The organism is Microcoleus sp. BROC3 (assembly GCF_036702515.1).
In the GTDB taxonomy this organism is placed as follows: domain Bacteria; phylum Cyanobacteriota; class Cyanobacteriia; order Cyanobacteriales; family Microcoleaceae; genus Microcoleus.
The window spans coordinates 1-115,343 of record NZ_JAUBTQ010000023.1 but is presented as its reverse complement, the minus strand read 5'-3'; the positions used below and the strand labels follow the sequence as shown (position 1 = coordinate 115,343).

The following is a 115,343-nucleotide window of genomic DNA, read 5'->3' as shown; positions in this document are numbered from 1 at the left end:
CATGTTCGGGGTAGTGGCTGTCGTGTTTATATGTCTGACATGAAAGCTAGGATTGAATCTAAGAATATTTACTACTATCCCGACGTGATGGTAACGTGCGACGAACGGGACAAATCATCTCAATCTTTTAAAAGACATCCTTGTTTAATTGTCGAGGTGTTGTCTAACGGTACAGAAGGATTCGATCGGGGCGATAAATTTGCTGACTATCAAGAATTAGAAACGCTTCAAGAGTATGTGTTAATCAGCCAAAAGCGTGAGCGGGTAGAGTGTTTTCGCCGTAATGCTGAAGGGTTGTGGGTTTTGTATTCCTATAATCAAGGAAGCGAACTTCACTTGGCTAGCGTAGATTTTCGCACAAGTATTGATGCTATCTATGAGGATGTCATTTTTACTAAGGAAGATTCAGAAGCAGAAATTGATGAACTGCGATCTAGGGAATAGATTGAAAGTGCGATCGCCCTTCAGTCAAACAAGGGCGATCGCACTTGGGGATGTGATTAAAAAAGGGCGATCGCCTAGTTAAAACTCAATACGTCGTTTTCTTGGGTTGTGGTTGTTTGCCACGAGAACCGCTGGTTTTTTTTTTACAAACATTCTCCCTGGGTATCCCAAGGAATGTTGGCGAAAAAAACCCTGAGTTTCTCCAGATTTATGATAATTTCTTCAATTCGTTCTTTTGACTGGGTATCAGGTGAAGTAATTTCATGCAGATGCTTAAGAGACTCTTTACATTTTGCTTCAACTGCATCCGCACCTTTATCAAAGGCTGTGGCTGTCTCTTGCCAATACTGGTCGATTCCTCCTAAGAATTTATCAACAACACCCTGTTTTTTGAATTGTTGGTAAATTTCTTTTGCTAACCGCTTCTGCCAAGCTTCCCCAAATAAATTCCACACCAAAGAAGCCAGTCCAGCAGCTAAACCGCTCCCTAGAACTATTGGGCCACCAATCGCAGCTACGAAAGAAATTACTGTTGCCGTGCCACCACCGATACTAATACCAAGTGCTGACAAAAGACTGACTAATTTCGCTACTAAGATATAGCTGCCAAGATTGCCAAGGCCTGCTGCCCAAGCGGCTAAGGCACCATAAGTACCTAAACCTGCTATCCCACCAAGAAAAGCTCCTTTTGTATCGAAGGGAATAGATACGACTATTCCATCTTTGTTGGGAAGTTTAGGCACTGGGTATTTTTCCAGAAAAGCGTCAATCTCAGCCTTGAGTTTTTCAGAATTGACACTAATCCGACTTTCTAAATGACTTTGCAGCAGATCGACTAAATAACCGGGAGCGTATTCTTGAGCCTCTTTCTTTTTGTCGTATCTCTGGCGAATCATTTGTTCTATAAACTCTACATCGATCTTTTTGGCCGCATAGGTCTGAAATGATTGGCGGGTATCTTTCTCTAATTCCTTAATTTGTTTGCTCACTTGACTGCGTTTTTGCCGCATTTCTCGCTGACGTTCAGGTTCATTTTTCTCCGCTTTGTCAAGCTCCTTTCGATACTCCTCTATTTTGGCAACAGTTGTTTGATATTGCTCAATCGAGTTAGCGTATTCTTGGTTTTTGTCCTTTTTGACCGCATTAATTTCGCGGTCTATACGAGATATGACTGGTTTAGGAAGAGTCTCGCATAGGAGTTGAGTTAAATCATCAAAGAGACGCTGACAGCGCTCCGGCTTTTCTGACCAGAAAGTGAAGAAACGCTTTTGCACATCTTCCTTGGTAATATCCCGCTTTGTTAGCTTCCGACGAAACTCTATAGCAGTTTCATCAAGTTCTTTATACAGTCTGGCTGAAGCTTTATTGAGAATTTTGGGAAGCTCATCGTCAGGGATACTCGGATCTGCGTGTGTCGCCACAATAAAGAAATTTCCTAGCGTCGGAAAGTCGTTGCACTCATTCTCTGGGGCCGGCAACAAACGCAGCAAATTCCGAAGTCGCACCATATCTTGACCATTGATGTGACCCTTGGCAGGAGAAGCATAAAGCAAGACATTAGCAATTTTGGTGGCACTATTAGCTTTCTCAACATCCTTTGATACTTCATCTTGTTTATCAGAGTAACCGGGAAGGTCAATCAGGTTACACGCTCTTAACAAAGGAGCATCTACATAAACTATAGCTGTATGTCCGCCGTCATTGCTGTCGTCAGAGTCATCATATTGGTGTACGCCATATTTTTCTAGCAGGTCAAAGGAGCCGAATTGCAAAAAATGCTTCTGACAACGCTCCCGATCCTCTAAATATAGGAAGTCAAAATTTAGCTTGCCGTTTTCATCTTGCCAAAATTTCTCATCAATAATTCCCACGTTTCCCTCAAACCATTCGGGGCGACTTTCCACATGACAAACAATGGTAATGACTCTTGTTGCAGGCTGATAGCCTGTTGGTAATACTTTTTGGCCTAAAAGACTATTAGCAAGATAGGATTTACCAGAGTCAAATGCTCCTGTCAAGACAACATTTGGTTTTTGGTAATACTGGTTAATTTGTTCTTGCAGATCGTTAGGTCTACGTAATTCCGTTGGCAATTCTAGCCAAGGTAAAAAAGAATTTTCATCGATATACTGATTAAGTAAATTTAGCCGTCGATAAAGTTCAGCGTAGGGACTGCCTGGTTCAATTCCTGGGAGTGGATGTATTTCCTCTGACATGGCAGTTGCAATGTCTTCACCTAATATTTGCAGCCATTTTACTGCCATTCCCATCGGAACTTGTGCAGGGAACTGCTCATAATTTTTAACCTGATCTACAGAAATGCCGATCCCGCTGGCAACTGATTCTTGACTGATACCTTTCTGTTCCCGATAGCGTCTAAAATTAATGTTCATAGCATTCTGCTACCCGCTAGTTTAATCCACAGGAAGTTATTTGTTTTTTATAATTATCTTCTAATTATGAATTTATCGGAGTCATAAAATGTCAAATTTTATCAGCAATTGAGACGAGCGATCTGTCAGAAAACGTCAGATTGTGTCATCTTTGTCAGAAAATGTCATAAAAAATATGATAAAATAGGCAAAACTTTCACGCCTATCTGACTAATGAACGTTCAAGAAGTCTTGAGATTTGCCGATGACATGGTTTTCGCCAAGACGGGAGAACATTTGGAGGATCTGCAAAAAGCTATCCTGCTGGGTGTATGGGAAGGTCAAAAATACTCTCAAATCGCAGAAACATCATATTGTAGCGAAGGTCACATCAGAAATATCGCCTCAAAATTATGGAAACGTTTATCAAATGTATTAGATGAAGAAGTAACTCAATCGAATTTACGCTCTGCACTTGAAAGACAACAAGTATTCATCGTATCATCAAATTTTGGGAATGATTTTCTACACATTGGTAACGTCAATGTCTGTGCAGATAACCAATCTCCCGAAATTCAAAAAACCCGATCGCCCTCCGCGCCCACCTCAGACACCTCCCAACCACAAACCAGACTAGACTTAGCAGACGCACCTCATATTTCATCATTGTGCGATCGCACATCCGAACTCGCCACCCTCGAAAAATCCATCGTCCAAGAAAAGTGCAACCTCGCAGCCATATCAGGACTCAGCGGTATCGGCAAAACCGCACTTTCCCTCCACCTCATCCAAAAAATTCAGCATAATTTTGAATACGTCATCTGGCGAAGTCTCCGCCACTCCCCACCCTTAGAAACTACCCTAAAAAATCTCCTAGAATTTCTCTTAAATCAACCCGAAATCGAACTCCCTACCAGCATCCCCGATCGCCTTTCCCTGTTAATGGAATATCTGCGAAAAAACCGCTGTCTCATCATCCTCGACGACGTGCAAACCATTCTCAGCAGCGGACAACTAGCAGGAAATTACCGCCCCGACTGCGAAAATTACAGCATCCTCTTCAGACAAATCGGAGAAACAACCCACAACAGTTGTTTAATCCTCAACAGTTGGGAACCCCCCAGAGAAATTACCGCCTTAAAAGGTGAAAATTCACCAGTTCGCAGCTTACAACTCAAAGGCATAGGTACAGCAGCAGCCGAAATTTTCCGACAAAAAAGTTTACTCAATCCCGAAAAATGGGAAAACCTAATTAACGCCTACCGGGGCAATCCATTGTGGTTAAAAATAGTCGCCACCACCATTCAAGAAATATTCCGAGGTAGGGTTGCAGAATTTTTGAAATATGATATACTATTCTTAGGGGAAGAATTGGCAGCAACATTGTACCCGCAGATAAATCGTTTGTCAGAATTAGAGAAAAACCTCATCTGCCGCCTCAGCCGCGAAGCAAATTCAGTTTCAATAGAGCAATTGCTACAAGATGCCGATTTATCGCCCTCTGAGTTATTCAACGGGCTGCAATCTTTGGGGAGGCGATCGTTAGTTGAAATAGAAGAACAGGAGAATGAAATGCTATTCAGCGTTTGTCCTGTGGTGAGACAATATTTAATATCAAATCCAGTTAATTAGCCACGATATCTTGAGGAAAACGGCAATGCCCATCGGTGTCAAATTAAGCCTGAAAGCCTTGGTATCTCTCGTTCATAGCCAAGTCTAGATCCCCCTAAATCCCCCTTAAGAAGGGGGACTTTGAGAAATTTTCTTGTCCCCCCCTTATTAAGGGGGGTTAGGGGGGATCGAAGCTTCGATACAAACAAGAGAGACTCCAGGTTTGACGTTAAGTTGACACCAATGGGCAATGCCGTTTCCCTACCATTTTGAGGAAACGGCATTGCCGTGTCCCTACCTGCAGCGATGATTTAATATGAAATATGAACACTGCTGAACCTTCATTAACTAAAACAGAATTAAGAAAATCGCTCCTCAACACCCGCAAATCCCTATCAGCACAAGAATGGAGACAAAAGAGCGATCGCATCTGCAATCATCTCCAAAACTCGCCCCTATTCACCCAAGCAAAAACAATCCTCGCCTATTTGAGTTGTCGCCAAGAACCAGATTTAAGTCCCCTATTTGTAACTCCCCGCAAATGGGGATTTTCCCGCTGTGTAGGCAAAGAGCTATCGTGGCACATCTGGCAGCCCGGAGAGGCTTTACATACTGGAGCTTATGGCATACTCGAACCCCTGCCGGATGCTCCTAAAATAGACCACTCAGAAGTAGATTTAATGCTCGTACCCTCAGTAGGCTGCGATGTGCGTGGCTATCGCTTGGGCTACGGCGGTGGCTATTACGATCGAATGCTTAGTTTAGCTGAGTGGGAATCAAAAGTTACGATCGGCATTATCTTTGAATTTGCCTTGGTCGCCCAGCTACCAGTTGACTCGTGGGACAAACCGCTGCACGGAATTTGCACGGAAAGCGGTTGCAAAATTGCACACCGAAAATCTTAAACGGGCATAAACAAATAAATTTTCCGCAATTATGCCTATATCCTCTTAATCTAGAATCTAGAATCTAAAATCTAAAATCTAAAATCTAAAATAGTATGGCCCAGCGCTACGTTCGAGTTAAAACAACACAGGGACACATCCATTACGGTTTACTGCAACTAAGCCACAGCGTTCAAGTATTTGATGCACCGCCCTGGTTAAAAGGACAACCAACCGATTTGGAACTTTCACCAGATACTTACCAAATTCTCGCCCCGTGCTCTCCCTCAAAAATTGTAGCCGTAGGCAAAAATTATGTCGATCACGCCGCCGAGATGGGAACCCCAGTACCGGAAGAACCCCTGCTGTTTTTCAAGCCTCCGAGTGCCGTCATCCCAGCAGGTGCAGAGATTCGTTATCCGCAGCAGTCGGAAAGGGTAGACTACGAGGGAGAATTAGCCCTGGTAATTGGCGAACATTGTACCAACTGTACTCCCGAACAAGCACACAGCAAAATTTGGGGCTATACGATCGCCAACGACGTAACAGCTAGAGATTTGCAAAAGCGGGACAACCAGTGGGCGAGGGCCAAAGGGTTCGATACTTTTTGTCCCTTGGGGCCTTGGATTGTGCGCGAACTGAGTCCTGCTGCACAATTGCAGACTTTTGTCAATGAGAGCGAGCGACCGGTACAGTCATCCCAGATCGATCGCATGGTTTTTTCCCCAGACTTTCTCGTCTCCTACATCAGTCAAGTAATGACCCTAATTCCCGGCGATGTGATACTGACGGGAACGCCGCAAGGAGTAGGGCCGCTACAAATAGGCGATCGAGTCCGCATCGAAATTGAAGGCATCGGCAGTCTTGAAAATACAGTAGTTATTAGTAATGGGTAAGTGGTAATTATCACCAACAACTGTCAAGTGCCAACTGCCAACTACCAATTGACTAACGAACCTGCATATAAACAGCATCCGAAAGCGGAGGAATCTCTGCATAGCGTCCCAAAAGCGACTGAACGACTGCATAGACAAATGCAGCAAAAGCGCCCAAAAACACCATGTTATACAGAGTTTCCGCAACAAATGCGACTTGTAAGCCTTTAGAAAAAATCGGCAAAACCAGACCGCACAGCATCAAAACAATGTCTAAAAGAATCGCCTGCATCGCATTAAAACGAATGAAGTGACTGATGTTTTCGTTTCTAACTACTCCTAAATACAGGGCAAAGAAGATAATCAAGCTAGCAAATGGCAACCTATAAAGTTCCATCAAAGGAGCTAGCGGTATAAACAACAGTTGCAGGACAGGAAACTGTCTAAACAGAAACGCGCCAAACGCCAGCCCGTCAACCAACGGGAGCAAATAAGGCAAAGAAGCAAAAATCCGGTCTGGAACAGTTGTAGATCCGCGCCAAGTCATAATGAACTCTCCTGAGTCGATCGATTAACTATGAATTCCATTAAACTCAGGATAACGCAGCAGCAGGGTTTGTGTTTCGACTCTGCCGGAACTTGCTTTTCACTCAGCGGGGAGCAGCCTCAACTACCAACGGCAGGCTTTCTTATTTAATATTGGCAATGACGAAGCCCATTTGACACTCGTACCGATCGGGCAAATTTTCCGTAGGTTTAGCAACTGGATGTCCACAGCGAAGCTCTCCACCGCTCCAGCGCGGTTGGCCAGTGCGATCTGCCAGCAAACAACTTTGGCAAACACACTGAGGGGCAAGCATCTGATTTTCCATTAAAATGACTAACATTTGATACCTCCGGCAGGTTTCACACCAGTAATTTCATTGTATGTCAGCAGTTAGGGACAAACGGCTTAACCTGAACACAACGTAATATTTATGTCAATGGTGCGAAATCCGTAGTACGGTATAAGATCCCCAATTCCCAATCCCAAAACTGTCAAGAGGTTGATTATTGTGACGGACACTAACTTAGAATTCCTTTCCAAAACCGATCCGCTAATTGCCGATTTAATCGGGCAAGAGCTCCAGCGGCAGCGAGACCACCTAGAACTCATCGCCAGCGAAAACTTTACCTCCGCAGCGGTAATGGCAGCTCAAGGCTCAGTGCTGACCAATAAATACGCCGAAGGACTGCCAGCGAAACGGTACTACGGCGGCTGCGAATTTATTGACGGCATCGAGCAAATCGCGATCGACCGGGCCAAACAGCTATTTGGAGCCGCTCACGCCAACGTCCAGCCCCACTCCGGCGCTCAAGCCAACTTTGCAGTATTTTTGAGCTTGCTGGAACCAGGAGACGGAATTATGGGCATGGATTTGTCCCACGGCGGACACTTGACCCACGGTTCGCCGGTCAACGTATCCGGCAAATGGTTCAAAGCTTTTCACTACGGCGTCAGCCAAGAAACAGAACAGCTTGACTATGACGAAATTTTGGCACTCGCCAAAGAAAACCGACCGAAATTGCTAATTTGTGGCTATTCAGCATATTCGCGAATTATCGACTTTGAGAAGTTTAGAGCGATCGCCGACGAAATCGGAGCCTACCTGCTCGCCGACATCGCCCACATCGCCGGGTTAGTCGCCACAGGGCACCACCCCAACCCCCTCCCCCACTGTCACGCAGTCACCACCACCACTCACAAAACCCTGCGCGGCCCCCGTGGTGGCTTGATTATGACTAATGACCCGGAATTAGGTAAAAAGTTCGACAAAGCAGTTTTCCCCGGCACTCAAGGTGGCCCGTTAGAACACGTCATTGCGGGCAAAGCAGTAGCTTTCGGCGAAGCATTAAAGCCGGAATTTAAAACTTATTCCGGTCAAGTAATTGAAAATGCGCGCGCTTTAGCGGAACGGTTGCAGCAGCGGGGTTTAAAACTTGTTTCCGGCGGCACGGACAATCACTTAATGCTAGTTGATTTGCGATCGGTAAACATGACAGGCAAACAAGCCGACCAATTAGTCAGCGGTGTGAATATTACTGCTAATAAAAATACCGTGCCTTTCGATCCGGCATCGCCCTTTGTCACCAGCGGTTTGAGACTCGGTTCGCCGGCGATGACCACCCGGGGAATGGGAACAGCAGAATTTACCGAGATTGGCAATATTATTGCCGATCGCCTGCTAAATCCAGATGATGAAAGCGTCGCAGCCGACTGCCTGCGTCGAGTAGCAGCACTGTGCGATAGCTTCCCCTTATATCCCCACTTGTACTTGAAAGTGCCGGCATTGGCTTAATTTTCCTGATCGGCAATGGGGAATTGGTAGTTGGAAGTGTACGGGTAAAAGGGTAAAAGAGCAGGAAAAGATTGAGAGTTGCCGGTAGCGATATTGACAAGCGGTTTTCACCAAAAATATCGATCGCCAAGACGGTTTTTAGTAAAGATATTTGTCGGGCGGGGCTGGTTTGAATAACGGTATTTGTAGGTTGCGAAAGATACCGCTCAACTGGGCCCGCTCGCCAAATATCGACTTTTTTGCTCGCGAAAGAGTCGATATTTCAAATCGTTAATTCGAGAGTTATGAATGAAAAACCTGACAATTCGCCCCAGGGCAACTGCCATTGCGGCAAATCTCCGACTCCCAAACCCCCAGTCGCTCTTCAAGATGTTTCCTTGTTATAAGCCATCTGAAATGTAGTAGACTCTGCCTGACAGACTAATTGCCCCGCACTATTTAAAATTGATTTCAGATGCCGCACCAGTATCTGTACCACGTAGTAGCTTTTCTGATTTCTGCGATCGTCGTCCTCTGGAGTACGCCAATAGTCAAAAAAATTGGTCTCAAAAGCGGGCGAGTCGATCGGCCAGGCGAGCGAAAAGTTCACAAGCGCCCGATGGTGCGCTTGGGAGGAGTTTCCATCTTTCTCGGCACTCTCAGTGCCCTCTTATTTGTCTGGCTCTCAGGAGGCTTCATCGATGCTAGCGGACAAGTGCTCAATCCCAAAGACGAATACGAAATTTGGGGAGTCACCCTCGGCGGCATCGGATTCTTCCTCATCGGTTTAGCAGACGACTTATTTTCCCTGTCGGCCTTAAAACGCTTGCTCATGCAAATTGGCGTATCCAGCATCGCTTGGATGGCCGGCGTAAAAATTGAGTTTCTCACAGTTCCCTCCCTGGGACTGACTGATATTGGCTGGCTGAGCTTGCCAATTACCGTGATTTGGCTCGTCGGCATGGCGAATGCCATCAACTGGATTGACGGTTTGGACGGTTTAGCGGCCGGAGTTTCAGGGATTGCAGCAGTTGTGATGCTGATTGTCAGTCTGGCGATGCACCAACCGGCGGCGGCCCTGATTGCAGCGGCTTTAGCTGGCGGGGCCTTGGGATTTCTGCGCTACAACTTCAATCCGGCTCAAATCTTTATGGGAGATGGCGGGGCTTATTTTATCGGGTTTACTCTCGCTGGAGTGGGAGTAATTGGGTTAGTTAAAACTACGGCTGTTACTTCTGTGTTGCTGCCATATTTAATTTTAGCTGTACCGATTTTAGATATGTCGGCGGTAATTCTCGATCGACTTCGCAACGGCAAGTCACCGTTTATTGCTGACAAGCGCCATCTCCACCACCGACTTCTAGAAGCCGGACTATCCCATCGATTTGCCGTTTTATTTATTTACTCGCTGACACTGTGGGTGGGAAGTTTAGCCCTAGCTTTTTCGCTTCCCAGCGGCGTAATTTACGCTATGGGTGCAACAAGTTTGCTGGGATATGCTAGCTGGAAAGTTTGGAGACACGCTCGATAGTTAGTTGACGGTTGACGGTTGACTGTTGTCATTCCCCAATTAATTCCCCAATCTAAAATCCAAAATCTAAAATCTAAAATTGAATGGTTGCTGAAATTATTTGTGTTGGCACTGAATTGCTGTTAGGCGATATTCTTAATAGCAATGCCCAGTTTTTAGCCAAAGAATTAGCAAGTCTGGGAATCCCTCACTACTATCAAACAGTGGTGGGGGACAATCCAGAACGTATCAAACAAGTGTTAGAAATCGCCGTCAGTCGATCGCAGCTTTTGCTCTTCACCGGAGGCCTGGGCCCGACACCAGACGATCTGACAGTCGAAACGATCGCCGATTTTTTTGGGGTTCCCCTCATCGAAAAGCCGGAAATTATCGCCGATATCGAATACAAATTTGCCCAGCGGGGACGCACCATGAGTCCCAGCAATCGCAAACAAGCTTTAATTCCAGAAACTGCGGACATTCTGCCGAACCGCAGCGGTTCTGCACCGGGCATTATTTGGCAGCCGGTTTCTGACGTGACAGTAATGACATTTCCCGGCGTACCGGCGGAAATGCACTTGATGTGGCAAGAAACCGCCGTTCCTTACCTGAAAAATGGCGGCTGGTGCAGCGCCACTATTTACAGCCGCACGCTGAAATTTTGGGGGATTGCTGAGTCGGCATTGGCCGAAAAAGTAGATAGTTTTCTGAATTTAACTAATCCTACTGTTGCTCCTTACGCCAATCACGGCGAAGTCAAACTGCGGATTTCGGCCCGCGCGGAGTCATCGGTGGCTGCGAAAAACTTGATTGAGCCGATCGAACAACAATTGCTGCAGATTGCTGGCCTAGACTGTTACGGTGTCGATACCGATACCCTCGCCTCGACTGTGGGTAAATTGCTGCTGTTGGCTGGCGAAACTCTTAGCGTGGCTGAATCGTGCACGGGAGGCGGGTTGGGAGCGATGCTGACCGGTGTTGCCGGGAGTTCGAGGTACTTTTTGGGCGGGATTATTTCTTACGACAATCGGGTTAAGGAAGGATTATTAGGTGTTAATCCGCAAGATTTAGCCGAGTTTGGGGCAGTCAGCCACCAAGTGGCAAAACAAATGGCTGCGGGAGTTCGCGCCAGCCTCAATACAAATTGGGGATTGAGCATTACAGGCATCGCCGGGCCCGGAGGCGGCACAGACGCTAAGCCTGTCGGACTGGTTTATGTCGGTTTAGCGGGGCCCCACGGCTACGCAGAAAGTTTTGAATACCGCTTTGGCGATGCCAGAGGCCGCGATTGGATTCGGCATCTGAGTAGCTGTACGGCGCTCGATCGGCTCCGGCGTAAATTATTGTTGGCAACAGCGTAGAAAAAATCCAGCGATTTGTCAATTGTCAACTGTCAGGCGTAAGCTTAAGCTTTATTTAACACTCTATACTCCGATATAATTCGGCAATTTTCCTTTTGCCTCTTGATTATCTGTAAAGATTCGTTATGATAATAAGATAGGACTGATTGGCCAATATACTGACTCTCTCCTTTGCTCAAAACAACCAGCAAGCGAGAAAGCAAGTTTGACCTTTGGTTTCAAAGTCGTGCTTGCTTATTTTCAGGTATTTAGCCGTCGGTTTAGCAATCTAGACTATAAAAAAAGGAGCTATCCGTTCAATGGAAGACATTGAAAAGGTGCTGGAACAAATTAAAGAATGGGTTCGCAAGCTGATAGAAGGACTGCTGAGTCCCGAACCTGAACCGGAACTCGAACCGATTCGTATTCCTGTCAACCAACCCAGGAATCGCAGGTAGTCGGGACTGAATTAGAAGTTTGAGGTTTGAGGTTTGAGGTGGCAGACAGGTTCTACATCCCATGTCAAAACTCTCATAGTTTTTGTTGCGCTGGAAATTTTAAAATTGTTAAAGATCCTGGTACTTCACGGCCCTAATCTGAATCTATTGGGTCAGCGAGAACCTGGAGTTTATGGTTCTGCGACTTTAAATGATATCAACAAGTTGCTAGAACGAGAAGCGCAAGCCCTCCAGGTGCAAGTCTCAATTCAGCAGTCGAATCATGAAGGGGTCTTGGTGGATGCAATTCACTCGATGTTAGGGCAGCACCAAGGCTTATTGATTAATGCTGGAGCTTATACTCATACGAGTGTGGCAATTAGAGACGCGATCGCCGCAGTGAATATCCCTGCGGTAGAAGTTCATCTGAGCAATATTTACCGGCGGGAAGCTTTTCGGCACCACTCGTTTATCGCAGCGGTGGCGATCGGGCAAATCAGCGGTTTTGGATCGGAAAGTTACCTGCTGGGGCTGCAAGCTCTAGTTAGTTACCTGATTAAAAATTAAAAATTTACCGATTGTAGCGATCGGATGAGGGCAGGTTTTAGATGGAAAACCAGCCCTTATATGTTTGGGTTTAATTCCAATCAATCACAAGATTTTGGCAAAAAAGGATACCAGAAAAAATTATAAATTATAAATTACCAATTACTAACAACTTGAGTTAAATTAAAATGCGGCATTCCCTGTTGAGCAAGTTTCAAGGAACCATCTTGGGGGCAGTTTTAGGAGACTCTATAGGCCTGCAATACCAAAGGCAACTCGTGGGTATTCCCCCCCAAACAGAAGACTTGGAGCCGATTTTACCGCTGACGAAACACCAACAATTGACCGTAGGTGGGGCAACATTCGCGTTGAATACCCTCAACAGCAAAATCCCCAGTGGCAAAGACTCATCCGCATCCGGGAGACTTGCGGTAGCGTGCGCTCAAAGTTTAATTCGGTGTAGCGGTTTAGATTTAAAAGATTGGCGCGATACTTGGGAAGCATTTGCCAAGTCGGAAATCTCCCATCCGCCAAGCACTGAGTTTGAAAGCATCCTCAACCCTTGTGAAGCTGCCGTTGCGGCGCTGCCTGCGGCGATGTTTTTTCACGAAAATAAAGCCAAGCTGCGAGAAAAAATCATGCTGGCGATAGAGGTTTGGCCCAAGGAAAACCAGCCAGAATGGGAAACAGCAATTTTAGCAGTAGAATATACGATCGCCCGAGCTCTCAAAGAAAAACTTGACCCCGCCACAGCGATCGAGCAAACAATTGCCTACGTCAAAACAGATAATGCCTTAACAGAGCTGCTGCTGCAAGTACAAATACTACTAGAAAAGGGAGCCGATTTAGAAACAGCCGCAACTCACCTGTGCAAAAGCGCCACAGCTTTGCGAGAAAGACAGGGCGAGGGCCAGAAAAAATTACAAACCGAGTCAATTGTCAACCCTGGAAATTTCATTCCCATTGCCCTAGCTTTCTACTGCTTCTTGAACACCCCAGAAGACTTACGCTTGTCAGTGATGCGGGCCGCCCGCACCGGCATAACCGGACAACTTACCTGCGCTTTGACGGGAGCTTTGTCGGGAGCGTACAACGGCGCTACTGCGATTCCTGTAGAATGGCGACAAGTATCTTCGGCTGCCGTTAAATCGCTGCCGAAGGCCGAAGGCCGAGAACCCTCGGTCTGGGAAATTGGCAGCGATGCAACAATTGTGGAGTTAGCAAATAATCTGTTTGCTGTTTGGGCGGGAGTTTACAGGCCAGATGCCAGCCTGGACTCGGCAGCGCTGGCCCGAGCGGTGGCTGCACCTTATGTCATTAGACCTCGTAAAATATAAAGTTTTGAGCTTTTAACGGTAAGGGGAAACCAGAAATTAGCATTTACCAATTAACAAGTCAAAAGCGCAAGTGGAAGGAGAGCGACAATTAAATATTAAAAACTCAAAAATTAAATCGGACGCGCCTGCCCCAATAAACCGGGTTTCTAGGAGAAGAGGGGGTTGGGCAACGAGAGATATACGGAGAAATCTGGTTTTTAGCCCTACGCGAGTTCTGTTAAAGATGGACGAGGGAAGGAAAGAAGCAGCAGAAGCTTGAGAACACTGCTTGCGTTGTTGGCTACAGTCAGGAAACCCAACTGCTGGCGACAGTCAGGCAAAGTAGCCTGGAAGGTTGAATATTCAGCCACGGTAGTTCGGATAAACTCAATCAAGATGCACCGTCAGAATTTCTGACAAAGCTGCTGGATAACAGTGATATATCTTCGACACAAATGAATACGCTCTCCTCATTGATGCGGCAGATTGAGCAGCTAGGGGCTGCGCGCTCACTGCGCCAACACATTGCTAAAGTGCAAAATGGTGGCAGCAAAGCAGATACCTTACGGGCTGGCGGGTCTCTCCTGAGCCGTTTGTCGCTCCAGAAATGGGATCTGCCCGAGACTTTTACTAGATTTAGAAGTAAAACCTCAAAATCAAGCCTCAAAAATCAAGCTCGTTCTCCTATGTTGGCGCTGGTCGCGGTAGTTTCCCTAAGCAGCACTCTGGGCCACCGCTTCTACAACCAGCCGAAACTGGATGTGGGGACGAAAGCTCCTCAGACGATTAAGGCTCCTGCTAGTGCTAGCATCCCCGATTACAAAACTACTGAAGAACAGCGGAAAGCAGCGCGGATCGGGGCTGTAGCTATATTAATGCTGGATTCTGCGGTCGATCGACAAATTTATCAAGAATTACAACAATTTTTGCAGCAGGGAAGCGAGCTCCGGCAGGCGGTAGGCCCGTTTCCGTTTGCCAGTCCCTCGGTCCTCTCAAATGCGGCTCAGGTTTACTTGCGGCGCTGCCCCGAGTGGGAGTGGCGATCGATTTTGGCGCAAGCGGGGGACAACAGTGCAACGGACGAGCGGTTGAGTTTGGATTCCCCCGCAAGTGCTGCGCAGACGGAGAACAAGTCTCAGCAAGATGCTATCGCTCAACTGCAAGCTTACAGCCGATCGGTCCGGGAACAAGACTTTCAAAGCCTGACAGACAGTATTTCCTCTGCTCGCCGGCGCTATCTCAATGCTGTGGAGGCGCTGGGAAAACCGTCGGTTTCCGGGATCCCACAGATTTACGATACTTCGTTGTTTGATTTGTCGGATGCAGCTTGGCAGAAAACCCAAACCGGCATGAGTCGGGCGGCAAAAAGGATGGTGGCTCAAGGTATCCCGCAAGGCTTGCCAAAAGACATTTTGAAAGAAGCTGTGAAGCTGCAAGTGGCTGATGAAGTGCCGTTAGAGTCCCAAGCTTTGGCGGTTGAGGGTTTAACAGCGATTTTGCAGCCAAATCTGGTCAGAGATCCCGAGGAAACCAAACAGCTAGCTGAATTAGCGGCGCAAAAGGTGAAACCGGTGATGATCGCAGTAGATCGGGGGGACATAATTGTTGGAGAAGGAAAAGAGATCTCGCAGCAAGATTTCGTGTTGCTAGACTATTTTGGTTTGAGCCGGCGGGGGGTAAATTGGCTGGGGCTGACGGGTTTTGTTTGTTTAGTAGCGGGGGCAATTGCGATCGTACTGCTGGTGGAAAGGCACTACCGCTTGCGCCGGAGAGATCATTTGCTATTGCTGCTGCTGACTTTGAGCGCGCCGGTGCTGGTGAGTTTGGGGCTGCCTTGGACGAGTTTGCCCGCGATCGGGATTTTAGCCGGCGGCTTCTACGGTTCTGCCGTGGGAGTGACTGTGGTGGGGCTGCTGTCGGCGCTGCTGCCCGTTGGCTTAAATGTGGAGTTGATTCATTTAGTCGCTAGCGGGGCGGGGGGATTGCTAGGCGCTTTTATGGCCGGGCGGCTGCGATCGCGCGAGGAATTGGCTCTTTTGGGCTTGGCTCTTGGGTTGACTCAGGGCACGGTTTATCTGGTGGGGACTTTGATTGCCAGCGCCGCTGTCGGTGCGATTTGGTACGTCGTGCTCGGTACTGTGGGCGCGCAAAGTTTGGCCGGTTTGGCTTGGAGCGTTGTGGCGATCGGCATCAGCCCTTATTTGGAACACGTTTTTGACTTGATTACGCCGACTCGGCTGGCGGAACTTGCCAATCCCAACCGCCCGCTGTTGAAGAAATTGGCTGCCGAGGCTCCGGGGACTTTTCAGCACACGCTGTTTGTGGCGAGTTTGGCGGAGGCTGCGGCCCGGGAACTCGGCTGCAATGTTGAGCTGGTCAGAGCTGGGACATTATACCACGATATTGGAAAAATGCACGACCCGCTCGGATTTTGTGAAAATCAAATGGGCGGGGGTAACAAACACGATGAAATTAATGACCCTTGGGCGAGCGCGGAGATTATTAAAAAGCACGTTAGCGAGGGCTTGGTGATGGCGCGGAAGCATCGATTGCCGAAGGCAATTCAAGCGTTTATTCCCGAGCACCAAGGTACAATGTTAATTGCTTATTTCTACCACCAAGCGCAGCAAATTGCTGCAAAAGAAATAGAAGATTTAAAGATTGCTTTGCCAGATGCGAATAATTCAAAGTTAGCAATCGCAAGTCGCCAAGTGAGGGAGGAGGATTTTCGCTACGATGGGCCGATTCCGCAGTCGCGGGAAACGGGGATTCTGATGCTGGCGGATTCTTGCGAGGCTGCTTTGCGATCGCTCAAGGATGCTACTCATGAAGAGGCTTTGAATATGGTTAATCGGATTTTGAGGGCTCGCTGGCAGGATAATCAGTTGATTGATTCGGGTTTGACTCGGGAGGATATGTCTCTAATTGCGGAGATTTTTGTGCGGGTTTGGGAACAGTTCAATCACAAGCGGATTGCTTATCCTAGTGCGGTTTTTACTCCCAGGTAGAGGAATAGTTCTTAGTTTAAAATGTTGAGTTTTGAGTTGAGTAATTATATCCTGTCCGGTCAAATAACCACGATAAGGTTTGTAGTTAGGACTTTAGTCCTCTGACTTTTATGATAACTGAAGTCCTCATTACAAACCTATTTAATTACGGTCGTTCCAGCGGACATGATATTACGCAGGAGCATCTAAGAAACCCGGTTGTTTGTATGGAATTAGTCATTTACCATCTAAAATCTAAAACTTAAAATCTAAAATGGTATTAATTCTATCCTTTGACTCCGGCGGCAGTTTCTGTCGGCACAATGTATTTTTGCAAGAGCAAAAATAGTCCTAAAACTGGAACAATAGAAATAATGGAACCCGCCGCCACCAAACGCCAATCCAAAGAAAATGTCCCGGCTAAATTGGCTACGCCTAAAGGTAACGTGTAATATTCCGGCCTCTCTAAAACTAGCAGCGGCCACAGAAAGTCGCTCCAAGAACCGATAAATACAAAAATTCCTAAAGTAACTAAAGCCGGCTTAATTGCCGGAATCATAACGTGCCACCAAATGCCTAATTCTGCACAGCCGTCGATGCGGGCGGCTTCTTCGAGTTCTTTGGGAACTGCTAGGAAGGCTTGTCGCAATAAAAATATGCCGAAGGCTGAGGCTAGTCCGGGAAAAATTACGCCTAAATAGCTATTTTTTAATCCGAGTTGTACTGTCAATACGTACAGGGGAATCATGACTATTTGGAAGGGAATCATGATTGTGGAAACGATCGTAATTAAAATAGCTTCTCGGCCGCGAAAGTTGAGTCTGGCTAAGGGGTAAGCGGCGAGGGCGCAAAACAGGACGTTGATGCTAACTGTGAGGCCCGCAATCAGGGTGCTGTTGAACAGGTAGCGGCCGAAGGGGTTGGTTTGCCAAACTTTGATGAAGTTTTCGAGGGTTGGCTGTTGCGGTAACAGTTGCGGGGGAAATTGAAAAATGTTTTCGGTGGGGGATTTGAGGGAGGTACTGAGCAGCCACAGCAGGGGAAACAGCATTAAAAGTGCGATCGCGCCCATCATGCTGTACGTCCACAGGGTGCTCCACCGCGAGGGAGTGCGGTTTGGGGAATTTGATTTTTTAGTTTTGAGATTGTTCATTGTTGGGATATGATGATAAGTCCTTGCTTCGTGAGAAGCCTTGTTGTCCATAAGGGGATTATTGCCATGAAACCGTTTATTTACGAAACTATGTACATTCTGCGCCCAGATTTGGGTGAGGAAATGACAGACCAGGCGATCGCGAAATATCAAACAATTTTGCGCGATCAAGGTGCTGAAAACATCGAAACTCAGCACCGCGGCAAGCGCCGTTTGGCTTACGAAATCGGCAAGCACCGGGACGGAGTATATGTTCAAATGAACTATACAGCTCCGGGCGCTGCAATCTTTACCCTGGAGCGCGCGATGCGTCTGAGCGAGGAAGTGATTCGCTATTTGACGATCAAGCAGGATGTGCCAGATGCACCGGAAGCGGAAGCGGAAGCGGAAGCCGCCGCCTAAAACGAGTTTTTTACTCGTTACTGACATCTTGCACCATTCTCAACAACAGGCAAGATGCCTGTTCCACAAAAAAGATTAAGTTTGATTGTGGGGCGGGCATCCTGCCCGCTCAAGAACAGGCAAGATGCCTGTTCCACAAAAAAGATTAAGTTTGATTGTGGGGTGGGCATCCTGCCCGCCCGTCAAAGGCCGATTGACAATGGTGCAACAGAAACAGCGTTAATCTGAGTTCAAAAACTCCAAATAATTATTAGTCAGTTCTTTGACTGCTAACTCGTAAAACTGCTGGCCGTGTTCGGGGGTTGCTAAGGCCGGATTTGAACCCATTCTGCCGTCGGGAAATCGGCGGCGGAAATCAGCAGCACCGTAAATTTTGTGCCCGGAACCAACTTCTTCCGAAAGCGGAGCTTGCTTGATTGCTTCTGGATAAAGGTACTGGGTTAATGCAATTTCGCTGGGGGTGGCGTGGGAACCTTCTTGGTTTCCGTACAATTCTTTTGCGAGTTTGTAGACTGAACCGCACATGAACCAGTTGCCAATTTGACACTGGATTCGATCGGCATTCGGTAGATTCAAGTCCGACAAATGTGCGTATGTCTCGGAAAATGCTGCTTTCATCGTGGCAATGTTGCCGCCGTGACCGTTGATGAAGAAATATTTCTCAAATCCAGCTTTTGCCAAAGATGTGATATAATCCCTGATTACCAGTATCAGCGTCTGCGGTCGGAAGCTGATTGTGCCGGGAAAGCTGGTGTGGTGCAAAGCCATGCCTACATTAATTGTCGGGCCGATTAAGGCATTGGCAGCTTCGCCGACACCGCCGGCGATCGCATTCGCAGCAATGGCGTCAGTCCCGATCAAGCCGGTGGGCCCGTGCTGTTCGGTGGAGCCGATCGGGATAATTATGCCTCGGGAGCTTTCGAGATAAGCTTCTACCTCGGGCCAGGTACTCAAATGCAGCAACATGATAGGCAGTCTACAGAATTTTTACTTGCTATCGTCGATCGTAGCCGGCACGGGAAGAAAAAGGAGTTTGGGCAAACTTATTATTGTATTCTTAAAAAAAGCTCTACAGTGCGATCGCAACTTTACAGTTATATTACTTAACGTTAATAATTTAACCGCTTGATTACCAAAACTTTACCTTTTAATAACCTTTTAAGAGTAGTATAACAAGCATCTCCCTATAGATTGGGTGTTACCTGGTCAATTAACAGCGGGCAATGTTTTATGAAATTAACACCAACCCCTAAAAATGACCAGCCTTCTGACGCCTGGACGCAGGCAGACAGCGCGGTTCCGGCAACTGCTCTACGGCTGTATTCCTTGCACGAGCAAGTAGCAAAGGTCGAGCGCGTGTCTGTGGGATGGACTGGCGAAGGATTCTAAGCGATCGAACTTTCTGACGATCGTACAAGCGATCGCAGCGCGAGAGTGCCTCAGCTACTGAACAAGGCACCTCCCGCTAGCCACATACAAACATAACTCCCACGGATATTTATGTCTTCTGCTGAATTAAGCGAAAGTCCTTCAAGGTTGGCTGTTGGACAAGCTGGCCGAATTTTGTTATTGGAAGGTGAAGACCTGTTGCGGGAAATGCTAGCTTTAGCCCTTCAAGAACAGGGCTACGAGGTGGTGGTTACTAGCGACGGGCGCAACGCTCTGCCTTCTGTGCAGGCTTCTTCGTCATACCACAGTGAATTTGCCTTTAACCTGTTAATTATGGATTCCATTAACGGTTTGGATCTGTGTCGAATGTTACGGCATCAAGGAAATCCCGTACCTATTTTGATTATCGGTGCTAGAGGAAGTGCCAACAATTGCGCTTTTTACCTAGAAGCCGGATCGGATGATTATCTGACTAAGCCTTTTGGAATGCGGGAGTTTATCGCTCGCTGTCGGGCCCTGATGCGACGCCAGCGCCTCGGTCAGTTGCGGCAGCCGATGATGCTGCAATATAAGAGCATAACTTTGTATCCTGAAGAGTGTCGCGTGTTGGTTCGCGGTCTGGAAGTGAAATTTTCTCCTAAACAGTTTCGCTTACTAGAACTATTTATGAGTTATCCCCGGCGAGTTTGGTCTCGCGATCAGTTGTTGGAAAAAATTTGGGGTCAAGATTTTATCGGAGACAGCAAAACAGTTGACGTTCACATCCGCTGGCTGCGCGAAAAGTTGGAAATAGATCCGGCCCAACCGGAATATATCATTACGGTACGCGGGTTCGGCTATCGATTTGGTTAAATTTTTAAATCAGTTGTAGGGTAGCAAGTTGCAGTCAAATAAACGTAGGGGCACAACATTGTTGTGTCCTTATTGGTCTATGTAGGGTTCGCAATACAATAGTTTGGAGGTGCAACCAGTAGAGCTATTCCAGCGACCGTTGCCGTTCTCTTTTACCCTGACCCATCGGCATAAACTCACATCTTGCACCATTCTCAAGAACAGGCAAGATGCCTGTGAAGCGAGAAAATTCATTCTTTGTGGAACAGGCATCTTGCCTGTTCATAAAAAGCTTATTGAGAATGGTGCAACATCTCAGCATAATATCGTTTCCGGTTGCATCGGAATAATAAAATAGAGTCAACAGTTAACACTCAACCATTCAGTTTTCGATCCGCCAGTCAACAGTCAACAGTCAACAGTCAACAGTCAACAATAATTCCGGTGCAACCGGAATTGATATAAATCAAAACTCTCCTGTCCACTGCCAACAATGCAGTTTCGAGCAATCTCCTGCAACCGCAACAGCCGCCACCATATCTGAACTCGGAATTAATTCCATTAAAGACCATCTCGATGCTTCTTCGGGGTTGTCTTCAACATTTAACAGCGCGGCAGGTTCTCCTGGTGCGAGGCTGACATCAAACTGATTCAGGGGAATAGAAAGTCCTTTACCAACTGCTTTAATGTAGGCTTCTTTGCGAGTCCAGCAGGTAAAAAACGCGCGGGATTGAAGATGTTCTGGAAGCGAAAGCAACACAGAATTTTCTAAGGGGGAAAAAAACTTTTCCGCAATTTCCAGGCAAGGAAAGTTGGGATTTATGCTTTCAATATCGATACCAATATCTCGATTTTTGGTAATCGCAATTAGAGCCATGTTCCCGGAGTGAGACAAATTGAAATGCAGGGTATTTCCCCCTTGGGCGGCGATGAGAGAGGGTTTGCCGTAGGGATTGTACTCAAAACGCAAAATGTGAGAATTTATGTTAAGATAGCGACTCAGAATCGCTCTGAGTGCGCCACGACTCACAATAAATTGCGATCGACCTTTGGGAAAGTGAAAACCCTCGGCTTTTGTCCGCTCGTCCGTAGAGAGAGTCTGTTGTAAACTCTGCAAGCAAGACGGCGTTTGAGCCAGAGACACGCGCCAAACATGAATTTCGCCCTGATCCAATGTCAAGTCTAGCGGTGGAGAATTCCACGAAAAAACGACAGCAATCATATATTTACCCGGCTTTATCCAAAGCTTCCACTTACCAAATTACCGATCTTCTTCTTTCTCTTATTTCTCTTCCTTCGCGCCCTTCGCGGTTCCTTAAAAGCTCCCAATCCCAAGGGTCAATAAATCCAGCTTTGCACAACTTTTCCTGCTAATTGCTGTCCCAACCAAGGCGTATTTGCCGATCGCGACTTCAGACTTGACCCGTCAACAGTCCAACTCATTTGCGGGTCGAACAAAATCAGCTCAGCAGAGGCTCCCGGTGCAACCGTGGCGGGGGTTTGTCCGAGACAAACGGCCGGCCGGGTACTCAAAACTCGCCACAGTTCCAAAGCCGAAAAATCGCCAGTTTCTACCAGTCCGTGCCATAGTAAAGGCAAAGCTAATTCCAAGCCTATCGCCCCGGGCGGACTATCAGCAAAAGCCACAGTTTTCTCCTCATAAGTATGCGGATTGTGGTCGATCGCGATCGCATCAATTACCCCATCTTTCACAGCTTGAATCAACGCTAATTGGTCGCTGAGATTCCCCAACGGCGGTTCTAGGCGTAAATTCGGATCGTAGGCGAACAAAGCAGTCAGAGCATTTCTCCCGCCGGAATCTTTAGAGTTGCCTGAAATTGCCCCGACATTCAACAGCAAGTGCATCCAAGTCACACTTGCAGTCACCGGCAAACCCCGCGCCTTGGCATCCCGAATCAATTCCACGCTGCGCGCCGTAGAAACGCGCATAATGTGCACCGGAGTGCCCGCAGATGCCACCAACTCCAGAATTACCGCCAAAGCCGAAGTTTCCGCACTCGCCGGAATTCCTGGTAAACCCAAGCGCACCGACACCGCACCCTCCCTCACCGCGCCATTTCCTGCCAAAGTTCGATCGCACGGCCACAAAGCCACAGACTTGCCCAAAGGTTGGATATACTCAAGCAAACGCCTCACCAGAGCCGGATTAGACAGCGGCAAACCGTCCGCAAAACCCACCACTGCACAGGAGGCCAGCTCGCCCAACTCGGCCATCTGCTGCCCTTTAACGCCCGCTGTCAGCGCGCCCCAAAAATACAAGCGGGGCAGCCCGGGCGACAAATTGCGGATATGTTGCTGCAACAAAGCTAAACCGGCCAAATTGTCAACAGGTGGCGAGGTATCCGGCAAAATCGCCACTCGCGTAAAACCGCCAGCCGCCGCAGCCTGCATCAAAGATTCCAGGGTTTCCCGATCCTCAAAACCCGGTTCTCCGCTGTGACTGTAGATATCAGTTAACCCCGGCCCTAAAATCAGTCCCCGGCAATCCCGCACTTCCGTGTCTGAGGGAAACTCAGCAATTTTTTCCTCAACTGCTTTGATATCACCTTCAGCAATCAGAATATCAGCGATGCGATCGCTCCCTGAAACTGGATCTAGCACTCGTACATTTTGTAGCAGTTCGCGGCTCATAACTTAAGATTCAAATATATAGAAGAAGGAAGTTCGGCAACGGATTCTGTAACGGATGTAACGGATGGATGGAAGATGGAACCGCGAAGACGCGAAGGACACGAAGGAAGAAGGAAGAAGGCAGAAGGAAGAAGGAATAAAAGCAAGGGTTTTAGTAATTAAGAACGTCCTAACCATCTTGGCAGTTGCTATAAAAATTCAAACATTTTTCAGGCGGGTACTCGTAGCGGTGGGCAGTGGTGTTAACTTAGGCCTAAAAGCTTTGATAAATTTCGCTTTGACACGAGTCTCGATCCCCCTAAATCCCCCTTAAAAAGGGGGACTTTGAGAAGGCTTCTTTTCCCCCTTAAGAAGGGGGGCTAGGGGGGATCGAAGGCGTAATCGTCAAACAGCAGACCGGTAATACGTCTACGGGTTCGCGCTCAGCAATTTACCGATTACAGTGCTCCGGCGGCTGTTTGGTCAAAAACGCCGCCGCTCAAATGAGTTGTGACATTCATTGCCTGCAATACAGGCAAACCATCGGGGCCGTGGGGATAATCAATCACGCTAACGGCTCCGTTTCCTTGTTTGAATTTCCAGAAATGTTCGGGTTCCAAACCGAATAGATGGCAGAGAATCGCTTTGTTAATGGCGTCGTGAGCAACGACAATCCCAGTACCAGAAACTGATTGTACGATTTCTCGCCAAGATGCGATCGCCCGAGTCCAAACTTGCTGCAAATTCTCTCCTTCGGGCATTTGGACTGTTTCAGGAGATGTTTTCCATTCTGCTAGCAAACCCGGATAGGATTGTTCGATTTCTGATTCAAACTTTCCTTCCCAAAGTCCGTGGCTGATTTCTCTCAACTCGTCGCGCAGTTCCAGTTGCAAACCGCCGTGATATTTGAGAATAATTTCCGCAGTTTCTTTCGGGCGCAGCATCGAACTGCTAATAGCAAAATCTAATTTTACATCCTTGAGAAATTCTGCCGCCCGCCGGGATTGTTCGCGGCCGTTATCGTTGAGAGGCACGTCAATCTGCCCTTGAAATTTACCTGCTTTATTCCAGTCGGTTTCGCCGTGACGCACCAGCAACAATCGCGGACCTTGGTGTCCATCCCTCGGTTTGGGAAAAATTTCCCCGGTATGGGAAGTTAAATTCAGGGATTCTAATTGAACTGGAACTTTCTTTTTTGGCTCTCCTGGCTCGTCGGTGGTAACAGGGGAATATCCAAAATTAAGGACGCTAATGCCGCAATTTGACTGCTGAATAGATTGGTAGTAATTCGGGTTAATTTCTGACGCTGTAGCTATGAGAGCGCGGTTGATTCCGTTATGACCTACTACTAGAATTGTGCCGTCCCGGTGGCGCGATAAAAGTTCTTGCCAAAAATGACGGGCGTTAGCAAAAATTGCCAATACGGGGAAGTGTTCGATTTCGCCATCCACAGATGGCAGTTTCATGGAAAATTTGTCTGGCTGTCTTTGCCACTGCTGATATGCTTCGGGGAATTTGTCGATCGCATCTTGGCGCAGCATTCCTTCCCACAGAGGCAAATCGATTTCCATCAAATTATCAGTTGGTTGGAGTTGTGGCGGATTTGTCAAGCGCGACAGGATGATTTCCGCTGTTTCTTTGGCTCGTTGTAGAGGACTGGTATAGGCGGCATCAAAGGCGATACTGCTGAGTGTGTCGCCTACTTGCAGGGCGGCGCTGCGGCCTGCTTCTGTCAAAATTGATTTATCGAGGCGGCCTTGGATGCGGCGTTCTTGATTGTAAGTGCTTTTGCCGTGACGGACTAAGATAATGCGAGTCATTCGATTTTAGATTTTAGATTTTAGATTTTAGATTTAGCCTGTTACCGCGCTTCGGGTGCGCGGTGCACGCCTTACCCAGTCTTCGGGTGCGAGGCGAGTCAAAAAGATGAGCCAGTGAAATTTTACCAGTTGTCGGGATACTCTCGGCTGCAAACGCCTATGATTAGAGACGGAAAAGACTTAGCCACGGATTCGCGCGGGACGGAAAACGAGGAATGACACTGAAGCGGGTTATTTTAGGTATTTTAACGGCGATCGCGATCGCCCTGGTCGGTTTATCTTTACTTGCTAGTTGGAACCAGCCGCAAATTCAAAGCCGGCTGGAGCTCTACCAGACAAATTTGCTGCTTCACGCCTCGGAGTGGCAAGGAGAAAATAATCAGAGTGCTAATTTAAGTTCGGCGCGCAACAATATTGTCGGTGCAGATCCTTTAAATACGGCTTTGACGCAATATCAAGAAGCGCGAGACTCGACTCGCAAAACTCTCGAAACAACTCAAGCACAAGTTAAAGAAATTCAGTCTGCCATCGCCTCTAAGTCTGATGATAATACTCTGAGTTTGGCTCAAAATAAGGCGGCGTCAGAGTCAATCAAGCAACAGTCAGGGCTGCTAAATGAACTTGACTTGCGCTTAGGAATTTTGCAGGCAAGCAGCGGCAAAACTGAGGCGGCGCTTCAAACTTGGAAAAATTTAGTCGATCGCTACCAAACTAAAATTTATGACGATTCTTCGGTGGAAACTGCTCAAGTTTTAACAGGAATTTGGAGCAATCCGGCTCAACTGCTGCCGGATGCCGAGCCGCGCATTCAAAAGTCTTTGGATGGCTGGTTTCGCTATCGCGCTCTAGCTCAACTTTACAAGTTGCAAGAACGTTCTAAAGAGCTGGCGGCGCTGCAAGCAGCAGAGCAAGCAACGGCTGAGCAAGCTATAGAAAAGTTGGCAATTGTGGTTGGGGTTCCGGCGATCGCACTTTGTATTGGCACGGTTTTGCTGGTTGGTTTGACTGTGCAGTGGCTGTTGCAGCGGAAGCAGTTAGAGAAAGCAGATTCGGGGCCGCTGTTGGCGCGCAATGCGAGCTTGAGTTGGGATGTGCCTTGGGACGGCGAGATTGTTTGGCAGGTACTTGTGGTCGGCTTTTTCTTTGTCGGCCAAATCTTGATTCCCTATTTGTTACTGCCAGTTTCTCTGGCTGTTTTAAAACTCAATCCAGCTACTTTTAACCCGCGCGACAAGGCTTTTTATATCTTTGCTACTTATTTGTTGCTGTCGGGTGGGGGGCTTTCGGTACTGTATTTTTCGGTCAAATCTTTTTTGCCTTTGCCGGAAGGTTGGTTTCGGATTAATTGGCGGGGAAGTTGGTTTTTGTGGGGTTTTGGCGGCTATTTTGTTGCTTTGCCTTTGGTAGTTTTGGTGTCGCTGATTAATCAGCAATTGTGGCAGGGACAAGGTGGCAGTAATCCTATTTTGCCGATCGTTCTCGAAGGTAGGGACAACGTGGCTTTGGTGGTGTTTTTCGGCACTGCTGCGATCGCGGCTCCGGTTTTTGAGGAAATCGTGTTTCGGGGCTTTCTGCTGCCTTCTCTGACTCGCTATTTGCCTGTTTGGGGGGCGATCGCAGCTTCTGCTTTCTTGTTTGCGGTGGCCCACTTGAGTGTCTCGGAGATTCTGCCTTTGGCGACTTTGGGTGCGGTTTTGGGGTTTGTGTACACGCGATCGCGCAATCTACTTGCTCCTATGCTTCTCCACAGTCTTTGGAACAGCGGTACTCTCCTGAGTCTGTTTCTTTTGGGCGGCGGCGCAAGTTAATTCGGACGGTTGTTAATAATTGTGAATTAACCGAGTTTTTTTGACAGTTTTCGTGCGGGCGATCGACTCTTGCCAAAAACAGCAGTAGGGTGCTCGGTGCGCCCCTGATATGTAGTCCGGTAAAATAACCGGAATTTCATTAGGGGCGGCTTCACCCTAATCTGTAATATCAGCCACAGCTCTAGCTCGACGGGCCCCGGTTCCTTACTTGAGCGGAAAAACAGGGTTTAACATGGAAGTAATATCTTGTCGGCTGATGATTGAGAGACTCACCCGGGCGATCGCACCAAACGGAAGTTGACAATCCGGCTAATTTATAGCTAAATTTTAATTTAGGATGAGGCTTAAACCCATGAGCAATTTGAACAGCCGCAACTTAGAGGGAACGCCGAGTTGGATGCGTTTCGCACCCTACGCAGCCTTGGGCATTTTAATATTTTCTCTCAATTCAGGCAGCGAACTAAATTATTTCTTGAGAGGCTACTTGGTCATTCTACAAGCTCAAGCCGGTATAGTTCTACTGTATTTTGCGATGTCTAAGTTTCGCAAAAACCCAAACAAATGAGTAAAAATTAGTAAAATTACTTACCTCGATTGTTCAAGGTCGTGCATTCAAAGTCAATGGCGGAAGTTAAAATAAAAAACTGGGGAAAGTAAAAATGGTAAAAGATAAAACCGTAGCAGTTCTGTTAGCTTTCTTTGTAGGAGGTTTCGGAATTCACAAATTTTATTTGGGCAATAACTTAGCAGGGGTATTATACTTGCTATTTTCTGGGACATTAATTCCGTTCGTGATCGCGTTTTTCGATTTTCTCGGGCTGCTGCTGATGTCGGAACAAGCTTTTCAGGTTCAGTACAATGGCGGCACGTTGCCATCTGGGTATGTCCTCCGAGCGGCAAAAGATGTAACCGGGGCGATCGGCGAATTGAAAAAACTTTACGATATGGGCGCAATTACCGCCGAAGAATATGAAGAAAAACGCCAAAAATTGCTGCGAGAATTGTAATTAAGAAGGAAGTTCGGCAACGGATTTTGTAACGGATGTAAAGGATAGAAGGAAGAAGGAAGTTCGGCAACGGATTAGCTTTCTTCGGATGTAACGGATGTAACGGATGTCAGTCCGATGTCCGTCGGAAGAAGGAAGAAGAAAGCCCACTATTAAAAAGTGGGAGTGAAATAAGTAAGTGTGAGATCACAGCTATTTAAGGATAAAATTAAAGTGTCTCAAGATTTATACTGGCTGCGTCAAACTCCAAACTGGGTGTGGTATTCTTTTATTCCCTACTTCGGCGGATTGGCGATCGCCTATGCAGGCCAAAAGTCAAATATTCGTAGTTGGATGGGATGGGGTGTTGGCATTACTTTAGCAGCACTAGCGGTATCTTCTTCAGCTAATTTGGGTACGATCGTGTGGATTGCTCAAATTGTCACTGCTTTTAGTTTGAAAAAGCGCTATCTGATCAAAACCGCACCCAGAGGTTTACTGGTTCCGGCGAGTGCGACGAATGCCGAAGAACTGGCAAACGTGCGCGGCAAAATAGATATTAACGAGTGTACCAAAGACGATATGGTCAGAATCTTGGGTTTGCCGATCGTCTACGCTAACGATATTGAATCTTTGCAAAACGAAGGCTACATTTTTACCTACGCCGAAGAGTTATCACAAATAGCCGGAGTTCCCGAAAGTCACGTCAGACGAATCGCCCCGATGATTTGCTTCAGCTACAATTATCAAAAAGAATCGCAGTTTACTTGGAAACGGTTAAATATTCTTTCGCCGGAAGAGTTAATCGCCAGCGGTTTAGATCGATATGTTGCGGAAAAAATAGTTAGAGAAAGGCAGAGAAAAGGCGCTTACAAATCAGTTGTCGAAGTCAAGCGACGGACGGGACTGCCTTTTGATTCCTACCGCCATATTTGTTAATTTGCAGTTGTTAGCACGAATAGCTTATGACAACAAAATTAGAAGTTGACGGACAAAAATTGTATGAGACAGATTACCTGAGATGGATGGAAACGACGGTGGAAAAGTTGCGGGTTCGCGACTATTCAAACATCTACTGGGAAAATCTGATTGCAGAAATAGAATAGGACTAATCTCAAATCCGGTAGCATCGGAATTAATATTACCCACAGCCAGGAAACGGCAGTGCCCTTGGACTACAATTAATCCGGGCAGTCCAAGGGCACTGCCGTTTCCTCTGTATCATAAGGAGTTCCACCGGGAACGATATCAGGCAAGCGTGTCACACTCCAATCGAATTGTAGGGTGCGTCAGACGAAGTTAAGAAATGATGATCGAGGGTTTCCGGTTCCGGGGCACCTTACTAATTGTGCCAGTTGCGTAAGTCCTGTAGAAGACATATTGAGTTTCTGCCGCCGGTTTGGGCCAGATGAGATGATTCAAAGGCAGCAGGGCAAAAAACTCGATCGCCTCCTGGTAATTGACATTGAATGCAACTGCTGGCAAAAATCTCCCTCAGCAGGCGGGCCCCAGCGAAATTATTAAAACAAGTATCTCTACTCTTGACATTTACATCATAATGATATTAAGATGCCTTGGTAAAATCCGTATTGCCCCCCTAGCATCAACTCCAAGCCAGGGCAAGTTTTCAAGACGATGCCTTAAATATCAGTGGTATCCTATCAGAATTATTATTGAAACCCAGAACGACACAATCGTAGCAGTACCGCTAACATCAAACTTATGTCTGACTCTCCTCCATCCCAAATCTCTCCAGAAGCCGCACCGGAAAGTGCTGCTACCGAAAACCGCACTGCCAAAACTAGGCAACTGTTGGGCATGAAAGGGGCCGCTAGCGGGGAAAAATCCATCTGGAAAATTCGCCTGCAACTGATGAAACCGATTACCTGGATTCCCTTAATTTGGGGCGTGGTTTGCGGGGCGGCGTCTTCTGGAAACTATGTTTGGAACCTAGAGAATTTCTTAATCGCAGCAGCTTGTATGTTGATGTCAGGGCCGTTGCTGACCGGGTACACTCAAACTTTGAACGATTTTTACGATCGCGACATCGACGCCATTAACGAGCCCTACCGTCCGATTCCCTCCGGGATGATCTCGATTCCCCAAGTAGTAACGCAAATTTTGGTATTATTAGCCGCAGGCTTTGCGGTGGCTTATGCTCTAGACTTGTGGGCGGGTCATGAATTCCCCACAATGACTGTTTTGACTCTCGTCGGCGTGTTTTTAGCTTACATCTACTCGGCGCCACCGCTGAAACTCAAGCAGAATGGCTGGTTGGGAAATTATGCTCTGGGTGCTAGTTACATTGCCCTGCCTTGGTGGGCTGGTCAAGCTTTGTTTGGTACACTAGATCCGACCATTATGATTTTGACCCTGTTTTACAGTTTGGCAGGGCTGGGAATTGCGATCGTCAACGATTTCAAAAGTGTTGAAGGCGATCGGCAATTAGGGTTAAAATCTTTGCCAGTGATGTTTGGCATCGGCACCGCAGCTTGGATTTGCGTGTTGACGATCGACATATTTCAAGCGGGGATTGCAGGCTACCTGATCAGTATCCACCAAAACCTTTATGCGGTAATTCTCCTGCTGCTGATAATTCCCCAAATCACTTTTCAGGATATGTACTTTTTGCGCAATCCCCTGGAAAATGATGTTAAATATCAGGCAAGTGCTCAGCCTTTCCTCGTTTTGGGTATGCTGGTAGCAGCCTTGGCACTCGGTCATGCGAGTTAAGCAGAGTTGTAAGCTTTGAGTTGTGAGGTTTGAGTTAAAGAGTTTTTAATTCAAAAAATCTAATTCAATTCAAAAAAAAATACCAAACTCCGCAGGGTTAAGAAAAGTTTTGAATTGTGAGCGGTGAATTAAAGGATTTTTAATTCAAAAAATCTAATTCAAGGCAGCGTGTTAGTGAAGAAAAAATGTCGAATTAAAAATTAAAAATTGAAGAAAGCTGGCTTTTTAAATTTTTAATTTTTAATCGGACTTGATGAGGTTTGAAGGTCTGAACGTGGCAGAATTTTTCTCAAATATTAAAGATAAATTGAGCAAAGTCACTAACGCAATAAGCGGTAATTCCGATCGAGAACCGCCGAAGGCTGCGAAGGGCAATAAGCTCCACTCGCCGGAATCGGAGGCGGAATTTTATACACGGACAAGGGATGAGCGATCCGAGTATGTGGTATCAGAAGATGCTGCACCTCTAGAAGAGTCAGAATATTTAGACTCAGAATATTTAGAGTCAGAATATTTAGACTCAGAATACGCTCGATATCCAATAGTCAAGCGCGAGTGGGAAGGGTTGAAGCGCTTAATTGCTTGGTTGGAAATTGAACCTCAAGTTACCAGCTTGCAAACCAAGGGAAAAGAATTGTTGCGGCCGGGATTAAGTCTGCTGGGAACTAAATCACCCAAAAAATCGGATAGTAGCGAATTGCCGGAAAATAGCGCACCGCAGAACACCGAATTGCAGAGACATACGGAACAACAGGAAAATAGCGCACCGCAGGACAGTACCGCACCGCAAGAAAATACTAAAAAACGGATCTCCCGTTCCCCTAAATTTTGGATACGTTTAGGTGTGGTCAGTATAGGCGGGGGCGCTTTAATCTACTGTTTATGGATTTTGTACACCTTAGACAAAGGTTTGCCGGATGTTAACGATTTGTCAGCGTTTAACCGCGACGGAACGCTGACAATTAAGGCAGCAGATAATACGATTTTGTTGCAGTCGGGGCCTGCAACTAGAGATAAACTGAAACTTAAAGAAATTCCCGAACAGTTGGTTAAAGCTTTTATTGCCATAGAAGACCGCCGTTTTTACAAACATCGCGGGGTGGATTATCAAGGTATTGTGCGCTCCATAGTTTCTAATCTGATAGAAAGAGATTTAGTGCAGGGTGGCAGTACAATTACGCAACAATTGGCTCGCGTTGTTTTTCTCAATCAGGAAAGAAGTATTAAGCGGAAAGTCCGGGAAGCTCTTTTAGCTCAGAAAATAGAGCGAGAGTTGAGTAAAGACCAAGTTTTAGAACGGTATTTAAATCTAGTTTATTTGGGTTCGGATGCTTACGGTGTGGCAGATGCGGCTTGGGTTTTCTTTAGCAAAACAGTCGATAAATTAACATTGGCAGAAATGGCAACTTTGGCGGGTTTGCCGCCGGCACCGAGCGAATATTCGCCTTTGGTTAATCCGAATATTGCTAAGCAACGCCGCAATCTTGTGCTGCAACAAATGCAGGAAGCGAAGGTAATTACAGAGGCTCAGGCGAAGGAGGCGATGGCGGAACCTATTGCAGTTAAACCAAGTGCGCCGAAGCGATTTAAAGTAGTCGCGCCTTATTTTGCTAGTTACATTCGGAAGGAATTGCCGCGCTATGTTTCTAAGGATGCTATGGAAGCTGGCGGTTTGACTGTTGAGACGACAGTGAATTTGAAGTGGCAGAAAATAGCGGAAGAGGTTGTTAAAAATGCGATCGAAGTTGATGGCCGCCGTCAGGGTTTTGAACAGGCGGCTTTAGTTTCTATGGACACTAAAACTGGGGAAGTTAAGGCCCTGGTGGGCGGCGGGAATTTTAAGGAAAGTCAGTTTAATCGTGCTACGCAGGCTTTGCGGCAGCCCGGATCGACGTTTAAAGGGTTGGTTTATGCCACAGCGATGGCGGCTGGTTTTTCTCCCTATGACGGTTACGAAGACGAACCAATTATTATCGACGGCTATCAACCGAATAATTATGGCAAAAAATTTAGCGGTTGGCGATCGATCTCTGATGCTTTGACGCGTTCGGTGAATGTCGTAGCTGTGAAGGTGTTGATGGATGTCGGGTTTGAACCCACGATAAAATTAGCCCGCGATATGGGAATTAAGTCTAAATTGAGTCCGATTTATTCCCTGGCTTTGGGTTCTTCGGAGGTAAATTTGCTGGAGTTAACCAATGCTTACGGTACACTAGCATCGCAAGGTAATTTTATTGAGGCCCACGGAATTAAGCGGGTGATTAATCAGCGGGGAGATGTGATTTATCAGGCTAATTTTAAACCGAAGCGGGTTTTGGATAAGGATAGTGCTGCGATTACTACTTGGATGTTGGAGGGCGTTGTGCAAGACGGTACGGGGGGGCCTGCTGCTTTAAACGATCGCGCTGTAGCGGGCAAAACTGGTACTTCGGAAAACGTGCGGGATTTGTGGTTTATTGGTTACATTCCGCAGGTGGTGACTGGCATTTGGCTGGGGAATGATGACAATTATCCCACCTGGGGAACTAGCGGTACGGCGGCCTACAATTGGCGCGATTTTATGAGTCAAGCTGTTAAGGGAATGCCGGTTGAGAAGTTTCCAAAGTTGCCGGAGTTGGAGGGCCGAAAAGGCAGTATTAAGGCAAAACCGGTGGAGCCTAAGAGGATTATTCGGGGGATGATTGTGAATGAGGATGGTGCGATCGTACCTTACAATCCTCATCCTGAACCGAAGTATTACCCACCGCAAGAGCCTGCTTATCAAGAACCTGCTTACGAAGAGCCGGCCTATCAAGAGCCTGCTTATCAAGAGCCTGCTTATCAAGAACCTGCTTATCAAGAACCTGCTTATCAAGAACCGGGATATTAAACTATCGGTTTGGAGTAAGGACTTTACTCCTTTTTCAATTGCTTTAGCCTTACCATAAAAAAACCGTCCATGTGATGTCTGTGCGGCCACACTTTCACCCATCCTTCCGGTGAAGGCTGTACGGGTAAATCAATTGTTGGCGGTTCTATTTGCCAGTGAGGATTGCTGTCTAAAAACGATCGAATAACTTGTTCATTTTCCAAGGGATGAATTGTACAAGTTGCATAAACTAATACGCCGCCGGACTTGACAAATGTCGCTGCATTTGCTAGCAATTCCGATTGCAATTGGGATTGTGTTTGAATGTTTTCGGGCGTGTGTCGCCAGCGGGCGTCGGCGCGGCGGTGGAGGGTTCCGAGGCCGGAACAAGGTGCGTCAAGTAAAACTCTGTCTGCGAGGTTAACAAACTCTGGGAAATGGCGGCTGTCTCCGGTATGAATTTTAATGGATTTCATCTGGAGTCGATCGGCATTTTCTTTAAGTTTTTTGAGTCTGCTGGCGGTTTTGTCGCAGGCATAAATTGTGCCTTCATCCTGCATTAATTCGGCGCTGTGGGTGGTTTTTCCCCCCGGCGCGGCGCAGGCGTCGATGATAGTTTCCCCTGGCTGGGGCCCTAGTAAATGGGTGACTAATTGAGCGCTGCTGTCTTGGATTGTCCACCAACCTTCGCTGTATCCGGGGAGGTTTTGAATTGCGCCGATGGTGCCATTTAGTCTTAATGCTTGGGGCAAGTTGGGGATTCTGCTAGTTGAAATGTTGTGAGTTTTGAAGGCAGCTTCGATTTGGGCGATCGAGCTTTTTAAGGGATTGATTCTCAGGTCAATTGTGGGGGATTGGTTGAACCATTCACAGAGTTGTTCCGTTTCGGTTTCCCCTATTTGTTCGATCCACAATTCTATTAGCCAGTCGGGGAAACTGTGGATAATTCCTAGGCGTTGGACTGGGTTTTCGGGTAATTTTAGGGAATTCAAACCCCCCCCAGCCCCCCCTTGGTAAGGGGGGGAGTTAGAGGTCGTTTTAGTCTCTGCTTCCTCAGGGCAATTAGGAAGACTCTTAGCCCCCCCTTGGTAAGGGGGGGTTGGGGGGGTTAAACGGGTATATTCTCGCAACAAACCGTTGACAAAACTGCTGAGTCCTGAAAATCCGTTTTCTTTTGCTAATTGAACGGTGGTATTGACGGCGGCGGAGGGGGGAATCTGGTTGAGATATTCGAGTTGATATAAGCCTAAATGTAGGATGGTGCGGAGTTCCGGCGGTTGTTGGGAGGATTTCTTTGTTGCTAGTTTGTCGATGATGAAGTCGATCGATCGCATTCTCCTGACGCTACCGTAAACTAATTCTGTGACTAAACGCCGATCGAGGTCGTTGAGTTGAGAATTGCTGAAAGCGCGATCGAGTGCGGCATCTGCGAATGCACCTCGGCGGTGGACTTCGCGGAGTGCGAGAAAGGCTATTTGGCGGGGATTTTGCATAATTAAGATATGGGGGTCTAGAAACCGGGTTTTTTACGATAAGACGCGTTACAGCCCGCAGATTTGGTGAAAAACCCATTTTCCGATCGCCCGTGATTCGAGGACTATTATAATCTCAAATGTCCTCTGGATTTATGCCCATTTCTCGGAGTTTTTCTGAAAGGCTATCGGCTTTTTGTTGCGTTTGTTCCATTTGTCTCGACAACTCCACATAAGACAGAAACTTCAGTCCGTCGGGACGATAAATTTCCAAGTCTCCCGATGCAGTTTCAAAACGGATCTCCAAACGCGGACTTACCCAACCCTCCATTGATTCAATATAGTTGAGTTTTCCGTCACTTCGCACCCAACCCATTAACTCATTATCCTTTAAATCATAGAAATAACATTCTTCAACTCCATAATTATCGTAAAACTTAAAAAGCTTAAATATTTCTCCCAGTCGGTTTTCCGGCGAGATGATTTCAAAGACAACTTGCGGCGCAATATTATCTTCAAGCCACTGTTGGTAGGAACCTCTGTCACCTTTGGGTCTGCCAAAGACTACCATAGTATCAGGTGCTTGGCGAGTTTTGTTATCTCCTTCGACGGGATACCACAGCAAATCACCTGCTACAAAGACATTTTCGTTGTCTTTGAATAAGGCATCTATTCCACCTTGAAGTTTTACTATTAATTGAAACTGTTTGGTATTGTCAGACATGGGTTTTCCGTCGCTGTCTGGGTAGATGATTTCTGGCAAAGTTTGAGAGGGAATTGTTGTTGTCATGGGGATGACTCCATTGCTAGCATCAATTTCTATTTTATACCTATTTTATAGGACTTACGCAGGGAGCCCAGAAACCTGTTTTTTTTACGAAATTACTTCGTTCGTACTCGAAGATTAGGTAAAAAACCCGGTTTCTTTGTCGGAGTGCGTAAGTCCTGTTTTACTTATTCTGGTTTGGTTGACACCAATGGTTCTAATAAATTGCGTTCTTCTATGGCAAGTTTTAGCAAAACTCGTCTGTCGCCCTTTGTTTCCTTATAGCAGACAGCCGCATCCAGCAGTCGGATGGGAATTTTGAATTGTTCGTCGTAGTTGCTGGTTAGTTCTTGCCACACTTCTAACCAACTGCGTGCGGCTTTGTGGCTTACCATTTCTGACATTAGCACGGGGATGTTTCGCACAATTCCCTGTCCTAATATTGAGAGATATTCGTGTTTTTCGTAAACTGCAATTAAGCTGGTGATGCGAGTTTTAGATATCGCTTTATCGGGCGTGTTTGCGAACAGGTTGTTGATAATTAACTTGGCATCATCTGCCTCAGCTTCATCGCCTGGTTCTAGGCGTTGGAATGCGTCGTCTAAGGCGGCGATGCCTTCATCCCAGCGATTCAATCCGAGAATAGCAATGGCACGGTTGAAGAAGACAGATGAATGTTGAGAACCCAGTTCGATCACTTTGTCGCAAGATATTAAAGCTTCTTCATAGCGGCCGAGATTATCCAGCGTCCAGCCTCGGCTAAACCAAGCCCACTCATAATTGCTGTCAAGTTCGAGCGCCCGATCGTAAGATACTAAGGCTTCTTCATAGCGTTTAAGGTTGTAGAGTACATTGCCTCGGTTAACCCAAGCCCACTGATCGTTGGCATTAAGTTTGAGCGCCCGATCGTAAGATACTAAGGCTTCTTCATAGCGTTTGAGGTTGTTGAGTACATAGCTTCGCCACCTCCAAGCAAACTTATTATTGGCATCAAGTTTGAGCGCCCGATCGTAAGATACTAAGGCTTCTTCATAGCGTTCGAGGTCATTGAGTAAAAGACCTCGAAGAAACCAAGCAAACTTATTATTGGCATCAAGTTTGAGCGCCCGATCGTAAGATACTAAGGCTTCTTCATAGCGTTCGAGGTTGTTGAGTACATCGCCTCGATTAGTCCAAGCCCACGGATCATTCTCGTCAAGTTCGATCGCCCAATCGTAAGATACTAAGGCTTCTTCATAGCGTTCGAGGTTGTTGAGTACATCACCTCGCATACGCCAAGCCCACTGATAATTGGCATCTAGTTCGAGCGCCCTATCGTAAGATTCTAAAGCTTCTTCATAGCGTTTAAGGTTGTCGAGTACATCGCCTCTGCTAGCCCAATCCCACGGATCATCCTCGTCAAGTTCGATCGCCCGATCAAAGGATTCTAAGGCTTCTTCATAGTGTTTAAGGTTGTTGAGTAGATAACCTCGCTTAGCCCAATGCCACGGATCATCCTCGTCAAGTTCGCTCGCCCGATCAAAGGATTCTAAGGCTTCATCATAGCGTTTAAGACTTTCGAGTACATCGCCTCGATTCGCCCAAGCCCTCGCATAATTGGAGTCACTTTCAATACCCTTATCTAAACATTCTAATGCTTCATCGTAGCGTTCCAGGCTATTTAAACAGCGTCCCTTTTCTACCCAATCCCTTGCCTCGCCGCGACTTGCTACCAATTTTTCCGCATATGCTAAAGCCGAAACATAGTCTTTCTGTTCAATACAATATTCAATTTCATCAAAATAAGCCTTCAGACGCGGGTCTTCCTCATTTCTCTCAATAGCCTCAAGCGCCCGCGTATAATATTCTCGTTCCATCACAGCATCAGGTGGAATCGGTTTCAAACCTTGCCGATACATAAAATGACTTTCTTTCTCCACCAAATCAACATCCGCCATCCTCAATCCCAATCGCTGCTGCAATTCTTTCCGCGTATACCAAACCCGAATAAAATCCACAATTAATCGAATCGGTTTATTTCGCTGCTTCTTTACCTCCAGACAAAAACGCATCAAGGGTTCCCGCAATTCATACCACGATTCCCGTCCTATATCCTCAGTTTTTACATAACCCTTATCTCGCAAATCTTTAAGTTGGCTAGATACAGTTCGCTGCTCAATAAAACAGCGTTTAGCAATTTCTTTGACTGGTGCGGCACCACCTCGACCGCACAAAAAATCAACAATCTTTCGCTGCTGATTTGAAAGATATTTCATCCGATCCTGATAGTAGGGCGTGAGGCTGTCCAGCATTTCCATGAACGGTTCTACCAATTTATCGAGGGATTCAGGAGTCATCAGAAAAGCCGAAAAAACAATGTAGACGCGAGGACTGCCACCAGAAAGGTAATGCACAACTTTAATGCGATCGCGCCCTGTTGGACTTTGAATAAAAGATGCTAAATCACTATTCCCTTCTAAGTTGGCAATATGATTTAATAAAGCTACAGCATCATCGAGCTTAAACTCATCTAATTCATGTAAATCAAAAAAATCATAAAAAGGATTATTAGAGAGCTTGACTCCATCAAACAAACTTTGTGATGTTGCCAAAATTGTCAAAAATGAATAATTTTGAATATACCCCCTCAACTGCTTCTGCCCGAAATCCCCCAAGCCGCTAAACACGTCCTCTAAATTTTCGACAATCAACAATAGCACCCGCTTGCCAACAAAGTTTCTCAGCAATTCTGCCGCCTTAAATTCAGCTTGCTCGGGCGACAAATCATAAAGCTTTTCAACATCATCATGTAACTCAGCTTTATATTCTGGCTCATATTCTTTAGCAAGTGCCCGGAATATTCCCCGCAATAAATCCAAAAAAGACGCAATCCCCCATTCCTCTTCCTGCAGCCACGCAATTAGCAATTTATCCCGCAAATCTTCCATCTTAACAACGCGATGATAAATCAGTGAAACCAAGTGCGTTTTGCCAATGCCGCGCGGTCCAATTAGTAGTTGAAAATGCTTGTTATCTGTTAGGGCGCTCACCCGAATTAGCTCTACTAAACGTTCTGCCAGTGCGTGACGCTGTACTAAGATAGCTTCCAGGGTTTCTGGTGACATCAAGCTAGGAGTAAATCGAGAGATAAATGTATTTTTCATAATATCTATTGGGTTTAACTGGTTCCCAGGCTGTGCCTAAGAACCGATATCTAGGGGCTCTGCCTCGTCGGTTGCGGAGGAAAACAGGAGGCAGAGCCTCCGGATCAGCTTCCCCAGGCAGAGCCGGGAAGGAGAAAATGCTTGTTAGACAAGGCTTTTAAAACTTATACGTCTAATTTACCATAGGTTTAAATAATATACGTCAATTTTATTGTACATTTTTTCAAGCAGTGTTAGACTGCTTAACAAGCAAACAAGCGCCCCTAGCTTTTACTAGAGACGCTTTCGATCGCTTGTTTTTTTCAGAGCGACTGGCTGCCACCAGAAACGCTCGTCAAGTTCCCATTTTTACGGTCTTTGTACAGACCAAGGAGTTTATATGTCTGATTTTAGCACCAACCAAGTCATTCTGGTTTCTACGGCTCCAACTGATTCGGCAACACCGCCTGAAACTGGAGGTTTCATGCCTTTACTGATGTACGGAGGAGTTGCAGTAGCCGTGATTATTGCAATGGCTTACTTTTCCCAAACTTTGCTCAACTCGATTACTGAGTTGACCAAAACCCTGAACAAAAAACGCAAATAATCACGCGTTTCCTGGTTCCCAGGCAGAGCCGGGGAACCGATCTCCAGAGGCTCTGCCTCCCAAGTCTTAGACTAGGGGGAGACAGAGCCTCCAAATCTACGTCCCCAGGCTGAGCCGGGGAACAAGAAAAAATCTCAAAAATATTCCTTAAGACTTGTTACAATACACAAAACTTCATACTTTCCCCAACTTTGGATGACCTTTTTCAACGCCTCCGAACCCCTAATCCGCAGCAAACAGGAACATCTCGACGTACAAGACCTCGAAGGCCTGTTGCGACTCCGCTGGCAAATTGGAAATTTTACTCTTTTCTCAGGATTTTATACCCGCATCGACCAAACTTTTCTGCTTTGGGGTTTGGTGACGGCGGGGATTTTTTTTACGGCTCAGTTTGTCCCCATCAGTTGGGGCTTTCAGGCGATTCTGTGGTCAACTTTGACTATAATTGGCACTGCGGCAATGGCGGTTTTGACTTTGTTTTGGGTAAGAGTCGAGCGAGTTAGCTGGATTCTTTACTCTTGGGCGATTTTGATGATAACTGGTTTGGTGCTGACGGATTGCAGTATTTTTGCCGGTTGGGGAGGTTTGCTGCTGCACCTTTGCGATTTGTGGTTGGGGTTGAGCGCGATCGGCTATTTTTGTACGGGACTCGGTTTGCGCTCGCGCACTTTTATCCTGATTGGACTAACTCATTTATTTAGCATCCCTCTATTAACATTAGTTGCACCTTGGCAATATCTAACCACAGGCATAATTATGGCCGGCTGTTTGTTATTATTGTCAGAATTGCAGTGGGATATGCGATTGCCGATCGACAATACTTTGCTAAGCGAAGAACAGAAAGAATTTAACCGAATTCAACAGCAACTGCGACTGAGTGGCGCGATGTTATGCAAGTAAATCAAAAATGTAAAGAATTCTGTACAACAGCTAACACTTTCCACAAATCGCACACAATAGAAAGATACAGCATAAATAAAAAACAAACTTTAACCAGAACAGGTGTTTTGCTGTTTTACCTGTGAATCGCCAACCTTAGGAGAACGGTGTCCGGGAGGCGACTGGTTAATAATGCTGTACTTGCGACGCTCAAAGCTAATTCCGGTTAAGAGTAGTTGTTAAAACAAAAAAAGTGGTGCAGGGTTTTTACCGTTTCCCCTGCTTCGCAGTCTTTGAGGAGAGGCGAAACCCTCTACTAGAACAGCCTGACGAGATTGACACAGGTTTTGACAGTTGCTCAGACCGATTTTTATGTTCAGTGTTTAAGAAAATTGAGGAAATGCTCGCTTAGGAGCATTGCAGGACTTAGGATTAAATAAGTCCTGCTTTAGTTTGGGAAATTTAAGTTCTGTTTTACTCTGACGTGCGTTTTCGCAATACTTCCCTTACTTTCATTAAAATCTGTCCCAACATATTTTTGCCGCTGCCATCTTTTCCGCAACCCCAATAGTAATCGCTAGGAGAATTTTCGACTATTTCCTCATCGCCAGTAGCTAGTAAAATTTCTCTAATTTCGGCATGAGTTTCAAATTTGCGAAGTACGGCTTTTCCCATGATATCATCTTTTACTTCTTCCCAATCTTTGCGGAGGGGACGAGATCGATCTCGTCCCATTTTTGCTGCATCTTTCGGCATTTTTGCTTGGCGAATTTGGTCGCAGTCAGCCGTTGCGGGAAACTTTTGTGCTTGAAAATAATGCTCAGCAGTTGGCCAATATTCTCCGTCTAACTCGAATCCATGACTGGAAAAATTAGAAAAACAGCCGTAATCGCTGCCACTGGTGTAGAAGTAAATAGCCATAATGTCTTCGATTTCAACCGCTTGAATTACCTTGGTCTATCGTCAGCTTTACCTCTCTTGATTCTCCACTATCTTCAACCGCAGATCAATACTTTCAAGATAGGAACCGATGTAAGACAGCAGGGCGTAGATGAATACGATCACCCCTACCATTTCCAAAATTTCCTCAACAGAAGCCAGCAAACCGTATATCAATTTTCGCTGACCTACCGCATCTGCATAATAGCCGCAAACCATTTCCATGCCAAGTGCTCCACCGACATATATAGTGCCTGCCAGTAGAAAAAAGTCCCTTGTTTTCCGGGGTAGGTGCAGGAGAAACTTGAGATAAGCCAGCGCAGTAACCGCAACAAAAATCGCCCCCGGAATTACCCAAATGAAGTAAAAAATTCCCCCTAAATCCAGTGCTTTTCGCAAGTCGTTAATAATTAATATTTCGTGCAAACTCAATATTTCATCTACAGAAAAAAGTACAAACATGAACGCCAGCGTTTTCCAGTGTCCAAAATACCGATCGCCCTGCTTCTTCTTAGCACTAGCAATAATACCTAGCAAAATCGCGCAAAACAGCAAAGTAAATGACGAGTACCACGAAGGATAATTTATTTCTGTGTCTAAGTTAAACAAACTAATCCAGCGTTGTTTATAGTTAAAACCGTAGCGCAGAACTTGTACGATGCAACCAGCAAGAGCAAAGAAGAGCACCCAAATGCTGAGAGAGAAAGCAACTCTCTTCGGCGAAACAGAAATAATGAACTTCATCAAGTTTTTGATAAACTAGAACAAGCAAAATCAAACTATAAAGTAAAAAGTTACAAATCGCAAGAGCGGCGCAATCCGCCCCCTCGGATTTTTATCTACAAAAAATCACCAATCCCTGACAATGCACGTTCAAATTGAAACTTTCACTGTCCGCAAGCGGTTTGCCCTTACCATCAGCCGCGGTACAACAGCCCAAAGTACCAATTTATGGGTGAAGCTAGAACACGAAGGCATCGAAGGCTGGGGAGAAGCTTCGCCGTTTTCCACAGGTTCTCGGCCCCAAACTACCGAAATTCTGCTAGCCGCATTGCAGGAAGTTGCACCGCTGCTAGAAAAGTTTACTCCCTTCGATCGCCAAAAAATCGCCCAAGTATTAACAGAGGTCAACTTACCCTCAGCCGCCCGCGCTGGCATAGACATGGCAATGCACGACTGGCTGGGCAAAAAAGCAGGCTTGCCGCTGTGGAAAATGTGGGGATTAGATCGATCGCGCATCGTCCCCACCTCCGTCACAATCGGCATTAATTCGCCGTCTGGTGCAAGAGAAAGAGTGCGCGATTGGTTTGGTAAAGATGCGACCGATCCAGGAAGCATCAAATACCGCGCCGTTAAGGTTAAATTAGGAAATCCTGCAGGAATCGAAGCCGACAAAGCTATGTTATTAGCAGTGCTAGATGAAGCACCAGCTAACCTTAAAATCAGTGTAGATGCTAACGGCGGTTGGAGTTTAAAAGATGCAGCAAAGATGTGTCACTGGCTGGAAAAATACCAGATAAATTATGTCGAACAGCCGCTTTCCCCCCTCGCAGATATGGATGAATTTTCAGAACTGTACCGTCAATCGCCGCTGCCAATTTTTGCTGATGAAAGTTGCTTTAATAGTTCCGATATACCCAAGTTAGCGCACTGCGTCCACGGCATCAATATCAAAATGATGAAGTCAGGCGGATTGACCGAAGCAATGCGGATGATTCACACAGCAAAAGCCTGCAATTTGCAAGTAATGTTCGGCTGCTATTCAGATAGCGCGATCGCAAATACAGCAGCAGCACAACTTTCACCGCTAGCTGACTATTTGGATTTGGACAGTCACTTAAATTTATTAGACGATCCTTTCACCGGTGCGATCGTCGAAAATGGGTGTTTGCTCCCAAACGAGCGATCGGGATTGGGAGTGCGGCGAGTTGAGATTGGAGAATAGAAGTAAGTAGGTCGGCGCAAATAAACTTTACCATGTAACAGAATATCAAGCTATCATAACCTTTGCAATTGTTTTCCTTCGGCTCGCGAAAGATACAGCTTCACTCACGGCGTACCGGGCTGATGTATTTTTAAGTTTCATTTACTTACCATGAACCAATGACTAAAAACTATCCCATCAAAAATGGCAAAGTTGCTATCTTGTTCCACGAGGGAATTCTCGGTTCTTCCGGCAAAACAGGTTTAGCATTTTTGCGCTACAGCGAAGCACAAATTGTAGCAGTAATAGACCGCCAATGTGCCGGACAATCTTTACCTGAATTAACTCGCCTTCCTCAACAAGTACCGATAGTTGCTTCCGTTGCAGAAGCACTGCAATTTGCGCCGGATATTCTGTTAATTGGTATCGCTCCTTCCGGTGGTGTTTTGCCTGCGGAATGGCTGCCAGAAATTAATCAAGCGGTAGCAGCAGGTTTGTCAGTTGTCAACGGTTTGCACGCGAAACTTGCACCTTTGATAACAGTTCCGTTAACCGAAAATCAATGGATTTGGGACGTGCGTCAGGAACCGAAATCTGTCGGTGCGATCGCCTCTGCTGCTGCTGCTAAATTAAGCTGCCGCCGCGTGTTAACTGTCGGCACAGATATGAGCATTGGCAAAATGTCAACCAGTTTAGAACTCAATCGCATTTGCTTACAGCGGGGTTTGCGTTCCAAATTTTTGGCAACCGGTCAAACGGGTTTAATGATCGGAAATGAAGGTATTCCTTTGGATGCAGTGCGAGTTGATTTCGCGGCTGGTGCTGTCGAACAAATGGTGATAAAATTGGGTTCTGAATGCGATATTCTGCACGTAGAAGGGCAAGGTTCGCTATTGCATCCGGGTTCGACGGCGACTCTGCCGCTGTTGCGAGGTGCGCAGCCAACTCACTTAATTTTAGCGCACCGAGCCGGACAAACTAACATTCGCAATCACCCGCACGTATCGATTCCCAGGTTATCAAAAGTTGTCGAACTGTATGAAATGGTAGCCGCTGCTGCGGGTGCTTTTTCTGGGGGAAAAGTGAGCGCGATCGCCCTCAACACTCATCACTTAAATGAGGCAGAAGCGCTGTTAGCAATAGCTGAAGTTCAAGCAGAAACGGGCTTGCCTTGTACCGATGCGGTAAGGTTTGGCGCGGAGGTTTTGTTGGAGGCGATCGACAGTTGATATGCTACAATTAACACCAACCAGCAAATAGTTACATAAAACTATGACACAAAGCATTCAAGCAAAAACACTGACACTGCGCGATGTCAAAACAAAATTTAAGTGCCAACTTGCAGAAGAGGAGCAATTCTTCCGGGAGTGGGTTGACGATTTACCTGAAATTACTGATGAAGAAAAGCGATATTTAGACAAAGTAAAGGCTGGCTATGCTAACAGTGCCGACTACCCCATGATAGAAGATACCGTAAAAATGGTGGTACTGGCTCCCTTGCTATTTTTAGCAGATTTATACTTGAATCCCTTTCACATAGAAACAGAAAAATCAGTCGAACTGACCATTGAAGATGAAGATACAATTGTCAGGGGCAGCATTGATGTCCTGCTATTGCTGCAATCTTTTTGGGTAGTGGCGATCGAAGCCAAGCGAGCGCAATATTCCGTTGAAGCTGGACTTCCTCAGTTACTATTTTATATGCTGAATGACCCCAGTCCAAAACAAGTAACATTTGGGCTTCTGACAAATGGCAGCAGCTTTCGATTTATCAAAGTGACCAAACAAGGCACACCGCAGTATGCCGTGTCTAAACTTTTCGATATTGCGAATCCCGGAAACGAACTTTACGAAGTCTTTCGCATTTTGAAGCGACTAGCGGGTATAATTTCCAGTTGCAGCAGTTATACTTAAATACACTATATGGAACTCGACTCGGAAAATAACAATAAATTGACTAAAGCTCATTTTATGGAATCATAATGAATGAAAGTTTTTTTTCGTTGCCGTCTGAATGCGCCATCCGCCCGGCCTGTCCTCAAGATATGAGGTCAATTAGAATGTTAGTGTGGAGGGCCAAACTCGATCCAACTCAGTTGCGCTGGGAGCAATTCTGGGTGATAGAATGCAGCGGGGATTTGGTAGCTTGCGGACAGTTGCGGAACTTTGCGGGCGCGCAAGAATTGGGCAGTTTGGTGGTGGCGAAAGATTGGCGCGATCGAGGTTTGGGAACTTACCTCGCAAAATATTTAATTCAACAAGCTACAGAACCGCTATATTTAGAATGTTTGGGAAAGCGACTCGCATCATTTTATACTCGCTTTGGTTTCGTAGAAGCTGCATGGCAAGAATTGCCGCAGTCGCTTAAATTAAAATTCGGCTTGTCTCAGTTAGCTAAAACTTTATTCAGAATTCCTGTAACAATTATGCAGTATCAAAAAAGTTTTCTATAATTATGACTTTTATGAATTTAAGATTCTGAATTTATGAATTGATTTTAAGTTCGACGAGTTCGATAATTGCGATTACAGGAGGCGATCGATATCTGCGTGAATCAGCGTCAATCCCTTGTCATCTGCGGTTCGAGAAATTCTCTTTTTTTTACCGCAGATGAGGGCAGATTAACACAGATTAACGCAGATTAATTAGAGCAATTTCGCTTGCACCGTCCGTGGTTGACTGTTGACTGGATTTTACGCCCGACGATGCTACCGGATTTGATATCAGTCTCGATCGCCTATGTTCTATGCCTAAGTAGGTAGGTACAAATCAACATCGCATCGGGAGGGCGGGTGAGTTGCCCAGTTTACTTGCTTATATCATAGATCCGCTTACGGGTCCCTAATGGCGCACAGGGTGTCACAAACTGGGTTTTTAGCCGTTTAGTGCGTAAGTCACGGACTAGATATGTATGGATATTCCGGATTGGGCGATCGAGACTGCGTAAGTTCAGAGTTCACCGTTCGCGGTAGTCCAGTTGGCTAAATTGGCACAGCTACAAGCGCGATCGGTAGGCAAAAACCTTTGCAAAATCGTTGCTGGCAGGTGGAAAAGTGTCCTGTGCCAGTACCAAACCCGGAAAGTGGACTGGCGATCGCCCCAAAGATATTCGACTCCTGGCAAATTAGTAAGTGTAAAGCAAGTGAGTCACAAACCAATCAAAAAGCTAAACCCAAAAATTCAACCCAAAAATAAAACATTTTCACAGCAGCAGTAATGCGGAATCAGAAAATCTCTAATGTAGCTAACAACATCTACCCGTGAGGCAAATCCCACCAACTGCTCAACCATGAAATCCTTAATTCAATACCTCGGAATTACTGGTTTTATACTCCCCGCAACCGCTTCTCAAATCCCTTCAACCTTTCAAAATTTCTTTGCCTTTTATCCCGATAGAACGACGGCAGGCAAGAACAATGAAATATCAGGGCAAGAAATCAATCTTAACCGAGGAAATGCAGCCTCTCAAATAGCATAAACAGACAATTACACATCCATATATTTTAGCACAACAGGAGTAAATATCATGTTCAACGTAGTAAAAGCTTTCGGCTCGATTTTCTCCACCCAAGGATACAGCACAGCTAACAATATGCTCATCAGAAATTACGTCAACACGAATTTCCACTACTTCAACGAAGAAGCTGTCGTCGATGAATCGATTTGCCCGAATCAAACAGGTCGCGTCCGCTTCCAAGGTAGCTGGTGGCCCGCACGGTGCGATCGCCAAATCACCCTCACACCTGGAGACACGGTTTATGTCATCGGCGTTGACAACATCACTCTCTTAGTTTCTCTCGCTCCCGCAGACTAAATCAGAGCATGAACGACCTGCTAATCAAGTTCAACCAGGAAATGCTACTTTTCAAAGAGCATAAATAGGCGATTAAACTTCGATATATATTAACACAAAAGGAGTCAGGAAAATGTTCAACGTAGTAAAAGCTTTCGGTTCTATTTTTTCTACTCACACCTACAGCACAGAAAAGAATATCTTAATGGATAACTACATCAACACGAATTTTAACTATTTCAACGAAGAAGCAGTCGTCGATGAATCGATTTACCCGAATCAAACAGGTCGCGTCCGCTTCCAAGGTAGCTGGTGGCCCGCACGGTGCGATCGCCAAATCACCCTCACACCGGGAGACACGGTTTATGTCATCGGCGTTGACAACATCACTCTGTTAGTTTCCCTGGCTCCTGCAGACTAAACTAGAAAGTAATCTCACCTTTTTTAATGTCAGAACCCCGACTTATTCAAGAAGTCGGGGTTCTGACTATTCTGTTTTTTAGTGGCAATTTGGCGATCGCTTCGACTCAACACCTGACGCAAGACAGCAATATCTGCCTCTGTTTATTTGCCAGTAGAAATATGGCCGATCGCGCTACAATAAAATGGCATTTTTGATAGCTTGTTTGTTGAGGCGCTCGCGGAGTTGAGATTCGCTAGTTTCTCGGGTGACTGCTGCTTTTTCTGATGCCTTAGCCGGCGGTAGTGGTTCGAGCAGTTTGGCTTGAGCTTCCTGAATAGAAGGGTAATTTTCAGCCCAGGATGAAATCGCTTCTGAAAGGACATCGATCTCATCGGATAAGGGTTCGATTAGCTGGGCTAGTTGGGTTAATTGTTCGGCCGAGAAGAGCGATCGCTGCTGAGTTAATAGTTCGATAAACGAGTCGATATTTTGTTCGGGGAGTGACATCGATTCCCGTTGGATTTTGTTAATTGTTTGCCGAACAAATTCGAGAGACAAATCTAATAATTGCGCGATCGTCTCTAAATTCATTCCAAACGCTATCATCCGACGAATGGCTTCTAACTTCGCCTGCCGCTGACCTTGTTCGAGTCCTTCTTCTAAACCTTCTTGCTTGACTTCCTGGTAAAATCGAGTTTGTCTGAGTTCGCTTAAATTCAACATGGCGGCAATTTCCTCGCGGCTTTTCTGGGGGAGTTTGTAGACGATAATTGTTTCGATGAGGTTAATTAAATCGCGTAGAACGGTTGGATCGGACAACTGTTGTCTGGCCATTGCGATCGACTGCCGTGCTTGTTCTGCCGCTGTCTCTGCTGGCTCAATTACCAGTTTAACAACTTTCACTCCGAGCGATCGATCTGCGGCTTCTGGCAATTCATCGAGGTAAATCCGTTGGACGCGCTGACTGGTTAAGAGTTCCTGAAATTGCAGCATCTGTTCGTGTTCGATGTGGCGATTGGGATAAATGACAACCACGCGCCAAGGATTGACCGGTTTGTATTGTCGCAGGTAGAGAAAGAGTTCGCCGAAGATGCGGTAGTACAAGTCGGCATCGGGTTGAAACTGAACTTCAGCCAAGTAAAATGGTTTTTCAGGTTCTTCGGTTTTGGGGAGAAATAACCCGTCGATGCGGAATGCGAGTTGTTTGATTTCGCGGGAGGTGAATTCGTAGGCGGTGGCTTCGTCTGGAGGGCGATCGATCAGTTCAAAGAAGAAGCTGGGGAATTCCTGAAACAGGCTGTAGAAAATGGTGTCTGTTTTCATGAGTTGTCGATGCGAATCGAAGATGGGTACTATACCATGCCAAGAGAGGAACAACCATGACACAAGAACCGATTTTTGAAGAAAGCAGTGGCAACGTATTCGCTGACCTAGGTCTGAAGGATGCAGATGAACTTTTTATGCGAGGCAAAATAGGGATTCAAGTAATCCGTATCCTGAAACAACGCAACTTGAAACAGCACGAAATTAGTCAACTTCTTGGGATTCCACAGCCAGAAGTATCTGATTTAATGAACGGAGAGTTTCAACGCTTGGGCGAGGGAAAACTACTGCTTTTCCTCAAGCGACTCGATACGGAAATTACTTTACATCTTCGCCCTCGTAATGGGGGAAATCAATCTGCTGAAATTGCGATCTCGCTATAGGGGTTGATGAAAGCGGATGGTAATGTCGTTCGTGATTGTATCCGCACCTTCGTAAATGCGATCGCGCAAGCGTGCGCGGCTAGGGCGATCGCGTTCATCAATCGCAGACTTCAACCGCAACAACGCCCGAATCTTCGCCAGCAGATATTTTCGTTTAATCGGCTTGCAAATAAAATCATCTGCGCCACAATCTAGCCTATAAACTAAGCTGGGACTATCGCAATCTGTCATCAGCACAATAGGCATAAAAGATAACTTCTGATTCTGACGCACTTGTGCCGTCACCTCATATCCATCTAGATATGGCATGATTGCATCCAGGAACACTAAATCGAAGCGTTTTTTCTTAATTTGTGCTATGCTGCATTTGAATTGTTAGGCTGTGTGGTATTCAAGCAGACAATCTGCTGAATCAACCTCATAATTTAAACAGGATTATTTACTCTCTAGAGACCCCACTATGGAAATTAAGAAGCAGTTTACTTTTTCAGGAATATTTAAAAAATTTCACGAAGAAGATACTCAGCCGATAGAAATTAATGACGCTCATATATATTGCTATGTAAACGGCAATATTTTGATGGAAATTAACTCACAAGTAAATCAACACATTAATCACAAAAGATTTGTTGACTCGGAGCCCATTTATCAGTTGAAAGGTGTGACTATAGAGCAACCAGATATTCTGCAATTTTGGGAACTCGATGGACTTGAAAGAGAGATGGTTCAACAAGCATATGAGGGTGATTACGAGATTGAAGGCAAAACTGTTGAGGGATGGAAAATAAAGGCGATTATTGCTGATGCCAACTTTCAAGCCACGCTTGGGGTTGACAACTCGGAAAATATTGAGCAAGAGGGTAAATCTCTAGTTAGACTTAGGGACTTGGACATTGATTACAATTTAGATTCCTTAGAAGACGGAGGAACCCAAGAAATTGTGTATGGTCTTGCAAATATAGAAGTTATACACAATTTGTCAGCTCAAATTGGAAACCTTGAAGCTGAAATGTGTATTGAGTCCGTTTCAACTAGAGAAAGCACAAATAAAAGTGGTATCTTAAGCGCAGAGATGACACTCAGAAATATTCGTGAAAATGAACAAGATTCCTATGAGACTTATTGTGCTTGGCTCATATCTCTTCTTTCACTTGCATCGGGGCATTGCGTTGATAAAATATATAGCATCAAGGCTGTGAGCTATGAGCATTTTCAGATAAAAAGTGAATACTGGTCAGGGAGAAAACTACGTAGTGAAGCAAGGGGAATAGCTGTTATACAATCACCTCATTTATATCTATTCATGCAGCAGTGTGCTAAAAATTTGACATGGGAAACCTTCAGCGATAAAGGTGTAGGTTTAGCCTTAAGCTGGTACATTGATACATTTGTTAGCCCTATGGCTGAAGTTAATTTCTTACTTTTATGTACGGTTTTAGAATCCTTAAACAAAAAACATTCGAGCAATGCTAGTAAGAGCCTTCTTCCTACGAATATTTACCGACAAATCAGAGACAAGATTTTAAATGTTGTATCGGAGTTCCCGCAAGGTATTAATAACCAAGATGATCTTAAAAAATATAATATTTTTGCGCTTAAAGTTAAAAAGTCTTTTGCTAGTGGTTCATACAATCAGATAGGAAATTTACGAACTAGCCTCGAGGAAATGTTTAAGACTTATAGTGTGCCATATGAAGACTTATTTCCAGAATTAGAGTTCATAACAATAAGAGACAAGATTGTTCATGAAGGATTTGGTGGAGTGGATGTAGCTCTTGAACTTCGCAAGTTGTCAAACCTAGTTGTGCGGGTATTTCTTGCAATTCTGGGGTATCAGGGTCATTATATGGAGTCTATAAAAATTGAGATAGATGATCCATTGGGACGAAGTAAACACGGATTGATTTGCAGGTCTTTTCCTTTTATTGCCTCTGAGGATAACACAGAGTTGAACTCGATCGATACTTGCTGCTAGAACATTGGGTGCGCTTAGCCAAAGCTCATGCTTACAAACACTTACCGACAGCAGCATGAGTTATGTATCAGCCACTTTGCGTCAGTTAGTGACTCAACGCGCCCGATCGCAATGCGAGTATCGATCTAGAAAACATTGCTATTATCGATCGCCATAACTCGATCGATACAATATACCTGAAAAAAGAACTTAAATATCCAGCGATACGTTCAGCAACTCTTATCTAATTTCGGCAGGTTTATTTCAATAAACCCTGCCTTGAGTATGCTTAAATAAGTTTAGACACTCGCTAACCATATTTAAACCAGTGAACTTTCAATCAGTCATTGCCACCTTAAACAAATTCTGGAGCGATCGAGGATGCCTGATCGCCCAATCCTACGACACAGAAAAAGGTGCAGGAACCATGAATCCCCACACCTTTCTCAGAGCAATCGGTCCCGAACCTTGGTCTGTCGCCTACATCGAACCCTGTCGCCGCCCCACCGACGGACGCTACGGCGAAAATCCCAACCGCTTCCAACATTACTATCAATATCAAGTTTTAATTAAACCCTCTCCTCCCAACATCCAAGACATCTATTTAGACTCCCTCAGAGCATTAGGAATTAGCCCAGAAGACCACGACATTCGCTTCGTAGAAGATAACTGGGAATCGCCCACCCTCGGAGCTTGGGGCGTCGGCTGGGAAGTCTGGCTCGACGGCATGGAAATCACCCAATTTACCTACTTTCAACAGTGCGGTAGCATTGACTGTCGCCCCGTCTCCATTGAAATTACCTACGGACTAGAACGCCTCGCAATGTATCTCCAAGAAGTCGATGCGATGACGAAAATTCAGTGGAAAGATGGCATCACTTACGGCGACGTTCACCTGCAAGGAGAAATAGAACAGTGTACTTATAACTTTGAAGCTTCTAATCCAGAATTGCTGTTTACTCTATTTGGATTGTACGAGCAAGAAGCCGAACAATTGACAAAAAAAGGATTGGTTTTGCCGAGTCTTGATTATGTGCTAAAATGTTCTCACGCTTTCAATTTGCTCGACGCTAGAGGCGTGATTTCGGTAACGGAAAGAACCCGCTACATTACCAAAATTCGCAATTTGGCGCGGCGAGTTGCTCAGCTTTATTTGGAACAGCGCGAAAAGCTTGGTTTTCCTTTAGAAAAAGCTGTAAAAGTTTGAGAAGGAAAAGGAGCACGACACGGATACACGGATGAATTTAGTTGCGATCGTCCTCGGCTCATACCAATTTTATAGGTCGTTGCATAGAATTCCGATCCCCCCTAACCCCCCTTAATAAGGGGGGGACAAGATTCCGATCGAAGTCCCCCTTCTTAAGGGGGATGCGAGGGGGATCGATATATGTGCAACTTTTTGGGATTTTTAATGAATTCAATGCCTAATTATTCGGAAAATAATACAGAAACAACTCCTCAACTGCGAATTGACGGTGTAAGCTTGAAAACACCGATCGCCTCAAGTTATTTGTTGGAAAATATATCGTTTCAGGTACACAAGGGATCTCGCGTGGCAATTGTTGGCCCTTCAGGTGCCGGCAAAACAACCCTGTTGCGACTGCTAAATCGCCTCAGCAGTCCCACCAGCGGCTCGATTTATCTGGAAAATACAGAATATCGCCAAATACCTGCGATCGAACTCCGCAAACAAATCACCCTCATCCTGCAAGAATCGAAGCTTTTGGGAATGTCGGTGCGAGAAGCATTGGCTTATCCTTTGAAGCTGCGGGGCGTCAATTCATCAAATATTGCTGAGAGAATTAGCGGGGCGATCGAACAACTGCACATACCCCAAGAATGGCTCGATCGCAGCGAATTCCAGCTTTCCACAGGCCAAAAACAGCTAGTGGCGATCGCCCGCGGCATCATCCTGCAACCAAAAATCTTGCTTTTAGACGAGCCCACATCCGCCCTAGACGCAGGAAAAGCCGCCCACCTTTTGCAAGTATTGATACAGCTAACAAACGGCCAAACCACCATTGTAATGGTAAACCATCAATTAGAATTAGCCGAGCAATTTAGCACGCGAATTCTGCATTTACAGCGCGGAAAGCTCATCGAAGATTTGCCCTCCCATCAAATAAATTGGGTGCAACTGCGGGAAAATTTAATCCAAGCAGAAGCAGAAGCCCAACAAGAATGGTGAACCAACTAAAAAACATTTAGTTGGCATTTTGAAACCTCTTAAAATTATTGTGGGGTGAGCAGGAGAGCCCGCCCCAAAGATGCAGCGCAATCCGCGCCCTACAGAATCAATGAGCTCCCCCAGCACCCGCACCCGCTTTCACCTTTTTAAAACCCAAAATAGCAATCCCACTTAACAGCAAAGCAATTCCCACAAAATAAAAACAATCATTAAAAGCCATTACATAAGCTTCACGGCGGACAATATTATCAATTACCTTAATTGCCTGGTCTTTAGCCACGCTTAAATCTGCACCACGACTCACAAAATACTGAGTCATTTGATTAAGTCGTTCCTGCGTTGCCGGATTGTACAAAGAAACAGATTCCCCCAATCGATTCGAGTGAAATTGCTCGCGCTGCGTCACCAAAGTTGCTAGCGCCGCAATCCCCATCGAACCTCCCATATTTCGCATCATATTAAACAAACCAGAAGCCGAACCAGCCTCGTGTCTCTCCATACCAGCAGTGGCAATAGTTGACAGCGGCACCATAATTAAAGGCTGTCCCAATGCCCGGACTAATTGCGACCAACGCAACTGATCGATACCCGTCTCGTGAGTCATGCTGGCATTCATAAAACAACTCACCGCAAAGAAACTCACACCGATGCCAATCAGCAGCCGCATATCAATTCGCTGCATCAATTTCGGCACCATCGGCACGATGAATAACTGCGGCACGCCAGCCCACATAATCACCTCGCCAATTTGCATGGCATTGTACTGCTGAATCTGACCTAAATACAGGGGCAAAATGTACACCGAACCGTACAATCCCACCCCCAAGGAAATATTCACAATACTAGCTAAACCGAAATTGCGGCGAGTCAGCAATCGTAAGTTAATAAACGGTCTTTTGCGAGTTAGTTCAATCCAGAAAAAAGCGCTGAGAAATATTGCAGCAATTATGCTTAAACGCACAATAAAATCAGAACTAAACCAGTCCTTGCGGCTTCCTTCTTCTAATACGACTTGCAGGGAACCCAAGCCGATCGCCATCGAGATAATTCCCCACCAGTCGCCCTCTTTTAGCAGTTCGAGTTTCAGCGGTGCGGGGGCGACGGCGTACCACACAGCAGCTAGCAGCAGCAGCCCTGGAATTAAATTTAAATAAAAGACATATTGCCAGCCGTAATTCTCAGTCAGCCACCCTCCCAATGTCGGCCCGATGGATGGTGCAAAAGTAGCTGTCAGCGCAAACATGGCCATGCCGATTGGCTGCTTTTTGGGCGGCAAATTGGTCAGCAAAAATGTAAAAGCCATCGGAATTAAAATGCCGCCTGACAACCCCTGCAAAGCCCGAAATACAATCATTGAATTCAAATTCCACGCCCAAGCGCAGCACATGGAAAAGAAGACAAAGAAAGCGGCATTTACCAAGATGTAGCGACGGACTGAAAACACCTGCGACAGCCAACCAGTCAGCGGAATTACGACAATTTCTGCGACTAGATAGGCGGTGGAAATCCAAGAACCTTCTTCTAAGGTTGCGCCTAAAGCTGCTTGAATATCTCTGAGTGATGCGTTGGTGATTTGGATGTCCAAAACTGCCATGAAAGCGCCGAGTATTGTTCCCATGACGCCGATCCAGGTTTTTAAGGGAACGCGATCGCTCTGCTGTGGAATTGCACTGCTATTTGCCATTGGTTTAACCTCTGGTTGCGTAATTAATTTGGATTTTTTAACCGCAGAGGGCGCAGAGGGCGCAGAGAAAGAGAAGAGAAGAGAGAAGTTTACAACTTGTTGAGGATTGCTGGAGATACAGTCAGATATTAGCTTTGGGAATGTTGGCTTTTGTGCTTTTACGCTAAATCCTTAGTGCGGAATTAAACCCATTTTTTGATAAAGTGGTCGGACTAAGTTTTTTAAAGCTGGCAACTGTTTGGTAAAAACTATGGAGCCTAAAACACAAACTATACCTCCAATGATGACTGTATTGGGAGCGCCGATATAATTTGCTAATCCGCCGGCAACTAAATTCCCAAACGGTGTCACTCCAAAAAATGCCATCGTGTATATGCTCATCACTCTTCCGCGTTTGTCGTCTTCAACGATTGTTTGCAAAAATGTGTTTCCTCCTGCAAATTGCAAAATGAAACCAAACCCAACGAACAACATCATGATTAATGACAGCCACAAGACGCGGGACAAACCAAAACCTATCAGTCCCAATCCCATAATTGCCGGTGAAATCGCAATCCATTTCCCGAGGCCAACTACAGTTGTGCGCGAAATCAAATAAATCGCTCCCGTAAAGGCTCCGACTCCGGAAGCCGCCATCAAAAAGCCGAGAGTTTGTGCGTCGCCGCGCAGAATTTTGGTTGCAAAAATCGGGACTAAAACTGTGTGCGACATTCCGGCAAAACTGACTAATGATAATAGCAGTAAAATTGCTCGAATCGGGGGAAACCCGAAGGCATAAACGAATCCTTCTTTTAATCTTTGTAAGGGGTTGGTATTAGTTGCTGCAATTTTACGGGGTTTGATCTGCATCGCTAATAAGCCTGCAATTACAGCGATGTAGCTGAGTCCGTCAATAAGAAAGCAATAACTTGGGCCGACTGTAGCTATCAGCAAACCTGCCATTGCTGGGCCGATTAGTCTGGCTGCGTTGAACATGGAAGCGTTGAGGGCGATCGCATTTGCTAAATCTTCTTTCTTTTCCACGAGTTCGGGCACAAAAGCTTGCCGTGCGGGCGCGTCAAAGGCATTAATTGCGCCTTGAAAGAAACTCAGTACCAAGATCTGCCAAATGTTCACGACTCCTGTTAGCGCTAAAAATGCTAGGGCTAAGGATTGAACCATTGCTAATATTTGAGTGGCAATTATGACTCGGTGGCGGTTCCAGCGATCGATTAAAACTCCTGCAAAAGGCAGTAAAATTAATGTGGGGATTTGACTTGTGAATCCCACCACGCCGAGTATCCAAGGTGAATCGCTCAAATTGTAGACAAGCCAAACAGTAGCGACTTGCGTCATCCAATTGCCAATCAGTGAGATGCCTTGTCCTGCAAAAAACAGGCGATAATTTCTCGATCGCAGCGCTGGAGGAAGTTTTATTGTTTTGATTTTTGCTAGTAGATTCATGCAAGAGTACGGCTAGAGCAATCCTATTGGATTTGTCAATATTTTTTAGGGGTAGTTTCCCCGCGCCCTTGGTGTCAAATTAAGACTAAAACCCTCTGTTTCTCTTGTTTGTATCTAACTGCGAGATCCACCCTAGCCCCCCTTAATAAGATTGCGATATTTCGTCCTCATTCTAAAGGGGGATTTAGGGGGATATAGACTCGACTACAAGCGAAATTTATTATGGGGTTTCAATCCTAAGTTGACACAAATGGCACGGCAGGATTGTCCCTAAACTCATTTTACCGATCGTTTAGGATTGCTATATGAGCCGGAGGTTCTATTTTTCGGTTCTCCAAAACCAGGAAACGAGCATTTTATTTTCGCAACCTGATGCCGCTGTTTCTAATCAATGCTCAACAGCCAAGTACCGAGGTAACGCAGCAAAGGAACGTCTCCGGGGGTGCGGATGCGGACGTTGAAATGGTACATTCCGCCGGGAGATGGGTTTCTGACGTTGGAGAGTACAACCTCAACATTGTTGCCGGCAGCAATTGGTTCTGTGGGATAAATTTCTATGAAACGATTTTCTTTGTCCCAGATTACTTCTTGCAATTCTATTGTTTTATCTTTGACGCGCACTTTAATGTCTTTTTGGTCGAATTCGCCTTTGTAGTAGTCGGGATAGGAAATGTTGAGTTGGGCGATCGCCAAACTTACTTTTTTGGAAGGAATTCGCAGCCGATATCTATCGCCGCTCATCCCCGCTTTCCCGTAATCCAAGCGATAGTTTAATTGGTTGGCGCGATCGGGGCCGCCGAAAATCGTGAATCCCGGCATGGACTGGGCTAAACTGATGGCGGGCAACCCAGCCACCAAGCAACCTGTAACCGCTAGTGCTGAAAATAATCGTCGCATAACAACTCCTCTAATTAAACTCTTGGTGAACCTTAAATATCGATCGCCCGAAATTTGCGATCGTGCCTACAATATATCGAATGTCTCACCAATTTGATGAGGGCGATCGACTGCCGGCTGAGGTCACTTTTTTTTGCGTAATACTGATAACTGACATTCAAACTACAAACTTAGGCGACATAAAATTATATCATAATCGGCGGCAAACTTAACCATTTAGCGAATTTGAATGTATAAGATAAGTTAAAGATACGGGTCGAATTTGGGCGATCGGCTTTAGTATCAACGAGAGAAGTTTAGGGCAACGGCGGCTCAAATGTAAAGCAAGGCATCTGGCGGTGAAAAATCGCAATTCAAGAAACCTGCGGAGGCAGGTTTTGTCTGTGTAGGAGCGGTTTCAACCGCCCTGGGAAGGCTTAAATAAGGAGAGTTCATGAAATTAGCGATCGCAAAAGAAATAGCAGCAGGGGAACGCCGGGTGGCTTTAGTACCCGACGCTGTAGCCCGATTGGTAAAACAAGGCGTCGAAGTTTGGGTTGAGGCCGGTGCCGGCGCACAATCCTTTTTCTCGGATCTTGCTTACGAAGAAGCGGGAGCTCAGGTTGTCGCCGATACCGCTAGGCTGTGGGGCGAAGCCGATGTCGTGGTGAAAATCGGGGAATTGCAAGAATCAGAAGTTCATCAACTCCGGGAAGGAGGAGTTTTCATCGGATTTGTGAATCCTCTGGGAAATCCGGCTTTAGTGCAGCGTTTGGCCGATCGCAAAGTAACTGCATTCAGCATGGAAATGATCCCGCGCACCAGCCGAGCTCAAAGCATGGATGCGCTGTCATCTCAGGCTAACGTCGCCGGTTACAAAGCGGTACTGATCGCAGCCGCTGCTTTACCGAAGTATTTTCCGATGCTGACAACGGCGGCGGGTACGATTCGCCCCGCGAAAATATTGGTAATGGGTGTGGGCGTTGCTGGCTTGCAGGCGATCGCCACTGCGCGCCGTTTGGGTGCGGTAGTCGAAGCTTTCGACATCCGCCCGGAAACAAAAGAACAGGTGCAAAGTTTGGGCGCTAAATTCCTTGATGTCGAAGTCAAGGAAGAAACCGTCGCCGCCGGAGGTTATGCTAAAGAGCTATCAGAAGCGGCTAAAGAACACACCCGCCAAGTGCTCACCCAACACGTCAGCGCTTCCGATGCAGTGATTACAACTGCTCAAGTTCCCGGCAGAAAAGCACCTATTTTAGTTACTAGAGAAATGGTTTCTCAAATGAAGCCCGGATCGGTAATTGTTGACCTCGCGGCCGAACAAGGCGGCAATTGCGAGTGTTCAGAAGCGGGGAAAGATGTTGAATGGAACGGCGTGAATGTGATCGGTCCAATTAATTTGCCATCGTCAATGCCGGTACACGCTAGCGAAACTTACTCGAAAAATGTCTCCTCTTTACTTCAGTTGATGGTGAAAGATAAGGAACTAAATTTGAATTTTGAAGACGATATTATCGCTGGTGCTTGCGTTGCCCGCGACGGTGAGATTAGCAATCAGCGAGTTCGCGATGCTTTGGCAGCTCAGGCTTCAGTAGTCAGCTAACAGTTTTGTAGTAAGGACTTTAGTCTTTTCTCTCGTTACAATGCTCTGCATTGTAATGTACTCCAGGAGGCTCTGCCTCCAGTCTGTATCGAAGGCTCTGCCTCCGATGAATGCGTTAAGAGCATCGGGGATCTTAACGAGTCATTACCAATTACCCATTGGTGTCAACAAACAGGTCAAACGCAGTCACAGAATCTTGTTTGGTGACTAGGGCCAGATCCCCCCTAGCCCCCCTTCTTAAGCGGGGAACAAGAAGTATTCAAAGTCCCCCTTCTTAACGGGGATTTAGGGGGATCGAGACTCGGCAACAAACGAGAGATATAAAGGACTTTAGCGTTAATTTCACACCAATTACCAATTACCAATTACCAATTGTCATGGCAGAAGGATTGATTGCAGGTTTAGTGGTGTTTACTCTAGCGTCGTTTGTGGGATTTGAAGTAATTAATAAAGTCCCGCCGACGCTGCACACACCTTTGATGTCGGGATCGAATGCGATTTCGGGAATTGCGGTTTTAGGTGCAATTCTGATTTCTGGCCAAGGCAATGTGACTGTTACTTCGATTTTGGGGACGATCGCGATCGCCCTGGCCACAATTAACGTTGTCGGAGGTTTCTTAGTAACCGATCGAATGCTGCAAATGTTCAAGAAAAAAGAGGTTAAAGCGTGAGCGATTTTCTGCCCAGTGGCATTCAACTAGGTTATTTAGTTGCCGCATCTTTGTTTATTATCGGTTTGAAACAGTTGGGATCTCCTGCAACTGCGCGTCAAGGGAATGTGTTAGCTGCGATCGGGATGTTAATTGCGATCGTCGGTACGTTGCTGGAAAAGCAAGTAGTCAGCTACGAATTGATTGCTGTCGGAATTATCGTCGGTTCCATTTTGGGAACGATTATGGCGAATACCGTGGCGATGACGGATATGCCGCAGATGGTGGGTTTGCTTAACGGTTTCGGGGGCGCGGCTTCTGCACTCGTTGCTGTGGGCGAATTCTGGCGCTATCTCAGCATCCCGGAATCGCCAACTCCAGACGCGACAATCACGATCCTTTTGGGTGTGTTGATTGGCGGAATTACTTTCACTGGTAGCCTTGTGGCGTTTGCGAAACTGCAAGAATTGCTGCCGGGTGCTCCAATGACGTTTCCGCTGCAACAGCCGTTTAATGCCATGCTGGCGATCGCGCTTTTAGCCGGCAGTGGTTATATGCTGACGAATCCGGAAAATGTGCCGGTATTCCTGGCTTTGGTGGCGATTTCCAATATTCTGGGAATCATGTTTGTGCTCCCGATTGGCGGTGGCGATATGCCCGTGGTGGTGTCGCTGCTTAACTCTTATTCGGGGATTGCGGCGAGTGTGGCTGGGTTCATTTTGATGAACAATATGCTGATTATCGCTGGTGCATTGGTGGGCGCGTCGGGGATTATTTTGACGCAAATCATGTGCAAGGCGATGAATCGATCCTTGGGTAGTGTGCTGTTTAGCGCCTTTGGTAGCGGTGGCGGTAGTGCTGCGGGTGCTGCTGGGGCTGCTGGTGCTACTGACAAAACTGTTCGCAGCATCAATCTCGAAGAAAGTGCGATGATGTTGGGTTATGCGCGATCGGTGGTGATTATTCCGGGTTACGGGATGGCTGTAGCGCAAGCACAGCACGCGGTGCGCGAGTTAGCTGACGGTTTGGAAAAAATGGGTGTTGACGTGAAATACGCAATTCACCCGGTGGCTGGGCGGATGCCGGGGCACATGAATGTGCTGCTGGCGGAAGCAAACGTGCCTTATCCGCAGTTGTACGATATGGACGATATCAATCCGCAGTTTGAAGAAACTGATGTGGCGTTGGTGATTGGTGCGAATGATGTGGTGAATCCGGCGGCGCGTCACGATACGGCGAGCCCGATTTATGGGATGCCGATTTTGGAGGTTGATAAGGCTAAGCATACGATCGTGATTAAGCGCGGGATGAGTGCTGGTTTTTCCGGTGTAGATAATGAGTTGTTCTACAAGGATAAGACGATGATGTTGTTTGGTAGCGCTAAGGATGTGGTTGCCAAATTGGTTTCTGAGGTGAAGCAGTTGTAGGATTTTTTAACCGCAGATGAAGGCGGATTAACGCGGATTAACGCAGATGATTAAACCCGGTTTCTTCGAGAAACCGGGTTTTTGTTGGGATTTAGTTTTGATATTAATATTCTTCAGTCGGCGGAGGCTGACTTCGTTTGTATAGTCGCGATTTCAATCGCCCAGTATCAACCGATTCTTTACTTCAGAAGGATCTGCTGTCTCAAAAAATAGTTCCAGCGCCTCGATCAGATTACGTCGCGCTTCTTCTATATTGTCACCTTGGCTGGCAATATCAAGTTCTGGGCAAAGGGATATATATCCGTCGCCTTCTCGTTCAATAATTGCTGTAAACTGTTGTGTTGACTTCATAATTTGAAGTGGCGGACTGCCAAGCTCAAACAATTATACTTTTACTTGAGATTATATCACATTTTTCGCTCTTCGGTGGAGAATGGCGATCGCCCTATACAATGCTAGCTTGGTTTAAATAGTCAGGGGCGATCGGTGCTAGTCAAATATACCTGCGATCGGAGATTTTTTAAATATAATGAAATCCTAAAGAATTAATAGAACTGCAAAAATTGTACTAATCTTAGAGCTAAAGTCAATTAAATTAAAATTTTTTCAACTATGTCAGATCAACCTTTTAACATCCGCCAACTAAATGGCCTAGATTATGACGAAGCAGAACCACTCCTGGAAGATTATCAGGAAACGCTAATCGAGCTATTTGTCAATTCTCCCGAAGGAGAAGAATACTGTAAAACTTATCCAGACGTTGGATTTTGGATCTCGCAGTTCATTTATTACGGTTTCGGCTATGAAGGTTTTACGCTGCCTCGCATGAAAGTGGAAGATGTGGCAACTGTAGTCGAAGAGTTGTTTCCCAGGAAAGTGAGTTTGCTTTCGCCGGAAGAAGGTGAAAATGCTATCCCGGAATTATTGGCGTTTTGGCAATTTTTGAAGCGAGAATTTAAACTGCGAAATGCCACTTCAATTATCAAATACCTGCGGGATATCGAGCCGGAATTTAAGGATATTATGGAAGATTCCTCTAAATTTGGATTTGCCAAATCCTTTGTAAAGCTCGGTCATCAAGCAGGGTTTGATATGAGTACGGGGGAAGGTCTAACACAATTTCAGGAGATATATAATGCTAGCATTGCTCCTATAATTGCAGCTAAAAACTCCGATACATCGGGATTTTCCAGTAAACCGATAAGTGGTAGTGCTGTTAATGACTCTAAAGCAAGTAAAGAAAAACAAAAAAAAGCAAAAAATACGGCGACTGAATCGAGAAAACGCAACCGCACTAAGAAAAAATGAGGTTTAGCAAGTATCTATCCTCACTTCACTCTTCTTCTGATTCTTCTCAGCATCTTGTTAGCTTCTTCCCTCCCGCGAAACTTCCAAACTAATAAATAACACATCAAACAAAACCCGAAAATTCCTAACACGATCGCACTTTCTTCCGGTGAGTTGGTAGTTCTATCGAACTTCCCACTCTTCGGACTTGCTTGGATGTTGTTAGTTCGATCGACCGTTCGATCGCCCGCTTGCAAGTTAAAATTGTCTTGTTCAATCGCATTACTATTTTTAAATTTTCGATCTATTTCTTGAAAGGAATTCGCCTGTTCGCAGCTTGTTAAGGATAATCCCATAAGGATAAAAATTAGGAAATAACAGGGAGATTTCACGATTTTTACTTCCATTTATGGAGAAAGCGACTAAATGAATATAAGACTGACTCGTGGGAAGGCAGAAACCGGGTTTTTTGCGAAAATACTTCGTATACAGCCACAAATTCCCTGAAAAACGCGGTTTCTTTGGTCTAAGTGAGCGGTCAGAAACCGGGTTTTTTGCGAAATACTTCGTACACAGCGACCGATTCTCGAAAAAACGCGGTTTCTTTGGTCTGAGTGCGTAATTCCTGCGAATAATTTCTACAATAGCGGTGTATGATTTTCTCGATGGCACATTAATACGATCGTACCATTTTTTTCAAGTCGCAGCTACGGCTAAGGAATCAGTATTGCCGAGATGTGGTAACAAAACGGGCGATCGCGCTGATTCAAGCGCTATAATCTAGCTAATAGATTGCATTCAAATTCTGTTGGTTAATTGCAGATATTTGTCAGGATACGGCACTGCCGTATCCCTACCCGAATTGTTTGTAGGGACAGGGCACTGCGGTGTACTCTAACCTGGATGTTATTCAATCTTAATTAGATAGCAAACAATGACACTTAAAGAATTAGAAAAACAACTCTTTGCCTTAACTCCCGGTGAAAAAAATCAGGCAATACAGCTATTAGTTCAAAGTTTAAGCAATACTTGGCAAGGAATCGAAAAAACTCCGGGCGTGTGTGGTGGGGAGGCTAGAATTGCCAAGACTCGCATACCTATTTGGTCGCTGGTAAATTATCGCATTCTGGGTGCAAGTGATGTGCGGATTTTGCAAGACTTTCCTCATTTGAGTGCAGCAGATTTAGCAAATTCTTGGGCTTATGCTGAGGCACACCCAGAGGAAATTGAAGCAGCGATCGCGAGAAATGAGGAAGCATGAAACCGGGCGCGAATTTGCTATAATCTAGATCATATATTCCGGCGATCGCACTTATGACTATACAAGAATTAGAAACTCAAGTTTTAACCTTAAATCTCGCTGATAAAGCTAAACTAATCAGCATCCTAACTCAAAATTTAACCAACGGTTCTTTAGGCATTAAAAAAACTTCTGGTGTGTGCGGAGGCGATGCTTGTATCGGCAAGAAAGAGGATACCAGTTTGGTCACTGGTGTGCGATCGACGTTTAGGTGCTTCCGATGGTATCATCCTAGAATCATTTCCCGATCTAACGGCCGCGGACTTGGTAAATGCTTGGGCTTATGCTGAGGCTTACCCAGACGAAATTGAACAAGCAATTAGAGAAAATGATTGAGATAGCAAACTATGACACTGAAAGAATTAGAAAAACAACTCCTTGCCTTAACTCCCGCTGAAAAAACTCAGGCAATACAGCTATTAGTCCAAAGTTTAAGCAATACTTGGCAAGGAATAGAAAAAACTCCCGGCGTGTGTGGTGGTAGGGCTTGTATTGCGGGGACTCGTATCCCTGTTTGGGTAATGGTTGAAGCTCGTCGTATAGGATATAGTGAAGCCGATTTGCTAGAAAATTATCCCACTATTAGTGCGGCGGATCTGGCAAATACCTGGGCTTATGCTGATGCCTATCCTGATGAAATTGAACTGGCCATCCGGGAAAATGAGGAAGCCTAAAACATGGCGCGTTTATATTCAGATGAGCAATACCCGATAGCTGTTGTCAGAATTCTGCGAACTCTCGGTCACGATGTTTTAACTGTTCAAGAAGCAGGAAATGCTGGACTTAAAATTCCTGACGATCGAGTGTTAGAATTTGCAACGAGTGATGCTCGATCGGTGTTAACACTCAATCGGCAAGATTTCATCCGACTGCATCGCATCCAACCTAATCATTCTGGTATTATTACCTGCACTAACGATCGCAACTGGGGAAGGTTGGCATCACGTATTGATGAAGCTATTTTTGCTGAAGAAACATTGACTGGGAAATTGATTCGGGTAATACGTCCCCAAAGCTGAAAAAAAGCCCCTCGCCCTTCCCGACCTCACAACCTTATAATTAAATCCCCCATTGTTCCCAAGATTAGGTAAAATTATTGGCGTGTCTGAGGATAAACTATATGCGCTGGGTTAGATATATTGCGATCGCGATCGTCAATGGTTTCGGTGTCGTCATCGGTATTATTTGGGTTGCAGTCCCCACAACAGTGGCTCAACCTTCCCTAAACTACCAACTCGCACTCTCTGCGCGACAGCAAGACGGCGAAACTCCGCAATCCCTCCCCGAACTCTACAAATTGCGCGATCGGCTCAAAGTACAATTAGATAACCTTGCCAAAACTCCCGACAGCGCCCCGTTTCCTGCAGAACTTTGGAAATCAGCAATCAACCGCCAGCAATCCCAAACTCTGACGCAGCAACTCCAAAACGTTCAAAGTCAGATTCAAATAGAAGAAAGAGCCAAATATAATTGGGACGATGCTGCTAAATTAGCCGCCCAAGCTGTCGTAATTGGACGCACTTCAAATCCTTCTTCTGCTACTTGGGAACAGTCGCAGCGGCTGTGGGAGTTGGCTATCAATACCCTGCGACTCATTCCTCACGATTCTTTTTTGGCCGATGGGGCGATAGACAAAACCATCGAATATCAAGGAAACCTCAGTGTCGCTACCTATGAAATGCAAGTTGCACGTTCTGTTGAGAAAGTTAGAGCCGAGGAAGAAGAGATAAGAGAGCGAGCCCGCAAAGAGCAAGAGAAAAAAGAATTTGCTCGTCGAGAAATAGAGAGAAAAGAGCAAGAGAAAAAAGATCTGGCTAGAAAAGAACTTGAAAGGCAAGAATTCCAAAGGCAAGAATTAGCCAGAAAAGAGCTAGAAAGGCAAGAATTAGCCCGTAAAGAACTAGAAAGGCAAGAGTTTGAAAAGCAAGAATTAGCCAGGAAAGAACTAGAAAGGCAAGAATTCCAAAGGCAAGAGTTAGCCCGACAAGAACTTGAAAAGCAAGAATTAGCCCGTAAAGAACTTGAAAGACAAGAACTTGCAAGGCAAGAGTTAGCCCGTAAAGAACTTGAAAGACAAGAACTTGCAAGGCAAGAGTTAGCCCGACAAGAACTTGAAAGACAAGAGTTAGAGAGAAATCAGCAAGCAACTTCTCAACCAACTCCTGAATCAACTGCAACACCAACTCCCGCCCCAGTTACGCCTGCTGCGTCGCCGTCGAACTTTTTGTTTGCGGGAGATACTAACAGAGATGGCCAAATTAACGAGCAAGACGACGCCGGAAAAGAACAATGGTCTTTGTCCAAGGGCGCGCTAATTTTATTTAACGATCGCAATAACGATCGCGGCAAGATACCGACTTGGAAACAAACCAAAGTTAGCGCTCCCCGCCGTGCAGCAATGCTTTCTCAAGTTAACTTAACACTGTCTGAAAACTTCAAAACCTCTCAACTATTTATCACGGCTGACAGCATTGCTAGCCCTCACATCAGCGTTTTTCAGAAAACGGGCGACGGCTGGCAACCTGTAGATATATCCGGTGCTAAACCTCTAGTTTTTAGCAAGAATATTGTTTTAGGTGTGGAAGCCAAACAATTTGCCGATCGCAATTGGAACGGCACTGTAAATCTCAAAGCGACTGCCCTAAACAACGGTCAAGAAATCGCCTCCACAACCATCCAAATGGGCGTTAGTCCTTGGATGATAGCGCCAAATACAGCACCAGTAACCGAAGTTCAGGTCAGCGACAGAGGCTCGGTAAACAGCGAATTTATCTCCCAACTAAAACAAGCAGTAGAACCCACGGGCGCTAAAGTAAAAATTCTCCAGGGCGATCGCACTTGGATGCAAGATACCCAGAAAAACGGCTACGTTCAATTGCCAGAAAAATCGGAGATACGCCAGTTTAATGTCGCCCTAAAAAGCAATAGCGAGCCAGAGAAAAACCCGCCTGTTAAATCAACTCAAGACCGGGATTTGAAAGTAGTTAAAATTGGCAATCCTCGTTCTTTAGACCCTGTAAGTCAGTGGTCTGACGGATACGGCAATTTGCAGGTGACGCCGCCGATTCCCGGACACCCAATGGGTCGAGTTTATTACGGGAATTCGGGAAATGCTAGTTTTAATCCAGAGGTACTGGATTTTATTCAAGCTCAGCGAATTCAAGGGCCGCCAGTGGATATTGATACTTCTTGGCTTTTGACTCGCCAAGTCGATGAAATTATCAATTTTATTCCCACTCAAACTCCCGGACAATATGTAATGGCGATCGCCAGTCCCGAAGCTGGAGTTAAGCTGTTGGAAGAATTGGAGGGAAGAGGTTACGGCGATGTGGCGATCAATCGCGGTTTGAGCACTCAAACAACTGTCAGCGCCGCTTTGCAAAACCGTGCTTTAATTCAACACAATCTCTATTTGCAAAATCAGAAACTAAATCCGATTATAGAGAAGTTGAAAAGAGAATTTTTACTCCGAGACGACCAAATTATTCAAGTTCCGGTGATGTTTGGCTACAGCGGTTATGCTTGGTGGCCTAATATGGTCAATTCGGTGCCAGTTAACGGCAAGTTGTTAGTTTCAAATCCTCGCGGGCCAATGATTGAGGGTGTAGATTACACTCAGGAAAGATTGCGGCAACTGCTGCTTCCTGCTGGCGTCAGCGTTAGTTTTCTGGATGACAGGTATTATCAAGAATTGAAAGGAAACGTGCAGTCGGCGACGAATACTGTGAGGAAGCCAGAAGAGCGACCTTTTTGGCAGTCTTTGCCTAATAATTACTAATGGGTAATTGGTAACTCATAGGGGCGGGCTTTACCAACCATCTATGTTTAAAACTCAGTATATAGTAAACCCGCCTTCCTATGCTAATGTTTAGGAAAACTATGCTAGGAGTTTAACAAATGGCTACCCTGCAAATAGAAAACATACCAGAGGAATTGTATACGAGGCTGCAAGATTTAGCCGATGCTCAAAACTGCTCGATTAGCGTGTTTGCGATCGCCATTTTAGAAGCCGAGTTATCAACTGAGACAAAACCCCTCTCAGGAAAAGGTAAAAAGTCTGTAACAGAACTATTGGCAGAAATCAGCCGTCGTCGCGAGTCTCGTCCGGCGAATATGGGGATGATACTAGATAGTACCGCTTTAATTAGAGAGGAGCGCGGCAAATATTTTGCACCATTTTTATGAACAGGCTTTCCGGCCTGTTCCACAAAAGTACCATTTTTATGTGGGGTAGTTTATTTTTATCAGTAAAAATATCGATCGCTATAATATAGATACGACATTCCCAGTAATCAAACCCCTGATTAACTATGACACTAAAAGAATTAGAACCGCAACTGCTTTCCCTGACTCCGCCCGAGAAAGCTCAAGCAATACAGATATTAGCTCAAAGTTTAGCTAACACCTGGCAGGGAATTGAAAAAACTCCCGGTGTAGTCGGCGGTAATGCCAGGATTGCCGGGACTAGAATTTCTGTTTGGGGATTGGTAGAGTCTCGTCGATTAGGTGCAACTGATGCTCAACTTTTAGAAGATTATCCGCATCTTAGTGCTAACGACTTGAAAAATGCCTGGGCTTATGCTGAAGCATTTCCTGACGAGATTGAAGCAGTAATTAATTTGAACAATATAGACTAATATCATGGCAGGTTTGTATGCAGATGAACAATTCCCTCGGGTAGTAGTTGAATTACTTCGCGCTCTAGGTCACGATGTGCTTACTGTACAAGAAGCGAGTAATGCAAATCTGGGCATTCCTGATGAAGATGTCCTGGCTTTTGCTGTCACAAAGGAACGGGCAGTTTTAACACTCAATCGAATCGATTTTATTCGACTGCACGCTTCACAACCTAATCATGCTGGTATCATTGTCTGCAAAGACGATCAGCAGGACAGACAGAGGATGGCTACACGAATTTCGGAGGCTATTTCTAATGTGGAAACATTGAGAGGAAAGCTGGTTAGAGTCAATCGTCCATCTCAATAAGTAACAGAAATTTAAAAAGTTGGTAAATTGCGATCGCCCCAGCAGATAGATTTCTCCATAGACACGGACGGCAATTTGTCAAGAGCCTTGCCGTAGTTGTTCAGTGCAGGCGATCGCACCAGTAACGTAAAATGTCTAAAAGCGGTCTTTCTAATATAAATTTAGCCCCATGAGCGACGAACAGGAAAAAAAACAAATTTTGACTCAGCAACCGGAAACAATTTCTCCTGCCAGCGATGAGCTCGATCGTACTGCAATTGTCAGCGCTGATTCAACTTCCGAACCCGCAGAAACTCCGGTTGAAATTGCCGCGCCCGAAGATATTTCAACTGTAATGGATGAAGCAGAAACAATTCCAATTTCCGCCGATATCGCGCCGGAAACAACTCAACCTGCAAGTTATCCGCCTCCAATAATTCAAACGGCAAGTCCCGATCCGCAACCAGCTCGAAAGTGGCAAATTTTGGCAGTTTTTCTCAGCGGAATGTTAGTCGGTTCCGTACTCAGTCTCGGCAGTTTGCTAGCGTGGAGAATGTATCAGGAAAGAGCGAACATTCAAATCAGACTGCCCGCAGACGTACCCCTCCCCCAAAGCCCTCCGCCTGTCCCAGCAGCGCCCGCCAACCGCCTGCCCGGAGTTCCCCCAGCACCAGGCCCGGCACGGCCCGCCGATCGCCCACCGTCGCCCAATCCCACTCAAATACCCTCCCTGTCTGGGGTTCCGCAACTGGCTTCGCCGTCGCCGTCGCCGCTGCCTTCTCCTTCTCCCGCTGCGGTTGAAACCCCTGTAACTGAGCGAGTAAACTTTCAAGCCGGTGCTACGGGAACTACTCTAAACAGTAGTTTGCGAGCCAACATATCCAAGCGCTACTTACTGGAGTGCAATAGCGGCCAAAGCATGACAGTAAATGTTCAAGAAGGTCAAGTTAGTGCAGCAATTATTGCTCCTAACGGTGAAAAACTAGGTACTGCAAATAGTACCAGTCAGTGGCAAGGTCAACTAGCCAGCAGCGGCGATTATACTATTGAAATTTCCGGCGACCGCCAAGCAAACTACGGTGTTAGAATTGAAGTGAAATAGGAAGTATAATTGTATCTGGGGGGAGTTACAAAATACATAAACCCGCCCTGGTTGCCAATTACACATTACCCATTACTAATTACCAATGGTCGCACAAGTATTTCCAAGCATCTATGAAGCAAAAACTCAAGAAATTGCCAAAGAAATCCTGCGGGCAACTCAAGAGAAAAAGCGATCGTTTTTTGGCCAACTGCAAGACCAAATGCGCTGGGACGACAAACTGATGGATTGGGCGATGGCTAGCCCTGGACTGCGGGTGCAGTTGTTCCGATTTATTGACTGTTTGCCGGCCCTCCGCAGCAGGCCGGAAATTGCCCGCCACTTGCAAGAATATCTGACTGCCCAAGAGGTAGAACTGCCCGAAGCCTTAAAAAAATTGCTCAACTTTGCTAGCCCTGATTCGGTTCCGGGTCAATTGGCGGCGACGACGGTTGCGCCTGCTGTGGAAACTTTGGCGCACAAGTATATTTCTGGGGAAAATATCAAGCAGGTAATTAAAACTTTAGAGCGGCTTCGCAAAGATAAAATGGGTTTTACAGTTGACCTTTTGGGGGAAGCTGTCATCACTGAAGCGGAGGCGCAAATTTATCTTAACCGCTATTTGGAATTGATGGAGGAACTCGCGAATGCAGCGAAGAATTGGTCGCAGGTAGATGCAATTGACAAAGCTGATGATGAAACTTTGCCGCGAGTGCAAGTATCCGTAAAATTAACAGCTTTTTATTCTCAGTTTGACCCGTTGGATGCTAAAGGTAGCGAGGAGAAAGTCAGCGAGAGAATTCGCATTTTACTGCGCCGCGCGAAGGGGTTGGGAGCGGCTGTTCATTTCGATATGGAACAGTATGCTTACAAGAGTTTGACTCTGAGCATTCTGAAAGACTTATTGTTAGAAGAAGAGTTTCGCAATCGCACGGATATTGGAATTACATTGCAAGCATATTTGCGCGACAGTGCTCAAGATTTGCAAAGTCTTATTGCGTGGGCAAAAAAACGCGGAAATCCGCTAACAGTGCGGCTGGTAAAAGGCGCTTACTGGGATCAGGAAACTATCAAAGCGATGCAGAAAGATTGGCCGCAGCCGGTCTACAATGACAAAGTTACTACCGATGCAAATTTCGAGCAGATGACGCAGTTGCTGCTAGAAAATCACGAATATTTGTATGCAGCTATTGGCAGTCATAATGTACGATCGCAAGCGAGGGCGATCGCCATTGCCGAGACTCTCAATATACCGCGCCGCCGCTTTGAAATGCAAGTGCTGTACGGCATGGGCGACAAATTGGCTAAGCTTTTGGTCGATCGAGGTTATCGCGTCCGAGTCTACTGCCCCTACGGCGATTTGCTGCCGGGAATGGCTTATTTGATCCGCCGTTTGCTGGAAAATACCGCCAACAGTTCTTTCATCCGGCAAAGTTCCGAAGAAATGCAGATCGAACAATTGTTAGCCGCGCCCGTTGCTAACGGAAATGACCAGCTAGTTTACAGCAAAGTATTTCCCAACGTTGCCGATACAGACTACGCCAATACCAAATTGCGGCAACAAGCAGAAACAGCCATCAAATCAGTGCGGGCTAACTTAGGTAAAACCTATTTACCCCTAATCAATGGCGAGTACCAAAATACTGAAGCAACAGTTAATTCCCTCAACCCTTCCAATCCTACAGAAGTAGTTGGCACCATCGGATTGCTTTCGGAAGAACAAGCCAAACAAGCCCTGGAATCAGCAAAATCAGCCTCTACCAGTTGGCGGAAAACCCCCGTCCGCCAGCGCGCCGGCGTCCTCCGCAAAGCCGCAGAATTGATGGAACAGCGGCGGCACGAACTGTCAGCTTGGATGGTGTTTGAAGTCGGCAAACCTGTCAGAGAATGCGATGCCGAAGTCTCCGAAGCTATTGATTTTTGCCGGTACTACGCCGACGAAATGGAACGGTTAGAACAAGGAAAAAATTACGACATCCCCGGAGAAACCAACCGCTACAGCTATCAGCCGCGCGGTATTTCTTTAATCATTTCACCTTGGAATTTCCCCCTTGCAATTCCTGTGGGAATGACAGTTGCATCGCTGGTGGCAGGGAATTGTACTTTGCTCAAACCTGCGGAAGTTTCCTCAGTAATTGCAGCAAAAATTACAGAAATTTTGCTAGAAGCTGGCATTCCCAAAGGCGTATTTCAATACGTGCCTTGCAAAGGTTCAACCGTCGGCGCTTACATGGTGAAACATCCTGACGTTCACATGATTACTTTCACCGGTTCTCAGGAAGTTGGCTGTCAGATTTATGCCGATGCTGCGATTTTGCAGCCTGGACAAAAACACCTGAAACGAGTAATTGCTGAAATGGGCGGCAAGAATGCAATTATTGTCGATGAAAGTGCGGATTTAGACCAAGCAGTTGCAGGCGTAGTTTATTCGGCATTTGGATACAGCGGCCAAAAATGTTCCGCTTGTTCGCGAGTAATTGTGGTCGAATCGGTGTACGATAATTTTGTGACAAGATTGGTAGAAGCGACGCGATCGCTCAATGTCGGCCCTGCAGAAAATCCCGGCACTCAAGTCGGCCCTGTGATCGATGCAAATGCCCATTCGCGCATCCGCGAATACATCGAAACAGGCCGCGCCGAAGCTAAGATAGCTTTAGAAATGCCGGCACCGGAAACCGGTTATTTTGTCGGCCCAGTCATTGTTACGGAAGTATCGCCAACAGCAACTATTGCCCAAGAAGAAATTTTCGGCCCGGTTTTGTCGGTGATTCGGGCAAAAAATTTCAGCGAAGCGATTGCTATTGCTAACGGCACGAATTTTGCTTTAACCGGCGGATTGTATTCTCGCACGCCTTCGCATATCGATCGAGCCGCATCCGATTTTGAAGTCGGAAACCTGTACATCAATCGCGGAATTACCGGCGCTGTGGTATCGCGGCAACCCTTCGGAGGATTCAAACTTTCGGGAGTTGGTTCCAAAGCTGGCGGCCCGGATTATTTGCTGCAATTCCTCGAACCCCGCACCATAACCGAAAATATTCAGCGGCAGGGTTTTGCACCGATTGAAGGAGTGGATGATTAATCATTCCTTTGTTGGCAGTGAGGACTTCAGTCCTCTCTCTGGCTGTTAAGTTGGTAGGGTGCGCATTGCGCACCCTACCGTGGGGTAAAGAAAAAAATTCTGCGATATTAGCTAGTTATAAAATGGAATCTACTAAAGATCGCGATCGACAAAATTCTCAACACCCTTCACCTGACAAGTGGCTGCGATTTTTAATTATAGTTGTATTAGTCATAGGTATATTTTTTCGTTTCGCAAATCTAGGAAATAAAGTTTACTGGATAGACGAAGCTTACACATCCCTGCGGATTTCTGGCTATACAGAAGCTGAATTTATTCAGCAAGTAGTTGACGGTGAAATTCGGGACATTAAATATTTACAAAAATATCAACGGATTAATTTAGAAAAAACCGTTTTAGATACCGTAAAAGGATTGGCATTAGAAGAACCTCAACTTGCTCCCCTGTATTTTATAGCAACGAGATTTTGGGTGCAGATGTTCGGCGATTCAGTGGCTGTAACTAGAAGTATGTCAGCGGTTTTTAGCGTGCTGGCATTACCTTGTATGTATTGGCTGTGCTTAGAATTATTTGAGTCGCCGCTGACAGCTTGGTTCGCAGTTGCAATATTAGCTGTATCGCCTTTTCAGATAGTTTACGCTCAGGAAGCTCGACCTTACAGTTTGCTGGTAATGGTAATTTTACTGTCAAGCGCAGCCTTGCTGAGAGGAATGCGGCTAAAAACTAATAGCAGTTGGGCAATTTATGCAGTAACACTTGCTCTGGGATGTTATTCTCACCTGTTATTTGGACTGGTTGCAGTCGGACATGGAGTTTATGTAACAATTATCGAAAAATTCCGGTTTAACAAGACTGTAATTTGCTATTTGCTAGCATCAGTTGCAGGATTTATTGCTTTGTCTCCTTGGACTGTAGTTTTTTTAAACAATTCGGGCAATGCCAGTCAGAAAACAGAATGGCAAACTCTAAAAATGCCTGTTTTAGACTTGGTAAGAAATTGGTTTTTGAACATTAACCGTCAATTTTTTGACGTGGGCTTGTACTCTGATTTCTCGGGAATATATTGGATATTTAATCTACCAGCTATTTTGATGGTTTTAATAATTGTTGGGTATTCTTTTTATTTCCTTTTAAATCAGACAGAAATGCGTCTTTGGTTGTTTGTTGTGACATTGACGTGCGTGACAGTAGTATTATTTTTACCAGCAGATTTAATTGGAGGAGGGATTCGCTCTATCAACACTCGCTACATGATTCCCTGTTATTTAGGAATACAGATATCTGTTGCTTACCTGCTAGCTGAAAAAATTACATCTCCGACAGGGACAGTCCCATTGTACAAGATGTGGAGGCTGGCTCTAGCTGCTTTGCTTTCTATAGAAATTATATCCTGTAGCATTTATTTGCGATCGGACTCTTGGTGGAATAAAGACCGATCGTATCTTAACATCCCGATCGCCCGCACAGTCAACTCAGCTTCTCGGCCATTGATGATAACCGACTTGTGGGTGTACAGTGTAGATACGATCGGAAATTTGTTAACTCTGAGTTACTTAATAGATGCAAAAGCTAAATTTTTAGTATTGCCGCCGAATATTGTTAAAATACCCCCCAATTTTAAGGAGATATTTTTGTACACTATTTACCCTGAATTAAAAACCAAAATTACGACAAATAGTAGGTATAAGTTAGAGCCGCTATACAGTCAAAAAAACGGAGATATCTGGCTCTATAAATTAAAAATTAAGTAAATATTTAGTCGGTCAAAATGAGTTTTAAACTACCCCAAAAATGGTTGATTTTCCTGGCTGTTATTGTATTAGTAATTGGCATTTTATTGCGGTTTGCCAATCTCGATCGCAAATTTTACTGGATTGACGAAACATATACTTCTTTGAGAGTTTCTGGCTACACCGAAGCCGAAATCATCAAACAAATTTCCTACCAGAAAATAACCTCGCCCTCGGATTTACAAAAATACCAGCAGATAAATTCCGAAAAAACTTTAAGCGATACCCTGAATTCTTTAGCAACAGAAGACCCCCAACACCCGCCGCTGTATTACGTACTAGCTCGATATTGGGCGCAGTGGTTCGGCAGTTCCGTTGCCGTAATGAGAAGTTTGCCCGCCGTGATTAGCCTGCTACTATTTCCCGCAATTTATTGGCTGGCTTGGGAGTTATTTGAATCTTCAGCAGTAGCGTGGATGGCGATCGCAATTTTCGCAATTTCTCCCTATCACATCTTGTTTGCCCAAGAAGCGAGACAGTACAGTTTGTGGACGGTAACTACTATTTTATCCAGTGCAGCCTTGCTGCGAGCAATGCGCCCTGACGAAAATCAAAATCCTCTCGCCCTCGTTCTTTCCTGGGCGCTTTACGCAGTCACAGCAACACTGGGATTTTACACCCACTTGTTATTTGTCTGCGTCGCCGCAGCCCACGCAATCTACGTCGCAGTCATTGCCAACTGGCGCGATGTGAAAACATTTATTGCTTATTATATCGCAGCTTTTACCGCTTCGATCGCCTTCATGCCTTCCCTCGTAAATACTGTAGAAAACTTCAATCAAGTTAGAAGCACAACAGTATGGTCAGAACAGACCAATCTCTTAAGATTAGTCAGCAGGTGGGTGGGTTCCCTCAGCATAGCCTTTTTTGATATAGGGATTGATGGAACTGCCAACGCCACACAACTAGCCTTGCTAATTCCAGTTGGTATCATGATTCTAGCTTTAGTCGGCTATGCCCTTTATTTTCTGTGCCGGCAAACACCAAAACGAGTGTGGTTATTGATCTTGTTATTAATTGCAACAACTGCTTTGTTTTTAGCAGTACCTGATATAATGAAAGGTGGAAGGCGATCGGCAAATCCGCGATATTTAGTTCCTTGTTATGTGGGAATTCAGCTAGCAGTGGCTTACCTGCTGTCTGCAAAAATTATTAACAATTTGGATAACTTCAAACAGCAAAAACTGTGGAAAATAGTTATAGTAGCACTGTTTTCTGCAGGTATTATATCCGGTGGAGTTAGTTCTCAAGCAGACAGTTGGTGGAATAAAGGCAGCGGTTGGTTGCGCGCCCAGTTGGAAGTAGCTGAGACTGTCAATCAAGCCACCAATCCCCTAATTATCAGCGATGCCAATATCGCATATATCATGCCTTTAAGTTATCGCCTAGAACTGAAAGTCAAACTGCTAATAGAACCGCGCTGTTACACTTCTTGCTACAAAAATCGAGAATTGGCACAGAAAAAACCGCAATCCCCGCAAATTCCAGGTGGTTTCAGCGAGTTGTTTTTATACAGACCGTCCTCAACTTTGCGATCGGCAATTCAGCAACAAAACTATCAAATAGAGCCGGCTGACGCTAATGTTGAGCTTAATTTATGGAAAATTACCAAAAAATAACCTAAAAAATTAAGGCAAAAAATGTCTTATTCACCGAGACATACTGCCCAGAAAAGGGGTTTTTGGAAGTATGTCGCAAGTATAGTTCAATAGGGTTTATTTTCGCGTTAAGCTAGAAGTTAAGAAGCAAAAAATAACATCAAAAATCTAAAATGACAGTCACTGAAACCTCGAATATTCGCAAACTGCTGTGCGATCCAGACTTAGGGCTGATCCCTCACCTAGAAAAGTGCCTGAAAGACTTGCACTCGTCTGCGATCGCCAGTGGAGAGAAATTCAAGGTAGAACCTTACGATATAGAACTCAAAAGCTGCCACACCCAGAAGCATCCCAACGACCAAAAACCCCTCGTCACGCAGTCAGTGTTAATAAAAATCCCCCTGACTGGGAAAGTCCAAGACAAGATGCACCTATATCTGATCGCAACAGAGTTGCAGAACCAAATCGACTTCAAAATTATCGACTGGAGTGCCTTAGAACGCCGCCAATACGACATTCAGGGCATTCCCTTAAAGCAGCCGATCACCAAAATAGACGGCGAGATGAATTACGAGTTAGTATTCGATCGACCAAGCTACTGCTGCATCACCCTGTGCCGCCAATTTGACTTAACTTACGCCGCCAATTTTTAATACCAATTCTAAAAAGTAGGGACACGGCAATGCCGCGTCCGACGCGGGGATTAGGACACGGCATTGCGTGTCCCTAAGTGAATAATTGGTATAAGATTGAGGATTGTAGATCGATCGCACTTGCATCAAATTCAAACCGCTCGATTGGCAGTTTCCGCAAGAATCCTCTTAATTTGAGCAGGAGTCAGATTCGGATTAGCCTGCAACATCAAAGCTATCACCCCAGCTACCTGCGGCACTGCCATGGAAGTACCCGCAAAATATCGATAGGGAATCCCCGGTTCAGAAAGCGTTACAGTTGAATAAACGTCACCCGAATCTGCCCTGCCACCGTCGCCGCCGGCAGCAACAAAGTAATTAATTGTCTCCGCACCCGCCCGGTTAGAATAATCCGCAAACAGGCCATTTCGGGTAACACCACCGACAGCAATTCCTACCTCATTGGCAAACCGAGCCGGATAATCAGCTTGTGGGCGAGCATCATTTCCCGCCGCCGAAATCACGATCGCGCCTTGAGCTTCGGCCGCTCGAATCGCATCCAATTCTCGATCGTTCAACTGTAGACCGCCCAAACTCACATTAATTATCTTCGCTCCATTTGCCACCGCATAATTAATCGCATTAATTTCATCCCTAATTTTGCCTACTCCCACCTCATCGAGTATTTTCAAAGGCATAATCTTCGCAGTCGGAGCAGTTCCAGTAATCCCAACGCCATCTTTTTTCGCAGCAACTAAACCCGAGATGTGAGTGCCGTGATTGTTATCGTCGAACGGGTCATTATCGTTGTTGACAAAATCCCATCCCCGGAAATCGTCAACAAAGCCATTGTTGTCATCATCAACCCCGTTGCTAGCTTTATTGCGACCGATCGCATCAGCACCGGTTTCGCCCGCATTGCTCCAAATATTCCCGGTCAAATCCGGGTGATTGTAGTCAACTCCGCTGTCGATAACTGCCACCACAATTCCGTTTCCAGTCAAGCCCTGGGCCCAAACTTCTGGAGCTTTAATTAAATCTCTGCCCCACTCGTCTCCGCCCAAATCGGGAACATCAGGAAAAGTTGCAGTACCTTGAGCTTTAGCAACTGCCGCCGCTGCATTCACCAAACCGAACCCAAAACGAGAGTCAAAACCCTGCAAGTTGCTCGCATTGTTAGCAGAAACAGTGGCCGGGGTTGCAGACAGATTGAGGGAGAAATTTGTACTGCCTTGGTATTGATAAACTCGGACAAAGTAAGTTCCTGCAGCTAAACCGTTGATGTCGATAGCTTCCGGCGATAAATCCGATTCTTGAGAAGAAGCAATAATATCGGTGAAGTCAATAGAATTGTCGCCGTTAATATCTTTAATTAGAGCAACGTCAACATCGGCCGTCAAACCGCTGACAGTTAATTTAAAGTCGCTAGTTGCAGGCAAAGTAAAGCGGTAAAGGCCGTCTGGCCGGGCGTTGCTAACCGAGTCTGCGATCGTTTGAGTGCCGCCCAAAACGCCTAAATCGCGAGCTCGATCCAGTTGGTTTCCCAATACTGTAGTTGCAGAGATGAATGTACGGGCAAGGTCTTGTGGAGATGCGTTGGCTACCAAGCCTAAAATAGCATTGGATTGGCGAATTTTAATTAATGTATTGGAAATACCGGGGGCGATCGAGATTTCTTCGAGAATCAAGTCAGCTTCGGTAAGGTTGTCAGTCAGTCCGATCGAATCCACAAAACTGTTAAAGTCAGTAATAACGTCTGCAGCAGCCGGATCGGAGACTGCTGAATCGCTGCGGAGGACAAAGGTATCTGGGCCCAAACCCCCAGTCAGCGTATCTTTGCCCCCATCGCCCACTAAAACGTCGCTGCCGTCGCCGCCGTTGAGGGCGTCTCCTCCCTTGCCTCCTTGCAAGGTATCGCTGCCGCCGTCGCCAAACAGGATGTCGCTGCTGACACCGCCGTTAAGCACATCGTTGTCTGCACCCCCGAACAGGGTATCGGAATTGCCACCGCCGAGAATGCGATCGTTACCATTATCACCGCTGATGCGATCGGCTTCCGACGAACCGACAATAAAATCGTTGCCGCCGAGGGCAAAAAATCCGTTAGGATAAGGAGTCAAAAAGCCCGGAGTCAAGGCGAAACTATTGGGGCTATCATCTAAAAGATAGGAAAGACCGTCAGGGCTCGGGCCGGGCATAGAAATGTACTCCTAGCGAGGTATATCGATCTAAATTTTAGATTTTAAATTTAAGTTTGTGGTTAAAAACGCCCTAAATAGTCTGTAAGGCGGGCATTAAGCACAGTCTGTAGAGGCCTGCATAGGTTAGGTTAAACTGAGATGTTCCACCATTCTCAATTACTTGTTTAGGAACAGGCAAGATGCCTGTGAAGCGAGAAAATTCATTTTTTGTGGAACGGGCATCTTGCCCGTTCTTGACAAGGGTGAAACATCTCAGGTTAAACAGATTTATTCCGTCATATCATGCCGTGTAAATCAACCACAATTCCGCCTTAGCCCCTCTAAAATATAAAATCTAAAACAGTATAACTTAATCCCAAATTCAAAATCGGGATCGGAAAATGGGAAAACCACACTTGCATCGAATTCAGAATTTTTTCAACCTCGCGAAGTCGCATTTAAAGCCTTATTTGCGCTATTTGATTTTGGGCGGGACGTTTTTATTTATTGCCAAAGCTTTTTTTACTCACTGGCGAGAAGTCGCGAATATCCAAATTCGAGCCGAAAGTTTTCCGTTGCTGGCGATCGCCCTTGGCGTCACTTTATTTTCTCTAATTTTTGTCGGCTGGGTGTGGATGTTGATTTTGCGGGAATTCCGCCAACCTGTAACTGCCGCGTGGGCGATTCAAGTTTTTCTCAAAACTAATATTGCCAAGTATTTGCCGGGGAATATTTGGCATTTTTGGGGTCGAATATTGGACGCCAAAAATGCCGGCATTTTCCCGAAAGCTGCTACTCTCAGCGTGTTGCTGGAACCGCTGCTGATGGCTTCGGCGGGCGTTTTGATTGGGTTGATTTGTTTTGATAAAATCAATTGGTTGTTGCGGATTGTCGGTTGTGCTGCTATTTTAACGGCGATTCATCCCCGAATTTTAAATCCGATCGTTCTCTTTGTAGAGCGGTTGAAGTTATCTAAGAACAATGGGGAAAATTCAAAGGCTGAAGAGGCGGCGGGCGAGGGACTGAATTTTCGTGTAGAGTCTAGCTCCAATCTAGCTAAAAAAAGATCGAATGTCAAGTCGCGCCACAAAAATAATTTGCCAATTAAACGCTATCCTTTAGTGCCGTTAATCGGACAAATGTGTTTTATCGGATTGCGGGGCTGCGGATTTTTGCTAACTGTAACGGCTTTAACTCCGGTGAACTTTAGCAATATTCCCAACTTGTTCGGTGCTTTTTGTTTTGCGTTTGTTGTCGGTTTAGTCGTACCGGGAGCACCGGGGGGAATGGGAGTATTTGAAGCAACGGCGATCGCCCTGTTGTCCGATCGCTTTTCTACGGGTATAATTTTGAGTGCCGTGGCTTTGTATCGGATAATTAGCATTCTGGCGGATGTTTCGGGTGCATTTTTAGCAAAGCTCGATCGCCAGCGAAATCAGCGCAGTCAAAAAAGGCGAATTTAAAATCAAATATTTGAGGAAGATAATTTGCTGCGATCGAGGAATCCCTGAATCGGGCAATGTAGTAAAAGCTATAATCCAAGTCATGAGTGCCAACTCACAGACTGAGGTAAATTACTTGAACTTGGGCTGACCGTGTAAATCCAATCATCTCAGTGGCAGCCAATTCATCACATTACAGGTTCTTTGAAATAATGACTCTAACCTCCGGTTAGCCATGACTCATAACAACAATCGAACGACAACAATTCGTTACCTTCTAATCACATCAGGTGTACTGGCGAGCGGTGGATTAGGCTATCTTGCTTATACCATGTTGCACCAACCCAACGAAGTACGCTACTACGAATCCGAACAGCAATGTATTGTAGATGCGACGAACCAAAGCAACGGGTTCACCAAAGAGCAGTGTCAGGCCCAGTTCCGGTACGCAATGCAGGAATACGAACGCATTACGCCCGTGTATCGCACGCAGCCAGAATGCCAAGAAGACACAGCAAGCATTTGCTCGCAGGTATCGAATTCCAGCGTTGCTACCCCCGGATGGCGACCAGAGTTCGGCGGCTTCTATTTCACCGATGATGTCGATGATGATGCCCCTCCAACAGTGGTCAACGGCGTCAACGGCGGCTCCTACACGATTTATCCAGTGCAACCCGTTTACCGCTCCTACATCGGAATTGTAACTCCAGATAGAACCCAGATTACTCGTCCCCTACAGGGCATACCGCTAGATTCTCCCTATTTTTCCTCCAGTCGCGACACCCCAAATCGCCCCCCAGGCCACGCAGCTCGGGGAACCATCAAGGGACGAGGGAGCTTTGGTACTTCTGTCCGCTCCACGGCTCCTTTGGGAAGCGGAGGCAAGTGACATCGATTCCGGTTGCACTCCTTATCATTGTTGACTGTTGACTGTTGACTGTTGACTGTGAGTCAAAAAAATGAAAAGTGCGCGAATTATTTGTTGGCCTCGGGATTCGACTTTACGCCCGACGATGAAGCACGGATTTGATATCATTCCGGCGCAGCCGGAATTGATATGATGCAAGCATTTTTGAGCGGCGATTCATCCCACAACTATTTTTTCTCTAGTTGTTTTCTCTGTTTTTGTAGATCCTTGAGTTCCACACCACTAGCAAGGCGCTTCAACCATGTATCCCTTTTTGTTTCAGCGACGACGCAACTGGCAGCAGCACGTATTAGATAATGCCTACCAATGTCAGCCTCTTGCAGACATCAACCAACGCTACTGGGCAGAAGCCTTACACCGTCCCTTTGGGGTGATGTTTTCGCGCCAGGAAGAGGCGAGGATCTGGGATGCTACTGAGGCTCTTTGGGATATGTGTCGGGAGTTTTTGGACTGGTTTTTCACCGCTGATGGCTTAGAAAATCGGATGAAAAAACTCGCGATTCCCCCTGCTTTCTGGGAAGCAATTCAGGTTTCGTGGGATCGGGTTGACGAAGCAGAAGATATGTCTCTTTATACCCGTTTCGATCTTGCCGTCACTGAAGATGGAAAAATTAGCCTTCTAGAAATCAACGGGGAAACTCCTCTCTTGGGTGCAGAAACAGTCTATCAATGGCTGTGGTTAGATGACATGAAAAAACCAAGCCGAGATTTGCGATCGCTCCCCAACGATGCCAATCAGTTCAACAACTTTTGGGACGAAGTTGCGGGTCGATTCCGCACTCTAAGTCGTCATTATGATTTAAAGCAGTTCGGTCTGAGCTTGTTAATTGACGAGCATCTGTCAGAAGATACCGAGATGGCAGGACAACTGGTCGAAATTATTAATCAAGAATTGGGAAACGATCGCTTTTTCACCCAACTTGTAGGATTGCGTAACCATCTGGGCGTGGATGAAGAAGGATTTTTTGTCGATCAATTCAATAATCGGATCTTGCGGCTGTGGAAAATCGTCGATTGGCTGGATTTGCAACTCGCCAGCCAATCCTTTAACGCAGATGAAGCCCTAGCATCGCGCCTGATAGCAGGGGACGTGAAAATCATTGAACCGCTGTGGAAACAGATTTTAAGCAATAAAGGAGCGATGGTGTGGATGTGGGAATTATTTGGCAGCCACCCAGTGTACGCTCAATTCTTGCTACCCACTTTCTTCACAGATACTATCTCGATCGAATCCACAGCATTACTGACCCAAATGCACGTCAAAAAGCCCCTCGTCGGTCTAGAAGGTGTTGGGGTTTCTATTGAAACAGGCGATTTTGTTGCCGGAGCCGTTCACTCCCGCGAGGCGATGGGCTACGATCGCGAAGGATTCATTATTCAGTCCTATCAACCCTTGCCCGAATATTTTGGCTACCACTTCGTCGTAGGTTCCTGGATTGTCGGCGATACTCCCTCCGGCATCGTATTGCGCGGAGATACCAATCCGATCACCGGACGACATTGCTTAATCGTTCCGCATATCGTGAGCGATCGTCTGGTGAATACTTAACTTCTAATCAGAAAAACTATGAAATTACAAACTCATGATGTCCGGGGAATTCCGATTCTTAGCAGTGAGTGGAGTGTAGATGAATTTATTGCCGATGAGTTGAAAATTCCCGAAGTCGCGCCTACAATTCAGGCTGGATTTATGGATCTCCTGAGCCGAGATGTGTTCTCTGAGGGAGACAGTCAGCCACTCTACGAGCATCTGCTCTCTCGCAGTTCGGAGTTCTCGTTAGAATTCATGAGCGCGATCGAACTTTGGCTGCAAGACGAATTACGGCACTACGTTGCTCTGCGTAAGGTCTATCACATGGTATCAGGTTTGTCCCCAGAGGCGATCGACCAAAAAAACCAGAGTCGGGTGCATGAACTCGAACCGATCTCGTTTCTGATTGAGAACGAATTCACCATTCTAGTTGGTTTAATGTTTGACGAAATGGGTTCCGTGTGGTCTTATCACCGGGATATTAAGGAATTCTACCAACACTATGGGAACGGCTTTGCTCGCGTAGGACATTTGGTGACGCAGGATGAGGGGCGGCATTTTAGGAATGCTGCGACTCTCATCCAACATCGCCATCCCGACAAAATCGATCGGATCGAACCCTTATTAGAAAAGATTAGCGAGATGGAAGCCGATCTTGCTTATTATCCCAAGACTTTCTTTCTCGATCACGCTCAGGAAAGAGACCGCTTTCCGAAAAATTTTAATTCCCAGGTGATTCAAAGAATTCTCTCTTTTTTCTAACAGAATTACCAAGTTAATCCTCGAATCAACATTATTATACTTTCCGTGGCGATCGAGCATCTCAAACTGACGCACCCTACCGCAACTTTCTCTTTCTCTTCTAACTCTCTCTGTGTCCTCTGTGTCCTCTGCGGTTAAAAACTCTAATTCTTATATGAATTAAAGCATTTTTTCCAGAAATTGCTTGGCGCGATCGCACTTTGGGTTGCTAAAAAACTCCTGCGGCGGTACATCTTCCGCCACCTTTCCGCCATCCAAAAACAATATCCGGTGCGCGACTTCCCGCGCAAAACCCATTTCGTGAGTTACAATTGCCATCGTAATTCCCGTTTGCGTCAAAGCTTTCATCACATCTAACACTTCTTTAACCATTTCTGGATCGAGTGCAGAAGTCGGTTCGTCCATCAACAAAATTTCCGGTTCCATAGCCAAACAGCGGGCGATCGCCACCCGCTGTTTTTGTCCCCCCGAAAGCTTAGAAGGATAAACCTGGGCCTTATCTGACAAACCCACTTTTTCCAGCAATTCTAACCCCTTCAGACGCGCCTCATCCTTAGCCACCTGCTTCACCTTTACAGGCGCATAGATCACATTTTGCAGCACAGTCATGTGCGGGAACAAGTGGAAATGCTGAAAAACCATCCCTACTTTCTGGCGGATTTTCATAATATCTGCCTTCGGCAAAGTAATATCCACTCCGTCAATGTAGATGTGTCCCGAAGTCGGAATTTCCAGTAAATTCAAACACCGCAAAAAAGTAGATTTGCCGCACCCAGAAGGGCCGATAATGGCAATCACTTCTCCTTTATGAATCTCAGTAGTTATCTCGCGCAAAACCTTCAGATTGCCAAAAGATTTATACAGGCGATCGACCTTAACTGCTACTTTGGAGTCTACGTTCGAGTACATTTGCCCCCCAAGTTAAACTAAGCACCATCAAATAATAAATTGCGCCGACAAATATCAAAGGTTCAAAGTAAATATACTTTTCTGCTCCCACAATTGTAGCGCGGCGCAGCAAGTCTTCTACGCCAATTACTGAAACTAAAGCCGAATCCTTCAGCAAAGCAATACTTTCATTCACCAATGCAGGCAAGATGTTTTTCAAGGCTTGCGGCAGGATAATATCGCCCATCATCAGTTTGTAGGGAACGCCAAGGGATTCTGCAGCTTCTTTTTGACCTTTATCTACGGCTTGAATTCCGGCGCGGATTGTTTCGGAAATATAAGCCCCAGAATTGAGGAAAAAAGTAATTACGCCAGCTTGCAGCGCAGATATATTATAGCCCGTAAGCTGCGGCGTTGCAAAATAAACTAAAGTCAACTGCAAAATTAGCGGTGTTCCGCGAAAAATTGAGGTGTAAGCAGTGGCAAACCAGAACAGCGGTTTAATGCTAGAAATCTTAAACAGAGACAGGACGATTCCCCAGATAAATCCGAGAAATGCCGACAGCAAGGTAAAAGTTAGCGTTACCCAAAGCCCGGACAAAATATAAGGCAAACTCGGCACGATTTTGCCAAAATCTAACCCGAACTTGGGCGCTACCGGAGGCTGATTTGCTTGAGCCTGTTCTTGCGGAATCGGCCGAGAAAACCACTTAGTAGCTAGTTCCTTAATTTGACCGCTGGCTTTCATTTGTTGGAGGACTCGGTTGAACTCTGGAACTAATCTCGAACCTTTGCTAAAGGCGATCGCCGAACCGCTTTCTTCAGTATTCGGGATTGTGTTAAATTCCAAGTCCGGGTTCGCGGCTGCATAACCCGTAGCGACAGTATCCTCGATCACTCCTGCGGCGATGCGGTTCGATTTAATTTCTTGAATGATGTCAGGAATTCTATTGAGGGCAGCCAGTTGCACACCGGGCATTTTTTTCACAGCTTCCTGCTGAATGCTTCCGAGTTGAACGCCTACTTTTTTCCCGGCTAAATCTTGAGCTTTGGTCAAATTGCTGCCTTTATTGGCGACAATTGTATTTTGAGCTTCGTAGTAAAGCTCAGAAAAATCAACATTTTTCTTCCTTTCTGCTGTGGGAGTCATTCCAGCCATGACAAAATCGGCTCTTCCCGCCTGCAAAGCGGGAATTAAGCCGTTAAAATCCATGCCAATTACTTTGAGTTCGTAGCCTAATTCTTTAGTAATATATTTGGCAATGTCGATGTCAAAACCGATGATTTCGTTGCCGCTAACAGCCGTATCTTTAAATTCATAGGGCGGGTAGTCTGGGGAAGTCGCCAGTGTTAAAGTCTTGTTGGCTTGGGCGTAGCTGGCGATCGCAATTAAACAAAAGGCGATCGCGATCGCCGCCGCCAGCATTGATTTTAATTTTAAACGTTTCATATCGAACATTGTCCTAAAACATCCCCTCGCCCACAAAATATACCACAAATCACAAACAAGCTACCATTCTCAAGGAATACATAATCCTGGGCGCACCGGTTGCCAGAAACCAAGTTTTATGAATAAAAAAAAGACCTGATTAGTCTTTAATAAGGAAAAAAAATGCTTGGGAACGTATTACTGTGTCCCGGAATAAAGATAGATAATTGTGGCACTATTTTATATTTACAAAATGTACATGATGCACAATTTCTAACAGTTTATAAACTCAATTCTGTCCGCAAAAATACCACCAATATTGTATTTTTATCATTGTTGTGAGCGGTATATTTAATTCTACCGTATATTCCATTTATACGGGATCTGCTGTATTCAGTACCTAAACAAAAAAAATAAATTTTCGATACACTTTTGTGTGAAAACACTTAAAGTTTATCAAAAACGTAATAGATTAAGTAGGAGAGTAGCCGCACGATTAGAGATGAGTAAAGCGTTAATTGCAAAAGTCTTAAAACACAAACAAACGACTGTCATGTTCAACCAAAAAAAACGCGTGGAAGCCTTAAAAGTGTGTTATACTCCTGCACAACTAAATTGGGCCAGATGGTGGAAAAATATCTTGATAGCACATGAGTCAGAATATTGGTTATTTGAGCCACAAGCAATCTGAATCTTCCTAGTATGATGTGTCTCTTCAGATAATAAAAAGTGCATCTGACGCGCACGCAAACAAAGACACGAGGTCACAGTCAGTCGGGCGATCGACACAGTGCAAATTTTGACCTGTTCCTTATTGAAATAAAGTAAAAAAAATCGATTAAAAAAAATCTTTTTTTGGGATTGCATAGGAATTTTATTGGGTTTAAACGAATTCACACACGTTCAATATATGGTAGTATAGTGTATAATTTACAACCATTTAAGATGGAACTTAGGTGACAGTTTGCCCAGCAACTAGCTTTAAAAAAGTAGTAGCATTAATGACGCTAAAGTGGTCTAGAAATGGCAAAAAATTAAATTTTTATTTTGATTTTTTTAGCACAAAACTTATGGAGGTTATCGTCGTTGTCATAGATAATATACCAGCTCATCACTTGGCGGTAATTAAACCATTTGTTCAAGTTGCTGGTTAACCGTGTTATAAATTTTTATCCTCCAAAATCCTAACTTGAATCAGAGCCAATTATGGATCACACTTAAAAGATTTTTTACGTCATTTATCGCTAACAACTACCAATATAATTGACATTTTACCTGCAACTGCACGCTTATTTTGTCAATACTAAGCACTTCAAAAACTGGTTAATCGCTGCTACTGTAGTTAATAAACCTGGAATACGCTGTCTATGAGGCCAGCGGACTTGCCCCGATTAGCAGTAGTCAAAATTATGTATTTTTATTAAGATTTTTTGCATACGTACGTATGCTGGGTATAGTTGACTTAAGAAAAAATGTGTCAAATAATCTGTTTGGGTTCATCAAGAACAAAGCCACAAATAATAGAGTCTGAATTAATAAATTTAAGACTTGCACATAAACCGAGTTGCTCTCATAAAAATCACAATCTTAGGTATTTGTACCGTCCAAGAAACTGTTTTTTTTGAGTTCGGGTATGCTAGTCCTGGATTTATGAAAAATTGTTAACTTTAGACCACAGGGTACACAGCCATGATATCAGTTTTATCAGCAGGATCGCTCCAACTTCCAAATCAAATCAACGCGGGCAATGAGAGTTTTGGGGAAAAGAGCGATCGCCCCAATAACCCCAGTACAATAGTATTTATCGATGCAGCAGTAGCAGACTATCAAAATCTCCTAGATGGAGTGAAATCGGGAGTAGAAGCAATAATTATCGACTCCCACATAGATGGAGTCGAACAAATTAGCGAAGTGCTAGCGAATCGCACTAATATTGATAGCATTCATCTAGTTTCCCACGGCGAACCGGGAAGCTTGCAACTCGGTAAAACCAGACTGTCTGTCGATAACCTAGAAGCTTATAGCAAGCAATTGCAGCAATGGCGGCGCGCTTTAACAATTGATGCAGACATCCTAATTTACGGCTGCAATGTAGCAGCAGCATCCCGCGCTTGTCAGAAAGTCCGCCAGGGAATTTATTCCCTGTCTCAAAGCGAAAGTTGGTGGAAACCGACTAAAAACAATTTCATTAAACAATCCTCTAAAGAGGACTTTTGCTATGAGACGGGGGTTTCAACCCCCGACGGACTCGATGAACCAGCCTTAGAAGACTTTTGCTATGAGACGGGGGTTTCAACCCCCGACGGACTCGATGAACCAGCCGTAGATGGTTTCCAATTCCTCCACCGCATTGCATCTCTAACCGGTGCAAATATCGCCGCATCCAAGCATCTCACGGGGAGTGCAAAATTAGGTGGCAATTGGGAACTAGAAGAAAAAATCGGCAACATTAAATCGCCCCTAGCGTTCGAGTCAAACGCGATGCAAAATTATGCGTCTGTTTTGGCTATTTATCGCGTTACTAATACTTCCGATAGCGGTACAGGTTCTCTAAGAGATGCGATCACCCAAGCTAATTCCACTCCCGGATTAGACACAATTAACTTTGAGATTTCCAACCCTGCTCCTTATACCATTATCCTTAATCAAGCCTTACCTGTCATCACCAGCCCAGTTATTATCAATGGCAAATCTCAAGGATATGTTGGCAAACCGATAATTGAACTTAATGGCAGTTTTGTACAACAACCAGGCTCCTCATCTGTAAACTCTACTTCTGTCACTGGTTTAGAGTTAGGCAAAAGCCCTTTTGGCGGCGCAGAAGATTCCAGTGGCAGTACCATTCAAGGATTGGTTATTAACGGATTTGGAAAGGGCGCAAATTTTACTGGCAACGGCATTCTGGTGACAACTAATAACAATACCATCCAAGATAACTACATTGGCACTGATATTAGCGGTACCACTGCTGTGGGGAACACTACCAGTGGGATCAGAATCCAAAATTACACTCAAAATAATCCTCCTAATGTCACGCCTATAACAGGTAATATTATCTCCCGCAACGTCATCTCGGGCAACGGCCTTACAGGCATATTTGTTGTGCAGGAAGGTGTCACAAACACCAAAATTACTGGCAACTACATCGGGACTGATACCACGGGGACAATAGCTTTAGGTAACAAGGGTGATGGCATTTTTCTCTTAGGCCAAAACTCGAATAATACTATCGGTGGCACTGCACCGGGAGAAGGTAATATCATTGCTAACAATAATGGCAGCGGTATTGAGGTTCTTAGTAAAAATGCCAACAGTAACACCATACAAGGCAATAGCATTTTTAACAACAAACGTTTAGGTATTGACTTAATCGGTAATAATGGCGTCACTCCTAACGATTTAGGCGACGCGGATACAGGCAGCAACAACCTGCAAAATTACCCCGTTCTGACCTCAGTTAGTAGCAATACAATCGGCGGCATTCTCAACAGCACTCCTAATGCCAACTTCCGCGTTGAATTCTTTGCTAATAGCAGTTATGACCCAGCAGGTGCAGGTCAAGGTCAAAATTTCCTTGGCTTCCAAGACGTTACTACAGATAGCGCTGGCAATGCTAATATCAACTTCGCCTACACTCCAGTAGCAGGCAAACAGGTTCTCGCTGCTACTGCTACTAACAAAACTACAGGCGATACCTCGGAATTTTCCCGTCGCAATCAATCTCCTATTAATTCAATACCGGGAAGAACCACCACCACTACAACTAACCCGAATAACATTACCATCAACAGCGGAGACTTTGTATATAACGTTTTAGCGACACCATATCCGTCTCCTATTAACGTTTCAGGTGTAACAGGAAAAGTAGACAGCGTTACGATCACTCTTAACAATGTTAAAACTTCTAACTCTGTCAATGGTGGACCGCAGAACATCAACCTCTTGCTAGTTGGACCTGAGGGACAAAATGTTGTCTTAATGTCTCACGTTCCATCTGAACCACTCAACAACGTCACACTGAAGTTGGATGATAATGCAGCCTCTTTTCTTTCTAGTTTTCCTGTTGTTACAGTACCAACTATCGCTTCAGGAACTTACAAACCGACTAACTATTCCCTGAACGGTTTTCTTGATGTTTATCCCTTTTTGTATAACAACAATACGCCAACACCGACAGGAGCACCAGAAGGGCCTTACGGTTCGACTCTTTCTGTTTTTAATAAAACTAACCCCAACGGCACTTGGAAATTGTATGCAGTTGATGCCAACCAAGAGAATGGTAAAGCTTCCAATGCTACTACTCCAGGAAATATTGCTAGTTGGAGTGTAGACATTGCGACTGATATCGGCAAAGAAACGACGAATCAAAATACTCCTCGCATCTTTTCTGCTAGCAACGGCAATAGTATCTCTGTATCGGATGCAGATAGCGAGTCGGTGGAAGTTAATCTCAGCGTTACCAGCGGGACTCTTACACTCAAGTCGCTGACGGGAGTTACCGGATCGGGGAATGGCAGCAACAGCCTAATTTATACGGGAAAAAAGGCTGATATTAATGCTGCTTTGGAGGGTTTAACTTATACGCCGAATCCGAACTTTGTGGGAACGGATACGCTGACTTTGACGACAAACGATCGCGGAGCTCCAGAATTAGGCGGTGCTCAAACCGATAGCGATCGTGTGAATATTACCGTCAACGCACTAACTCCGACGCCCACTCCACCGACGCCGACGCCCACTCCACCAACGCCGACTCCGACGCCCACTCCACCAACGCCGACTCCGACGCCCACTCCACCAACGCCGACGCCCACTCCACCAACGCCGACTCCGACGCCCACTCCACCAACACCGACTCCGACGCCCACTCCACCAACGCCGACGCCCACTCCACCAACACCGACTCCGACGCCCACTCCACCGACTCCGACGCCGACGCCTGAGGAAACTCCGACTCCGACGCCTGAGAAAACTCCGACGCCGACGCCCACTCCACCAACGCCGACTCCGACGCCTGAGGAAACTCCGACTCCGACGCCTGAGGAAACGCCGACGCCGACGCCTGAGGAAACTCCGACGCCTGAGGAAACGCCGACGCCGACGCCTGAGAAAACTCCGACGCCTGAGGAAACGCCGACGCCGACGCCTGAGGAAACTCCGACGCCTGAGGAAACTCCGACGCCGACGCCTGAGGAAACTCCGACGCCTGAGGAAACTCCGACGCCTGAGGAAACTCCGACGCCTGAGGAAACTCCGACGCCGACGCCTGAGGAAACTCCGACTCCGACGCCTGAGGAAACTCCGACTCCGACGCCTGAGGAAACTTCGACGCCGACGCCTGAGGAAACTCCGACGCCGACGCCTGAGGAAACTCCGACTCCGACGCCTGAGGAAACTCCGACGCCAACGCCTGAGGAAACTCCGACGCCGACGCCTGAGGAAACTCCGACGCCAACACCTGAGGAAACTCCGACGCCAACACCATCAGTACCTGTTGTTACACCAGGCAGTGATACTGATTGCATTTGCAATACTATTGAGTATCCAAAAGTCGATCGCCCAAACCAAGCTGACAATATTATCAACGGCAATGGTAGCAGTGCAATTCAGTTTGGTACACCGAAAAATGATGCTTTTTACGGCAGTCAAAATCCGAATATTTTCGATGCCGCTTTAGGCGATGACAACCTCTACGGCGGTGAAGAAAACGACATCCTTTACGGCAACCGAGGCAATGATTTTCTAGACGGCAAGAAGGGAGATGATATCCTTTTTGGTGGCAAGGGCAATGACATCATTGTTGGCGGTGAAGGCGAAGATATCATCTTCGGAAATCGCGGCAATGATTCAATAAATGGTAAAGAAGACGACGACTTAATTTTTGGCGGTGAAGGTGCTGATTTTATCGACGGTGGTAAAGGCAGCGATATCGCATTTGGAGGCAGAGGAAATGATATAATCTTCGGCAGCGAAGGCGAGGATTCTCTCTACGGCAATTTGGGTGATGATACTCTCTGCGGAGGTGCTGGCAATGATTGTCTGACAGGAGGTGCTGGCAATGATTTGCTAGACGGATGCGAGGGAAATGATACTTTGATTGGCGGCCAAGGTAATGATACTCTGATGGGCGGTTTGGGGGATGATAGTTTAATTGGAGGTGCTGGGAGCGATCGCTTTTTACTGTCAGCCAATTCTGGTATCGATATTATTGCCGATTTTGAAGATGGAAAAGATTTGCTGATGCTACATAAAGGCTTGACATTCGAGCAATTAACTGTTACCGAAAATAGCGGTGCAACAGTGATTCAGTTTGTGCAGACGGGGGAAATTATAGCTGTTTTAAATGGGGTTTCTGCTAGCAATATTAATGTGGCAGATGTCACTTTCATTTAGACTTACAGCAACCAGCCATCAGTTGTGAATTCCTTTGTCTCTTTCTTTCTCTGTATCCTCTGCGTCCTCTGCGGTTACTTTGAGAAGTATAATTTTAACCGCAGATCAACGCAGATGAACGCAGATGAACGCAGATTTATGATGTATATGAGTACACAGGGCGAAGCAATGTTCAGATCCTGCGATTGCTTCTTACTAATTACCTATTACTCCTTACCCATTATTAATTCTCCCTTGCCGTCAATCACTTCGCCGATCGCAAACGCACCAATTCCCTGAGATTCAAACCATTTAACAGCCTGTTCTACTTCCCTGGGAGCGACCAACAGCACAAACCCAATCCCCATATTAAAAGTATTGAACATATCTGCTGTTGCAACTTGTCCTGCTTCAGCAATCCACTGGAAAATCGGCAAATTTGGCCAGCTATTGCTGTCAATTTTCACAGATTGATTTCCTCCCAAACAGCGGGGCAAATTTTCCGGCAAACCGCCGCCCGTAATGTGAGCCATGCCGTGAATTTCTAGACCGCTCTTAATTGCTTCGAGGACTGGTTTAACATAAATTTTAGTCGGAGTTAGCAGCACTTCTCCTAAACTTTTGCCACCTAACTGTTCAGGCTGGGAATTCCAATCAAAACCGCAATCGCCCGCAATTTTTCTCACCAAACTAAAACCGTTGCTGTGCACGCCCGAACTTGCCAGCCCCACAGCCACATCTCCCACCTGCACCCGCGAACCGTCCAACAATTTGCTCTTTTCGACAATTCCCACGCAAAATCCAGCCAAATCGTACTCACCCGCTTGGTAAAAACCAGGCATTTCTGCCGTTTCTCCTCCGAGCAAAGCACAGCCCGCTTGCTTGCAACCGTCAGCTATCCCGGCCACCACCGCAGCTAATTGTTCGGGATTTAACTTTCCCGTCGCCAAATAATCGAGAAAAAAGAGGGGTTCGGCCCCGGATGTCAGCACGTCGTTGACGCACATCGCCACCAAGTCTATACCTACCGTATCGTGCCGATCGAGATTGTGGGCCAATTTCAACTTAGTTCCAACGCCGTCAGTACCCGAAACCATCACCGGCTCTTTTAAACCCTCCGGAACGCTGAAAAAACCGCTAAACCCGCCGAATCCGCCCAAAACTCCCGATCGGTGCGTACTCTTGACCATACTCCCGATCCGCGAGACAAAAGCTCTACCCGCTTCAACATCCACACCTGCTTCTCGATAATCCATAAGTCCGCCTGCATCGATTTCCAGTTTTTAGTTTATGCCCATAACAGTTGACAAACAGCTTTTTTAACACTAGCCATTCGGCAGCCCACGAAACACTCTAAATTTTTGTAAATTTTTGTAAACTTTTCTGGAATTGCTGAAACGGCTGTAAGCACTTGAACTCAAGCATTATCTGAGACCGATATCCGTCAATATTCGCTCGATTTTTGGTAAATTTCGTGCTGTGAGCGATCCCCAACCGTAAAAGTTTGTGGTAGTCTGTTGCAGTTCGTGAACAAAACACAAATTGCGGATCGAGTATGAGTTGTCAAGTGTTAGGGAAGTTTCCGCCCATTTTTTTTGCGGCTGAAGCATTAAAGCAAAAACGCACCCCGATACTTTGCTTTGACTCACGGGGGAATGGCGAAGGGCAACAGAGAAATCCTTGACGCCCGCCGCCAAACGGCCAATCCTCCAATCTCGGTTGGCAATGGCTATTCACAAAAATGGACGTATGAAGGAAAAATTTGTTGGTGGTCTACTCGCTGTCCTGTTAGTTCCTGTAGTAGGAACGGCATCCTCTTGTCACGCACAAGCAACAGATGTCGTCAATCAAAACTCTCAGGTTTCCAAGCAAGTAATTGCCACCCAATCGTCCCCGCAGTTAAACGCTACTCGGGTCGAAGCACAAAAAGTCGGACAGTATCAGTATCAAGCAAGAGCTGAAATTGCCCGAGACTCGATCGCCAAAATTCAGCCCCACGACTTAGGCGGGCGACAAGCAGCGACAGTCTACGTGCGAAACATTCCAGTCATCACCTTTCTGAACGCGAATCCGGAAACAAACAGGCCTTTGGAAGAAACGGGCGACAGCCAGGCCGATGCTACCAGTCCGTCGAAAGTAGCGGGCGCGAGAGAAAATCCAAAAGTCGGAAATATTGCCAGCAACTCCAACAACCAAGAACCCGATCCAGTGTGGCGGGCATCAAGCTTAGCAGCAAGACTCAACCAGCTAGCCCGCAACAACATCGATCCCAACAGCATTACCGTTAAGTGGGAAACAGGCGATCGCTACATTATTCAGGCAAACGGCGAGGACTTGGTAAACATCAACGCCGAAACAATCCTCCCCGACACCACCAGCGACTTTAGCCGAGACGCCCTGCAAGCAACCAATCGCCTCCGCCGGCTTCTGGGCAACGCCCCACCCCTGGAAGAAGTCGCAGGCCAACCCCAACCAGAACCCCCCGTGCTGTCTATGGGCCCAGTTCAAGTGCGCCTCAGCGGCTGGGCTTCCTGGTACGGCCCGGGATTTGACGGCAACCTCAGCGCCAGCGGCGAGCGTTTCAACCAAAATGATTTGACCGCAGCCCACCGCCATTTGCCCTTCGGAACTAGAGTCATGGTGAGAAATCTCGACAACGGCCGCACTGTGGTCGTCCGCATTAACGACCGCGGCCCCTATGTGGGCGATCGGCTCATTGACTTGTCCGCCGGTGCCGCCAGCGTACTGGGAATGATGAGCAGTGGCGTTGCGAGAGTGGAAATCGAAGTGATCGAACCGCAGCAACAAACAAAAGTTGAACGCTGAACGGTACTCTAAGGCAGAATACAAAAGTTATCCGAACTGTAGAAGGCAGAAAGTAGAATAAAACTCACATCTTGCATCATTACTTTGTGGAAGAGGCCCGAAAGCCTGTTAAGCGAGAATGGTGCGAGATGTCAAGCCGAAAAAATTATGACAAACAAATTCTGCCTTCTGCCGAATGCCTTCAGGAGATTCTACCGGTGCGCCTGTTTACTACCATTGCAGCACTTCGCTGCTACTTAAATTCACAAAAGTCTGCTGCACCTCATTTGACAGTCGGTTTGGTGCCGACGATGGGAGCTTTGCACGCAGGACATCTAAGCTTGATCCAGCGGGCAAGGCAAGAAAATGCGATCGTCCTGGTCAGTATTTTTGTCAACCCGCTGCAATTTGGGCCAACAGAAGATTTTCAAGATTATCCTCGGAATTTCGAGCAAGACCGGTGGCTGTGCGAACAAGCTGGGGTTGACGCCATATTTGCTCCCTCAGCAACCGAAATGTTTGGCAACCAAGCGATCGATTCCCTACGGGATAGCTTCGCCGCGCGTACAGAAACAGAGAAAACCGCCCAAAAACAGATTCACCTTTCATCCTTAACTCAAGTAGTCCCGCCACCGGCGATGACATCGGTTTTGTGCGGCAAGGCAAGGCCCGGTCATTTTCAGGGCGTCGCGGCAATTGTTACTAAACTTTTGAGTTTGGTGCAGCCAACAAAAGCTTATTTCGGGCAGAAAGATGCCCAGCAGCTAGCAATTATCAGGAAGCTGGCTGTTGATTTTAACTGGCCTGTAGAGATTGTCGCTTGTCCGATCGTCCGCGAAGAGTCGGGACTGGCAATGAGTTCTCGCAATCAGTATTTAACAGCAGAGCAAAAACAGCAAGCCTCCGTACTCTACCGCGCGCTGCAACAAGCGTCGGAAACTTTTGCTTCACCCGACCGCAGCGCCGCAGCCGCACTCGCTGCGGTGCGCGCAGAAGTGGCAGGAGAACCCGCAGTAAAGATCGAATACGCCGAACTCGTCCATCCCGACACTCTAACGCCGTTGCAGGTTGTTGAAACTGCGGGACTTTTAGCCGTGGCAGCCAGAGTCGGCTCTACTCGCTTGATTGACAATATAATTCTCAGGAATCGCCGACCAATTGTGGCGATCGACGGCCCGGCGGGAGCTGGCAAATCTACCGTCACTCGCCAAGCAGCAACAGCTTTGGGTCTGTTTTATCTGGATACCGGCGCGATGTATCGGGCGCTGACTTGGCTGGCATTGAAAACAGGCACGCCGATTTCCGACGAATGCGCGATTGCCGAATTAGTCAGCTCTAGCTATTTGGAATACAACCTCGATCCGGCATCTTTGATGCTGAAGATTAATGGCGAAGACGTAACCGAGGCAATTCGCAGTTTGGAAGTGACATCCCGCGTCTCGGAAATGGCGGCAATTCCCGCCGTGCGGCAGTTCCTGGTGGAGGAACAGCGGCGCTGCGGCACAAAAGGCGGAATTGTGGCAGAAGGCCGCGATATCGGCACTAACGTGTTTCCCGATGCGGAACTAAAGATTTTTTTGACTGCTTCGGTACAAGAGCGATCGCGCAGGCGGCTGTTACAACTTAAAGACACCGATCGGGCTAATATTAGCTTGGCCCAATTGGAGCAAGACATCGCCCTGCGGGACGAAAAGGACAGCACCCGCGAGGTTGCACCTTTGCGCAAAGCGGCCGATGCTGTGGAAATTCAAACAGACAATCTGACTGTTGCTGAAGTTATCGATCGGATTGTCGGCTTGTACAAGGAGAGAATCGGCCCTAAAAGTTAATTTTACGACGGTGAGGGCGGGCGATCGCCCTCATATCAAATCCGGTTAAACTCACATCTTGCACTATTCTCAAGAACAGGCAAGATGCCTGTTCCACAAAGACTAGATTTTCTTGTGGAACAGGCATCTTGCCTGTTCCTAAAAAGCTTATTGACCATGGTGCAAGATCTCAGGTTAAACCAACTTGCAGTGTCAGGTAGGGACGCGGGCCGATGCGAGCTGAGTCCCTCACACTCACAATATCGTGCCATGAATCCGATTTGAGCGCCGTCCCCCTGGCGAGGCAAAAAGTTCAACCACCCCCCGTCTGCATGGGTTAGGGGATGTCTGCCGCACAAATCTTAAATTTTTTTATCCGGACGGACTTCCCCGCGATCGGTTATTTCCAGTAGCATTTTTACGGACTGTCCAATTTAAGATTATCCTCTTAAGTGGATTAACTTGATATCAACATAAAATCTCAAATTAACTGTGCAAGGTGTGAAGGAGAGAATGACGTGACAAAATTGAAACTGCTGTGGAGGCGGCGAAAAACTTTAATCGTTGCTTTTATGGCCGCCACAGGAAGTTTTTTGCTGGGTGTGACGCTGCCGATTAACTTGCGGGCAAATCAGCCATTGGAACCGATTCAGGCGCAAGTCTTGGCCGTATCCCAGTCGCAAGAACAACAGCCGACCTCCAATATTAATCAGTTTTCCGAGGCGATCGCCAATCGAGTAGAATTTTCCCAACAAGCTCTAGCCCAAGTGCAGGCAATCCGCTTTCAATCAGCCGTACCGTCGCAGTTTAAAGGTACAACCATTCGTGAGGCCAAACTCGACTCCCAGCACAAGGCGATCGCGCTGACATTTGACGACGGCCCCTGGCCGAAAACAACTACACAAATCCTAGATATTCTCAAGGAAAACAATATTAAGGCTACATTCTTCTGGGTAGGAAGATACCTGCAATCTTATCCCGAAATTGGGAAACAGGTCGCAGCAGCAGGTCACGCGATCGGCAACCACACTTGGAACCACGAATACCTTAAGTATAACGAATACGGTGCCGCTCGCGAGATCGATCGAACTTCATCCTTAATAGAGGAGTTGACCGGCGTCCAAACATCGATTTTTCGCCCGCCTGGAGGCATTTTAAACAATGGATTGGTAGCTTACGCTCAAAAGAGAAACTATGCAGTTGTGATGTGGTCTGCTGATTCTTTTGATTGGCGCACTCTTACGGAATCTTTGATGGACAACGTGATGAGGCAGGCAAATTCCGGCGGCATTGTGTTGATGCACGACGGCGGCGGCAATCGATCTAGAACTGTAAAAGCTTTGCCTGATATTATTGCTCGATTGAGAAAGGAAGGCTACATTTTTGTAACAGTTCCCGAGTTATTGCAGATGCAAGAACAAGAGTTAAAACACCAAGAAACCGCACAAAAATAAAAATTTGTCAAAGTGGGAATTTCCACCATTTTTCCATTTTTTTGTATGGAGATGGCTCTATTTTTCAGAACGAGGGCTATCTTCAACCACACAAATCGATCGACAATCGCTAGGCTATAACAGAGCATCAGTTCGATCGCCAGTCGATCGCGTACCAGCCATGACCCAAAGTCTCAGTGCGACAGGGTTGCCCCCCGCCTTCCCGGATCACACCCAGCTCCCCGAATCCGACGGCACGTTTGTGAAGAACTTCCAAGCACATCCCCAGAGTATCCTGCTCACCGACTCCCTAGAAAGCACACTGCAAACACTTCACCCCGACGGACAATATGCGATCGGGCAATCGGGCGGGATATACTGGCGCGAAACCGACCCACCCGAACGCGGAGCCGAAGCCCCTGACTGGTTCTACGTGCCCAACGTTCCGCCTTTGTTAGACGGAGAAATTCGCCGCTCTTACGTGCTGTGGCGCGAGTATATGGTGCCCATAATTGCGTTCGAATTAGCCAGTGGGGATGGTTCCGAAGAACGCGACAACACCCCCTTATCTCGATCGCCAGAAGGTATTGCTCAGAAGCCAGGGAAGTTTTGGGTATACGAACAGATTATCCGCATCCCCTACTACGCCATCTATACAATTAAAACCAGCCAACTGGAAGTCTACAACTGGGTGAACGCCCGCTATCGCCTGTTAGAACCGAACGATCGCGGACATTACCCGATCGACCGCATGGGAGTAGAGTTAGGCGTATGGGAAGGCAGCTATCAAAATCAGACACAGCGGTGGTTGCGGTGGTGGGATAACCAGGGGAATTTGTTGCTGACGGGGAGCGAGCAAGCTCGACTCGAACGCCTCCACACCGAACAGGAACGCCAGCGGGCTCAAGCCGATCGTCAACGAGCCGATCGTCAACGAGAGCAAACACAACGAGATGCCATCCCCCAACTACTGGCAATGGGTTTAACCGTCGAACAATTTGCCCAGGCGCTTTCTCTGTCGGTGGAAGAGGTGCAGCGATTGGGATAAAGCTCTGCTTCTTTGTCCTTGCTATTACAACAACTTCTCCATAAATACACGACATGGACTATCGTTGTATCTCTCAATTGGATAAAAGCCAAGCTTCCTATAAAGTTTGAGTGCGTCTGGTTGTCGCTCTTCGTTTGCTAAGTCAAGCCTAATCTTCCGATAACCTGCAGCGAGTGCGAAATCAAAGAGTATTTGAGCCATTTTCCAGCCTAACCCCTGTCCTCGATACTCTTTGAGAAACCACATCCGCTTAAGTTCGCAGATTTCATCATCGAGTTTTCGGATTGCTCCTGTGCCTACAAGCTGCTCACCCTCAACCAATACCAAGAACGTGCCGTTATTGTCGAAATAGTGCGATCGTACATTGTCAATATCAGACATCGAATCATAGCCCCTCAACTCATCCTCGGTTAGTACGCCATCCCAAATTTCTAGACATACCGCAATGACTACTTGCTTGGCTTGTTCAATTTGATGTTGCTGGATTGGTTTAATCTCAACCACTTGCTTTGCTTTAAATTGTCACTACATAACCCAACCTAACATTAGTAGGACTTACGCATAAATATCAAAGCAACCAGGTTTTTCACGAGTGTTAAAATCTCAAATCTAGTATTTCCGTAAAAAACCTGGTTTCTGGGTAAGTCCTTATCAGCTTAACTGTGATTTTCCTACCAACCGCACCTTAATTTTAGCCATATTACCAATTTAGGCTTGAATTTAAGGGCAAATTTTGCAACTGAGAATTCACCCAATTAGCCGCCGCCAAACCCGATCGCAAAGCAGCTTCTATTTGACCTTCCCCGCACAAATCCCCCGCACAAACCAGCGGCAAAGTCCCCTCCGCCGCCAAACAAGAAACAGGCAAAGGATTTCGACAAAAAGCATAGCGCCAGCGGTGAACCTGCAACCATTCCGGCTGCTTCAGCCAAGGGATTAAATATTCAGAAGTGCGATCGAGCAGTTCCTGACCGACAGTTTCCAAATCAGCAGCTTCTAAATAGCGTTCTGCAAAATTTGCGCTGCTGTGAACCACAAACACCGGCTGCTGCTGAGCGAGCCGCTTGCTGCTGTCCAAACCAACCCAAGCTAAATCAGAATTATCGGGAAAAGAAACAGATTTCCACTGCGGATTTAGATTACTTAAATCTTGCTGTTTTGCCGCAGGATAGCCACCCATAACCGTAATGCAAGGCTCGTACTCCACAGAACGCAATTTGTCAAGAAAATCAGGTTTAAAACCCATTTCCGAATTCAAAAATATTAAAGCTTGAGGAGCCGGAATTGCTACTACAACGGCCTTAGCAATCAATTCTTGAGGCGTCTGTAAATTGTCATCCGTAACTTCTAGGGAAAGATGCCACATTTGGTTATCTGTAGTAGAAATAGCTTGTACGCGGCGACCAAACCAAATTTCTACACCCTGGGCCAGATACTTACCCACAGCATTCATTCCAGCAGGTGCGACATAACAAGAACTAGGAATAGCAGAAAGTTTTCCCTGTCTGAATTCCCAGACACTATCAGTCCAGAGTTTGAGGATATCCCGATCGACCAAAACCTCAATTAACCCCTGCACCGCATCCCCCTGCGGTTCCAGATACCGCGCCCCGTGATCTGCCCTAGTACCCTGTACGCGGCGGGTAGCAACACGTCCCCCCGCGCCGCGAGATTTCTCAACAACAGCCACAGAATAACCAGCTTGACGCAACCGTTGAGCGCAACTCAGCCCCGCCATACCCGCACCAATCACCGCAACATCGAACATAATTGAACTTTCAGATACATTACTTACCGGACTTTTTCTAGGAAATAAGCCGGGAGCTGATTTCTTAACTTGCAGTTAGTTTGCGATAGCAACGAGTCGTGATTAAATAAGGATGAAAAACCTCTATAAAATTCGACTGAAGTTGAGTAAAAAATTTGTTTATTTCTTCCTCGTCTTCTAGGTGAAAAGGAAATTCTTGATTAAAACCTTTAAAGAAATACCAGTTAAGGATAATCTTCCCTGACGGAGCCAGCATTTGGTAAAAATTCATCAATTGCTGACTTGGATTTAGTAAATGTTCCACCACATCCAAACAAATAATCGCATCGAAAACTTCCGTCGGGGATACTTCCAGACAACAGGAAATTTTGTCACTCAATCCTAACTTAGCAGCTCGGCTTTGAACAAAATTGCAATTTATGGGGTTAATATCGCAATAGACTACTTGTTCTACTTGAGGACAAAGAGCTGCTGCAATAGCATGAGTGCCAATACCGCCGCCAAAATCTAAAACTCGACCGGCAGCCATATCTGATATTAATGTTAAAGTGCCTCCTATGTAATCCTGATTGGACATATGCCAAGCTCCCAGCTCAAATAGGTAAGCTTGTCCGACTCTATCGCGATAAAACTCGCTAGCTTTTTCCCAATCAAAATCCCGATGACCTATTTCTTTTAGTGATTGTTGACCGACGGCTAGCTCTTGTTCAATTGTTTCTAAATCTAAGTTTAAAAAATCCTGTAGATGCTGCTTGAGATTGAAAGTATCTTGCCAATATGCCTGCAAAAAAGACGGTGCGACAGAAGAAGACATCATTTACCTTATTCTAAAAAACCTCAACTCATTATAGGATTAACTGACCTTTTTGAACAGAAGTACACTAAATTATTTTTCCTTTGTTTATAGTCAATAAAATAGTGGGGGTTCAGGGCGAAGGTTTGACTCTTCAAGCTGCGGGGTTGCAGACGTACCTAGGGGTTCCGGGTTGGCTGTCGGGCATCTAAATTGTATTTTTAGGGAGGGCGGGATACCCCAAACTTGACTCTAAAATTTAGAGGCGCGTCCGCTTATCAACGTAGCTGCTGAGGTTATGGCTTCTAGCAGTCGGATATTCTGTGCAAAGCCTGTCGATCGTCCTGCGCCAGGTAGTAGAATAAGGGCTGGCACGAATCGACAGGTAAGACCAGTTTAAAAAAATGTAGCGCTCGGTAAGTTCCACAGGCGATCGTTACTAAGCAGCAATCTAAAATCTAAAATCTAAAATCTAAAATCGAATAGGGGAGGGCAAAATTTTGGACGAACTCAGAGCAGCACTCGAATTGACAACAGAAGAAGAATTGCAGCAACTAACAGAACTTCTGTTCAGCCGCAAGTTTAACCCTTTAGATTACGTGCAAACCCCCGCACCCATAGACGTACAAAGTCGCGATCGCGAAGCATGGCTCGACGCCGTAGAACAGCGGTTTCGCTATCTTGCAGCCGACGGGTTGACGGTACTCCGAGGGCGAACCCAACAAGTAACTTACAGACAAGCACTAATTCAAGTTTGTCGCTATCTCAAAATCCCTTACCCCAGACAGTTGTCAACGACTGACTTAGAGGCAGAAGTATTTCTGCATTTAATGGGCCGCGCGTGGAAGCGTTTGCCTGCAGACGAACAGCAAGCGCTGACACTGCGCGTACAGCGAGCGATCGTTGATTCTAAACTCTCAGAACCCTTGCCAATTTCTGCTGAAAAAGACCCGCTGGGTTTACTGTTCAAAGGCGGCAGCGCTTTAGCTGTTAGTTCCATCTTAAAACCAATGCTGCTCAAACTAATGGCAAATCAATTTGCGCTGCATTTTGCCACCTATCAAATGGCAAAACAAGGAGTGCTTGCAGGCACTGCAACTGCAGCAACCCAGTTTCAAAATTATGTCGCAATTCAGACGGCGCGGCGCGGTATGGCGGTGAGTGCGGCTCGTTACGGTGCGACGCGGAGCGTATTTTCGTTGGTCGGCCCGGTGATGTGGACTTGGTTTTTAGCGGATTTGGGTTGGCGATCGATTTCCACGAACTACGGCCGCATTATCCCGACCATTTTTGCCCTAGCTCAAATACGCTTGACGCGATCGGAATGCGTTTGGGAACTAGCTTAACGATTGTAGATTGTAGATTGTAGATTTGAGATTGGGAGTGTGGGTGAATATCAAAAATCGGTTGAAATTAGCTGCCAAACAGACAGCCGAAAATCTCAAGTCTCGCCTCCAAAAACATCCAGATCCCCGCCTGGAAATCCCTTGGAATTTCGCTCAAGTGGGGATGCTGATTTTTCCCTTAATTCCGATTTTGGGAGCTTTAGGTTTATTCCTGGGGTTAGCTGGCACTTGCAAGCAAAAGTTCCGTCAAATTAGTCGCCGCCCGCTGAATCGAGGATTTGCAATTCTGAGTGCGCTGCTAGTCATCACAGCCGTTTTTGGTCACAACCGCATTGAGGCTTTTATAGGGTTGTACAATTTCTTGCCGTTCTTTATATTGTTTGCCACTTTCAGCAGTTTAATTAAAACTCTGCCTCAATTGCGGCAATTGTCTTGGATGATTGTAATTAGTTCAATTCCAGTGATAATTTTAGGCCTGGGACAGCAATTTTTAGGCTGGAGTGGCATCGATCAATTGCAGCCTGTTTTTGGCTGGGTACTCGAACCCAAAGGCAATCCCCCCGGCCGCATGGCGTCTGTATTTATGTACGCTAATATTTTAGCTTGCTATCTGACAATTGCTTTTATTTTAGCACTGGGACTGTGGATGGAAGAAGTCAGTGGTCAGTTGGCAGTTGTCAGTCGTCACCAATTACCAATGCCCAATGCCCAATGCCCAATGCCCAATGCCCAATTCCTATTTTTAAGTTTTGCAGTAATCGGAAATGCTGTTGCTTTGATTTATACTAATTCTCGCAATGCTTGGGGACTGGCAGTTTTGGCAGTTTTGGCTTTTGCACTTTATGTGGGTTATAAAAAATTATTAGCTGCTGTTTTTAGTGTGGCTAGCACAGTTTTTTTGTCGGCTTTTGGCCCCGAACCTTTACGGCACTATTTACGAATAATTGTCCCCGCTTTCTTTTGGGCTAGACTCACCGACGAGATGTTTCCAAATCGGCCAACTGCTACTTTGAGAAAAACTCAGTGGGAATTTGCTTGGTCGATGACTCAGCAGCGTCCTTGGACTGGTTGGGGATTGCGAAATTTTACGCCTCTCTATCAAGCTCAGATGCAACAATGGCTCGGTCATCCTCACAGTTTGATACTGATGTTGACTGCGGAAACGGGAATACCCGCCACGCTTTTGTTGTTTGGTTTAGTTGGTTGGGTTTTGGCTAGGGGTGTTTTGCTGCTGGCAAATTGGCCGCTTTTTCCTGCGGATATCAAACAGGAAAAAATAGCAACACTGGAAACAGCGAAAAATGCTTTAGCTATCAATCAAAAATCAATAATTAATAGCACAAGTCAGGTGAATTGTCAAAATGTAATAGCGGCCGATAGCCTAATTTTTTTCAGTTATTTATTAGCCTTCGCCGCCTGTACGCTTTTTAACACTGTAGACGTGACACTGTTTGATTTCCGCCTCAATACTACAAGCTGGTTGCTGTTAGCCGCAATTTGCGGAGTCAGCCAGAGGAAATAGGCGATCGCGGATTGGAGTCAGAACCTAGAAAGTTATTGATAACAAATAACCAATAACCAATAACAACTACTAACAGTCAACAGTCAACAGTTAACTGTTGACTGCCAACTGACTTCCTTTATTCCACCGTCACCGATTTCGCCAAATTGCGCGGCTGATCCACATCCAAACCCCGACGTGCCGCAATGTGATAAGCCAACAATTGCAGCGGAATCACTGTCACAATCGGCGACAATAATTCATCCACCAAAGGCACCGGCAAAATGTGGTCAAAAATATCGGCTTCCGCCATACCTTGCTTCGGCGTGACACCAATTAAACGGGCGTCGCGGGCCTTCGCTTCTTGAGCGTTGGAAAGCACTTTTTCGTAGACGCTTCCTGGCATGGCGATCGCCACTACAGGCACTTTCGCATCCAAAAGGGCGATCGGGCCATGTTTCATCTCTCCCGCCGGATATCCTTCGGCGTGAATGTAGCTAATTTCCTTCAGTTTCAGCGCCCCTTCCAAAGCAATCGGAAAGTTAATTCCCCGCCCCAAAAAGATAAAATCTTGGGTGTCTGTAAACTGGTGGGACAATTCCTCCACATACTGTTCTTGAATCTCCAAAAACTTCTCAATTTCGGCCGGCAACTGGCGCAAACCAGCAATAATTTCTGCTAATCTATCCGTGCTGATTGTTTGCCGCTGGTGCGCCAAATCCAAAGCTAAGAAATAGAATGCCATCAACTGAGTGACAAAAGTTTTAGTGGCTGCAACGCCGATTTCTATACCGGCGTGGGTGTTGATCACGTGCGGCATCATGTGGGCGATCGAACTTTCGGTTCTGTTAGTAATGCCTAACATTCTCGCCCGGAATTTATCAGTAAAACCCGCGCGGCGCTGCTGTTCCATCCCCAAAGCAGCCAGCGTGTCCGCCGTTTCTCCCGACTGAGTTACCCCAATAGTTAAAGTATTTGCTGTTAGCGGTGCCGGTGCGTAGCGGTACTCCGAAGCGTACTGCACCGCAGTCGGAATATTAGCTAATTGTTCCAACAAATATTTGCCAATTAGCGAGGCGTGCCAGCTCGTTCCGCAGGCGAGAATCGAAATTTGTTCGACATCCGCGCAAAGTTCTTTGGGCAAGTTGAGATTGATGGGAGAGCGGGGATTTCCCGGCTGCCACTCGCTGTCTAAATAAGCCTCCAAACAAGCTCGGACTACGGCGGGCTGTTCGTAAATCTCCTTGTGCATGAAGTGTTTGAAGCCTTGTTTTTCGACTAAAACCGGACTCCAACCAAGGATGCGCGGGCTTTTTTTCAGCCTTTCTCCTGCAAAGCTGTAAACTTCTACTCCCATCGGAGTTAGCCTTGCCAATTCGCCATTTTCCAACGACAAAACAGTGCGGGTGTGAGATACTAAGGCCGGCGTGTCGGAAGCGCAGAAAAATTCACCGGCACCAAAGCCAATCACCAAAGGAGCTTGCTGTCTGGCGACAATTATTTCGTCGGGAAAATCGGCGCAAATAACGGCGATCGCAAAGGCTCCTTCTAACCGATTTATCACCTTGGCAACGACTTCCAAGAACGACAAATCAGCAATTTTTTCTGCTTTTTTTTCTTTTCCTTCTTCCTTATCCCTTTTAATTTCGGCAAATAACTCAGCTATTAAATGAGGAATAACTTCTGTATCGGTATCCGAGACAAATTTATGTCCCTTTGCTTTCAATTCTTTCCGCAAATCGCGATAATTTTCGACAATACCATTTTGAACTACCGCAATTCGCCCGCTATTATCCATGTGAGGGTGAGCGTTATATTCTTCAGGCTTGCCGTGAGTGGCCCAGCGGGTGTGTCCGATGCCGATGGGAGCCGGAGAGTCTATCTCTGCTAGCTTTTCCCGGAGGTTGTGCAATTTGCCCTTTGCTCGGATGCAGGTAATTTCTCCTTCGGAGATGGTAGCGAGGCCCGCTGAATCATAGCCCCGGTATTCTAGTTTCTCCAATCCTGCTAGCAAAATCTCGCTTGCTGCTTGCGTGCCGATATAGCCAACGATTCCGCACATTTAACGTACTACTCCTGCTTAGCGATCGCAATAAAACTCAAGTTTTATCATTTTTACCTTCTTCCGGCCCCAGAATGCAGATTCCGCGACAAAAAAGAGGGGGCGATTAAATTGCCCCCTCTCTTGTGCCCGTAATTCGATCGGTGTGTCGATCGATATTTAGTAGGCTAGACCCATACTGCGAGTTGTTTCTGCTCCCAGGTAAACCCGGATGCTCAGAAAATCGGTAGGGCAAGCAGTTTCGCACCGCTTGCAGCCTACACAGTCTTCGGTGCGGGGAGAGGAGGCAATCTGAGCTGCTTTGCAGCCATCCCAGGGCACCATCTCCAAAACGTCAGTCGGACAAGCGCGGACGCATTGAGTGCAGCCGATGCAAGTATCGTAAATTTTGACTGAATGAGACATTGAATAAAGGCTCCCAACGAGTCACTAAAAATTTGCTGCCTCTGCGAATTAACAGATTTGACGGTGAGGTGCCACCGCTATAGCCTGCACAGAGAATTAAAGGTTAGTCTACCGCAGTGCTTGGAAGCACTTCGCGAAAAAGCGACAAAACTTCACAGTTATTCACGCTGGGACTCTGATAGAACCCATTTGGGATCTCAATCGTTCGCCAACCGTTTGAGCATCAGCCTGATGAAATACAAATTGAGTTTTGCATTGGCATTGGTGAGAGTCTGTTCAAAGTTCTTGACTAAACTCTTACAGCTTTACATCCAAGGATTTGACCGTTCAATCACGAGCGCGAAGTGCCACCACGACAAATCCAGTTTTCCCCTCCAGCGCCATTTTTTCGGCTTTCGTTAGTTTCCGTGCCAGTTTAAACCGGATCTGGGTCATAATCTGGGGATAGAGTTTTTACTTTCTCTGGCATGAGCCGAGCCGGGTGATACCTCTTGCCCTTGCAGAACGATCGTCTTCGGGATATTGACGAGCCCGAGTGTTAAAGTAATCGCAGTGGTGAATCAACATTTCAATCAAGCCACAATCATCGAACACACTGGTTTTTGTGCAAGGGATCTGAGATATTGCACCATTATAAATAACTCTTCTATGGGCGGGCTCTCCTGCCCACCCCACAAGAAAATGCACTTGTTGTGGAACAGGCATCTTGCCTGTTCTTAAGAATGGTGCAAAATGTGCAATGGATAAAAAACGGCAAGCTGACTGTTATCAACGGCTAGATGTTGTTTCATGCCATTGGTGCATTTGTAATGGCAAAAGCCTTGAGACTCGACACTCGCAAATTGCACGTATTTTTTACGGCTACACGGAGCTATTAGAGGATTTCTAAGCTGTCGCGCATTTAAATTGCACGTACTCGGCGGGCGGGACGCCCACCCCACAAGAGTTTTATTGTTTTTTGACATACAATTTAAATCCAGAACAGCTTAGCCGTTTGTCAATCAATTTTACGCTGTGAGGTAATGAAAGGAGATCGGGGAGCCAAGAAGAAACCGACGAGACTAGCAAAGAGAATCGGTGTAAAAGTGCTAAATCCTGTCAATTTGGCGAGTAGCAGAGTTGTACTAATTGGAGTTCGAGTAACTGTTGAATTCAGAGCAGCCATTACACAAATCATTGCCAGAGTCTCGTTGGATGCGGGATTAATGATAGCAATTGCCTTTCCTAAACAGGCTCCTATAAAAAAGAGTGGGATGATAATTCCCCCCCGCCAGCCTCCATTTACGGTCGTACTAATGGCAAACACTTTAGCAATAACTAAAGTTAAGACAAATCCCAAAGAAAAGTTTCCCTCAACTATTTTTTCAATTTGATGTTCACCAAAGAAACGAGTGAGCGGAAATAAAGCTGATAAAACACCAAGTGCTAGTCCAGCTAAAGTAGTTCGCACATAGATTGGACTGCGTATTGAATCAAACAAGCGACCAACACTGCGAAATACAGCGATAAAAAACCACCCCATAATTGCCCCTACGATTCCATAAGCAATCGCTGCGGCAAAGTCATACAGGCTGTCCACATTGTATTGAGGAAAATGCCAGGTAGGACCAATTCCTAGCTGGGTAATTGCTACAAAGATGGTGTAACTTGCACAACTTGCCACAACCGCAGGCAATATTGCTTCAAAATACTCCACAACATTCTGATGGTGCAGGATTTCTAAAGCAAAAAAAGTACCGCCCAAAGGAGCACCGAATAAAACTGTAAAACCAGATGCCATGCCAGCAATACTCAAAGTTCGCAGTGCCTCTCCGCTCAATTGAAAGCGATCGGCTAACCACGTACCAATTGAACCTGTTACTTGCACCATTGGTGCTTCTGGACCAGCACTGCCTCCACTTGCAATACTGATTAGCGACGACAGAATCATCGAAGGATTCTCCTTCATTGGTAATCGCCCACCATTGAGATGAATATTGTCAATAATCAACCCTATTTCGCCAGGATTTCCCAGCCAATGAATGAGCAAACCGATGAGCAAACCCGCAAGGGGCATGATGATTAGTAGAGAAAGTCCACTAAAATATTCAAATCCCAGCATTATGTAAGACAAAAATATCCAATAACTTGCACCAAACAAACCACAAATGATTCCTAGCATTGCCCATAGGAATACCGAACGTGTGAGATTTACTGGGTTTCGTTTCATTGTTTACTCCTTGTCTCTAACTAGGAAGTTAGGAAGTCTTAAAAACTATTTTGTATAATAGTATACTGTTTTTTTGTCTGTATCTTCTATTCACTCAAAAATGTATGAGCCCGATCGAGCTTTCGGCTCGCGGGCTCTGTATAATTCCGATCTAACCGGATTTGATTTGAGAAAAAACTCAAGTCTTTATGCCAATTTCCCAAAGTTGTGCAACAGTTGTAAGGATTTGTTGTGTGATATTTTGGCTTGTAGCAAGGATTTGGGTGCAGTAGCCCCTCTACCAACTGTTGCAAACTTTTTGATAATTAGTATTGCTGCAAAGCGGTGCAAATCGATCGACTAAAAGCCTAATTTTTCTAACACGGGCTTAGTTGAAACAATATGTCGATCGATCCCTAGTTTTTTTGGCTCCACACCCAAAGCCAAAGCCACCAATTGCGAAAAATGCAACACCGGCAAACTCAATTTGCGCCCGATAACTTTTTCCACCTCCGGCTGTCGCGAATCCAAATTCAAGTGACAAAGCGGACAAGGCGTTACCATACAATCAGCGCCATTGTCAAGAGCATCTTGAATATGTTTGCCTGCCATTTGAAAAGATTGGTTAGTGGCATAACTCGCCAACGGCCAGCCGCAGCACTGCGTCCGCCCTCGATAATAAACCGGAGTTGCCCCGATCGCCCGAAATACATTTTCCATCGATTCGGGTTGGTGCGGGTCATCGTAAAGCAGCTTATCCTGAGCTCGCAGCAAGTAACACCCGTAAAAAGAGGCGCACTTCAAACCGGAAAGCTTGCGGGTGACTCGCTTCTGCACCTCGTCGAGCCCGTAATCGGCAACGATCGCCCACAACAGATGTTTCACCTCGGTACTGCCTTGATAAGGCGAACAGCCTTGTTTTTTGAGTAAACCGTTGACTTTTTCTATGTAGTTGGGATCGGTTTTTTGGCAATCCTTGAGGCGATCGTCCACATGACCGATTACCCCTTGACAAGTGCTGCAATGCGTCAGCAAAGGCAGATTCAGTTCCTCAGCCAAAGCTATATTGCGGGCGTTGACGGTATCTTCCAGCAACTGCGAATCTTCCTTGAAAGTGCCAGAACCGCAGCAAGAAGCTTTTTTGAGTTCCACCAGTTCGATGCCCAAGGCTTGAGTCAGTGCTTGAGTAGAAAGGTAAAGTTCGCGGGCGGCCCCTTGGGCGACGCAACCGGGAAAATAAGCATATTTGAGATTTGGGGATGGCATAATTGTTGCTGCTGGGGAGACAAGGCAAGGGACAAGAAAGGAGAGCGAGCCAAGTTGGGATGCTTCCTGCTTCGTTTACCCTCTCCATATCCTTACCTAGTTTTAGACAATTATTATCGATGAGGACGCAGTTTTCAGGTTGGTGGCGGGGCGATCGCGCTAATCTGCTTAAGGCGCTTTTGGAAAAATTGGATCGCTGATGGTTCGTCTAGACACTGGAAGCGATCGCACCGTCAAAGTTATGTATCTGCGATTACTGCTGGGTAAGCAAAAGTGAGTTACTAAGTTTGTCAGTTCGGAATGGCGAAGGGCGATCGCACTAGCATAAGTAATTGTTAGGCGATCGAGCATAACACATCGTTACAGCCGACCCATTAGAGTGTTATGATTCAAGAGTCAATAAACCAGGGTGGCTGAACAAAACCGTTAGCTTGCTGGGTTATCGGTTGGACTGTACTTCAATGCTGTCGGTAGTTGCAAAATCATCTGGTTCCAGACATAGCGGTAGTTTAGGATACTGCTTTTCATCTCAGCCAAGATGTCAAATTATGCAGTCGGGCAAACCACAATTCCCCCAAACCGTCACAATTTACAAAGCTCCTCAAAAAGAGCAAGGGCAAAAGTTACTGGAGGAGGGGTTTCAACCCACTGATTTCTCCTACAGTTCTCCCTACCTTGATGGGAGTTGCTACTTTGCTGGTCCAAATGACAGAAGTATTGCCGAGGAGTTCAATCAAAACTTTAAGAAGGCGTTCTTGAAGTTTTGATGCTCGGGCAAGCTACGATCTAGATTTCAAAACGCTTGAGTATCGCTAGGATAAAAATGACGATTGTGAGCGGATTGAGGTAGTCCTTACCGGCCGATACTTCCTAAATATGAATGATTTGGAGGGAATTCAATAATGTTAAACTCAATAATGTTCGACTGGCAACAGTTAGCCCAGATCGAAGATCTCAAAGAGTATTTTGAAACTGATTTTCACGGATTTAGTAAACAGATCGAGCATCATCTTCATGAATTGCAGGAAATCGAATCAAGAGAGCTTGATAAACTAGCAATTATACGAGCTCTAGAAGTTACAAATGGTTGCATTCAATGGGGATTTAGAAGAAAAGATGAGGGATGCTTATCAGTAGAACAGACCCGTGAATGCATGGACAAGGTAATTGGATTTATGAAAGATAAAAAAATCGATCTCCCAAGTGGAGAGTCTATTCATTTTACTCCACCCATTCAACAATTGATGGGTGAGACACGTAAGCTTTACCAAGATGCATTCAAGAAAAATATTCCTGATAAAGATAAAGAATTCTATGCCTATTCCACGGCTCTGTTCTTAGTATGTGGTCCCTCCCGTTTGAATGCTGCAATTGAATTAGTAAAACAGGAGTTTGAATCTCTGTTTACAACGTACTATATCGAAAAAGGTCGCAATTATATTGCCCCATATATGGAGGCGCTTCTTCCTGAAAATCCATGAAATGAGGGGAATCATCCACAATTGATGGACAAAGTGCCATCTCCGATCTTGTAAGTTGAGTTGATGTTAAGCTGTCTAACAATTCGCTTGGAGCGGACTGGCGAAAGTCACTGGTGTAGGTGCAATGGTTTTGACAGCCCCTCAAGCACACCGTTAGGCGGAACAGATCGCGCTTGTTAAATTTGTGGTTTTTCCGCCGAGATTAAGCAAGCAAAGATGGTTGGCTCCGTTGTTGAGTCCAGAGAAGTTATTGGCGATCGCCAAACATAAGTAATTGTGAAGCGATCGGTGTATAACATATCATTGGATCTGACAAAAAGTGATATTTTGGTGTTGAGATCGAGGCGCTCGTTTGCCGCTCAATTCAGCATTTATGTGTTACTGCGAATAGGGAAGGAATATGAAGAAGGTTTTTATCCTAGGCGCCTCCGGGAAACTCGGGCAGTACATGGTGCAGCAGGCGCTGGATAGGGGCTAAGAGGTGGTTGGTGTTTGTCGGCAACGGCGCAGGCTGTCCTCGACCACGCACGCCCGGCGGCGCGCCTCATATTCTCCTGCGGCTGGCACATTACCCGGGACGGCAAAGACCTGTACTGGCGGACGTTCAAGTCGGTCGTGAAGGCTGTCGGATGGCTCGCGCGGCTGCTTCGCGTCGGCGACCTCGACGACCAACCAGGTGGAGGCGTGCAGGCGGGTGTTTGCGAGCAACACCCTGTGGACTGTCGTGCGCGGAAGCAACCTGGAAAAAGGGCAGAGTCAATGCCTACCCGTATGGAGCGGGTATGTATGGGGTCCCATCTTCGCCAGCAACATCACGCGCCGCCTGGACTTTCCCCTCTTCTATGGTCGCGACCCTTGAGAACGACGAACTAATCCGCCACGCCCCCGCGATAGTCGGCTGCCGAACGCCATCGGCGCTCGCAATCAAGACGGCAGCTAGAGATTGAGAAAACGAATTCTAAAGAAGCACATAACAAGCCGTTCAAGCGGACACGCCTGACGGTGCGCCGCTTAACTCCATCGTTATACCGATGCGATACTTCCATTGAGTCCGTTAAGCCGATCTCAGCGCGATCGCAAGTAGGAAAGCAAGACGGATCGAATGGGTTTGGGCGTTGCTGTTGAGAATTTCTAGGGGACAAGCAGTCACTAGGGCACGATCTGTTGCAGGTAGTCATTCAATCAGTCCGGGACGCAAAAATTGCTTTGCAACACTATTCGTAGCGGTAAGGTACGGTGTGCACCGCCAGATAGAGTTTAGGCATCCAGGACTATTCAAATAGCGATCGCCGCCCCACAACAGTCTTTAATTTAACACCAATGGCCCACGGCCTCATTGCCTACACAGAGGGTCAGTTAGAAAAGTGGCAACCCTTTTTCCTGAAGATCCCCCTTTCGGATAAGATTAGATACGCAGCAACCAATGAGGACACGATGTTATGAGCCAAGACGACATTTTTACTAGAGTCCAGAAAATTGTGAAAGAGCAACTGGAAGTCGAGCTGAGCGAAGTCAAGCCCGAAGCCAACTTTGCTAACGATTTAGGAGCAGATTCCTTAGATACAGTAGAGCTGGTAATGGCCTTGGAAGAAGAGTTTGATATTGAAATTCCCGACGAAGCAGCCGAAGGAATTACTACGGTTCAAGCTTGTGTAGATTACATAAACAAGGAACTTGCAGCTCCAAAAGCATAAAATACCTGTCTTTTCCCCTAAGAGGAGAGAAGTTAGAAAACTGGAAACTCCTCTTTTGTTCTGCGTTCTGGGTGTTTAATTTTTTGAAACTGAAATCATGACAAATTTAGAGCGTAAGCGCGTTGTTATCACGGGTCTCGGCGCGATTACACCGATCGGCAATACCTTGTCCGAGTATTGGGACGGGTTGCTTGCCGGGAAGAATGGTATAGGCCCGATCACCTTATTCGACCCGTCGCGGCACGACAGCCGCTTTGCCGGAGAGGTGAAGGGTTACGACCCACACGACTATTTAGAGCGCAAGGAAGCAAAGCGGATGGATCGCTTTGCTCAGTTTGGAGTGTCAGCGAGCAAACAGGCTCTTGCTGATGCGAAGTTGGAGATTAATGACCTGAACGCAGAACAGGTGGGTGTCATTCTTGGCACTGGCATTGGTGGCTTAAAGGTTTTGGAAGATCAGCAAGAGATCTATCTGACTCGCGGCCCCGATCGGTGCAGCCCGTTTATGATTCCCATGATGATTGCAAATATGGCCGCGGGCCTGACGGCAATTCAAACGGGCGCTAAGGGGCCAAACTCTTGCACGGTGACTGCCTGCGCTGCCGGGTCAAATGCGGTGGGCGATGCGTTTCGCTTAGTTCAGGGGGGTTACGCGCAAGCGATGATTTGCGGCGGTACCGAAGCTGCGGTGACACCTTTGTGCGTGGCGGGTTTTGCTGCGGCCAGGGCGCTTTCGACTCGCAATGATGACCCGACTCATGCTTGCCGTCCGTTCGATCGCGATCGTGATGGTTTTGTCGTCGGCGAAGGTGCTGGCATTCTGATTTTAGAAGAAATGGAACACGCTCTGGCGCGCGGCGCGAAGATTTACGCAGAAATCGTCGGCTACGGTTTAACCTGCGATGCGTATCACATGACTTCTCCGGTACCGGGGGGGGACGGTGCGTCGCGGGCGATGGCTTTAGCGCTCAAGGATGGGGGTTTGACGCCGGATATGGTGAGCTATATCAACGCTCACGGCACGAGCACGCTTCCCAACGATTCTACGGAAACGAAGGCGATTAAGAAGGTTTTGGGAGATCACGCTTACAAAGTAGCAATTAGTTCTACCAAGTCAATGACGGGTCATCTTTTGGGCGGTTCTGGGGGAATTGAAGCGGTGGCGGCGGTCATGTCGATCGCCAATGACAAAATCCCGCCGACAATTAATCTGGAAAATCCCGATCCTGAGTGCGATTTGGACTATGTTCCTCATACAAGTCGCGATTTAAAAGTTGATGTGGCGCTGTCGAATTCTTTTGGGTTTGGCGGCCACAACGTGACGCTGGCATTCAAGAAGTTTGTTCGGTAACGGGTAATCCGAAAGTTGAGAGTTAAAGGGTGAAAAATTAATTTTTCACCCTTTAATTTTAGATTTGGCGATCGGCTATTAACTAAATCAATTTAACTCAACCTAAAATGCGATCGCGCGTTAGATCCCCGCAGCAGTTAAATTGCTGCGAATCTTTTGGTGTTCTGTTTTTTGATTAGCCGTGGCTCATATCATGTCCAGGTGAGCGCTTGACTCAAAACGCTTACTTGTCATGAGTCAAGCACAACGAAGTAAGCGTGTTGCCGATAGGGCGAGATTCTTCATTTCCTTCAGGACTCTGAATAACAACGACTCAAGCCGACTTGATATCACTTAGTTTGTTAACAGAAACAAGCCCAGAACAATCTTTTCGCCCAAACAAAAAGCGCCCCTATTACTAGGAGCGCTGTTTGTCAATCAAAAGCTAAAACTTAGCCGTTGATAGAAGGA

101 protein-coding genes (1 of these 101 running past the window's edge) are annotated in these 115,343 nt (G+C 46.1%); 68 read left to right on the top strand and 33 right to left on the bottom strand.

The window, feature by feature from the left end:
• On the top strand, window positions 1-444 hold the 3' portion of the coding sequence (locus QUB30_RS16625; protein ID WP_333335161.1) for a Uma2 family endonuclease. The gene continues 168 nt to the left of window position 1, outside the view; only the last 444 of its 612 coding nucleotides appear in the window; its start codon lies off the left edge, out of view; it ends in the stop codon at window positions 442-444.
• 143 nt (window positions 445-587) lie between these two features.
• Here the strand turns inward: QUB30_RS16625 and QUB30_RS16620 are convergent, their stop codons facing one another.
• Window positions 588-2,837 (bottom strand): dynamin family protein, encoded by a 2,250-nt coding sequence (locus QUB30_RS16620; RefSeq protein ID WP_333335158.1) that lies wholly within the window; start codon window positions 2,835-2,837, stop codon window positions 588-590.
• Between the two features lie 213 nt (window positions 2,838-3,050).
• On the opposite strand from QUB30_RS16620, the gene QUB30_RS16615 reads away from it, so the two are divergent.
• From QUB30_RS16615 to QUB30_RS16605, 3 genes are all read left to right on the top strand, one after another.
• On the top strand, window positions 3,051-4,448 hold the full coding sequence (locus QUB30_RS16615; protein WP_333335155.1) for an NB-ARC domain-containing protein: 1,398 nt from the start codon (window positions 3,051-3,053) through the stop codon (window positions 4,446-4,448).
• 302 nt (window positions 4,449-4,750) lie between these two features.
• On the top strand, window positions 4,751-5,332 hold the full coding sequence (locus QUB30_RS16610) for a 5-formyltetrahydrofolate cyclo-ligase (protein WP_333335152.1): 582 nt from the start codon (window positions 4,751-4,753) through the stop codon (window positions 5,330-5,332).
• A gap of 95 nt (window positions 5,333-5,427) precedes the next feature.
• Complete coding sequence (locus QUB30_RS16605) at window positions 5,428-6,207, top strand: fumarylacetoacetate hydrolase family protein (protein ID WP_333335149.1); 780 nt, start codon at window positions 5,428-5,430, stop codon at window positions 6,205-6,207.
• A gap of 52 nt (window positions 6,208-6,259) precedes the next feature.
• Here the strand turns inward: QUB30_RS16605 and QUB30_RS16600 are convergent, their stop codons facing one another.
• A complete protein-coding gene (locus QUB30_RS16600) occupies window positions 6,260-6,733 on the bottom strand; it encodes a Tic20 family protein (protein ID WP_333335146.1) in 474 nt (157 codons plus the stop codon).
• Window positions 6,734-6,875: 142 nt separating this feature from the next.
• A complete protein-coding gene (locus tag QUB30_RS16595) occupies window positions 6,876-7,073 on the bottom strand; it encodes a hypothetical protein (RefSeq protein ID WP_006631916.1) in 198 nt (65 codons plus the stop codon).
• Window positions 7,074-7,241: 168 nt separating this feature from the next.
• Here QUB30_RS16595 and glyA point away from each other — a divergent pair, with 168 nt between their 5' ends.
• The 7 genes from glyA (at window position 7,242) to QUB30_RS16560 (ending at window position 16,661) form a co-directional block, all read left to right on the top strand.
• Window positions 7,242-8,525, top strand: coding sequence for a serine hydroxymethyltransferase (gene glyA / locus QUB30_RS16590; RefSeq protein ID WP_333335143.1), 1,284 nt, complete (start codon window positions 7,242-7,244; stop codon window positions 8,523-8,525).
• A 454-nt stretch (window positions 8,526-8,979) separates the two neighbouring features.
• A complete protein-coding gene (locus QUB30_RS16585) occupies window positions 8,980-10,035 on the top strand; it encodes an MraY family glycosyltransferase (RefSeq protein ID WP_333335140.1) in 1,056 nt (351 codons plus the stop codon).
• Between the two features lie 83 nt (window positions 10,036-10,118).
• Window positions 10,119-11,375 (top strand): competence/damage-inducible protein A, encoded by a 1,257-nt coding sequence (locus tag QUB30_RS16580; RefSeq protein ID WP_333335138.1) that lies wholly within the window; start codon window positions 10,119-10,121, stop codon window positions 11,373-11,375.
• Window positions 11,376-11,674: 299 nt separating this feature from the next.
• Window positions 11,675-11,812, top strand: coding sequence for a hypothetical protein (locus tag QUB30_RS16575; protein ID WP_006631912.1), 138 nt, complete (start codon window positions 11,675-11,677; stop codon window positions 11,810-11,812).
• Window positions 11,813-11,917: 105 nt separating this feature from the next.
• Entirely contained in the window at window positions 11,918-12,358 is a 441-nt protein-coding gene (gene aroQ / locus QUB30_RS16570) for a type II 3-dehydroquinate dehydratase (protein WP_333335135.1), read from the top strand.
• Window positions 12,359-12,525: 167 nt separating this feature from the next.
• Window positions 12,526-13,674 carry an ADP-ribosylglycohydrolase family protein gene (locus QUB30_RS16565; protein ID WP_333335132.1) on the top strand — a complete coding sequence of 383 codons (1,149 nt, stop codon included), beginning with the start codon at window positions 12,526-12,528 and terminating at the stop codon, window positions 13,672-13,674.
• A 434-nt stretch (window positions 13,675-14,108) separates the two neighbouring features.
• Window positions 14,109-16,661 (top strand): HDIG domain-containing metalloprotein, encoded by a 2,553-nt coding sequence (locus tag QUB30_RS16560; RefSeq protein ID WP_333335129.1) that lies wholly within the window; start codon window positions 14,109-14,111, stop codon window positions 16,659-16,661.
• Between the two features lie 265 nt (window positions 16,662-16,926).
• On the opposite strand, the gene QUB30_RS16555 is transcribed toward QUB30_RS16560, so the two are convergent.
• Window positions 16,927-17,844 (bottom strand): carbohydrate ABC transporter permease, encoded by a 918-nt coding sequence (locus tag QUB30_RS16555; RefSeq protein WP_333335126.1) that lies wholly within the window; start codon window positions 17,842-17,844, stop codon window positions 16,927-16,929.
• Window positions 17,845-17,859: 15 nt separating this feature from the next.
• Between QUB30_RS16555 and rpsF the strand changes: the two genes are divergently transcribed.
• Entirely contained in the window at window positions 17,860-18,195 is a 336-nt protein-coding gene (gene rpsF, locus QUB30_RS16550) for a 30S ribosomal protein S6 (protein ID WP_333335123.1), read from the top strand.
• A 219-nt stretch (window positions 18,196-18,414) separates the two neighbouring features.
• Here the strand turns inward: rpsF and QUB30_RS16545 are convergent, their stop codons facing one another.
• On the bottom strand, window positions 18,415-19,161 hold the full coding sequence (locus tag QUB30_RS16545; RefSeq protein ID WP_333335119.1) for a creatininase family protein: 747 nt from the start codon (window positions 19,159-19,161) through the stop codon (window positions 18,415-18,417).
• Between the two features lie 264 nt (window positions 19,162-19,425).
• On the opposite strand from QUB30_RS16545, the gene QUB30_RS16540 reads away from it, so the two are divergent.
• A complete protein-coding gene (locus tag QUB30_RS16540) occupies window positions 19,426-19,584 on the top strand; it encodes a hypothetical protein (protein ID WP_333236863.1) in 159 nt (52 codons plus the stop codon).
• 111 nt (window positions 19,585-19,695) lie between these two features.
• Entirely contained in the window at window positions 19,696-20,436 is a 741-nt protein-coding gene (locus tag QUB30_RS16535; RefSeq protein WP_333335116.1) for a response regulator transcription factor, read from the top strand.
• Window positions 20,437-20,881: 445 nt separating this feature from the next.
• Here the strand turns inward: QUB30_RS16535 and QUB30_RS16530 are convergent, their stop codons facing one another.
• Together QUB30_RS16530 and QUB30_RS16525 are read right to left on the bottom strand one after the other, a co-directional pair.
• The gene (locus tag QUB30_RS16530) at window positions 20,882-21,637 is read right to left on the bottom strand and encodes a 4'-phosphopantetheinyl transferase superfamily protein (RefSeq protein ID WP_333335114.1); all 756 of its coding nucleotides are present in this window, start codon (window positions 21,635-21,637) and stop codon (window positions 20,882-20,884) included.
• A gap of 116 nt (window positions 21,638-21,753) precedes the next feature.
• A complete protein-coding gene (locus tag QUB30_RS16525; protein ID WP_333335111.1) occupies window positions 21,754-23,067 on the bottom strand; it encodes a dihydroorotase in 1,314 nt (437 codons plus the stop codon).
• 64 nt (window positions 23,068-23,131) lie between these two features.
• Here QUB30_RS16525 and QUB30_RS16520 point away from each other — a divergent pair, with 64 nt between their 5' ends.
• A complete protein-coding gene (locus tag QUB30_RS16520; protein ID WP_333335108.1) occupies window positions 23,132-23,380 on the top strand; it encodes a hypothetical protein in 249 nt (82 codons plus the stop codon).
• Between the two features lie 124 nt (window positions 23,381-23,504).
• Here the strand turns inward: QUB30_RS16520 and QUB30_RS16515 are convergent, their stop codons facing one another.
• Window positions 23,505-24,866, bottom strand: coding sequence for a histidine phosphatase family protein (locus QUB30_RS16515; protein ID WP_333335105.1), 1,362 nt, complete (start codon window positions 24,864-24,866; stop codon window positions 23,505-23,507).
• Between the two features lie 215 nt (window positions 24,867-25,081).
• Between QUB30_RS16515 and QUB30_RS16510 the strand changes: the two genes are divergently transcribed.
• From QUB30_RS16510 to QUB30_RS16480, 7 genes are all read left to right on the top strand, one after another.
• Complete coding sequence (locus tag QUB30_RS16510; protein ID WP_333335102.1) at window positions 25,082-26,674, top strand: CPBP family glutamic-type intramembrane protease; 1,593 nt, start codon at window positions 25,082-25,084, stop codon at window positions 26,672-26,674.
• Between the two features lie 352 nt (window positions 26,675-27,026).
• Window positions 27,027-27,239 (top strand): hypothetical protein, encoded by a 213-nt coding sequence (locus QUB30_RS16505; RefSeq protein ID WP_333067199.1) that lies wholly within the window; start codon window positions 27,027-27,029, stop codon window positions 27,237-27,239.
• A 94-nt stretch (window positions 27,240-27,333) separates the two neighbouring features.
• Entirely contained in the window at window positions 27,334-27,681 is a 348-nt protein-coding gene (locus tag QUB30_RS16500) for an NINE protein (RefSeq protein ID WP_333035309.1), read from the top strand.
• Window positions 27,682-27,861: 180 nt separating this feature from the next.
• Window positions 27,862-28,599, top strand: a complete 738-nt coding sequence (locus tag QUB30_RS16495) for a helix-hairpin-helix domain-containing protein (protein ID WP_333335099.1) — start codon at window positions 27,862-27,864, stop codon at window positions 28,597-28,599.
• A 26-nt stretch (window positions 28,600-28,625) separates the two neighbouring features.
• Entirely contained in the window at window positions 28,626-28,766 is a 141-nt protein-coding gene (locus QUB30_RS16490; protein WP_333335095.1) for a DUF29 family protein, read from the top strand.
• 616 nt (window positions 28,767-29,382) lie between these two features.
• The gene (chlG, locus tag QUB30_RS16485; protein WP_333335091.1) at window positions 29,383-30,393 is read left to right on the top strand and encodes a chlorophyll synthase ChlG; all 1,011 of its coding nucleotides are present in this window, start codon (window positions 29,383-29,385) and stop codon (window positions 30,391-30,393) included.
• 253 nt (window positions 30,394-30,646) lie between these two features.
• On the top strand, window positions 30,647-33,262 hold the full coding sequence (locus QUB30_RS16480; RefSeq protein ID WP_333335088.1) for a PBP1A family penicillin-binding protein: 2,616 nt from the start codon (window positions 30,647-30,649) through the stop codon (window positions 33,260-33,262).
• 23 nt (window positions 33,263-33,285) lie between these two features.
• On the opposite strand, the gene QUB30_RS16475 is transcribed toward QUB30_RS16480, so the two are convergent.
• From QUB30_RS16475 to QUB30_RS16465, 3 genes are all read right to left on the bottom strand, one after another.
• On the bottom strand, window positions 33,286-34,734 hold the full coding sequence (locus QUB30_RS16475) for a 16S rRNA (cytosine(967)-C(5))-methyltransferase (RefSeq protein ID WP_333335086.1): 1,449 nt from the start codon (window positions 34,732-34,734) through the stop codon (window positions 33,286-33,288).
• Window positions 34,735-34,849: 115 nt separating this feature from the next.
• Window positions 34,850-35,503, bottom strand: a complete 654-nt coding sequence (locus QUB30_RS16470) for a Uma2 family endonuclease (protein WP_333335083.1) — start codon at window positions 35,501-35,503, stop codon at window positions 34,850-34,852.
• Between the two features lie 164 nt (window positions 35,504-35,667).
• Entirely contained in the window at window positions 35,668-38,622 is a 2,955-nt protein-coding gene (locus QUB30_RS16465) for a tetratricopeptide repeat protein (RefSeq protein WP_333335081.1), read from the bottom strand.
• Window positions 38,623-39,001: 379 nt separating this feature from the next.
• Between QUB30_RS16465 and QUB30_RS16460 the strand changes: the two genes are divergently transcribed.
• Together QUB30_RS16460 and QUB30_RS16455 are read left to right on the top strand one after the other, a co-directional pair.
• Window positions 39,002-39,208: a hypothetical protein gene (locus QUB30_RS16460; protein WP_333335078.1), complete on the top strand. Its 207-nt coding sequence runs from the start codon at window positions 39,002-39,004 to the stop codon at window positions 39,206-39,208.
• 195 nt (window positions 39,209-39,403) lie between these two features.
• A complete protein-coding gene (locus tag QUB30_RS16455) occupies window positions 39,404-40,108 on the top strand; it encodes a hypothetical protein (protein ID WP_333335075.1) in 705 nt (234 codons plus the stop codon).
• A 453-nt stretch (window positions 40,109-40,561) separates the two neighbouring features.
• Here QUB30_RS16455 and QUB30_RS16450 read toward each other — a convergent pair whose 3' ends face one another.
• Both QUB30_RS16450 and QUB30_RS16445 read right to left on the bottom strand, forming a co-directional pair.
• A complete protein-coding gene (locus QUB30_RS16450; RefSeq protein ID WP_333335073.1) occupies window positions 40,562-41,008 on the bottom strand; it encodes an NADAR family protein in 447 nt (148 codons plus the stop codon).
• Between the two features lie 48 nt (window positions 41,009-41,056).
• Window positions 41,057-41,770 carry a hypothetical protein gene (locus tag QUB30_RS16445; protein ID WP_333335070.1) on the bottom strand — a complete coding sequence of 238 codons (714 nt, stop codon included), beginning with the start codon at window positions 41,768-41,770 and terminating at the stop codon, window positions 41,057-41,059.
• 121 nt (window positions 41,771-41,891) lie between these two features.
• Here QUB30_RS16445 and QUB30_RS16440 point away from each other — a divergent pair, with 121 nt between their 5' ends.
• The 7 genes from QUB30_RS16440 (at window position 41,892) to QUB30_RS16410 (ending at window position 47,164) form a co-directional block, all read left to right on the top strand.
• Entirely contained in the window at window positions 41,892-42,971 is a 1,080-nt protein-coding gene (locus tag QUB30_RS16440; RefSeq protein WP_333335067.1) for a dipeptide epimerase, read from the top strand.
• Window positions 42,972-43,129: 158 nt separating this feature from the next.
• Window positions 43,130-44,179: a DUF1611 domain-containing protein gene (locus QUB30_RS16435; protein WP_333335065.1), complete on the top strand. Its 1,050-nt coding sequence runs from the start codon at window positions 43,130-43,132 to the stop codon at window positions 44,177-44,179.
• Window positions 44,180-44,222: 43 nt separating this feature from the next.
• On the top strand, window positions 44,223-44,864 hold the full coding sequence (locus tag QUB30_RS16430; RefSeq protein ID WP_333335062.1) for a type I restriction endonuclease: 642 nt from the start codon (window positions 44,223-44,225) through the stop codon (window positions 44,862-44,864).
• 68 nt (window positions 44,865-44,932) lie between these two features.
• A complete protein-coding gene (locus QUB30_RS16425) occupies window positions 44,933-45,403 on the top strand; it encodes a GNAT family N-acetyltransferase (protein WP_333335060.1) in 471 nt (156 codons plus the stop codon).
• Between the two features lie 836 nt (window positions 45,404-46,239).
• Complete coding sequence (locus tag QUB30_RS16420) at window positions 46,240-46,428, top strand: hypothetical protein (RefSeq protein WP_333335057.1); 189 nt, start codon at window positions 46,240-46,242, stop codon at window positions 46,426-46,428.
• A gap of 48 nt (window positions 46,429-46,476) precedes the next feature.
• On the top strand, window positions 46,477-46,764 hold the full coding sequence (locus QUB30_RS16415; RefSeq protein WP_333335054.1) for an NfeD family protein: 288 nt from the start codon (window positions 46,477-46,479) through the stop codon (window positions 46,762-46,764).
• 112 nt (window positions 46,765-46,876) lie between these two features.
• Window positions 46,877-47,164, top strand: coding sequence for an NfeD family protein (locus tag QUB30_RS16410; protein WP_332952483.1), 288 nt, complete (start codon window positions 46,877-46,879; stop codon window positions 47,162-47,164).
• A 174-nt stretch (window positions 47,165-47,338) separates the two neighbouring features.
• Here the strand turns inward: QUB30_RS16410 and QUB30_RS16405 are convergent, their stop codons facing one another.
• Window positions 47,339-48,469 (bottom strand): Rpn family recombination-promoting nuclease/putative transposase, encoded by a 1,131-nt coding sequence (locus tag QUB30_RS16405; RefSeq protein ID WP_333335050.1) that lies wholly within the window; start codon window positions 48,467-48,469, stop codon window positions 47,339-47,341.
• Between the two features lie 56 nt (window positions 48,470-48,525).
• Here QUB30_RS16405 and QUB30_RS16400 point away from each other — a divergent pair, with 56 nt between their 5' ends.
• Complete coding sequence (locus QUB30_RS16400; protein ID WP_333335047.1) at window positions 48,526-48,852, top strand: XRE family transcriptional regulator; 327 nt, start codon at window positions 48,526-48,528, stop codon at window positions 48,850-48,852.
• Here the strand turns inward: QUB30_RS16400 and QUB30_RS16395 are convergent.
• A complete protein-coding gene (locus QUB30_RS16395) occupies window positions 48,847-49,203 on the bottom strand; it encodes a response regulator (protein ID WP_333303789.1) in 357 nt (118 codons plus the stop codon). The genes QUB30_RS16400 and QUB30_RS16395 overlap by 6 nt on opposite strands.
• Window positions 49,204-49,312: 109 nt before the next feature.
• Here QUB30_RS16395 and QUB30_RS16390 point away from each other — a divergent pair, with 109 nt between their 5' ends.
• The 3 genes from QUB30_RS16390 (at window position 49,313) to QUB30_RS16380 (ending at window position 52,994) form a co-directional block, all read left to right on the top strand.
• The gene (locus QUB30_RS16390; protein ID WP_333335044.1) at window positions 49,313-50,827 is read left to right on the top strand and encodes a hypothetical protein; all 1,515 of its coding nucleotides are present in this window, start codon (window positions 49,313-49,315) and stop codon (window positions 50,825-50,827) included.
• Window positions 50,828-51,134: 307 nt separating this feature from the next.
• Window positions 51,135-52,013: a glycine--tRNA ligase subunit alpha gene (gene glyQ, locus QUB30_RS16385; protein WP_333335042.1), complete on the top strand. Its 879-nt coding sequence runs from the start codon at window positions 51,135-51,137 to the stop codon at window positions 52,011-52,013.
• A 213-nt stretch (window positions 52,014-52,226) separates the two neighbouring features.
• Window positions 52,227-52,994 (top strand): ATP-binding cassette domain-containing protein, encoded by a 768-nt coding sequence (locus QUB30_RS16380; RefSeq protein ID WP_333335170.1) that lies wholly within the window; start codon window positions 52,227-52,229, stop codon window positions 52,992-52,994.
• Window positions 52,995-53,100: 106 nt separating this feature from the next.
• On the opposite strand, the gene QUB30_RS16375 is transcribed toward QUB30_RS16380, so the two are convergent.
• From QUB30_RS16375 to QUB30_RS16365, 3 genes are all read right to left on the bottom strand, one after another.
• Complete coding sequence (locus QUB30_RS16375) at window positions 53,101-54,678, bottom strand: MDR family MFS transporter (protein WP_333335039.1); 1,578 nt, start codon at window positions 54,676-54,678, stop codon at window positions 53,101-53,103.
• Between the two features lie 171 nt (window positions 54,679-54,849).
• Entirely contained in the window at window positions 54,850-56,121 is a 1,272-nt protein-coding gene (locus QUB30_RS16370; RefSeq protein ID WP_333335037.1) for an MFS transporter, read from the bottom strand.
• Window positions 56,122-56,505: 384 nt separating this feature from the next.
• Window positions 56,506-57,018: a DUF2808 domain-containing protein gene (locus QUB30_RS16365; protein WP_333335034.1), complete on the bottom strand. Its 513-nt coding sequence runs from the start codon at window positions 57,016-57,018 to the stop codon at window positions 56,506-56,508.
• A 433-nt stretch (window positions 57,019-57,451) separates the two neighbouring features.
• Between QUB30_RS16365 and QUB30_RS16360 the strand changes: the two genes are divergently transcribed.
• The 3 genes from QUB30_RS16360 (at window position 57,452) to QUB30_RS16350 (ending at window position 60,677) form a co-directional block, all read left to right on the top strand.
• Complete coding sequence (locus tag QUB30_RS16360) at window positions 57,452-58,600, top strand: Re/Si-specific NAD(P)(+) transhydrogenase subunit alpha (protein WP_333335031.1); 1,149 nt, start codon at window positions 57,452-57,454, stop codon at window positions 58,598-58,600.
• 377 nt (window positions 58,601-58,977) lie between these two features.
• On the top strand, window positions 58,978-59,271 hold the full coding sequence (locus QUB30_RS16355; RefSeq protein WP_006633295.1) for an NAD(P) transhydrogenase subunit alpha: 294 nt from the start codon (window positions 58,978-58,980) through the stop codon (window positions 59,269-59,271).
• The gene (locus QUB30_RS16350) at window positions 59,268-60,677 is read left to right on the top strand and encodes an NAD(P)(+) transhydrogenase (Re/Si-specific) subunit beta (RefSeq protein ID WP_333335028.1); all 1,410 of its coding nucleotides are present in this window, start codon (window positions 59,268-59,270) and stop codon (window positions 60,675-60,677) included. Before QUB30_RS16355 ends, QUB30_RS16350 begins: the two co-directional genes overlap by 4 nt.
• Window positions 60,678-60,830: 153 nt before the next feature.
• Here QUB30_RS16350 and QUB30_RS16345 read toward each other — a convergent pair whose 3' ends face one another.
• The gene (locus QUB30_RS16345) at window positions 60,831-61,028 is read right to left on the bottom strand and encodes a type II toxin-antitoxin system HicB family antitoxin (RefSeq protein ID WP_333335025.1); all 198 of its coding nucleotides are present in this window, start codon (window positions 61,026-61,028) and stop codon (window positions 60,831-60,833) included.
• Window positions 61,029-61,289: 261 nt separating this feature from the next.
• Between QUB30_RS16345 and QUB30_RS16340 the strand changes: the two genes are divergently transcribed.
• The gene (locus tag QUB30_RS16340; protein WP_333335022.1) at window positions 61,290-61,985 is read left to right on the top strand and encodes a hypothetical protein; all 696 of its coding nucleotides are present in this window, start codon (window positions 61,290-61,292) and stop codon (window positions 61,983-61,985) included.
• 20 nt (window positions 61,986-62,005) lie between these two features.
• Here the strand turns inward: QUB30_RS16340 and QUB30_RS16335 are convergent, their stop codons facing one another.
• The gene (locus QUB30_RS16335) at window positions 62,006-62,320 is read right to left on the bottom strand and encodes a hypothetical protein (RefSeq protein WP_333335020.1); all 315 of its coding nucleotides are present in this window, start codon (window positions 62,318-62,320) and stop codon (window positions 62,006-62,008) included.
• Between the two features lie 578 nt (window positions 62,321-62,898).
• Here QUB30_RS16335 and QUB30_RS16330 point away from each other — a divergent pair.
• The 13 genes from QUB30_RS16330 (at window position 62,899) to QUB30_RS16270 (ending at window position 76,433) form a co-directional block, all read left to right on the top strand.
• Complete coding sequence (locus QUB30_RS16330; protein ID WP_333335017.1) at window positions 62,899-63,225, top strand: DUF433 domain-containing protein; 327 nt, start codon at window positions 62,899-62,901, stop codon at window positions 63,223-63,225.
• A 189-nt stretch (window positions 63,226-63,414) separates the two neighbouring features.
• Window positions 63,415-63,600, top strand: coding sequence for a DUF433 domain-containing protein (locus QUB30_RS33880; RefSeq protein ID WP_445300508.1), 186 nt, complete (start codon window positions 63,415-63,417; stop codon window positions 63,598-63,600).
• Between the two features lie 11 nt (window positions 63,601-63,611).
• Entirely contained in the window at window positions 63,612-63,938 is a 327-nt protein-coding gene (locus QUB30_RS16320) for a DUF433 domain-containing protein (RefSeq protein ID WP_333136494.1), read from the top strand.
• Between the two features lie 3 nt (window positions 63,939-63,941).
• The gene (locus tag QUB30_RS16315) at window positions 63,942-64,283 is read left to right on the top strand and encodes a DUF5615 family PIN-like protein (RefSeq protein WP_333172513.1); all 342 of its coding nucleotides are present in this window, start codon (window positions 63,942-63,944) and stop codon (window positions 64,281-64,283) included.
• Window positions 64,284-64,384: 101 nt separating this feature from the next.
• Window positions 64,385-67,042 carry a protein-arginine deiminase family protein gene (locus QUB30_RS16310; protein WP_333335013.1) on the top strand — a complete coding sequence of 886 codons (2,658 nt, stop codon included), beginning with the start codon at window positions 64,385-64,387 and terminating at the stop codon, window positions 67,040-67,042.
• Between the two features lie 119 nt (window positions 67,043-67,161).
• Window positions 67,162-67,449 (top strand): hypothetical protein, encoded by a 288-nt coding sequence (locus QUB30_RS16305; protein WP_333335010.1) that lies wholly within the window; start codon window positions 67,162-67,164, stop codon window positions 67,447-67,449.
• Window positions 67,450-67,574: 125 nt separating this feature from the next.
• Window positions 67,575-67,901 carry a DUF433 domain-containing protein gene (locus tag QUB30_RS16300; RefSeq protein ID WP_333335007.1) on the top strand — a complete coding sequence of 109 codons (327 nt, stop codon included), beginning with the start codon at window positions 67,575-67,577 and terminating at the stop codon, window positions 67,899-67,901.
• Between the two features lie 4 nt (window positions 67,902-67,905).
• Window positions 67,906-68,250, top strand: a complete 345-nt coding sequence (locus QUB30_RS16295; protein WP_333076321.1) for a DUF5615 family PIN-like protein — start codon at window positions 67,906-67,908, stop codon at window positions 68,248-68,250.
• A gap of 169 nt (window positions 68,251-68,419) precedes the next feature.
• Window positions 68,420-69,331: a hypothetical protein gene (locus tag QUB30_RS16290; RefSeq protein ID WP_333335004.1), complete on the top strand. Its 912-nt coding sequence runs from the start codon at window positions 68,420-68,422 to the stop codon at window positions 69,329-69,331.
• Window positions 69,332-69,416: 85 nt separating this feature from the next.
• On the top strand, window positions 69,417-72,392 hold the full coding sequence (pruA, locus tag QUB30_RS16285; RefSeq protein WP_333335002.1) for an L-glutamate gamma-semialdehyde dehydrogenase: 2,976 nt from the start codon (window positions 69,417-69,419) through the stop codon (window positions 72,390-72,392).
• Window positions 72,393-72,514: 122 nt separating this feature from the next.
• The gene (locus QUB30_RS16280) at window positions 72,515-74,143 is read left to right on the top strand and encodes a glycosyltransferase family 39 protein (protein ID WP_333335000.1); all 1,629 of its coding nucleotides are present in this window, start codon (window positions 72,515-72,517) and stop codon (window positions 74,141-74,143) included.
• Between the two features lie 17 nt (window positions 74,144-74,160).
• Window positions 74,161-75,801 (top strand): glycosyltransferase family 39 protein, encoded by a 1,641-nt coding sequence (locus QUB30_RS16275; protein ID WP_333334997.1) that lies wholly within the window; start codon window positions 74,161-74,163, stop codon window positions 75,799-75,801.
• A gap of 152 nt (window positions 75,802-75,953) precedes the next feature.
• Window positions 75,954-76,433 carry a hypothetical protein gene (locus QUB30_RS16270; RefSeq protein ID WP_333334994.1) on the top strand — a complete coding sequence of 160 codons (480 nt, stop codon included), beginning with the start codon at window positions 75,954-75,956 and terminating at the stop codon, window positions 76,431-76,433.
• A gap of 131 nt (window positions 76,434-76,564) precedes the next feature.
• Here the strand turns inward: QUB30_RS16270 and QUB30_RS16265 are convergent, their stop codons facing one another.
• Entirely contained in the window at window positions 76,565-78,610 is a 2,046-nt protein-coding gene (locus tag QUB30_RS16265) for a S8 family serine peptidase (RefSeq protein WP_333334992.1), read from the bottom strand.
• A gap of 383 nt (window positions 78,611-78,993) precedes the next feature.
• Here QUB30_RS16265 and QUB30_RS16260 point away from each other — a divergent pair, with 383 nt between their 5' ends.
• From QUB30_RS16260 to QUB30_RS16245, 4 genes are all read left to right on the top strand, one after another.
• Window positions 78,994-80,055 (top strand): UPF0104 family protein, encoded by a 1,062-nt coding sequence (locus tag QUB30_RS16260; protein WP_333334990.1) that lies wholly within the window; start codon window positions 78,994-78,996, stop codon window positions 80,053-80,055.
• Between the two features lie 214 nt (window positions 80,056-80,269).
• On the top strand, window positions 80,270-80,923 hold the full coding sequence (locus QUB30_RS16255) for a DUF1190 domain-containing protein (RefSeq protein ID WP_333334986.1): 654 nt from the start codon (window positions 80,270-80,272) through the stop codon (window positions 80,921-80,923).
• Between the two features lie 280 nt (window positions 80,924-81,203).
• Window positions 81,204-82,511: a glutathionylspermidine synthase family protein gene (locus QUB30_RS16250; protein WP_333334983.1), complete on the top strand. Its 1,308-nt coding sequence runs from the start codon at window positions 81,204-81,206 to the stop codon at window positions 82,509-82,511.
• An 18-nt stretch (window positions 82,512-82,529) separates the two neighbouring features.
• Entirely contained in the window at window positions 82,530-83,255 is a 726-nt protein-coding gene (locus QUB30_RS16245; RefSeq protein ID WP_333334980.1) for a hypothetical protein, read from the top strand.
• Between the two features lie 159 nt (window positions 83,256-83,414).
• On the opposite strand, the gene QUB30_RS16240 is transcribed toward QUB30_RS16245, so the two are convergent.
• A complete protein-coding gene (locus QUB30_RS16240) occupies window positions 83,415-84,164 on the bottom strand; it encodes an amino acid ABC transporter ATP-binding protein (protein WP_333334977.1) in 750 nt (249 codons plus the stop codon).
• Window positions 84,130-85,593 (bottom strand): ABC transporter substrate-binding protein/permease, encoded by a 1,464-nt coding sequence (locus tag QUB30_RS16235; RefSeq protein WP_333334974.1) that lies wholly within the window; start codon window positions 85,591-85,593, stop codon window positions 84,130-84,132. The genes QUB30_RS16240 and QUB30_RS16235 overlap by 35 nt, the downstream gene beginning before the upstream one ends.
• Before the next feature lie 415 nt (window positions 85,594-86,008).
• On the opposite strand from QUB30_RS16235, the gene QUB30_RS16230 reads away from it, so the two are divergent.
• The 3 genes from QUB30_RS16230 (at window position 86,009) to QUB30_RS16220 (ending at window position 91,965) form a co-directional block, all read left to right on the top strand.
• Window positions 86,009-86,263: a hypothetical protein gene (locus tag QUB30_RS16230; protein WP_333334972.1), complete on the top strand. Its 255-nt coding sequence runs from the start codon at window positions 86,009-86,011 to the stop codon at window positions 86,261-86,263.
• A gap of 265 nt (window positions 86,264-86,528) precedes the next feature.
• Window positions 86,529-86,726, top strand: coding sequence for a hypothetical protein (locus QUB30_RS16225; RefSeq protein ID WP_333334970.1), 198 nt, complete (start codon window positions 86,529-86,531; stop codon window positions 86,724-86,726).
• A 535-nt stretch (window positions 86,727-87,261) separates the two neighbouring features.
• Window positions 87,262-91,965: a DUF4347 domain-containing protein gene (locus QUB30_RS16220; protein WP_333334968.1), complete on the top strand. Its 4,704-nt coding sequence runs from the start codon at window positions 87,262-87,264 to the stop codon at window positions 91,963-91,965.
• Window positions 91,966-92,171: 206 nt separating this feature from the next.
• Here the strand turns inward: QUB30_RS16220 and purM are convergent, their stop codons facing one another.
• The gene (purM, locus tag QUB30_RS16215; protein WP_333334965.1) at window positions 92,172-93,200 is read right to left on the bottom strand and encodes a phosphoribosylformylglycinamidine cyclo-ligase; all 1,029 of its coding nucleotides are present in this window, start codon (window positions 93,198-93,200) and stop codon (window positions 92,172-92,174) included.
• A gap of 493 nt (window positions 93,201-93,693) precedes the next feature.
• On the opposite strand from purM, the gene QUB30_RS16210 reads away from it, so the two are divergent.
• Both QUB30_RS16210 and QUB30_RS16205 read left to right on the top strand, forming a co-directional pair.
• Window positions 93,694-94,770: a septal ring lytic transglycosylase RlpA family protein gene (locus QUB30_RS16210; RefSeq protein WP_333334962.1), complete on the top strand. Its 1,077-nt coding sequence runs from the start codon at window positions 93,694-93,696 to the stop codon at window positions 94,768-94,770.
• Window positions 94,771-94,967: 197 nt separating this feature from the next.
• Window positions 94,968-96,578 (top strand): bifunctional pantoate--beta-alanine ligase/(d)CMP kinase, encoded by a 1,611-nt coding sequence (locus tag QUB30_RS16205; protein ID WP_333335167.1) that lies wholly within the window; start codon window positions 94,968-94,970, stop codon window positions 96,576-96,578.
• Here QUB30_RS16205 and QUB30_RS16200 read toward each other — a convergent pair.
• Window positions 96,568-96,705: a hypothetical protein gene (locus QUB30_RS16200; protein WP_333334959.1), complete on the bottom strand. Its 138-nt coding sequence runs from the start codon at window positions 96,703-96,705 to the stop codon at window positions 96,568-96,570. The two genes, QUB30_RS16205 and QUB30_RS16200, sit on opposite strands and share 11 nt — an antisense overlap.
• A 370-nt stretch (window positions 96,706-97,075) precedes the next feature.
• Here QUB30_RS16200 and QUB30_RS16195 point away from each other — a divergent pair, with 370 nt between their 5' ends.
• Window positions 97,076-98,011 carry a polysaccharide deacetylase family protein gene (locus QUB30_RS16195; protein ID WP_333334956.1) on the top strand — a complete coding sequence of 312 codons (936 nt, stop codon included), beginning with the start codon at window positions 97,076-97,078 and terminating at the stop codon, window positions 98,009-98,011.
• A gap of 160 nt (window positions 98,012-98,171) precedes the next feature.
• Window positions 98,172-99,038 carry a Uma2 family endonuclease gene (locus QUB30_RS16190; RefSeq protein ID WP_333335164.1) on the top strand — a complete coding sequence of 289 codons (867 nt, stop codon included), beginning with the start codon at window positions 98,172-98,174 and terminating at the stop codon, window positions 99,036-99,038.
• A gap of 24 nt (window positions 99,039-99,062) precedes the next feature.
• On the opposite strand, the gene QUB30_RS16185 is transcribed toward QUB30_RS16190, so the two are convergent.
• The 3 genes from QUB30_RS16185 to QUB30_RS16175 all read right to left on the bottom strand — a co-directional run bounded on the left by QUB30_RS16185 (window position 99,063) and on the right by QUB30_RS16175 (window position 101,623).
• Complete coding sequence (locus QUB30_RS16185) at window positions 99,063-99,542, bottom strand: GNAT family N-acetyltransferase (RefSeq protein ID WP_333334953.1); 480 nt, start codon at window positions 99,540-99,542, stop codon at window positions 99,063-99,065.
• A 196-nt stretch (window positions 99,543-99,738) separates the two neighbouring features.
• Window positions 99,739-100,806: an FAD-dependent oxidoreductase gene (locus tag QUB30_RS16180; protein WP_333334951.1), complete on the bottom strand. Its 1,068-nt coding sequence runs from the start codon at window positions 100,804-100,806 to the stop codon at window positions 99,739-99,741.
• Between the two features lie 64 nt (window positions 100,807-100,870).
• Window positions 100,871-101,623, bottom strand: coding sequence for a class I SAM-dependent methyltransferase (locus QUB30_RS16175; RefSeq protein WP_333334948.1), 753 nt, complete (start codon window positions 101,621-101,623; stop codon window positions 100,871-100,873).
• A 476-nt stretch (window positions 101,624-102,099) separates the two neighbouring features.
• Here QUB30_RS16175 and QUB30_RS16170 point away from each other — a divergent pair, with 476 nt between their 5' ends.
• Together QUB30_RS16170 and QUB30_RS16165 are read left to right on the top strand one after the other, a co-directional pair.
• On the top strand, window positions 102,100-102,945 hold the full coding sequence (locus QUB30_RS16170; protein ID WP_333311067.1) for a YaaW family protein: 846 nt from the start codon (window positions 102,100-102,102) through the stop codon (window positions 102,943-102,945).
• Between the two features lie 43 nt (window positions 102,946-102,988).
• The gene (locus QUB30_RS16165; protein WP_333334945.1) at window positions 102,989-104,467 is read left to right on the top strand and encodes an O-antigen ligase family protein; all 1,479 of its coding nucleotides are present in this window, start codon (window positions 102,989-102,991) and stop codon (window positions 104,465-104,467) included.
• A gap of 118 nt (window positions 104,468-104,585) precedes the next feature.
• Here the strand turns inward: QUB30_RS16165 and glmS are convergent, their stop codons facing one another.
• The 5 genes from glmS to QUB30_RS16140 all read right to left on the bottom strand — a co-directional run bounded on the left by glmS (window position 104,586) and on the right by QUB30_RS16140 (window position 110,718).
• Window positions 104,586-106,508, bottom strand: a complete 1,923-nt coding sequence (gene glmS, locus QUB30_RS16160; RefSeq protein WP_333334943.1) for a glutamine--fructose-6-phosphate transaminase (isomerizing) — start codon at window positions 106,506-106,508, stop codon at window positions 104,586-104,588.
• Window positions 106,509-106,667: 159 nt separating this feature from the next.
• Window positions 106,668-106,913 carry a photosystem I iron-sulfur center protein PsaC gene (gene psaC, locus QUB30_RS16155; RefSeq protein ID WP_015175986.1) on the bottom strand — a complete coding sequence of 82 codons (246 nt, stop codon included), beginning with the start codon at window positions 106,911-106,913 and terminating at the stop codon, window positions 106,668-106,670.
• Window positions 106,914-107,910: 997 nt separating this feature from the next.
• Window positions 107,911-109,122, bottom strand: a complete 1,212-nt coding sequence (locus QUB30_RS16150; protein ID WP_333334940.1) for a chloride channel protein — start codon at window positions 109,120-109,122, stop codon at window positions 107,911-107,913.
• Between the two features lie 339 nt (window positions 109,123-109,461).
• Complete coding sequence (locus QUB30_RS16145) at window positions 109,462-110,367, bottom strand: CoB--CoM heterodisulfide reductase iron-sulfur subunit B family protein (RefSeq protein ID WP_333334938.1); 906 nt, start codon at window positions 110,365-110,367, stop codon at window positions 109,462-109,464.
• A 168-nt stretch (window positions 110,368-110,535) separates the two neighbouring features.
• A complete protein-coding gene (locus tag QUB30_RS16140) occupies window positions 110,536-110,718 on the bottom strand; it encodes a hypothetical protein (protein ID WP_333334935.1) in 183 nt (60 codons plus the stop codon).
• A 566-nt stretch (window positions 110,719-111,284) separates the two neighbouring features.
• Here QUB30_RS16140 and QUB30_RS16135 point away from each other — a divergent pair.
• The 3 genes from QUB30_RS16135 (at window position 111,285) to fabF (ending at window position 114,893) form a co-directional block, all read left to right on the top strand.
• Window positions 111,285-111,848, top strand: a complete 564-nt coding sequence (locus QUB30_RS16135; RefSeq protein WP_333334933.1) for a hypothetical protein — start codon at window positions 111,285-111,287, stop codon at window positions 111,846-111,848.
• 1,439 nt (window positions 111,849-113,287) lie between these two features.
• Window positions 113,288-113,542: an acyl carrier protein gene (acpP, locus tag QUB30_RS16130; protein ID WP_333334931.1), complete on the top strand. Its 255-nt coding sequence runs from the start codon at window positions 113,288-113,290 to the stop codon at window positions 113,540-113,542.
• A gap of 97 nt (window positions 113,543-113,639) precedes the next feature.
• A complete protein-coding gene (gene fabF, locus QUB30_RS16125; protein ID WP_333334928.1) occupies window positions 113,640-114,893 on the top strand; it encodes a beta-ketoacyl-ACP synthase II in 1,254 nt (417 codons plus the stop codon).
• The last annotated feature ends 450 nt before the right edge of the window (window positions 114,894-115,343 follow it).

What these genes read in the sequence shown, in the direction of transcription:
- QUB30_RS16145 (WP_333334938.1), bottom strand. Translation starts at nt 110,367, where the DNA reads ATGCCATCCCCAAATCTCAAATATGCTTATTTTCCCGGTTGCGTCGCC.
- QUB30_RS16530 (WP_333335114.1), bottom strand. Translation starts at nt 21,637, where the DNA reads ATGATTGCTGTCGTTTTTTCGTGGAATTCTCCACCGCTAGACTTGACA.
- QUB30_RS16175 (WP_333334948.1), bottom strand. Translation starts at nt 101,623, where the DNA reads ATGATGTCTTCTTCTGTCGCACCGTCTTTTTTGCAGGCATATTGGCAA.
- QUB30_RS16400 (WP_333335047.1), top strand. Translation starts at nt 48,526, where the DNA reads ATGACACAAGAACCGATTTTTGAAGAAAGCAGTGGCAACGTATTCGCT.
- QUB30_RS16510 (WP_333335102.1), top strand. Translation starts at nt 25,082, where the DNA reads ATGACACTGAAGCGGGTTATTTTAGGTATTTTAACGGCGATCGCGATC.
- QUB30_RS16520 (WP_333335108.1), top strand. Translation starts at nt 23,132, where the DNA reads ATGGATGGAAGATGGAACCGCGAAGACGCGAAGGACACGAAGGAAGAA.
- QUB30_RS16190 (WP_333335164.1), top strand. Translation starts at nt 98,172, where the DNA reads ATGACCCAAAGTCTCAGTGCGACAGGGTTGCCCCCCGCCTTCCCGGAT.
- QUB30_RS16150 (WP_333334940.1), bottom strand. Translation starts at nt 109,122, where the DNA reads ATGAAACGAAACCCAGTAAATCTCACACGTTCGGTATTCCTATGGGCA.
- QUB30_RS16310 (WP_333335013.1), top strand. Translation starts at nt 64,385, where the DNA reads ATGCGCTGGGTTAGATATATTGCGATCGCGATCGTCAATGGTTTCGGT.
- QUB30_RS16445 (WP_333335070.1), bottom strand. Translation starts at nt 41,770, where the DNA reads ATGAAGTTCATTATTTCTGTTTCGCCGAAGAGAGTTGCTTTCTCTCTC.
- QUB30_RS16180 (WP_333334951.1), bottom strand. Translation starts at nt 100,806, where the DNA reads ATGTTCGATGTTGCGGTGATTGGTGCGGGTATGGCGGGGCTGAGTTGC.
- QUB30_RS16260 (WP_333334990.1), top strand. Translation starts at nt 78,994, where the DNA reads ATGGGAAAACCACACTTGCATCGAATTCAGAATTTTTTCAACCTCGCG.
- QUB30_RS16415 (WP_333335054.1), top strand. Translation starts at nt 46,477, where the DNA reads ATGTTCAACGTAGTAAAAGCTTTCGGCTCGATTTTCTCCACCCAAGGA.
- QUB30_RS16220 (WP_333334968.1), top strand. Translation starts at nt 87,262, where the DNA reads ATGATATCAGTTTTATCAGCAGGATCGCTCCAACTTCCAAATCAAATC.
- QUB30_RS16405 (WP_333335050.1), bottom strand. Translation starts at nt 48,469, where the DNA reads ATGAAAACAGACACCATTTTCTACAGCCTGTTTCAGGAATTCCCCAGC.
- QUB30_RS16560 (WP_333335129.1), top strand. Translation starts at nt 14,109, where the DNA reads ATGAATACGCTCTCCTCATTGATGCGGCAGATTGAGCAGCTAGGGGCT.
- QUB30_RS16410 (WP_332952483.1), top strand. Translation starts at nt 46,877, where the DNA reads ATGTTCAACGTAGTAAAAGCTTTCGGTTCTATTTTTTCTACTCACACC.
- QUB30_RS33880 (WP_445300508.1), top strand. Translation starts at nt 63,415, where the DNA reads ATGCTTGTATCGGCAAGAAAGAGGATACCAGTTTGGTCACTGGTGTGC.
- glmS (WP_333334943.1), bottom strand. Translation starts at nt 106,508, where the DNA reads ATGTGCGGAATCGTTGGCTATATCGGCACGCAAGCAGCAAGCGAGATT.
- QUB30_RS16585 (WP_333335140.1), top strand. Translation starts at nt 8,980, where the DNA reads ATGCCGCACCAGTATCTGTACCACGTAGTAGCTTTTCTGATTTCTGCG.
- QUB30_RS16255 (WP_333334986.1), top strand. Translation starts at nt 80,270, where the DNA reads ATGACTCATAACAACAATCGAACGACAACAATTCGTTACCTTCTAATC.
- QUB30_RS16270 (WP_333334994.1), top strand. Translation starts at nt 75,954, where the DNA reads ATGACAGTCACTGAAACCTCGAATATTCGCAAACTGCTGTGCGATCCA.
- QUB30_RS16265 (WP_333334992.1), bottom strand. Translation starts at nt 78,610, where the DNA reads ATGCCCGGCCCGAGCCCTGACGGTCTTTCCTATCTTTTAGATGATAGC.
- QUB30_RS16295 (WP_333076321.1), top strand. Translation starts at nt 67,906, where the DNA reads ATGGCAGGTTTGTATGCAGATGAACAATTCCCTCGGGTAGTAGTTGAA.
- QUB30_RS16440 (WP_333335067.1), top strand. Translation starts at nt 41,892, where the DNA reads ATGCACGTTCAAATTGAAACTTTCACTGTCCGCAAGCGGTTTGCCCTT.
- QUB30_RS16245 (WP_333334980.1), top strand. Translation starts at nt 82,530, where the DNA reads ATGAAATTACAAACTCATGATGTCCGGGGAATTCCGATTCTTAGCAGT.
- QUB30_RS16580 (WP_333335138.1), top strand. Translation starts at nt 10,119, where the DNA reads ATGGTTGCTGAAATTATTTGTGTTGGCACTGAATTGCTGTTAGGCGAT.
- QUB30_RS16320 (WP_333136494.1), top strand. Translation starts at nt 63,612, where the DNA reads ATGACACTGAAAGAATTAGAAAAACAACTCCTTGCCTTAACTCCCGCT.
- QUB30_RS16605 (WP_333335149.1), top strand. Translation starts at nt 5,428, where the DNA reads ATGGCCCAGCGCTACGTTCGAGTTAAAACAACACAGGGACACATCCAT.
- QUB30_RS16360 (WP_333335031.1), top strand. Translation starts at nt 57,452, where the DNA reads ATGAAATTAGCGATCGCAAAAGAAATAGCAGCAGGGGAACGCCGGGTG.
- QUB30_RS16250 (WP_333334983.1), top strand. Translation starts at nt 81,204, where the DNA reads ATGTATCCCTTTTTGTTTCAGCGACGACGCAACTGGCAGCAGCACGTA.
- QUB30_RS16475 (WP_333335086.1), bottom strand. Translation starts at nt 34,734, where the DNA reads ATGCAAAATCCCCGCCAAATAGCCTTTCTCGCACTCCGCGAAGTCCAC.
- QUB30_RS16480 (WP_333335088.1), top strand. Translation starts at nt 30,647, where the DNA reads ATGAGGTTTGAAGGTCTGAACGTGGCAGAATTTTTCTCAAATATTAAA.
- QUB30_RS16615 (WP_333335155.1), top strand. Translation starts at nt 3,051, where the DNA reads ATGAACGTTCAAGAAGTCTTGAGATTTGCCGATGACATGGTTTTCGCC.
- QUB30_RS16330 (WP_333335017.1), top strand. Translation starts at nt 62,899, where the DNA reads ATGACACTTAAAGAATTAGAAAAACAACTCTTTGCCTTAACTCCCGGT.
- QUB30_RS16335 (WP_333335020.1), bottom strand. Translation starts at nt 62,320, where the DNA reads ATGGGATTATCCTTAACAAGCTGCGAACAGGCGAATTCCTTTCAAGAA.
- pruA (WP_333335002.1), top strand. Translation starts at nt 69,417, where the DNA reads ATGGTCGCACAAGTATTTCCAAGCATCTATGAAGCAAAAACTCAAGAA.
- QUB30_RS16200 (WP_333334959.1), bottom strand. Translation starts at nt 96,705, where the DNA reads ATGCCTGTTCCACAAGAAAATCTAGTCTTTGTGGAACAGGCATCTTGC.
- QUB30_RS16460 (WP_333335078.1), top strand. Translation starts at nt 39,002, where the DNA reads ATGTCTGATTTTAGCACCAACCAAGTCATTCTGGTTTCTACGGCTCCA.
- QUB30_RS16470 (WP_333335083.1), bottom strand. Translation starts at nt 35,503, where the DNA reads ATGACAACAACAATTCCCTCTCAAACTTTGCCAGAAATCATCTACCCA.
- QUB30_RS16340 (WP_333335022.1), top strand. Translation starts at nt 61,290, where the DNA reads ATGTCAGATCAACCTTTTAACATCCGCCAACTAAATGGCCTAGATTAT.
- acpP (WP_333334931.1), top strand. Translation starts at nt 113,288, where the DNA reads ATGAGCCAAGACGACATTTTTACTAGAGTCCAGAAAATTGTGAAAGAG.
- QUB30_RS16525 (WP_333335111.1), bottom strand. Translation starts at nt 23,067, where the DNA reads ATGAGCCGCGAACTGCTACAAAATGTACGAGTGCTAGATCCAGTTTCA.
- QUB30_RS16465 (WP_333335081.1), bottom strand. Translation starts at nt 38,622, where the DNA reads ATGAAAAATACATTTATCTCTCGATTTACTCCTAGCTTGATGTCACCA.
- QUB30_RS16490 (WP_333335095.1), top strand. Translation starts at nt 28,626, where the DNA reads ATGACAACAAAATTAGAAGTTGACGGACAAAAATTGTATGAGACAGAT.
- QUB30_RS16450 (WP_333335073.1), bottom strand. Translation starts at nt 41,008, where the DNA reads ATGGCTATTTACTTCTACACCAGTGGCAGCGATTACGGCTGTTTTTCT.
- QUB30_RS16280 (WP_333335000.1), top strand. Translation starts at nt 72,515, where the DNA reads ATGGAATCTACTAAAGATCGCGATCGACAAAATTCTCAACACCCTTCA.
- QUB30_RS16545 (WP_333335119.1), bottom strand. Translation starts at nt 19,161, where the DNA reads ATGTTGCTGCATTTGAGTACCTGGCCCGAGGTAGAAGCTTATCTCGAA.
- QUB30_RS16355 (WP_006633295.1), top strand. Translation starts at nt 58,978, where the DNA reads ATGGCAGAAGGATTGATTGCAGGTTTAGTGGTGTTTACTCTAGCGTCG.
- QUB30_RS16315 (WP_333172513.1), top strand. Translation starts at nt 63,942, where the DNA reads ATGGCGCGTTTATATTCAGATGAGCAATACCCGATAGCTGTTGTCAGA.
- QUB30_RS16240 (WP_333334977.1), bottom strand. Translation starts at nt 84,164, where the DNA reads ATGTACTCGAACGTAGACTCCAAAGTAGCAGTTAAGGTCGATCGCCTG.
- QUB30_RS16430 (WP_333335062.1), top strand. Translation starts at nt 44,223, where the DNA reads ATGACACAAAGCATTCAAGCAAAAACACTGACACTGCGCGATGTCAAA.
- rpsF (WP_333335123.1), top strand. Translation starts at nt 17,860, where the DNA reads ATGAAACCGTTTATTTACGAAACTATGTACATTCTGCGCCCAGATTTG.
- QUB30_RS16300 (WP_333335007.1), top strand. Translation starts at nt 67,575, where the DNA reads ATGACACTAAAAGAATTAGAACCGCAACTGCTTTCCCTGACTCCGCCC.
- QUB30_RS16210 (WP_333334962.1), top strand. Translation starts at nt 93,694, where the DNA reads ATGAAGGAAAAATTTGTTGGTGGTCTACTCGCTGTCCTGTTAGTTCCT.
- QUB30_RS16515 (WP_333335105.1), bottom strand. Translation starts at nt 24,866, where the DNA reads ATGACTCGCATTATCTTAGTCCGTCACGGCAAAAGCACTTACAATCAA.
- psaC (WP_015175986.1), bottom strand. Translation starts at nt 106,913, where the DNA reads ATGTCTCATTCAGTCAAAATTTACGATACTTGCATCGGCTGCACTCAA.
- QUB30_RS16565 (WP_333335132.1), top strand. Translation starts at nt 12,526, where the DNA reads ATGCGGCATTCCCTGTTGAGCAAGTTTCAAGGAACCATCTTGGGGGCA.
- QUB30_RS16555 (WP_333335126.1), bottom strand. Translation starts at nt 17,844, where the DNA reads ATGGACAACAAGGCTTCTCACGAAGCAAGGACTTATCATCATATCCCA.
- QUB30_RS16365 (WP_333335034.1), bottom strand. Translation starts at nt 57,018, where the DNA reads ATGCGACGATTATTTTCAGCACTAGCGGTTACAGGTTGCTTGGTGGCT.
- QUB30_RS16390 (WP_333335044.1), top strand. Translation starts at nt 49,313, where the DNA reads ATGGAAATTAAGAAGCAGTTTACTTTTTCAGGAATATTTAAAAAATTT.
- QUB30_RS16305 (WP_333335010.1), top strand. Translation starts at nt 67,162, where the DNA reads ATGGCTACCCTGCAAATAGAAAACATACCAGAGGAATTGTATACGAGG.
- QUB30_RS16275 (WP_333334997.1), top strand. Translation starts at nt 74,161, where the DNA reads ATGAGTTTTAAACTACCCCAAAAATGGTTGATTTTCCTGGCTGTTATT.
- QUB30_RS16380 (WP_333335170.1), top strand. Translation starts at nt 52,227, where the DNA reads ATGCCTAATTATTCGGAAAATAATACAGAAACAACTCCTCAACTGCGA.
- purM (WP_333334965.1), bottom strand. Translation starts at nt 93,200, where the DNA reads ATGGATTATCGAGAAGCAGGTGTGGATGTTGAAGCGGGTAGAGCTTTT.
- QUB30_RS16595 (WP_006631916.1), bottom strand. Translation starts at nt 7,073, where the DNA reads ATGTTAGTCATTTTAATGGAAAATCAGATGCTTGCCCCTCAGTGTGTT.
- QUB30_RS16420 (WP_333335057.1), top strand. Translation starts at nt 46,240, where the DNA reads ATGAAATCCTTAATTCAATACCTCGGAATTACTGGTTTTATACTCCCC.
- chlG (WP_333335091.1), top strand. Translation starts at nt 29,383, where the DNA reads ATGTCTGACTCTCCTCCATCCCAAATCTCTCCAGAAGCCGCACCGGAA.
- QUB30_RS16135 (WP_333334933.1), top strand. Translation starts at nt 111,285, where the DNA reads ATGTTCGACTGGCAACAGTTAGCCCAGATCGAAGATCTCAAAGAGTAT.
- QUB30_RS16540 (WP_333236863.1), top strand. Translation starts at nt 19,426, where the DNA reads ATGAAATTAACACCAACCCCTAAAAATGACCAGCCTTCTGACGCCTGG.
- QUB30_RS16290 (WP_333335004.1), top strand. Translation starts at nt 68,420, where the DNA reads ATGAGCGACGAACAGGAAAAAAAACAAATTTTGACTCAGCAACCGGAA.
- QUB30_RS16235 (WP_333334974.1), bottom strand. Translation starts at nt 85,593, where the DNA reads ATGAAACGTTTAAAATTAAAATCAATGCTGGCGGCGGCGATCGCGATC.
- QUB30_RS16575 (WP_006631912.1), top strand. Translation starts at nt 11,675, where the DNA reads ATGGAAGACATTGAAAAGGTGCTGGAACAAATTAAAGAATGGGTTCGC.
- fabF (WP_333334928.1), top strand. Translation starts at nt 113,640, where the DNA reads ATGACAAATTTAGAGCGTAAGCGCGTTGTTATCACGGGTCTCGGCGCG.
- QUB30_RS16455 (WP_333335075.1), top strand. Translation starts at nt 39,404, where the DNA reads ATGACCTTTTTCAACGCCTCCGAACCCCTAATCCGCAGCAAACAGGAA.
- QUB30_RS16140 (WP_333334935.1), bottom strand. Translation starts at nt 110,718, where the DNA reads ATGCTCGATCGCCTAACAATTACTTATGCTAGTGCGATCGCCCTTCGC.
- QUB30_RS16620 (WP_333335158.1), bottom strand. Translation starts at nt 2,837, where the DNA reads ATGAACATTAATTTTAGACGCTATCGGGAACAGAAAGGTATCAGTCAA.
- QUB30_RS16500 (WP_333035309.1), top strand. Translation starts at nt 27,334, where the DNA reads ATGGTAAAAGATAAAACCGTAGCAGTTCTGTTAGCTTTCTTTGTAGGA.
- QUB30_RS16505 (WP_333067199.1), top strand. Translation starts at nt 27,027, where the DNA reads ATGAGCAATTTGAACAGCCGCAACTTAGAGGGAACGCCGAGTTGGATG.
- QUB30_RS16345 (WP_333335025.1), bottom strand. Translation starts at nt 61,028, where the DNA reads ATGAAGTCAACACAACAGTTTACAGCAATTATTGAACGAGAAGGCGAC.
- QUB30_RS16435 (WP_333335065.1), top strand. Translation starts at nt 43,130, where the DNA reads ATGACTAAAAACTATCCCATCAAAAATGGCAAAGTTGCTATCTTGTTC.
- QUB30_RS16610 (WP_333335152.1), top strand. Translation starts at nt 4,751, where the DNA reads ATGAACACTGCTGAACCTTCATTAACTAAAACAGAATTAAGAAAATCG.
- QUB30_RS16370 (WP_333335037.1), bottom strand. Translation starts at nt 56,121, where the DNA reads ATGAATCTACTAGCAAAAATCAAAACAATAAAACTTCCTCCAGCGCTG.
- QUB30_RS16425 (WP_333335060.1), top strand. Translation starts at nt 44,933, where the DNA reads ATGAATGAAAGTTTTTTTTCGTTGCCGTCTGAATGCGCCATCCGCCCG.
- QUB30_RS16600 (WP_333335146.1), bottom strand. Translation starts at nt 6,733, where the DNA reads ATGACTTGGCGCGGATCTACAACTGTTCCAGACCGGATTTTTGCTTCT.
- QUB30_RS16375 (WP_333335039.1), bottom strand. Translation starts at nt 54,678, where the DNA reads ATGGCAAATAGCAGTGCAATTCCACAGCAGAGCGATCGCGTTCCCTTA.
- QUB30_RS16535 (WP_333335116.1), top strand. Translation starts at nt 19,696, where the DNA reads ATGTCTTCTGCTGAATTAAGCGAAAGTCCTTCAAGGTTGGCTGTTGGA.